This window comes from Vibrio sp. 10N.247.311.47 (assembly GCF_041467535.1).
GTDB classification, from domain to species: Bacteria; Pseudomonadota; Gammaproteobacteria; order Enterobacterales; family Vibrionaceae; genus Vibrio; species Vibrio crassostreae_C.
In genome coordinates, this window is the sequence record NZ_JBFSUR010000003.1 from 57,672 (window position 1) to 173,014 (window position 115,343).

The 115,343-nt window shown below is 44.1% G+C and carries 96 protein-coding genes and 9 pseudogenes (2 of these 105 cut by a window edge); 50 read left to right on the forward strand and 55 right to left on the reverse strand.

The window, feature by feature from the left end:
• A protein-coding gene (locus AB6E51_RS03005; protein ID WP_017059146.1) for an aldo/keto reductase family oxidoreductase crosses the window boundary here: on the reverse strand, positions 1 to 983 show its 5' portion. It extends 28 nt beyond the left edge of the window; only the first 983 of its 1,011 coding nucleotides appear in the window; the start codon lies at positions 981 to 983; the stop codon falls past the left edge of the window.
• Between the two features lie 132 nt (positions 984 to 1,115).
• Here AB6E51_RS03005 and AB6E51_RS03010 point away from each other — a divergent pair, with 132 nt between their 5' ends.
• A complete protein-coding gene (locus AB6E51_RS03010; RefSeq protein ID WP_017066156.1) occupies positions 1,116 to 2,000 on the forward strand; it encodes a LysR family transcriptional regulator in 885 nt (294 codons plus the stop codon).
• Between the two features lie 307 nt (positions 2,001 to 2,307).
• Positions 2,308 to 2,529 (forward strand): hypothetical protein, encoded by a 222-nt coding sequence (locus AB6E51_RS03015; RefSeq protein ID WP_017059142.1) that lies wholly within the window; start codon positions 2,308 to 2,310, stop codon positions 2,527 to 2,529.
• Between the two features lie 128 nt (positions 2,530 to 2,657).
• Here the strand turns inward: AB6E51_RS03015 and AB6E51_RS03020 are convergent, their stop codons facing one another.
• Positions 2,658 to 3,179: a DUF2058 domain-containing protein gene (locus AB6E51_RS03020; protein WP_010441213.1), complete on the reverse strand. Its 522-nt coding sequence runs from the start codon at positions 3,177 to 3,179 to the stop codon at positions 2,658 to 2,660.
• A 415-nt stretch (positions 3,180 to 3,594) separates the two neighbouring features.
• Here AB6E51_RS03020 and AB6E51_RS03025 point away from each other — a divergent pair, with 415 nt between their 5' ends.
• Both AB6E51_RS03025 and AB6E51_RS03030 read left to right on the forward strand, forming a co-directional pair.
• A complete protein-coding gene (locus tag AB6E51_RS03025) occupies positions 3,595 to 4,929 on the forward strand; it encodes a sphingomyelin phosphodiesterase (protein ID WP_372058464.1) in 1,335 nt (444 codons plus the stop codon).
• A 39-nt stretch (positions 4,930 to 4,968) separates the two neighbouring features.
• On the forward strand, positions 4,969 to 5,919 hold the full coding sequence (locus tag AB6E51_RS03030; RefSeq protein WP_372058529.1) for a chromosome partitioning protein ParA: 951 nt from the start codon (positions 4,969 to 4,971) through the stop codon (positions 5,917 to 5,919).
• A 4-nt stretch (positions 5,920 to 5,923) separates the two neighbouring features.
• On the opposite strand, the gene AB6E51_RS03035 is transcribed toward AB6E51_RS03030, so the two are convergent.
• The gene (locus AB6E51_RS03035; protein ID WP_017059139.1) at positions 5,924 to 6,958 is read right to left on the reverse strand and encodes an AraC family transcriptional regulator; all 1,035 of its coding nucleotides are present in this window, start codon (positions 6,956 to 6,958) and stop codon (positions 5,924 to 5,926) included.
• A 170-nt stretch (positions 6,959 to 7,128) separates the two neighbouring features.
• Here AB6E51_RS03035 and AB6E51_RS03040 point away from each other — a divergent pair, with 170 nt between their 5' ends.
• The 7 genes from AB6E51_RS03040 to purT all read left to right on the forward strand — a co-directional run bounded on the left by AB6E51_RS03040 (position 7,129) and on the right by purT (position 14,303).
• Positions 7,129 to 8,142: a DUF2804 domain-containing protein gene (locus AB6E51_RS03040; protein WP_017070924.1), complete on the forward strand. Its 1,014-nt coding sequence runs from the start codon at positions 7,129 to 7,131 to the stop codon at positions 8,140 to 8,142.
• 87 nt (positions 8,143 to 8,229) lie between these two features.
• Positions 8,230 to 9,078 (forward strand): sterol desaturase family protein, encoded by an 849-nt coding sequence (locus AB6E51_RS03045; protein ID WP_372058466.1) that lies wholly within the window; start codon positions 8,230 to 8,232, stop codon positions 9,076 to 9,078.
• 206 nt (positions 9,079 to 9,284) lie between these two features.
• Positions 9,285 to 10,709: an exodeoxyribonuclease I gene (gene sbcB, locus AB6E51_RS03050; RefSeq protein WP_372058467.1), complete on the forward strand. Its 1,425-nt coding sequence runs from the start codon at positions 9,285 to 9,287 to the stop codon at positions 10,707 to 10,709.
• A gap of 25 nt (positions 10,710 to 10,734) precedes the next feature.
• On the forward strand, positions 10,735 to 11,106 hold the full coding sequence (locus AB6E51_RS03055; RefSeq protein ID WP_004734867.1) for a CidA/LrgA family protein: 372 nt from the start codon (positions 10,735 to 10,737) through the stop codon (positions 11,104 to 11,106).
• Between the two features lie 2 nt (positions 11,107 to 11,108).
• Positions 11,109 to 11,786, forward strand: a complete 678-nt coding sequence (locus AB6E51_RS03060; RefSeq protein WP_017059134.1) for an LrgB family protein — start codon at positions 11,109 to 11,111, stop codon at positions 11,784 to 11,786.
• A 286-nt stretch (positions 11,787 to 12,072) separates the two neighbouring features.
• A complete protein-coding gene (cdd, locus tag AB6E51_RS03065) occupies positions 12,073 to 12,960 on the forward strand; it encodes a cytidine deaminase (protein ID WP_372058468.1) in 888 nt (295 codons plus the stop codon).
• A 167-nt stretch (positions 12,961 to 13,127) separates the two neighbouring features.
• Positions 13,128 to 14,303: a formate-dependent phosphoribosylglycinamide formyltransferase gene (gene purT / locus AB6E51_RS03070; protein ID WP_136974855.1), complete on the forward strand. Its 1,176-nt coding sequence runs from the start codon at positions 13,128 to 13,130 to the stop codon at positions 14,301 to 14,303.
• A gap of 113 nt (positions 14,304 to 14,416) precedes the next feature.
• On the opposite strand, the gene AB6E51_RS03075 is transcribed toward purT, so the two are convergent.
• Complete coding sequence (locus AB6E51_RS03075) at positions 14,417 to 15,070, reverse strand: thiopurine S-methyltransferase (protein WP_372058470.1); 654 nt, start codon at positions 15,068 to 15,070, stop codon at positions 14,417 to 14,419.
• A 324-nt stretch (positions 15,071 to 15,394) separates the two neighbouring features.
• Between AB6E51_RS03075 and AB6E51_RS03080 the strand changes: the two genes are divergently transcribed.
• Both AB6E51_RS03080 and AB6E51_RS03085 read left to right on the forward strand, forming a co-directional pair.
• A complete protein-coding gene (locus AB6E51_RS03080) occupies positions 15,395 to 16,171 on the forward strand; it encodes a RelA/SpoT domain-containing protein (RefSeq protein ID WP_017059130.1) in 777 nt (258 codons plus the stop codon).
• A gap of 193 nt (positions 16,172 to 16,364) precedes the next feature.
• A pseudogene (locus AB6E51_RS03085) lies at positions 16,365 to 17,359 on the forward strand (ABC transporter substrate-binding protein).
• Between the two features lie 172 nt (positions 17,360 to 17,531).
• Here AB6E51_RS03085 and ihfA read toward each other — a convergent pair.
• Positions 17,532 to 17,828 (reverse strand): integration host factor subunit alpha, encoded by a 297-nt coding sequence (ihfA, locus tag AB6E51_RS03090; protein ID WP_004734853.1) that lies wholly within the window; start codon positions 17,826 to 17,828, stop codon positions 17,532 to 17,534.
• A gap of 449 nt (positions 17,829 to 18,277) precedes the next feature.
• Here ihfA and AB6E51_RS03095 point away from each other — a divergent pair.
• Positions 18,278 to 18,415, forward strand: a pseudogene (locus tag AB6E51_RS03095) (GTP-binding protein); the annotation flags it as partial.
• A gap of 117 nt (positions 18,416 to 18,532) precedes the next feature.
• On the opposite strand, the pseudogene AB6E51_RS03100 reads toward AB6E51_RS03095, so the two are convergent.
• A pseudogene (locus AB6E51_RS03100) lies at positions 18,533 to 19,255 on the reverse strand (DMT family transporter); the annotation flags it as partial.
• On the opposite strand from AB6E51_RS03100, the pseudogene AB6E51_RS03105 reads away from it, so the two are divergent.
• Positions 19,246 to 20,532: pseudogene (locus tag AB6E51_RS03105) on the forward strand (PLP-dependent aminotransferase family protein); the annotation flags it as partial. The pseudogenes AB6E51_RS03100 and AB6E51_RS03105 sit on opposite strands and share 10 nt — an antisense overlap.
• Positions 20,533 to 20,814: 282 nt before the next feature.
• A complete protein-coding gene (cqsA, locus tag AB6E51_RS03110) occupies positions 20,815 to 21,996 on the forward strand; it encodes an alpha-hydroxyketone-type quorum-sensing autoinducer synthase (protein WP_372058472.1) in 1,182 nt (393 codons plus the stop codon).
• A gap of 150 nt (positions 21,997 to 22,146) precedes the next feature.
• Here cqsA and AB6E51_RS03115 read toward each other — a convergent pair whose 3' ends face one another.
• The 3 genes from AB6E51_RS03115 to AB6E51_RS03125 form a co-directional block, all read right to left on the reverse strand.
• The gene (locus tag AB6E51_RS03115; RefSeq protein WP_372058473.1) at positions 22,147 to 24,195 is read right to left on the reverse strand and encodes a response regulator; all 2,049 of its coding nucleotides are present in this window, start codon (positions 24,193 to 24,195) and stop codon (positions 22,147 to 22,149) included.
• A 256-nt stretch (positions 24,196 to 24,451) separates the two neighbouring features.
• Positions 24,452 to 25,267, reverse strand: coding sequence for a TauD/TfdA family dioxygenase (locus AB6E51_RS03120; protein WP_017059123.1), 816 nt, complete (start codon positions 25,265 to 25,267; stop codon positions 24,452 to 24,454).
• 310 nt (positions 25,268 to 25,577) lie between these two features.
• Positions 25,578 to 26,477, reverse strand: a complete 900-nt coding sequence (locus AB6E51_RS03125) for a Vmh family MBL fold metallo-hydrolase (protein WP_372058475.1) — start codon at positions 26,475 to 26,477, stop codon at positions 25,578 to 25,580.
• 160 nt (positions 26,478 to 26,637) lie between these two features.
• Here AB6E51_RS03125 and AB6E51_RS03130 point away from each other — a divergent pair, with 160 nt between their 5' ends.
• A complete protein-coding gene (locus AB6E51_RS03130; RefSeq protein ID WP_017059121.1) occupies positions 26,638 to 27,531 on the forward strand; it encodes a LysR family transcriptional regulator in 894 nt (297 codons plus the stop codon).
• 145 nt (positions 27,532 to 27,676) lie between these two features.
• Positions 27,677 to 28,078: an ACT domain-containing protein gene (locus tag AB6E51_RS03135; protein WP_017069835.1), complete on the forward strand. Its 402-nt coding sequence runs from the start codon at positions 27,677 to 27,679 to the stop codon at positions 28,076 to 28,078.
• Positions 28,079 to 28,184: 106 nt separating this feature from the next.
• Here the strand turns inward: AB6E51_RS03135 and AB6E51_RS03140 are convergent, their stop codons facing one another.
• Both AB6E51_RS03140 and AB6E51_RS03145 read right to left on the reverse strand, forming a co-directional pair.
• Positions 28,185 to 30,071 carry a methyl-accepting chemotaxis protein gene (locus AB6E51_RS03140; protein ID WP_372058477.1) on the reverse strand — a complete coding sequence of 629 codons (1,887 nt, stop codon included), beginning with the start codon at positions 30,069 to 30,071 and terminating at the stop codon, positions 28,185 to 28,187.
• Between the two features lie 343 nt (positions 30,072 to 30,414).
• The gene (locus AB6E51_RS03145) at positions 30,415 to 31,131 is read right to left on the reverse strand and encodes a DUF1826 domain-containing protein (protein ID WP_372058530.1); all 717 of its coding nucleotides are present in this window, start codon (positions 31,129 to 31,131) and stop codon (positions 30,415 to 30,417) included.
• Positions 31,132 to 31,423: 292 nt separating this feature from the next.
• Between AB6E51_RS03145 and AB6E51_RS03150 the strand changes: the two genes are divergently transcribed.
• From AB6E51_RS03150 to AB6E51_RS03175, 6 genes are all read left to right on the forward strand, one after another.
• Positions 31,424 to 31,996 (forward strand): YceI family protein, encoded by a 573-nt coding sequence (locus AB6E51_RS03150; RefSeq protein ID WP_372058479.1) that lies wholly within the window; start codon positions 31,424 to 31,426, stop codon positions 31,994 to 31,996.
• Positions 31,997 to 32,317: 321 nt separating this feature from the next.
• On the forward strand, positions 32,318 to 33,013 hold the full coding sequence (locus AB6E51_RS03155; RefSeq protein WP_136974849.1) for a VC0807 family protein: 696 nt from the start codon (positions 32,318 to 32,320) through the stop codon (positions 33,011 to 33,013).
• Between the two features lie 356 nt (positions 33,014 to 33,369).
• Entirely contained in the window at positions 33,370 to 33,645 is a 276-nt protein-coding gene (locus tag AB6E51_RS03160) for an HU family DNA-binding protein (protein ID WP_017059113.1), read from the forward strand.
• A 25-nt stretch (positions 33,646 to 33,670) separates the two neighbouring features.
• Entirely contained in the window at positions 33,671 to 33,814 is a 144-nt protein-coding gene (locus AB6E51_RS03165) for a hypothetical protein (RefSeq protein WP_017059112.1), read from the forward strand.
• A gap of 320 nt (positions 33,815 to 34,134) precedes the next feature.
• Positions 34,135 to 35,037: a VirK/YbjX family protein gene (locus AB6E51_RS03170; protein ID WP_229647246.1), complete on the forward strand. Its 903-nt coding sequence runs from the start codon at positions 34,135 to 34,137 to the stop codon at positions 35,035 to 35,037.
• A 268-nt stretch (positions 35,038 to 35,305) separates the two neighbouring features.
• Entirely contained in the window at positions 35,306 to 37,009 is a 1,704-nt protein-coding gene (locus tag AB6E51_RS03175; protein WP_372058480.1) for an FAD-dependent oxidoreductase, read from the forward strand.
• 159 nt (positions 37,010 to 37,168) lie between these two features.
• Here the strand turns inward: AB6E51_RS03175 and AB6E51_RS03180 are convergent, their stop codons facing one another.
• The 4 genes from AB6E51_RS03180 to AB6E51_RS03195 form a co-directional block, all read right to left on the reverse strand.
• The gene (locus tag AB6E51_RS03180; protein ID WP_136978221.1) at positions 37,169 to 37,849 is read right to left on the reverse strand and encodes a Crp/Fnr family transcriptional regulator; all 681 of its coding nucleotides are present in this window, start codon (positions 37,847 to 37,849) and stop codon (positions 37,169 to 37,171) included.
• A 126-nt stretch (positions 37,850 to 37,975) separates the two neighbouring features.
• A complete protein-coding gene (locus tag AB6E51_RS03185; RefSeq protein ID WP_372058483.1) occupies positions 37,976 to 38,704 on the reverse strand; it encodes a nucleoside phosphorylase in 729 nt (242 codons plus the stop codon).
• A gap of 8 nt (positions 38,705 to 38,712) precedes the next feature.
• Positions 38,713 to 39,447 (reverse strand): nicotinamide riboside transporter PnuC, encoded by a 735-nt coding sequence (gene pnuC / locus AB6E51_RS03190; RefSeq protein WP_017069647.1) that lies wholly within the window; start codon positions 39,445 to 39,447, stop codon positions 38,713 to 38,715.
• Between the two features lie 217 nt (positions 39,448 to 39,664).
• Complete coding sequence (locus AB6E51_RS03195; protein ID WP_170963347.1) at positions 39,665 to 39,811, reverse strand: hypothetical protein; 147 nt, start codon at positions 39,809 to 39,811, stop codon at positions 39,665 to 39,667.
• On the opposite strand from AB6E51_RS03195, the gene AB6E51_RS03200 reads away from it, so the two are divergent.
• Entirely contained in the window at positions 39,812 to 40,015 is a 204-nt protein-coding gene (locus AB6E51_RS03200) for a hypothetical protein (RefSeq protein WP_372058485.1), read from the forward strand. It begins immediately after the preceding gene.
• A gap of 42 nt (positions 40,016 to 40,057) precedes the next feature.
• Here the strand turns inward: AB6E51_RS03200 and AB6E51_RS03205 are convergent.
• Both AB6E51_RS03205 and AB6E51_RS03210 read right to left on the reverse strand, forming a co-directional pair.
• Positions 40,058 to 40,186: pseudogene (locus AB6E51_RS03205) on the reverse strand (ABC transporter substrate-binding protein); the annotation flags it as partial.
• A gap of 34 nt (positions 40,187 to 40,220) precedes the next feature.
• Positions 40,221 to 40,670 (reverse strand): PaaI family thioesterase, encoded by a 450-nt coding sequence (locus AB6E51_RS03210; protein WP_372058486.1) that lies wholly within the window; start codon positions 40,668 to 40,670, stop codon positions 40,221 to 40,223.
• 34 nt (positions 40,671 to 40,704) lie between these two features.
• Between AB6E51_RS03210 and AB6E51_RS03215 the strand changes: the two genes are divergently transcribed.
• The gene (locus AB6E51_RS03215) at positions 40,705 to 40,983 is read left to right on the forward strand and encodes a DUF134 domain-containing protein (protein ID WP_029235478.1); all 279 of its coding nucleotides are present in this window, start codon (positions 40,705 to 40,707) and stop codon (positions 40,981 to 40,983) included.
• Positions 40,984 to 41,046: 63 nt separating this feature from the next.
• Here AB6E51_RS03215 and nqrM read toward each other — a convergent pair whose 3' ends face one another.
• Positions 41,047 to 41,244, reverse strand: a complete 198-nt coding sequence (gene nqrM / locus AB6E51_RS03220) for a (Na+)-NQR maturation NqrM (RefSeq protein WP_017059103.1) — start codon at positions 41,242 to 41,244, stop codon at positions 41,047 to 41,049.
• On the reverse strand, positions 41,241 to 41,687 hold the full coding sequence (locus tag AB6E51_RS03225; RefSeq protein ID WP_372058488.1) for a NifB/NifX family molybdenum-iron cluster-binding protein: 447 nt from the start codon (positions 41,685 to 41,687) through the stop codon (positions 41,241 to 41,243). The genes nqrM and AB6E51_RS03225 overlap by 4 nt, the downstream gene beginning before the upstream one ends.
• 475 nt (positions 41,688 to 42,162) lie before the next feature.
• On the opposite strand from AB6E51_RS03225, the gene AB6E51_RS03230 reads away from it, so the two are divergent.
• From AB6E51_RS03230 to AB6E51_RS03260, 7 genes and pseudogenes are all read left to right on the forward strand, one after another.
• A complete protein-coding gene (locus AB6E51_RS03230; RefSeq protein WP_029235926.1) occupies positions 42,163 to 42,885 on the forward strand; it encodes a DUF1007 family protein in 723 nt (240 codons plus the stop codon).
• A gap of 94 nt (positions 42,886 to 42,979) precedes the next feature.
• On the forward strand, positions 42,980 to 44,077 hold the full coding sequence (locus tag AB6E51_RS03235; RefSeq protein WP_372058489.1) for a nickel/cobalt transporter: 1,098 nt from the start codon (positions 42,980 to 42,982) through the stop codon (positions 44,075 to 44,077).
• 488 nt (positions 44,078 to 44,565) lie between these two features.
• On the forward strand, positions 44,566 to 46,083 hold the full coding sequence (locus AB6E51_RS03240; RefSeq protein ID WP_372058490.1) for an esterase/lipase family protein: 1,518 nt from the start codon (positions 44,566 to 44,568) through the stop codon (positions 46,081 to 46,083).
• A 12-nt stretch (positions 46,084 to 46,095) separates the two neighbouring features.
• On the forward strand, positions 46,096 to 48,090 hold the full coding sequence (locus tag AB6E51_RS03245; RefSeq protein ID WP_372058492.1) for a choice-of-anchor X domain-containing protein: 1,995 nt from the start codon (positions 46,096 to 46,098) through the stop codon (positions 48,088 to 48,090).
• Between the two features lie 467 nt (positions 48,091 to 48,557).
• A complete protein-coding gene (locus tag AB6E51_RS03250; RefSeq protein ID WP_017059097.1) occupies positions 48,558 to 49,052 on the forward strand; it encodes a YcxB family protein in 495 nt (164 codons plus the stop codon).
• A gap of 315 nt (positions 49,053 to 49,367) precedes the next feature.
• Positions 49,368 to 50,636, forward strand: a pseudogene (locus tag AB6E51_RS03255) (HD-GYP domain-containing protein); the annotation flags it as partial.
• A 104-nt stretch (positions 50,637 to 50,740) separates the two neighbouring features.
• Complete coding sequence (locus tag AB6E51_RS03260; RefSeq protein ID WP_372058494.1) at positions 50,741 to 51,304, forward strand: LysR substrate-binding domain-containing protein; 564 nt, start codon at positions 50,741 to 50,743, stop codon at positions 51,302 to 51,304.
• Between the two features lie 300 nt (positions 51,305 to 51,604).
• Here the strand turns inward: AB6E51_RS03260 and AB6E51_RS03265 are convergent, their stop codons facing one another.
• Entirely contained in the window at positions 51,605 to 53,416 is a 1,812-nt protein-coding gene (locus tag AB6E51_RS03265) for a PLP-dependent transferase (RefSeq protein ID WP_372058496.1), read from the reverse strand.
• 142 nt (positions 53,417 to 53,558) lie between these two features.
• Between AB6E51_RS03265 and AB6E51_RS03270 the strand changes: the two genes are divergently transcribed.
• Positions 53,559 to 54,014, forward strand: coding sequence for an Lrp/AsnC family transcriptional regulator (locus AB6E51_RS03270; RefSeq protein WP_017059083.1), 456 nt, complete (start codon positions 53,559 to 53,561; stop codon positions 54,012 to 54,014).
• A gap of 169 nt (positions 54,015 to 54,183) precedes the next feature.
• Here the strand turns inward: AB6E51_RS03270 and AB6E51_RS03275 are convergent, their stop codons facing one another.
• From AB6E51_RS03275 to dctP, 5 genes are all read right to left on the reverse strand, one after another.
• Positions 54,184 to 55,437: a D-amino acid dehydrogenase gene (locus tag AB6E51_RS03275; RefSeq protein ID WP_017059082.1), complete on the reverse strand. Its 1,254-nt coding sequence runs from the start codon at positions 55,435 to 55,437 to the stop codon at positions 54,184 to 54,186.
• 42 nt (positions 55,438 to 55,479) lie between these two features.
• On the reverse strand, positions 55,480 to 56,223 hold the full coding sequence (locus AB6E51_RS03280) for a M15 family metallopeptidase (RefSeq protein ID WP_017059081.1): 744 nt from the start codon (positions 56,221 to 56,223) through the stop codon (positions 55,480 to 55,482).
• Positions 56,223 to 57,500 carry a TRAP transporter large permease gene (locus AB6E51_RS03285; RefSeq protein WP_017059080.1) on the reverse strand — a complete coding sequence of 426 codons (1,278 nt, stop codon included), beginning with the start codon at positions 57,498 to 57,500 and terminating at the stop codon, positions 56,223 to 56,225. Before AB6E51_RS03285 ends, AB6E51_RS03280 begins: the two co-directional genes overlap by 1 nt.
• A complete protein-coding gene (locus tag AB6E51_RS03290; RefSeq protein WP_080582201.1) occupies positions 57,497 to 57,964 on the reverse strand; it encodes a TRAP transporter small permease in 468 nt (155 codons plus the stop codon). The genes AB6E51_RS03285 and AB6E51_RS03290 overlap by 4 nt, the downstream gene beginning before the upstream one ends.
• Before the next feature lie 77 nt (positions 57,965 to 58,041).
• Positions 58,042 to 59,058 (reverse strand): TRAP transporter substrate-binding protein DctP, encoded by a 1,017-nt coding sequence (gene dctP / locus AB6E51_RS03295; RefSeq protein ID WP_017059078.1) that lies wholly within the window; start codon positions 59,056 to 59,058, stop codon positions 58,042 to 58,044.
• Between the two features lie 240 nt (positions 59,059 to 59,298).
• On the opposite strand from dctP, the pseudogene AB6E51_RS03300 reads away from it, so the two are divergent.
• Positions 59,299 to 59,391: pseudogene (locus AB6E51_RS03300) on the forward strand (Lrp/AsnC family transcriptional regulator); the annotation flags it as partial.
• Between the two features lie 11 nt (positions 59,392 to 59,402).
• On the opposite strand, the gene AB6E51_RS03305 reads toward AB6E51_RS03300, so the two are convergent.
• Complete coding sequence (locus AB6E51_RS03305; protein ID WP_017065460.1) at positions 59,403 to 60,029, reverse strand: hypothetical protein; 627 nt, start codon at positions 60,027 to 60,029, stop codon at positions 59,403 to 59,405.
• 408 nt (positions 60,030 to 60,437) lie between these two features.
• Between AB6E51_RS03305 and AB6E51_RS03310 the strand changes: the two genes are divergently transcribed.
• From AB6E51_RS03310 to AB6E51_RS03320, 3 genes are all read left to right on the forward strand, one after another.
• A complete protein-coding gene (locus AB6E51_RS03310) occupies positions 60,438 to 61,346 on the forward strand; it encodes a dienelactone hydrolase family protein (protein ID WP_017059076.1) in 909 nt (302 codons plus the stop codon).
• 331 nt (positions 61,347 to 61,677) lie between these two features.
• A complete protein-coding gene (locus AB6E51_RS03315) occupies positions 61,678 to 62,481 on the forward strand; it encodes a MetQ/NlpA family ABC transporter substrate-binding protein (RefSeq protein WP_017059075.1) in 804 nt (267 codons plus the stop codon).
• A gap of 197 nt (positions 62,482 to 62,678) precedes the next feature.
• Complete coding sequence (locus AB6E51_RS03320; RefSeq protein ID WP_017065459.1) at positions 62,679 to 63,359, forward strand: haloacid dehalogenase type II; 681 nt, start codon at positions 62,679 to 62,681, stop codon at positions 63,357 to 63,359.
• Positions 63,360 to 63,560: 201 nt separating this feature from the next.
• On the opposite strand, the gene AB6E51_RS03325 is transcribed toward AB6E51_RS03320, so the two are convergent.
• The 3 genes from AB6E51_RS03325 to AB6E51_RS03335 all read right to left on the reverse strand — a co-directional run bounded on the left by AB6E51_RS03325 (position 63,561) and on the right by AB6E51_RS03335 (position 65,239).
• On the reverse strand, positions 63,561 to 63,929 hold the full coding sequence (locus AB6E51_RS03325; RefSeq protein ID WP_032546992.1) for a hypothetical protein: 369 nt from the start codon (positions 63,927 to 63,929) through the stop codon (positions 63,561 to 63,563).
• A 15-nt stretch (positions 63,930 to 63,944) separates the two neighbouring features.
• Entirely contained in the window at positions 63,945 to 64,817 is an 873-nt protein-coding gene (locus tag AB6E51_RS03330) for a patatin-like phospholipase family protein (RefSeq protein WP_017070388.1), read from the reverse strand.
• An 83-nt stretch (positions 64,818 to 64,900) separates the two neighbouring features.
• Positions 64,901 to 65,239, reverse strand: a complete 339-nt coding sequence (locus tag AB6E51_RS03335) for a hypothetical protein (protein WP_017059071.1) — start codon at positions 65,237 to 65,239, stop codon at positions 64,901 to 64,903.
• 317 nt (positions 65,240 to 65,556) lie between these two features.
• Between AB6E51_RS03335 and AB6E51_RS03340 the strand changes: the two genes are divergently transcribed.
• Positions 65,557 to 67,065 carry a DUF3360 domain-containing protein gene (locus AB6E51_RS03340; protein ID WP_017059070.1) on the forward strand — a complete coding sequence of 503 codons (1,509 nt, stop codon included), beginning with the start codon at positions 65,557 to 65,559 and terminating at the stop codon, positions 67,063 to 67,065.
• A 96-nt stretch (positions 67,066 to 67,161) separates the two neighbouring features.
• On the opposite strand, the gene AB6E51_RS03345 is transcribed toward AB6E51_RS03340, so the two are convergent.
• The 3 genes from AB6E51_RS03345 to AB6E51_RS03355 form a co-directional block, all read right to left on the reverse strand.
• On the reverse strand, positions 67,162 to 68,304 hold the full coding sequence (locus AB6E51_RS03345) for an MFS transporter (protein ID WP_065583540.1): 1,143 nt from the start codon (positions 68,302 to 68,304) through the stop codon (positions 67,162 to 67,164).
• A 45-nt stretch (positions 68,305 to 68,349) separates the two neighbouring features.
• On the reverse strand, positions 68,350 to 69,081 hold the full coding sequence (locus AB6E51_RS03350; protein ID WP_065583531.1) for a GTPase: 732 nt from the start codon (positions 69,079 to 69,081) through the stop codon (positions 68,350 to 68,352).
• Between the two features lie 75 nt (positions 69,082 to 69,156).
• On the reverse strand, positions 69,157 to 69,300 hold the full coding sequence (locus tag AB6E51_RS03355; protein WP_157938615.1) for a hypothetical protein: 144 nt from the start codon (positions 69,298 to 69,300) through the stop codon (positions 69,157 to 69,159).
• 607 nt (positions 69,301 to 69,907) lie between these two features.
• Between AB6E51_RS03355 and AB6E51_RS03360 the strand changes: the two genes are divergently transcribed.
• Entirely contained in the window at positions 69,908 to 70,288 is a 381-nt protein-coding gene (locus AB6E51_RS03360; RefSeq protein WP_065583532.1) for a hypothetical protein, read from the forward strand.
• Between the two features lie 122 nt (positions 70,289 to 70,410).
• On the opposite strand, the gene AB6E51_RS03365 is transcribed toward AB6E51_RS03360, so the two are convergent.
• Together AB6E51_RS03365 and AB6E51_RS03370 are read right to left on the reverse strand one after the other, a co-directional pair.
• A complete protein-coding gene (locus AB6E51_RS03365) occupies positions 70,411 to 71,337 on the reverse strand; it encodes a hypothetical protein (protein WP_102333218.1) in 927 nt (308 codons plus the stop codon).
• 307 nt (positions 71,338 to 71,644) lie between these two features.
• Positions 71,645 to 71,851, reverse strand: a pseudogene (locus AB6E51_RS03370) (alpha/beta fold hydrolase); the annotation flags it as partial.
• Between the two features lie 307 nt (positions 71,852 to 72,158).
• Here AB6E51_RS03370 and AB6E51_RS03375 point away from each other — a divergent pair.
• Entirely contained in the window at positions 72,159 to 73,058 is a 900-nt protein-coding gene (locus tag AB6E51_RS03375) for an HNH endonuclease (RefSeq protein ID WP_017085638.1), read from the forward strand.
• A 449-nt stretch (positions 73,059 to 73,507) separates the two neighbouring features.
• On the opposite strand, the pseudogene AB6E51_RS03380 reads toward AB6E51_RS03375, so the two are convergent.
• A pseudogene (locus tag AB6E51_RS03380) lies at positions 73,508 to 73,723 on the reverse strand (alpha/beta fold hydrolase); the annotation flags it as partial.
• 269 nt (positions 73,724 to 73,992) lie between these two features.
• Here AB6E51_RS03380 and AB6E51_RS03385 point away from each other — a divergent pair.
• A complete protein-coding gene (locus AB6E51_RS03385) occupies positions 73,993 to 76,875 on the forward strand; it encodes a TrlF family AAA-like ATPase (RefSeq protein WP_372058500.1) in 2,883 nt (960 codons plus the stop codon).
• Positions 76,876 to 77,042: 167 nt separating this feature from the next.
• Here AB6E51_RS03385 and pheT read toward each other — a convergent pair whose 3' ends face one another.
• From pheT to AB6E51_RS03420, 7 genes are all read right to left on the reverse strand, one after another.
• Positions 77,043 to 79,430 carry a phenylalanine--tRNA ligase subunit beta gene (pheT, locus tag AB6E51_RS03390; RefSeq protein ID WP_372058502.1) on the reverse strand — a complete coding sequence of 796 codons (2,388 nt, stop codon included), beginning with the start codon at positions 79,428 to 79,430 and terminating at the stop codon, positions 77,043 to 77,045.
• An 18-nt stretch (positions 79,431 to 79,448) separates the two neighbouring features.
• Positions 79,449 to 80,432: a phenylalanine--tRNA ligase subunit alpha gene (gene pheS, locus AB6E51_RS03395; RefSeq protein ID WP_004734764.1), complete on the reverse strand. Its 984-nt coding sequence runs from the start codon at positions 80,430 to 80,432 to the stop codon at positions 79,449 to 79,451.
• A gap of 218 nt (positions 80,433 to 80,650) precedes the next feature.
• Entirely contained in the window at positions 80,651 to 81,760 is a 1,110-nt protein-coding gene (locus AB6E51_RS03400) for a GGDEF domain-containing protein (RefSeq protein ID WP_029235308.1), read from the reverse strand.
• A gap of 202 nt (positions 81,761 to 81,962) precedes the next feature.
• Positions 81,963 to 83,171 (reverse strand): hypothetical protein, encoded by a 1,209-nt coding sequence (locus AB6E51_RS03405; protein ID WP_017060449.1) that lies wholly within the window; start codon positions 83,169 to 83,171, stop codon positions 81,963 to 81,965.
• A gap of 9 nt (positions 83,172 to 83,180) precedes the next feature.
• Positions 83,181 to 83,987 carry an outer membrane lipoprotein-sorting protein gene (locus AB6E51_RS03410; protein ID WP_372058503.1) on the reverse strand — a complete coding sequence of 269 codons (807 nt, stop codon included), beginning with the start codon at positions 83,985 to 83,987 and terminating at the stop codon, positions 83,181 to 83,183.
• 44 nt (positions 83,988 to 84,031) lie between these two features.
• A complete protein-coding gene (locus AB6E51_RS03415; protein ID WP_372058505.1) occupies positions 84,032 to 86,494 on the reverse strand; it encodes an RND family transporter in 2,463 nt (820 codons plus the stop codon).
• A gap of 171 nt (positions 86,495 to 86,665) precedes the next feature.
• Positions 86,666 to 87,451, reverse strand: coding sequence for a TetR/AcrR family transcriptional regulator (locus tag AB6E51_RS03420; protein WP_004741595.1), 786 nt, complete (start codon positions 87,449 to 87,451; stop codon positions 86,666 to 86,668).
• Between the two features lie 545 nt (positions 87,452 to 87,996).
• Here AB6E51_RS03420 and AB6E51_RS03425 point away from each other — a divergent pair.
• Positions 87,997 to 88,788: a hypothetical protein gene (locus AB6E51_RS03425; protein ID WP_372139818.1), complete on the forward strand. Its 792-nt coding sequence runs from the start codon at positions 87,997 to 87,999 to the stop codon at positions 88,786 to 88,788.
• The gene (locus tag AB6E51_RS03430) at positions 88,709 to 89,491 is read left to right on the forward strand and encodes a hypothetical protein (protein ID WP_372058532.1); all 783 of its coding nucleotides are present in this window, start codon (positions 88,709 to 88,711) and stop codon (positions 89,489 to 89,491) included. Before AB6E51_RS03425 ends, AB6E51_RS03430 begins: the two co-directional genes overlap by 80 nt.
• A 155-nt stretch (positions 89,492 to 89,646) precedes the next feature.
• On the opposite strand, the gene AB6E51_RS03435 is transcribed toward AB6E51_RS03430, so the two are convergent.
• The 3 genes from AB6E51_RS03435 to AB6E51_RS03445 form a co-directional block, all read right to left on the reverse strand.
• A complete protein-coding gene (locus AB6E51_RS03435) occupies positions 89,647 to 90,141 on the reverse strand; it encodes an outer membrane beta-barrel protein (protein WP_017065440.1) in 495 nt (164 codons plus the stop codon).
• Between the two features lie 143 nt (positions 90,142 to 90,284).
• A complete protein-coding gene (hrpA, locus tag AB6E51_RS03440) occupies positions 90,285 to 94,328 on the reverse strand; it encodes an ATP-dependent RNA helicase HrpA (RefSeq protein ID WP_065584190.1) in 4,044 nt (1,347 codons plus the stop codon).
• A 198-nt stretch (positions 94,329 to 94,526) separates the two neighbouring features.
• Positions 94,527 to 95,855, reverse strand: a complete 1,329-nt coding sequence (locus AB6E51_RS03445; RefSeq protein ID WP_017060442.1) for a MipA/OmpV family protein — start codon at positions 95,853 to 95,855, stop codon at positions 94,527 to 94,529.
• An 81-nt stretch (positions 95,856 to 95,936) separates the two neighbouring features.
• On the opposite strand from AB6E51_RS03445, the gene AB6E51_RS03450 reads away from it, so the two are divergent.
• The 3 genes from AB6E51_RS03450 (at position 95,937) to AB6E51_RS03460 (ending at position 99,122) form a co-directional block, all read left to right on the forward strand.
• Complete coding sequence (locus AB6E51_RS03450) at positions 95,937 to 96,467, forward strand: hypothetical protein (RefSeq protein WP_029235374.1); 531 nt, start codon at positions 95,937 to 95,939, stop codon at positions 96,465 to 96,467.
• A gap of 24 nt (positions 96,468 to 96,491) precedes the next feature.
• A complete protein-coding gene (locus AB6E51_RS03455) occupies positions 96,492 to 98,519 on the forward strand; it encodes an alkaline phosphatase family protein (protein ID WP_372058509.1) in 2,028 nt (675 codons plus the stop codon).
• Positions 98,520 to 98,672: 153 nt separating this feature from the next.
• A complete protein-coding gene (locus tag AB6E51_RS03460) occupies positions 98,673 to 99,122 on the forward strand; it encodes a TerB family tellurite resistance protein (RefSeq protein WP_017060439.1) in 450 nt (149 codons plus the stop codon).
• A gap of 122 nt (positions 99,123 to 99,244) precedes the next feature.
• On the opposite strand, the gene AB6E51_RS03465 is transcribed toward AB6E51_RS03460, so the two are convergent.
• Positions 99,245 to 99,775 (reverse strand): 3'-5' exonuclease, encoded by a 531-nt coding sequence (locus AB6E51_RS03465; protein WP_017083367.1) that lies wholly within the window; start codon positions 99,773 to 99,775, stop codon positions 99,245 to 99,247.
• Between the two features lie 87 nt (positions 99,776 to 99,862).
• On the reverse strand, positions 99,863 to 101,401 hold the full coding sequence (locus AB6E51_RS03470; RefSeq protein WP_372058510.1) for a diguanylate cyclase domain-containing protein: 1,539 nt from the start codon (positions 101,399 to 101,401) through the stop codon (positions 99,863 to 99,865).
• Positions 101,402 to 101,751: 350 nt separating this feature from the next.
• Here AB6E51_RS03470 and AB6E51_RS03475 point away from each other — a divergent pair, with 350 nt between their 5' ends.
• From AB6E51_RS03475 to AB6E51_RS03485, 3 genes are all read left to right on the forward strand, one after another.
• Entirely contained in the window at positions 101,752 to 102,384 is a 633-nt protein-coding gene (locus AB6E51_RS03475) for a DUF2760 domain-containing protein (RefSeq protein ID WP_017091262.1), read from the forward strand.
• Positions 102,384 to 104,384 (forward strand): Hsp70 family protein, encoded by a 2,001-nt coding sequence (locus AB6E51_RS03480; protein WP_372058512.1) that lies wholly within the window; start codon positions 102,384 to 102,386, stop codon positions 104,382 to 104,384. Before AB6E51_RS03475 ends, AB6E51_RS03480 begins: the two co-directional genes overlap by 1 nt.
• Before the next feature lie 153 nt (positions 104,385 to 104,537).
• Positions 104,538 to 107,378 (forward strand): Hsp70 family protein, encoded by a 2,841-nt coding sequence (locus tag AB6E51_RS03485; protein ID WP_372058513.1) that lies wholly within the window; start codon positions 104,538 to 104,540, stop codon positions 107,376 to 107,378.
• A gap of 171 nt (positions 107,379 to 107,549) precedes the next feature.
• Here the strand turns inward: AB6E51_RS03485 and AB6E51_RS03490 are convergent, their stop codons facing one another.
• From AB6E51_RS03490 to AB6E51_RS03525, 8 genes are all read right to left on the reverse strand, one after another.
• Positions 107,550 to 107,765 (reverse strand): hypothetical protein, encoded by a 216-nt coding sequence (locus AB6E51_RS03490; protein WP_017065431.1) that lies wholly within the window; start codon positions 107,763 to 107,765, stop codon positions 107,550 to 107,552.
• A 268-nt stretch (positions 107,766 to 108,033) separates the two neighbouring features.
• A complete protein-coding gene (locus AB6E51_RS03495; protein ID WP_017060433.1) occupies positions 108,034 to 108,507 on the reverse strand; it encodes a DUF2947 domain-containing protein in 474 nt (157 codons plus the stop codon).
• Positions 108,508 to 108,671: 164 nt separating this feature from the next.
• Positions 108,672 to 109,259, reverse strand: a complete 588-nt coding sequence (rimJ, locus tag AB6E51_RS03500) for a ribosomal protein S5-alanine N-acetyltransferase (RefSeq protein WP_017065430.1) — start codon at positions 109,257 to 109,259, stop codon at positions 108,672 to 108,674.
• Positions 109,260 to 109,277: 18 nt separating this feature from the next.
• Positions 109,278 to 110,822, reverse strand: coding sequence for a transcriptional regulator TyrR (gene tyrR, locus AB6E51_RS03505; protein WP_017060431.1), 1,545 nt, complete (start codon positions 110,820 to 110,822; stop codon positions 109,278 to 109,280).
• Between the two features lie 123 nt (positions 110,823 to 110,945).
• Positions 110,946 to 111,998, reverse strand: a complete 1,053-nt coding sequence (locus tag AB6E51_RS03510) for a YcjF family protein (RefSeq protein ID WP_102333205.1) — start codon at positions 111,996 to 111,998, stop codon at positions 110,946 to 110,948.
• A 14-nt stretch (positions 111,999 to 112,012) separates the two neighbouring features.
• The gene (locus tag AB6E51_RS03515; RefSeq protein ID WP_372058514.1) at positions 112,013 to 113,386 is read right to left on the reverse strand and encodes a YcjX family protein; all 1,374 of its coding nucleotides are present in this window, start codon (positions 113,384 to 113,386) and stop codon (positions 112,013 to 112,015) included.
• Between the two features lie 199 nt (positions 113,387 to 113,585).
• Positions 113,586 to 113,771 (reverse strand): hypothetical protein, encoded by a 186-nt coding sequence (locus AB6E51_RS03520; RefSeq protein ID WP_004734731.1) that lies wholly within the window; start codon positions 113,769 to 113,771, stop codon positions 113,586 to 113,588.
• A 164-nt stretch (positions 113,772 to 113,935) separates the two neighbouring features.
• Positions 113,936 to 115,343, reverse strand: the 3' portion of a protein-coding gene (locus tag AB6E51_RS03525; RefSeq protein ID WP_017068776.1) for a fumarate hydratase. It continues 110 nt past the right edge of the window; only the last 1,408 of its 1,518 coding nucleotides appear in the window; its start codon lies beyond the right edge, outside the window; the stop codon is at positions 113,936 to 113,938.

Sequence of the window (115,343 nt, forward strand, 5' to 3'; positions counted from 1 at the left end):
ACGTATAGGTTGTACCACTCTTCACGAGACAGGTTTATCTGAGTCGCGACTGCCGAAGCTTTGATTCGCTCTAGATTTGTGGTGCCAATTACAGGTTGGATACGAGCAGGGTGACGAAGCAAAAATGCCAACACAATCGCTTCACTTTCTACGCCATATTGGTTCGCTAACTGAGCCACGTAGTGCGCTGTCTTTTTCACGTTTTCATGTTCTGAATACAAACCTTGCTCAGCAAATCGGCCTTGTGCCAAACAGCCCCAAGCTTGCAGTTGGATGTTATTCAATTGGCAATGTTCAAGAGTGCCTGCGGCGAAGTCTGATTGATGGTGCCCTTGCGAGTTAATCATCACCCCATCATTCAACCAATCCAATTTGGCTAAGCTCATCTCAACTTGATTCGCGACGATGGGTTGCCCAAGCGCAGATTGCAGGTACTGAATTTGATGGCTGTTCATGTTCGACACACCAAAATAATCGACCTTACCTTGCGCTTTTAAGTTCTCTAACGTTCTTGCTAGCTCATCGAGTTCCATCAAAGGGTCAGGGCGGTGCAATAACAGCACATCAAGCTTTTCAGTATTCAATCGATTGAGAATACCGTCTACCGATTGGCCTACCCAATCAGCCGAGAAATCATAACGACCAACATTGCCCTCGCCTTCAAAACGAATCCCACACTTAGATTGAATGAACATCTGTTCACGCAGATCAGGCGCTTGTTGTAATGCTTGACCAAAGGCTTGCTCAGCTTTGCTGAAGGTATAGATATCCGCATGGTCGAATAAGTTAATGCCCGATTCTAGTGCGGTGCCGATTACGCTTCGTGTTTGAGCAACATCCGCACTCGTCACTGGATTATCATTCCAGCCACCACCTAACCCCATGCAGCCATAGGCAATTTGCCCAACATTCGGTAGATAATTTGATAATGGGATACGTTTTTTGTCATTCGTTTTGTTTGTAGATTCAGTGCTGTTCGTCATATCGATTCTCGCTTAGAAGATTTGCTGACCAGAAATATGCCTCTATCATATTGTTCTTTTTAAAAAACAGAATATGCTAGTTACGAAATGATTGTTTGATATGACGAACAATAGATTGGTAGGAACGCGCGAATGAACGAACACAAAAGAATAGAACGACTGATCCTGTTTGTAGAACTTGCTCAGCAACTCAACTTTACCAAGGCAGCCGAAAAGCTCGGTATCTCTAAGAGCTACCTTTCTGAACAGATCAAACGTTTAGAGAACGATTTACAGTGCCCGCTTTTGGTCAGAACCACTCGCAGTGTTCGTTTAACCCAAGAAGGCGAACGCGCGTTACAACAAGGCTTAACGATTCGCTCGCAAGTCTTACAGCTTGAACGCAGTGTTTCTGAGCAACACGACATCGTCAAAGGCCTATTACGCCTCACTGCGCCAAAGATGTTTACTGAGGTATATCTATTCGATATCTGCCAACAGTTTAGGCAGCAATACCCTGAGATTCGTTTCGAGATAAACAGTAGCTACACCAACTTTAATCTCAATCAAGATGATATCGATATCGCGTTTCGTGCCACCAATACGCCACCTGACAACATGGTGGCGAAACACTTGATTAGCTATCAACATGATTTAGTCGCGACTCCCGGTTATCTTAACCAATTTGGTCGCCCTACCAATGTGAGTGACTTAAGTGATCATCAATGCTTAGCAACTCTGCACCAAACCGAGTGGCCTTTAAAATCGGTAAATATTGATGTGTCCGGCTGGCTTTCAAGTAATGACAACCACCTGCTTAAGCAACAAGCTATGGCAGGCAGTGGCATCATCCGTATTGCAAGTTACTACGTTGCGAAAGAGGTTGAGCTTGGAGAGTTAGAGCGCGTGCTGCCTAATGAATGTCTGCCACAAGGCAATAGTATTTACCTGTTCTATCCGCAAGTTATTTATCCGGCAAAGAAACACCAAGTGTTCGTTAAATTTGTTCAGAATTACTTTGAAAGCTTAAGTCGATAAAATGATGCACAGCTCACTAGGGCTTGTTGGTTTCATCTGGCCAACATATTCGTCGTAGCGAGCTCTACTTCAACCTCTTCGGCTGAATGTGATACCAGTGAAAGTCGACTATATGGCCGATCTACTTTCAAGCCTACTCGTCCTAGTTCTTTTATTTTTTCTTGCTCTTACATTTACATTAATACCTAAACATTCACTCTACGAATCGTTTTTTATTGACTTAAAAATGAAATCATAACGACACACTAATTTGCGTAACTTAGGGTGCAAATAGGCAATCATATTACAGTGCCTATCAGGAGGATGTATGAAACCAAATCGATCTACGGTACTCACTGGACATGTAAAACACTGCCCATGCTGCTCTACCGAACTGGTCATCAAAGACCACATTCACGTTTGCCCGCGCAATGAAATTGGCGACTGTTACTTCGATGGCTATGACCAACACGAACAGCGCGCTAATACCGATTTTATCGATCATGCAAGTGCCAATGATAGCCTTGTTTACGGCATGTCAGAACACTAAGCTTTATTCAAGATTTGTTGAAGTCATTTCGCGCCAAAAAAAATGCAGCGCCAATCGAGTGATTGTTCGCTGCATTCTTAGATCCTGTAAACTTAGCTAACCATTAAAATGGAGCTAGGTAAAACGGATTACCACATTAGATCATCTGGGATCACGAAGTCTTTGTACGGGTCATCTTCGTCTACTTCGTCTGTGCTACCTGCCTGCGTATCAACGATAGATTCTTCGTCGCGCATAGCAATCTTGTTCGCTACTGCTGTTGGAATAACAACGTAGCTCTCGCCTTGACGAGCAATACTTAGAATGCCTTTACTTAGTTGCTTTTGAGTCAGCTCTTCTACGTAAAGGTATTTAACTAGCGTACCGTCGGTGAAGTTGTATTTGATCTCACCGTTCTTCTGTTCGATCTTGTTCATCTCAATCAGTTGCTTCACTTGAGCTTTAATTTCTTTGCTCAACTGTTGTTCTTTCAACTGTTGGTTTAGCTCTTTGTCTTTCGCTTGCTGCGCCAGTTTAGTTTCTTCAGCTGCCGCTTTTGCTTCACGAGACTGAACGCGAGACTTTTTAGAGCCTTTCTTCGCCTTCTTTAATTTTTTCTCATTTACCAAGCCAGCTTTAAGCATCTGCTCTTGGAGTGTTAACTTTGCCATGACTTTCCCAGTTCAGGATTAAAAACGGCACTATCATACCTGTTTTTGAGGTTTCTGTTTACTGAACAAGAGTAAATTACAGAACAATCGCAAAATTTATGCTGATAGCTCTAAGCTGTGTCCATATTCCCTTCTTGTTGCTCACAACCTCCACTTTACCGCGACACACAGTTTTCACTTAAGCACGCCAATATTGGCTGTTCCACCGACTCGAAAGCATTAACTGACCCTATTATTCGCGCGTGTACCACTTATCATTCCGATAAGACAATATGTTAATTTTCAATGGTTAATCAATTTTATAAAACCTTGGCATATATCTCATATTTGAATAAATGCCATAGAGTTATAACTCCAATGTCATAACTCTTGACTACGTTATTCTAGACATCAATCAATAAGGATAACGTAAACGATGAAAACTCAATGGACTTGGTTAGCTGCACTTGTGGCATCCACATCAATCGCTTCGACCTCTGCGATCGCAGACACCGACGTGTATCTCACCAATAACACCAATCAAGTGATGACCATTCAAGCCAACCACACTGGTACCGACCTGCTTCAACTCGGTGATGAGTGGCAACAGCATGTTGAACAGATTGGTCCTTGGGAGACGAAGAAGCTGATAAGTTTCAACCGCTGGACTGGTTTGAAATCTGGGAAGACCTATGAGTTTGACACTGTGGTATCAAACGCTGTGGGCGAAAGTGTCACGCTCAACCAAACCATGAAGGGACATTGGTATAACTCGACACTGCAACATGGTTTGAGTGCCGCAGACGTCAACCTAACATTGCATGACGATCGTAATATTCATCGCAGCACAACCGATGCGTTCGGGGTCAATGCAGAGCTAGCCCTCAAAGCCGATTCTACAGCGCGCTATGATGATATTTATTACACCATCACCCCACCAAAAGTGGATGAGCAACCAGAGCCGGATGCCAATACACTCAAGGTCATGACTTACAACATCTGGGCGCTGCCTGCCATCGCTTCACATATTGGTGACCGCTATGACCTACTCCCTCAATATGTAAAGGGCTATGACGTGTTGGCGCTTCAAGAGGTGTTTGCTAACGGCAGAGACGAGTTCTTGCGTGAGCTTGCGAAAGAGTATCCTTATCAAACTAAAATGCTCGATAAAGATGGGATTAACATATACGACGGTGGTGTGATCATTGTCAGCCGCTATCCTATCGTTAATGAAGCGCAGTATGTTTTCCCTGATTGCACGGGCACAGATTGCTTTGCTGATAAAGGTGTTAACTACGCGGAAGTTATCAAGAATGGTCAGGCTTACCATGTTTTCGGTACCCACACGGCATCATTCGATACGGACACCGCTCGTGATTACCGACAACGTCAATTCAAGCAGATGCGTGCACTGGCGCAGTCTCTGAATATCCCGGCATCAGAAACTGTGGTTTACAGCGGTGACTTCAACGTGAACAAGCTCAAGTTCCCAAGCGACTATCAACAGATGTTTGCTAACCTGCAGGCTGATGAACCAACATACTCAGGTTACACCGCTTCTACCTTTGACCCACGCATCAACAACTTTGCGGGAGAGCCTATGTCGGGTGGCGAGAACGTTGAGTATCTCGATTATGTGGTAGTGAGCTCAGAGTATGCCGCTAAAGCGCATTACTACAATCGCGTGGATGTCCCAAGATCAACAAGCAGTGAGTTATGGAAGCACTACAACCTTTCAGACCACTTCCCTGTTAGCGCCGTGATCAAGTAACTCGGTGAACCAATAATGCATCGAGTTATATTAATCCTAATGCTCGTCTTAACGGCGAGCATTATTGGCTATTCGTGGTCATCAAAAACGAACGAAACAGCGCTATCTTCTGCTCAACACACAGAACCTAAGCCGCGTGTTTCTACGACAACTAATGACGATTATTCCACGCCTACTGCAACCGCTAGTTCGGAAAACTCCGCATCGCACAGCAATCAAGCCCAAGCCGGAGCACTGGACGGTAAAATTCTTGCTGAAAACTTGAGTGAGCTTGAAGGCAAGGCTTTGTTCGATGAACTCGATGGGTTCTGGAAGCTTTGCCAACAACGCGATGACTGCGCAGAGCAACTCGCACGATTGAAATCAGAATTGCCGGGCATATGGTTTGAGTTACTGAGCGACTATCCGCAGCTATCGGCTGACTGGCAATTAACACAAAGCACTATCCCACTTGAATCCATAGAGACTCTTGAAGATCGTGTAGCCTTATTCAAGCAATCTGCACAACAAGTATGGGGAGAGTTGGCCCACCAGCTATTCGCTGACCAGCTTGCTCATCTGGATTTTACGCTTGACGCTAACACCCTTGAAAAGAACGAAGCGAGCCAGTTTTTGGCCAACTATCAAGATTTGCTTAGTGAATGGCAAAACAATACGGGCACGTTAAACGCCGAAACACAGCTTCAAAAATATGAACTGGCAGTATCTTTGATACCCAGCAGCTATAACCCTGCTGAAGTAGCATCAGTCAAAGCCGACCTTCAAGATGCCTACTTAGATGAAGCGCAGGCCAGCAACATTGCCGCGCGAGAACAACAAGTCGCACAACAGCAACAAACCGTGATGAGTTATCACGAGCAACTGGATCAGCTCAAAGCAACCTTAGACTCTCAGCACTCATCAAGTTATGCCACTTGGACTCAACAAGATTGGGACAGTTATTATCAACAGCAAGTCACCGATTTCAGGGAGCAGTTCTTTAGCAAGTAACGCCTTAACTTAAACCATCACGAAACTGAGCGGGCGTTTTATTGAGCCAACCTTTAAACGCCCTTCTGAAATTTGCAGGGTCGCTATAACCGAGCCTTTCACCGATGTCATCAATGCTCATGGTTGTGCCGAGTAATAGCTCTTTGGCCAGCTCCACTCGAACTTCGGTAAGCAATATTTGGTAACTGGATTCATGGGTCACTAGCTCTCGCCTGAGTGTACGAGAGCTACAACCAAACTCATCCGCGAGTTGTTCAATATTCGGGAAACTGCCTGCGGTTTGATAAAAGATCGTTTTGATCTGGTTAGTCAGCAGATGCTCAGAGTCCAACGTTTCCATTATCGACTGGCAAGACGCAAGATAGCGCTTCAGTGTCGCTGCATCATGAGTCAATAAGGTTTGCGACAAAACCGATACATCAAAACGCAGTTCACAATGGCTCTGCTCAAAAACTACAGGGCACTGGAAACGATCGTCATAGAGCTTGGCGTAATTAGTGCGTGTATAAGGCAAAGCCAAAATATGAATATCCAACTCATGACCAGTCAGCTCTTTGAATAAAGAGACGATTGAACTCAAGAAATATTCACTGCAGAAAGGAAGCAGATCGCCCACTTCCAATGTGTTCTCAATCTGAATCACTGCTTGCTCGGAATCTAGAAACAATTTAACCGAGAAGATAGGACCGTTCAGGCGCAAATACTTGAAGCCCGACTTGATGGCCTCCCCGACATTTTGACTGGTTGATAGCGCATAACCCAACACACCAAAGTGGCTCAAGCTAGCGTGCTCTCCCAACCAAAGCCCCAAACCATCGTGAGGAAAACTCTGATTAGCCGCGCTAAACAACGAAAGCTTGTCAGCGTAAGTCAGTTTTCCATTCGGATCTCGCCAATCCATGTTCGGCAAACCCACATCATTGAGTAGCCTTTCAATATCGATACCTCGTTGCTCTAGCGTATTCAACAGCAGCGCGATATCTAATGTACCCAACTGGTGCCTATGTCCGGTTGGCTTATACTCCGCGATAATCTCCAATCGTCTCTCCTTATATCGAGCCCATTCCCATCAACATGACTACTCAGCCTTAACAACACATGCTGACAAAATCGTGATTGGTAACGCGCTCTTGTCCGAATATGACCTCCCAATTCTACGCTACTCATCGCACAATGGCTTTAGTTGTTAAAATAATGTGAACCATCGCAATGATAAAAACCAACCCAGCCCCACACAGTTTGATTAATTCTAATGGTCAGCCGATCATTGGGCATTTCGATGGCATCCTTAAACACCTAAACATCGAGAACTTTGACTACCGAAACTCGATGGATTCAAAAGCAAACCCTTGGCAGAAGCACTTCCACTATAAGCAATTCCAGTTTGTCAGCATCGTCACCGACACACACATTATCGGCGTCGCTATCGCGGATATTCGCTACTTAGGCTCGGCATTTTGTTATCTGTACGACATAGAAAACAACCATCTGCAAGAGTCATCTTGGTTGAGGCCATTAGGGTTTGATAAGCATGTAACGCCTTCACCATTTGAAGGAAAGACAAGCATTGCAGATCAAAGCATTGCTTTCTATATCGAGGGCGGACAATGGCGAGTTCGCTTGAATACGAAATTCATCAAGGCCGATATTTCTTTAGAGCCTGAAACCGACAGCTTGCCCATGGCGATGTGCAGCCCAACGGGTTATTCAGGTTGGACTTACACCCAAAAGCACAATGCTTTGCGCATCAGCGGTGAAATCCAAATCAAGGGAGAATCACTCGTTCTCGAACAAGCTCGTGCCGGTTATGACTTTTCAGCGGGTTACATGAGACGTGAAACCAGTTGGCGCTGGGCAAGCATCAACACGCAATCCAATGGGACAGATATTGGCTTGAACCTCGCAGCAGGCGTCAATGAAACCGGAGGCTGCGAGAACGTTTTATGGATCAATGGAACTCGGCACTTACTTAACCCGGTACAGTTTGCGTTTAGTCGCCAAGACACCAATTTACCTTGGCAGATAACATCACAAGATGGACGTATAAACCTGACCTTTACGCCCTTAAATAATCGCAGCGAAAAGCTCAATTTATGGCTGTTAAAAAGTAACTTTCGTCAGTTCATTGGTCACTTTTCTGGCTCGATTGAAGACAACAATGGAGTGACACATCAACTCGATGGTGTTCTTGGCCTAACAGAAGATCACTTTGCTCGCTGGTAGCGAAATTTTGCTAACTGAATTTCAGGCGAGCAAGTCTAAGTAAACTTGATACTAAGAACGCGTATGGCGTCTCAACAAGGATAAAACATGAATATCGACGCATTAATCAATTACCCAGAATGGCTACTGCTGGTATTAGCGCCCTTGTTCGTGGTGTGCATGTTGGCTGAGTATTTTATCGGTCAGAAGCAAGGTCGACTGCCTGATAACTCCAGCTATAAGCTTTCAGAAGTGATGTGTAATTTCACGCTGGCGGGAATGCATCAACTCTTCGATTTGCTCACCGGGTTATTGGTCGTGCAGCTGTATCTCTGGATGTTTGGTTGGCGCTTAATGGACATTGAAATGGGCGTGCTGAGTTTTGTTGTATTGATGGTGTTGCAAGACTTTTGCTATTACTGGTTCCACAGAGCAAGCCATCGTGTTCGCTGGATGTGGGCAGCACACGTGGCACACCACAGTTCAGAAAGCATGAACTTCAGTACGGCTTTCCGTCAAAGCTTAATGTATCCACTTGCTGGGATGTGGCTTTTCTGGATACCGTTGGTCATCATAGGTTTTGCCCCTAAGTGGGTCATCTTTGTGGTGCTTCTCAATCTAGGTTTGCAGTTCTTCGTCCATACACAATGGATACGAAGCTTGGGGCCACTTGAATACATCTTTAATACCCCTTCGCATCATCGAGTACATCACGGCAAAAACCCGCAATACATTGATAAGAACTACGCCGGCGTTCTTATTATCTGGGATAAGTTATTTGGTACATTCGAACCTGAAGTTGAAACTGTACGTTATGGCGTCACCAAACCCGTGAACAGTTTTAATCCGATAGTGGTCACCTTTCAAGAATGGAAGGCCATATTCAAAGATTTGAAGAACCGAGAGTTAACCATGAAGCAGAAAGTCCAGTTGATACTCTCGCCTCCATCGGATTAAACGGACGATAGACAGATTGTATTAACTAAGAAACCGCCTCAATTGGTTTCAAAACCTTCCCCACTGACTCGATTGAATAGTAAAGCACCGTTTTCCGGCAATTTATTTGTGATCTGGGTTGCACGCGTACCGCATACTATCAGATACTGAACAAAACTAACCTTCAGCCACAGTAAACGTTCCGCGCTTGCTGTTCAGGAAATTCAATGAGTTCAGATAATCAGCCGACCTACTTCTTTTTCGATTACGAAACGTGGGGCGTTAGCCCAGCAAAAGACCGTCCGAGTCAATTTGCGGGTGTTCGTACCGACCAAGATTTCAATGTTATTGGAGAGCCTCTGGTTATCTATTGCCAACCTCCCGCTGATTACCTCCCTGCGCCTGAAGCTGCACTGATCACCCGTATCACACCACAAAAAGCGGCTTCACATGGTCTTCCTGAACCAGAGTTTATCGCTAAGATCCATGCTGAGTTGGCGAAACCAAACACCACAAGCCTTGGCTACAACAGTATTCGATTCGATGATGAAGTAACGCGTTACACCTGTTACCGAAACTTCATCGACCCATATGCGTGGAGTTGGCAGAACGGCAACTCGCGTTGGGATCTGTTAGATGTAATGCGCGCTGTTCACGCACTGCGCCCTGAAGGCATTGTTTGGCCAGAGAACGAAGAAGGTTATCCAAGCTTCAAACTGGAACACCTATCTGTGGCAAACGGCATTGAACATGAGAACGCGCACGATGCGATGGCCGATGTTATTGCGACCATCGAGTTAGCGAAGAAGCTGAAAGCTGCACAACCTAAGATGTTCGATTACCTCTACAACATGCGTCATAAGCGTAAGCTGAATGATCTGGTTGATATCGTAAACATGACACCATTGATGCACGTTTCGGGCATGTTTGGCCGTGACTGCAACTACACAAGTTGGATTGTGCCTATGGCTTGGCACCCAACCAATCAAAATGCCGTTATCGTGGTTGATTTAGCCAAAGATCCAAGCCCACTGTTAGAACTGGACGCTGATGAACTCAGAGACAGACTCTACACCAAACGCAGTGAACTGGGTGAAGACGAGCTACCCGTACCCATCAAATTGGTTCAACTGAACAAGTGCCCTATTCTTGCTCCAGCCAAAACGCTAACGGCTGAAAATGCTGAAACCATCGGTATCGATCGCCAACAATGCCTGAAAAACTTGGCACTGCTGCACGAACACCCAGAGATCCGCGAAAAACTAATCGGCATGTACTCACAAGAACGCGAGTACGAAAAGAGTGATGATGTTGATACACACCTTTACGAGGGTTTCTTTTCACCTGCTGATAAAACAGCGATGAACATCATTCGTGAAACTGACCCGAACAACTTGGCAGCTTTGGATATCACCTTCAGTGACGAACGAATTAAACCGTTACTGTTCCGTTACCGTGCGCGTAACTTCCCATGGACGCTCGACGAAGCTGAGCAATTGAAATGGGCGAACCATTGTCGTGAGTTTTATGAGTGCCGTTTAGAAGAGTACATGCTCAACCTTGAAAACCTTGCGCACGAACATGAAAGTGACGAGAAGAAAATGGCTATCTTAAAGGCGGTTTATCAATACGTAGAAAAGTTAGCTAGCTAATTCCATTATCAAGAGACGTAACACTTTGAAAGAAAGATTGATCCAACTGGTTTACTGCTTAATCTCCTTCACCTTAATCATAGGTGCACTTACAGCAGGTAACGCGTTACAGCACTTTTTGGATACCTCAATCCCAGGCAGTATTTTTGGCATGTTGATTCTGTTTGCCGCCATGGTGATTGGTATTGTTCCTTCGCACTGGGTACAGCCCGGTGCAAGCTTGATTATCCGCCTAATGATCTTACTGTTTGTTCCGATCAGTGTTGGGTTGATGGATCATTTCGACATGCTCATCGCGAACGCATTGCCAATTATGGCGAGCGCCGTTGGTGGCACATTACTGGTGTTGGTGTCCTTATCATGGTTCTTAGACCGCTTGCTTTCGAGAGGTAACTAATCATGTGGATTCTACTCACCATCGTGGTATTCCTATTTGCTCGCTGGGTAAGTCAAAAAGTAAACTCGCCGCTGTGTAACCCCCTGCTTATCAGCATTGGTATCATCATTCCGATTCTCACGTTCTTTAGAGTACCGTTTGAGACTTACTATGCTGATAACACCTGGATTACCTACATGCTTCAGCCTGCGGTTGTTGCACTTGCCTACCCGCTTTATGAACAGCTACCTCAAATCAGAGCCAACTGGCGCATCATTACCTTTGCTTGCACTCTAGGCAGTGTGATGTCGATGACAACAACGGCAGTGATCGCAGTAGCATTTAAAGCGGACTTAACTTTGATTGCGAGCTTGTTAGGCAAATCAGTCACCACGCCAATTGCAATGGAAGTATCGAGCCATTTAGGTGGTGAAGCAGCGATTGCGGCAATATTGGTATTGATTGTTGGTCTGTTTGGGGCAATTTTTGCTTATCCAATCTACAATCTCATTGGTATTAAGAGCCCGATCGCCCGTGGTTTAACCATGGGGACGGTATCTCACGCATTAGGCACTGCGACATGTGCTGAAAAGAACCAAGAAGATGCGGCATTCAGTTCGTTGGCATTGGTTCTTTGTGGGGTTATCACCTCAATCATCGCACCGAGTATATTTTCGCTCGTGGTTTGGTTCTACTCTTAACCTAAACGATCACTACGCGATTCAGCCCAACCAGAATGCTGTTTATTACAGTGTCTGTTTGGGCTTTTTATTCGCATTTATTTAGCAATAGCAGTCAAGTCACGGTCTTTTACGAGCAATAAGTGCGATATCAGCTGTATAAATGGCTCTTGTAATCGATTTCAAGTGTGACCTCACTCTAATTATGCAAACCAATGTAACAGCAACAATTCAATAGTGATCTTTATCACAGAAAATTCCTGAGCAATGCATAAACTTAAAGCCTAAGGTCAATTAAGGATTCAACATGAACAGTCGTATTACCCTGGCGCTGGAAAGTGCTCCATCATCAATGAAAGCGCTTTTGAGTGACATCGTATTAGCAGACAACTTTGACGCGACATTGTCTCCAGAACAATTTGCTAGCCTACTGCAAGCAAGTGGTCTAGCGGATGACGAGCTACGTATTGCGCTACTTCCTTTTGCCGCAGCGTATTCTTACGCTCCGTTATCTGACTTTTATGTTGGTGCAATCGTGCGTGGTTTGTCTGGTACTCTGTATTTTGGTGCAAACCTTGAAATCGCTGGTGCTCAACTTGGTCAAACCGTTCACGCTGAGCAATCTGCAATCAGCCACGCTTGGATGAAAGGCGAACTAGGTATCTCAGATATCACCATAAACTTCAGTCCTTGTGGTCACTGTCGTCAATTCATGAACGAACTGACAACAGCAAAAGAACTTAAAGTTCAGCTGCCACAACGTGATGAAATGTCTCTGCAAGAGTATCTGCCAGACTCGTTCGGCCCTGCTGATTTAGGTGTAACAACTGGCTTAATGACAAAACTTGATCATAAATACACGACCGAAGAAACAACGCCTATTGTTGTAGAAGCGGTAGCAGCACTAAACCGCAGCCATGCTCCTTACACCAAAAACCTAAGTGGTGTTTCACTGCAATTGACGTCGGGTGAGATTTTCACCGGTGCTTACGCTGAAAACGCAGCGTTCAACCCAAGCTTACCTCCTCTACAAGTGGCGTTGATTCAACTTAAACTGGCTGGCTTCGATTTCGAACAAATTGAAAGTGCTGCTTTGGTTGAAATCGCAGAAGGTAGCATCAGTCACCTAGCGGATACGCAATCTACATTAGAAGCGATTAATCCCGACATTCCAGTGACTTACTTAGCAATCTAAGTACATATAATTAACAAAAATTTAAATAAGCAGCCCTAATTAACAGGGCTGCTTTTTTTATGCCTGTAATTAAAGCAACAACTTGCGCAAACGTTTGCTTTTGTCATTAAAATAAGTATGATCACCCCGTTTTCAATCAATCGTTCAAAAGATCGGAAGGAATTTCTATGTTTGGTACTGCTACTCGTGAAAATGCTACTCGTGTACTTCTATTAGGTTCAGGTGAACTCGGCAAAGAAGTTGCTATCGAGTGCCAACGTTTAGGTTTGGAAGTTATTGCTTGTGACCGTTATGCAGACGCACCAGCGATGCAAGTTGCGCATCGTAGCCATGTATTAGACATGTTAGACGGCGATGCACTTCAAGCGATCATTGAACTAGAAAAGCCAGATTATGTGGTTCCTGAAATTGAAGCTATTGCCACCAGCAAGTTGGTAGAGCTAGAAGCGCAAGGCTTAAATGTCGTTCCAACTGCGAATGCGACCAAGCTAACGATGAACCGCGAAGGTATCCGTCGTCTAGCCGCAGAAGAACTCAAACTGAGCACTTCTCCTTACCGCTTTGCAGACACCTTTGAAGACTTCGCTTCCGCTGTTGAATTCGTGGGCATGCCTTGCGTTGTTAAGCCAGTAATGAGCTCTTCAGGTAAAGGCCAAAGCGTTATCAAAACAGAGGAAGACATTCAGAAGTCTTGGGACTACGCACAAGAAGGCGGTCGTACTGGCGCGGGTCGTGTAATCGTTGAAGGCTTCATCGACTTCGATTACGAAATTACGCTACTTACCGTTCGCGCAGTCGACGGTGTTCACTTCTGTGCGCCTATCGGTCACCGCCAAGAAGACGGTGATTACCGCGAATCATGGCAGCCACAAGTGATGTCAGACAACGCACTTAAAGCCGCGCAATACACGGCTGAACAAGTGGTTAATGCACTAGGTGGCCACGGTATCTTTGGTGTCGAGCTATTTGTTAAAGGCGATCACGTTATCTTCAACGAAGTATCCCCTCGCCCACACGATACAGGCCTAGTAACATTGATGTCTCAAGACTCATCGGAATTCGCACTGCACGTACGCGCCTTTACCGGTATGCCGATCAAATCCATCACGCAATACGGCCCATGTGCATCAGCGGTTATCCTTGGCCAAGGTACTTCAACCAACATTCGTTTTGAAGGTCTTACAGAGGCGCTAGACGCACCACAAACACAAGTTCGCCTGTTTGGTAAGCCTGATATCGATGGTCGCCGTCGTTTAGGTGTGGCGCTTACCCGTCGTAACAGCACAGAAACAGCGATTGAAGATGCCATTGAGAGCGCGTCAAAAGTAAAAGTGATTTACTAACCTGCTATTCAATTCTGAACAATCACGAGTTCAAATCTGAACCATAAAAAGACGGGCTATCGAGCCCGTCTTTTTGTTGGTGTTATCTGTTCGCTTAACTAAGCAGACTGAACTTAAGCGTCTGACTCAATCAAATACACTTCTTCACAGAAGCGAGACAACCCTTTCTTAGCAATCTTCGGATGTTCATCGTTCGCTATATCTTGATTCAACAATGTAATTTTGTATCCTGCAAACAATTGAGCAATCTCTAACTTAGGTACGCTAAACGGAGGCCCCGCCATCTCGCTTTGATCATAATCCAGAGTCACCAGAAGGATCTTACCGCCCGGTTTCAGCAGTTGTTTTAAGCGCTCTACGTACTGCACTCGCATCTCTTCAGGCAATGCGACTAAAGACGCGCGATCATAAATGGTATCGACAGGTTGGATTGGCGCTGAAAAGTAATCGCCCGTGTAGATGTTCAGTTCATCGAATTGGTAGAGCTCGTGCTGACCGCTAATTTGAGTCACAGTCGGGGTATAAAGGTGCTCTGCAAAAAATGCGCGAACCGCAATCTGGCTTAACTCGACACCTTGAACATCTTCATGCTTTGAAGCTAGCCAAATCAGATCTTCACTTTTGCCACAAAGTGGAACAAACACACTCTTCTCGTAGCTAGGCTCAGTATTTTCCCAAAATTTAATCAGAAGTGGGTTTACATCTTCGAGGTGGAAACCAATTTGGTTGGCTGCCCATTTATTGTGCCAAAATTCAGGATTATTCATCTTTCGTTCATGTTAAACAGTCATAATGCAAGGGTACAGTATAGAGAGGTAAGAGCAACCTTAGCTTGGTTTAAAGTACTAAATTGATTTCGATAAAATCAGAAACTGGCTAAGTTCAAAGTTCTGATAATTGCGGAACTAACGGTTGGATTATTTGTCTATATCTTCACATTTTAAAGCAATATTAAACGTTAGAGTTGGTTTCTGTCTTAGCTAGCCCCATTAAATATGTAGTGAGTTTAGTTAAGCTGTTTTTACTCTTGTGCGTTACTGGTTACCCCTTTTGACTACCCGTTTTTTGTAACCTTGTATTTTGGAGTTTGAATGAGTGTATTTCTCCGTACGACGGCCCTAATGCTTTTGGTATTGAGCCGAGCGCCTGCATTCGCAGCAGCACCTGTTTCAACAAGTTCAACAGATCAAACGCGCACTCCTGCGCAAAACCAAGTATCTTCAAACGTATTCCGTCATAGTTTGAGCGGCCTTTACGGCATCAAAGCCTTCGACTCACGCCCGACTCAGCCTTACACCGACTTCGATATTTTGTACAGCAAAGCGCATCAAGGCCAAGCTGAACTAGAAACTATCTGTAAAAGTACTGCCCTACTCACCAATTCTGAAGCGCTATTTGCTGGCGTTAAATCTCAAGCTCGTGCAGAAGAAAAAATCGCCCTTGAGCTTGATGGTGATGTGACAAAAATTACCGACTTAGCCCGTGCAACTATCATCGCGAACGATGTAGAGAGCTTGGTTGAAGTTTACGAAGCGCTAAGCCGTGAAGCAGACGTTGTAAAGCTGAAAAACAAGTTTAAATCACCAGCTGACTCTGGTTACCGTGACCTTAACTTGTTGGTTCGTTTGCCTAAAACCAACATCATTGCAGAGGTTCAACTTCACTTAAAAGCGATTGCTGATGTGAAAAGTGGTCCTGAGCACGAGCTGTACGAAATTATCCAAGGCATTGAGCGTCACGCAATTGCGGAACATCGCCCAATCAACGATATCGAAGCGGCACAAATCAATAGCCTACGACGCCAATCTTTAGAGCTTTACCAACAAGCATGGCAACCGTACATTACAACGCACATTAAAGCGGCTTAACACATAGATAGGCTATTCCAATAAACATCACAAGGGCTGCACTCGCAGCCCTTTTTAGTACTTGTTGAGTAGCCTCTCCACTTCCTATCCCAAATAATCAGATCGTTTAAATTTAGATCTCAGTCTCTTTTCTCCGTCGAACATTTCTGTTTCTATAGCGAATAAGCTTCTGACAAGAAAAGGAATTACGTCAATGCAGAATAACAAATCCATGCTTTCCATCGCGCTACTTGCTGCGTTTTCTGTACACGCTAGTGCTGACGAATGCGGAAAGATCACCATTGCAGACATGAACTGGAACTCGGCGAGCCTATTGCTCATGTCGACCAATTCATTTTGAATAACGGCTACGGCTGTGAAGCGGACTTAATCCCCGGTGATAGCGTCCCTACGGGCACGTCAATGATTGAAAAAGGTCAACCTGATGTTGCGCCAGAGCTTTGGACTAATGGCATCAAAGAAGCGTTGGATAAGGGTGTTGCGGATAAGCGTCTACGTTACGCGGGCAAGTCTTTGGTCAACGGCGGTGAAGAAGGTTTCTGGGTACCAAACTACCTTGTTGAACAGTACCCAGAGCTTACAACCATTGAAGGTGTGATTAAAAACGCAAAGCTGTTTGAACACCCAGAAGATGATGAGAAGTTTGCGTTTTATAGCTGCCCTGCGGGTTGGACTTGTCAGATTACCTCCGGTCACCTGTTCGATGCGCTTAAGTTAGAAGATCACAATTTTGAAATGGTTGATCCCGGCTCAGGCGCCGCTTTAGCAGGTACGATAGCGAAAGCTTACGAACGCAAAAAAGCATGGTTTGGATATTACTGGTCGCCTACGCCTGTGCTAGGTAAGTATGAAATGGTGAAGGTTGATTTCGGAAGTGGTACTGACATTGAGGAATTCCGTAACTGTACGACACAACCTGATTGTGAATCTCCTAAAGTGACCATGTATCCACCAGCACCGGTTCACACAATCACCACAGAAGCCTTTGCTAATAACGAACCTCTTGCCTACCAATACTTTGAAAAGCGTGGTTTTACCAATAAACAAATGAGTGAGTTGCTGGCCTGGATGGAAGACAACCAAGCCGACGCCGAAGAAGCCATGTATTACTTTCTAGAAAGCTCACCACAGGTATGGAAGCCTTGGGTGTCTGAAGACATCGCAAGTAAGGTTCAACAAGCCCTTTAGAGTGAAGATTCAAAGTCAGAGGCCTAGCCTCTGTTTTCGCATCTAAAGCAAGTTCTTACCGGACAGTAAATAGATGGAGTTTGAGAAAGGTTACTAAAAATTAAAGAAATGCGTTTAGCTTAAACTCTATGCAGATACAAAAAGACCACGCTAGGCGTGGTCTATTGCTTGGCTACTTCTCGATTTTAATATTTTCGACACGGGCCTTTAGTTTTTGTCCCGGTCTAAAAGTAACAACACGTCGAGCAGAAATTGGAATGTCTTCACCAGTTTTCGGGTTACGACCAGGTCGCTCGTTTTTCTCGCGAAGATCAAAATTACCAAAACCAGACAGTTTTACCTGTTCGCCATTTTCGAGCGCTTTACGAACTTCTTCGAAAAACACTTCCACCGTTTCCTTGGCATCCCGCTTGCTGTATCCGAGTGTCTCAAACAGGTTCTCAGCCAAATCGGCCTTCGTGAGTGCCATAAAACTTTCCTCAAAGCTATGTTAAACATTGCTACCATCGCCAGTAGCGCCAAAGCATTTACCCTATTCAATCAATGAGATAAGGTCATTTACAAGGAAAGTGTATGCCAAGCTTCTGATTTTCGCCAACTTTTTTATCTTAACTATTTAATTATTCTTTCAAATCAGAAAGATAACTCGCTTCAAATTTCACATATATAGCTAAAAACCATCTACTCAACAGTAACGAAATGGAGTTATATTCCATACAAACAACCATTAATAGAATTTAAAACTTTAGCGAACTAAATAATAATTTTTGAGACTTTTCTCCGATACCCAATAAAATCAGCCACTTGATTTGATATGGGACTCAACAAAGGTTACTAAATAAGCGTTATTAAATATAAGATTTGTATCATTTCAGAATTTAATTCGAATTCACTTATAAAAGCCTATGTTCTTTTGAGGTTTTCGGTTACAACTTAACAGAGGATGGCTTGACGGAATCAGAACTCGATGAGTGTATCGAAATCAGAATAGAAATGATCGGTCTAGAAATAGAATATGATCTTGAGAGCCAGTTACTTGCGTGTATGGTTAGTTGATTGCTTAGTAAGTTGGTTATTTAAATAACTTCACTTCTTCGACATAGAATAAGACCTCACAAGTGCGAGGTCTTATTTGTCATTCAAAGCTGCTCATGCAATATCAGCTTTCTTCAATCATTTTTGTTCAGCAAGTGTTTGTGTCGCTTTGGTATTCGTTACATTCGCAGGTTTCACAATCAAACCAATCCCGACAAGAAACAGTATTGATGCAACAACCTGAGCCACAGACAGCACCTCATCATACATAAAGTAACCACTGATCAATGCGAAGATAGGCACTAACAAGGTTAACGGCGCGGTCGTGCTTAAAGGGTATTGGATTAGCAGCTTATTCCATACCCAATAACCAAATAGCGTGGTTGGGTAAGCTTGAAACAGCACCGCAATCGTCGTGTTCCAATCCCACTGTTCGATGCCCTGCCAGATTATTTGGTCACCGTGTAACATCACGGCAAATGGCACTGGAGCAAACAGCATCCCCCAGACATTGAACGCAAAAGCTTGAGTGGTTTTCGATGCCTTAACAATCACGCCCATCAAGGTCCAACTGCACGCCGCAATCATAATCAAGATCACGCCATTAACGGTGACATTACCCGTAGCTGCAGATACCAATACCGCCAATGCACACATAGCTAGCATCGCACCCAATAATTTACGAATAGAAGCACTCTCCTTGAACAACCACACGCCAACCGCCATGCCGATTAATACGTTGGTTGAAAGCAAGACCGATGAAAGCCCAGACGATAAACCAGCAGTGATCGACCATGAAGCCATACCCCAGATACCCACACCGAACACAAAGCCATAACTGACTAAGTAGCGCCAAGCAACAGGCGATCAGCATGTCGACCGTGGTGAGCTGCTACCAAAAACTGGAATCACAAGGTTGGATTCATTCTCGACCGCAAGCGGGATATTTTGTTTCTCCTCATAAACCTGCTCACTCAACCCCAGAGTGGGCACAGTTTGAGAGTAAGGTGTCCAGCGTTAGGCAAACCTCATCGACTCACAACTCAATCAATGGGCCTTTAGGGGTTTCGAGCACCACTAATGATGAGCAGTCGATCGTTGAACTGGAACGAAGTTTTCGTCGCGCTATTAGGCGTATGAGCAACAGGCTTAACCATTACCCAGATACACAAGGTGAGCCGATTTTACGACAGGCATTATCCACTCATTTTGCCAAGCTCGATGTGCACTTTTCACCTGAAGAGATGGTGATTACGGCTGGCTGTATGTCTGCGATTAAGGCCGCACTTAAATCTTACACTAAAGAAGGCGACACCATCGCTATTAGCTCGCCATGTTTCAACGGTATTCTGGAATTGCTCGGACAAATGTCGCGAAAAATCATCGAGATCCCGTCTCTAGATGATGGTGTCGACTTGCAACAACTGGAAGCGCATTTGAAAAATAAACAAGTCGATGCCGCGATCTTTTGTACCTCTCATATGAACCCTCAAGGGATCAACATGTCAGCCACTCAAAAGCAGAAACTGGCTGAATTAGCGAATCACTATCGAGTGCCGATCATTGAAGATGATGTGTATCTGGAACTGTCCTACTCCTCACACACGCCGCTCCCCGCGAAATACTACGACAAAGGCGGTTTTGTCTTATGGTGTGGATCAGTATCGAAAAATTTGTCACCGAGTTACCGTTTGGGATGCTGCTTGCCGGGCAGGTTTATCAACGAATACAAGGCTCAGTTCTCAGCTGCGAGCTACGGCGTTGCCCTGCCCACTCAGCTTGCGGTTGCTGACTTTATTGGATCTGGCCAATACGCTAAGCACGTGAGGAGAAGATGCACTCAGATCTTGTCTTTGCGCCAACAATACCTAAGTTATTTGGCTCAGCACCTTCCTCAAGATGTGAAGATAAGTAATCCACAAGGTGGCATGGTGCTTTGGCTGCAAATCCCAAGCTTGAACCAGTCAGCCTTTGCTCAGGGCATTACCGACAAGAACATTGATATTAGGCTTGGACACCTGTTCAGCACTCTCGACCTTTACAGCAATTGCTTACGCATCAATATTGGGTATTCGTTAGAGGGTGGAGCCAAGCAGCAATTGGATGCCTTAATCGAGCTTATCCATATTCACAGCTAACAGCACGTAGCACGTAGCACGTAGCCTTTCAAAATCCGCTTTTTAAAATGCCTTCGAATGCCGAATTCTAATAGCCTTTTGTCATAAAAAAGAAGGCTATTATTCCTATCTTAATTCGGGTAAAGCCCCGAACCGTAAGGAAACCCACTCGCCTCAAAACCCTTAAATGCTGAGTTTGCAAGCACCCACAAAATTATGCAACTTGGCTAATGACACATCACTTTTTATCGTCAATATACAGCCGTCAGCGCTGGCGTTTTCCTGTATTTGAAGAGAACTATTATGAGTGATAAAACAAAAAACAAACCACTACCTTCCTTTATCGAAGAACGCTTGAACTTCTATATTCAAGACCTGATTACCCAGAACCAAAGCCAAAAGCATTTGGTATTGGGTAAACGCCCCCAGCGCAGTGCCGTTGTGATGCAGAGCAATGATTACCTAGCGCTGTCACACAACAAACAGATCCAACAAGCCCATCAAGCGGCGATCTGTGAGCACGATGACAACGTGGTGATGTCTGCGATTTTCTTACAAGATGAGCAGTCTAAACCTGCGTTCGAAACTGAGCTTGCGAACTATGTTGGAATGGAGAGCTGTTTGCTTTCTCAATCGGGCTGGGCGGCCAATATTGGGCTATTGCAAACCATCTGTCCACCGGGCACACCTGTGTATATTGATTTCCTTGCACACATGTCGCTATGGGAAGGGATTCGGGCTGCCGGCGCAGTTGCCCATCCGTTTATGCATAACAATATGAATCACCTACGCAAACAGTTAGAGCGCCACGGCTCAGGTGTCATTGTTGTCGACTCGGTTTACAGCACAATAGGCACCATTGCCCCACTGCGCGACATCTACGAAATGGCGCAAGAGTTTGATTGTGCGGTCGTCGTTGATGAATCCCATTCACTGGGTACACATGGAGAGAATGGTGCAGGCTTAGTGCAAGCATTGGGGCTCACCAACCAAGTCGACTTCATCACCGTTAGCTTGGCAAAAACCTTTGCTTATCGCGCTGGGGCAATCCTTGGCCCTAAACAACTGTCTAAAACCTTGCCGTTTGTGGCGTACCCTGCGATTTTTAGCTCAACAGTGTTACCACAAGAAGTGGTTCGTTTAGAGAAAACGTTGGAGGTGATCAAAGGTGCGGAAGACAAACGAGAAGCCTTATTCAATCGGGCTAAGTCGCTGACTACGGGGCTAAAGCGAATTGGCTTTAATATCCGCAGTGAGTCTCAAATTGTAGCGCTAGAGTGCGGCAATGAAAGAAACACGGAGCGTGTGCGAGACTTCTTAGAAGAACGTGATGTGTTCGGTGCGGTATTCTGCCGCCCTGCGACTGGCAAGAACAAAAACATCATCCGTTTTTCAGTGAATGCCGATATGACACCAAGAGACATTGACCATGTGCTCACGGTTTGTCACGAAGCGTACCATCACCCCGAGTTAGAGTTCGTGTAACCTTTTTCGAACCATATTTATAACCAACACCAACGGCAGGACTGAATGGACGCTATCATGTCGCGATACAAAAAGAGCCCAGCAATTCGCTGAGCTCTTTCTTGAATCTATGTCTACCCAATGGCCGTAAACTTCAGACTATTACACCCGCTAAATCCAGTGAGCAATTTTATCAAACAGTCGGTTTTTATCGGCAGGTTTAACAATAAAGTCCGACATGCCTGATGATTCCATCTTTTCCAAGGTAACGGGAGAACTGTCACCCGTGTGAGCAATAATCGGCACCGAAGAGTATTCTTTGTCGGCACTGCGAATTCGGCGAGAAGCTTCAACACCGTCCATGATTGGCATTTCAATATCCATTAGGATCAAGTCGATTTCGTCGGTATCAAGCGCATCTAAGGCTTGTTGTCCGTCTTCTTTTTGCACAACATCAAAGCCCTGTTTTTCCAATAACATTGCCGTAAATCGGCGTAGAGATTCATTGTCATCGACCACCATAATCGTACGTTTAGTGGTGGCCTCTAACGGTTTTACAGAAACTGATGGCATCACATAGTTGGAGTCGAAAAGTAAGCGTTCGATGGTCGCCTTGGTATTCAGTAGCCAAACTTGTGTTTCCACCCAAATAGGTTCAAAAGCAACGTTTCGGACACGTTTAATTGGGTGATGTTCATACAAATAGATGATTCGAGCTTCAGTGAATGAAAGTAAAGATTCAACCCTATCGAGGCAACTTGCTCTTAAATCCAAGCTCTCCATGTCAACGAATATCAAGTCGAATTCGAACTGGTATTCCTTATTTTTAAGCGCTGATGCTACATCCAACACCGTGAGCTCAAACCCCATAATACGGGCTACCTCAGTCATTTTATTGGTGAGAACTTTCTGGTCACTCACCATTAGCACAGTCTTAAGTTTAGTCAGTTCATTCTTGATTTCTTTCACCGAATGGGAAGACAAAGACGGAAAAGTCATCGTGAACTGTGTCCATTGATCCACTTCAGACTGACATTTAATTTCACCACCAAACGAGCGCATTACCTTCTGACAAAATGGCAAACCTAAGCCGTAATTACCCGATTGGCCTGTGGTGTAAAAGTCTTGGAAAATACGACGAATGATATCGCTCGAAATACCAGAGCCGTTATCCGTCACCATTATCTGGTTCGTCACTTCATCACTGAACATGGTGACATGAATATGAAAATCTTCAGGGCTACGATGATGGAACGCATTCTTGAACAGATTATACATGACGTATTTCAACAAGGTGTCGCTACCCAAGAACTCAAAGTTACTCTGCACATCCAAGGAGATTGTTGACTTATCAGCAGAGCGCTTGTAATTGAAACTGTCTATCGCATCCTCAACCACCGCTTGCGCTGAATGCTTCTTAAACGTAGATCGAGAGACTCGGTTTTCATCAATTGAAGTCAGTAACAGATCTATCGTTTCGTTACCGGAATGAATGATCTCCATCGCTTCATCGCCCACTTCACGCAACTGAATCACTTCTTCATTGCTTAACGCATATTGCCCTTTTTGATCGCCACTTTTAGGGTTCGGCAATATGGACTGCATGACATCAATAGAGGTAAGTAATCCGCTTAGAGGGTTTCGCATCTCATGGGCAATACCCGCACCAAAAGACTTCGCCAATGACACCTTGTTTTCATGTTCCACCTGATTGCGGAAGTAGAACAAGTTGCCGAATAAGTAGATAAACAAAAAGATTGGCACATGCGTCCAATCCATTGTGAGTTCGAGGTAGAAGCCTTGTGCAATCCAAGCGCACAAGGTAGCAATCCCAATACCGGCAAAGGTTTGTGCAAACATCACTCTCGTCACGTGCACCAATAAAATATGGAGGAAAATAGCCGACATGAATGACATAACCCAAACGTTGGACCAATTATTCATTAGCAGCATGTAGAAGAAGAAACCTGGCAAACAGATAGTTACGGCAACTTGATAATAAGCCGGAAGGTATTTTCGCCATTCAAATGGGACGCGATTGCGAAATATAATGCCAAAGAACAATACCGAGCAAAACAGGCGAAGCGCTAAGTTTTCGTAGGGTTGCGGGAACAAAAACTCCCACACAATGTAGTAAATTGGGAAGCCGACAAAGCCCATCCAACCCACGAGGGTTAAATTCGGTTCTGCGTACTGGTAAACTTTACGAATCGCGTTCATACGAAATACTTTGCTCTCTAAGCCCTGACGTTTATTAATTCTATGATTTGGTTTTTATACTTATATTTTGGCGCCGATTATATTACACATCACGTCCGAGCAGTGAGGTTTCAATCAAATATGTACCAACGCATTTGTTTTTATTATTAAGCGTAGATGAATGATGCACCCTGCTGACGCTTAAATTTAAGTACGAGTGCTTGGTTCAGGGATGGGCATGCGCGGTGTTCTTTTGATAACTGTGTTCAGCTTACCGCTATGTCACTGTTACTCGATGCATTTTTCTTGGAGTATCCCCGTAATCTATCACTGCGTAATGTTGCGTTACCCTGTTATCCCAGATCGCCATTGAGCCGTTGTCCCATTTGAAACGAACTTGAAACTCAGGGCGTCTCGCAATTTCAAACAGTTGGCTGAGTAAAACATCACTCTCTTTGCGGTCGAGTTCGTTGATATAACGAGTAAACTGTTCATTGATACAGAGCGTTTCTTTATCCGTTTCAGGATGAACTTGAACAACAGAGTGAACCACTGGCGGATTCTCCTGTGCTGTTTTAATCAAGGATTTGTGCCAATCGAGATCAATGTCTTCTGATTCTATACCTTCAAAGGCCACAAGCGAATGAGTCGCCGACAACCCTCTCAACTTAGCTTTCATATCTTCATGTAGAGATTCAAAAACCGCAGTCATAGAACACCAGATAGTGTCACCACCAATGCTTGGAATGTGTTGAGCATGCAACAGGGAAGCTTTCGACGGCAAGCTGCGCCACGTTAAGTCGGTATGCCAATAACTTTCCTTTGGCGCATTGCCACGGGTTGTTTCAATCACACTCACCTGTGGCGCACTTTCCACGCGAGGGAAGAAAGGATGTGCAGGTTCTAACGTTCCAAAGCGCTGTGCAATCATCAAGTGTTGTTCTGGAGACAAAGTCTGCCCGTCGAGAAAGATCACTTGATGGGCAATAAGTGCCTGATACACCTTATCGAGTTCATCAGCACTGCATGTAGAAAGCTCTAGTTCGTGAATACGAGCGCCGATGTGAGGAGTAATGGGTTCTATTTTCAACATACTTTCGCTTATTGGTGATATTGAGTTGCAGGGCGGATCTGGCTACTAGGCTAATCTGACTACTAACTGTAAACCGGGTAAATGCTGATTTTCTTTCTCACTTGAAATAGAAAGTCGTCTCTCCGAAACAAAAAAAGAGCTCCTAAGCTGGAGCTCTTTTCGTTTTTTGATACTTCCTGTATCCATAGACAAGTCCAATCTGTAGTACTTTCACTGAAAGCCAGATCATCGATATCTCCAGTTGTGTATCACCAATAAATCTAGCATACAATCTTCAGACTGTTCTGGGACACAACCGAGATAATCAACTCTAGTGCCAAGCCATTTCGCCGCTTAGCACTTTCGCGCCAAGTTCTAAATCGCCTTCCGTAGCCTCAAATTTCGGGTAGGCTTTCTTCATGTAATCACTGATCTCAACCGATGTTGGATTACTTTTGCTCGCCAACGCTTTTTCAATATCAGCCACATAATCCTTCGTGAAGTGAACTGCATTTATTCCTGTTGGCATTTCACCTAAATAGTGACCCGGAATTACAACCTCTGGCTCTAGTGCTTTCATACGCTCCAACGATTGTGACCACTGGCTACGAATCTCTTTCGATGCAGTATCTGCCATCCATACATGCACACCGCTATACACCGACACGCCACCAAACACCGTTTTTTCAGACGGAACCCATAGGTAAGCTTGGTGTGTATTTATCTCTTTCACTTCGATGGTTTCACCTTCGATGCTTAATGTTGTGTCGTTCATCATCATTGGAACAATCACCTTAGAGGGCGCGTTGCCTTCTAATATAGGCCCCCAGTATTCAAGCTTTGCATCTTTGGTGCGTTTGATATGCGCGACAACGGCTTCACTGGCAACGACTTTAACGTTAGGAAATGCCGAAACTATCGGTTCCAAACCAAAGTAGTAATCTGGGTCGCCGCTGCTGATGTAAACCATCGATAATTTTTTGCCTGTGGCTTTGATTTGCTCCACCAAATTTTGTCCGTCTGCGACACTGAATTGTGCGTCAAATAGAATCACTTCTTTCTCACCCGAAACCAATACCGAGCTTGCAGGGAATATCGCGTTCTCACCGGGGTTATAGTGAGTGATGTTCAGATCCACAGCTAAAGCAACACTTGATGCCAGCACGGTTCCTAGGCTTATGGTTCCTAAAAGCATGCTTTTTAATAACAGGTTTTTCGATAACGTATTCATGGCTTTATTCCGATACTTGGAGTTGAACACCTGCCAACTCGTTGAATGTCCAAATATCTTATTTGATTGTTTTTAGATGAAATAGATATCAAATTGACTTTAACTATTGCAGGTTTCGGACATATACTGAGGTCGGTTTAATTCTCTAGGCAATAAAACAATGGATAAACTCGAGGCAATGAATGTCTTTGTCACCATAGTGGAACGTGGCAGTTTGAGCGCAGCGGCAGAGCACCTTGATCTATCACGAACCAAGGTCACTCGTTATTTGGGTGAGTTAGAAACATGGATGGACACACGCTTGCTTCACAGAACAACACGAAGCTTGAGTTTAACCAGCGCAGGTAAAGAAACACTTGAGGTCGCCAGAGAACTTTTGGCACTGGAAACATCCCTAGCTGGGATCAGAAACCAAAACCGAGAGCATTTAAAAGGTCAGCTGCGTATTACTGCGAGCTACTCGATTGTCGATAGCTTCTTGATGGAATCAATTAGTCGCTTCATCGCCAAATGGCCAGAGGTTTCTATCGACATTATCTCGACTGATCAGACCGTCAACCTGGTTGAGTCACGCATCGATTTGGCCATTCGCATAACCAACGAACTGACGCCCAATATTGTCGCGAAGCAGATCGGTGAATGCCGCTCCGTGATTTGCGCATCGCCTCAATATCTAAAAGAGAAAGGCACACCCACAGAAGCCCAAGATCTAGCGCACCACAACTGTTTATCGTTCAGTTACTTTGGCAAAACCGCTTGGACGTTCAATGGCCCCAATGGGCTCGAATCGGTTCCGATTAAAGGGAATATCAGTGCAAACACCTCAGAGGTTCTGCTTTCTGCCACACTCAAAGGCAACGGTATCTGTTTACTGCCCTTCCCTTCAGTGGAAACCTTGATGCGTGATGGTCTATTAGTGCCACTGCTTTCTGAATGGCAACCTAAAACGCTCGGTGTTCATGCTATTTATGGAACGCGTAAACAAGTCACACCGCTGTTAAGAGCCTTTATCGACCATTTATCTGACGAGATGGAACAATCGACAAGTTGGTAGAAGTACGATGCCATCACTAAGGAGGAAAACTTGCCATTAGTAAAACTGATGCAGAATTAAAATCATTAATTTTACTTAACTGTCAGTTGCTTCTATCGTGACTGCATACATCATCAATTAGCTTATTAACGCAGGGAAACTGACTATGACTGCCATTACCGATTTAGACATTTTGTTAAAGTCCATGTCACCAGAACTCATTGAAGGCAACTATGTTTTCTGTACTGTCGACGGAGCGTTAACAGACTATGTTCAGCTCAATCCAATCTCAACTTTTCGTGAGAAAGAAGGTTTAACGCTGGTTCTGGAAGAAGACGTTGCGACCAAAGCTCAGCTAAACTTCGACGGTGTATTTAGCCTTATCACTTTATCGGTACATTCGAGCCTTGAAGCGGTTGGATTAACGGCGGCGTTTGCGACAAAGCTTGGCTCTTACGGCATTAGCGCTAACGTGGTTGCGGGCTACTATCACGACCACATCTTCGTTCAAAAAGACAAAGCAGAAGCTGCAATGAGTGCGCTGAAAGAGTTTTCAGAAGTAGATTAGTAAAGAATTCGATTACTCACAAATACAAAAAAAGCGACGTAATCTACGTCGCTTTGGCTTATTGCTTAACGTGCACTCACTGATCAGGCATCAGTGAGCGAACCAGTTAAGCAAGCTTAAAAGTCGCCACTTTGTCACTTAAGCCAGCGGCTTGGCTCTTAAGTTCGTTCGACTCAGTTAAGCTGTCCTGTGCGCCCACAACTAGGTGGTCGGTAACATCTTTAATGGTCGTCACGTTCTGGGTAATTTCACCCGTCACATGTGTCTGCTCTTCAGCAGCCGTCGCGATTTGAGTCGCCATATCGCTGATCAAAGCAACCGCCGTGTTGATCTCTTCAAGCGCATGCGAAGCTCTGTCTGCATCTTCTACTGAATGTATCGCCAGTTTAGAACTGCTCTCCATAAGCTCAACCGCTTGCGCCGTTGTGCGCTGCAGGATATCAATTGTTGATTTGATCTCTTCTGTTGAAGAGTGGGTACGCTGTGAAAGCACACGTACTTCATCCGCTACCACAGCAAAGCCACGACCTTGTTCACCAGCACGAGCCGCTTCAATCGCCGCATTCAAAGCAAGCAAGTTGGTTTGCTCAGCAATACCTTGAATCGTGGCGAGTACTGTCGAGATCTCTTGAGCATGCTTGTTTAGCTCGCTGATCACATTACCTGCTTCGTTCACTTCATTGGCTAGGTTATTGATAGAACCTTTAGTGTCGACGACCAGAGCGTGACCACTGTTAGTGCTTGTCGCTGAATCTTGCGCCGCTTTTGCTGTTTGCTCGGCATGCGATGCTATCTCTTGCGTGGCGCTCGCCATTTCAGTTACGGCCGTCGCGACCATGGTGATTTCTTGCTGCTGATGATTAAGCTCATCCACCGAACGGTTCGCACGCTGAGCACTTTGCTCTGACTGGCTGTTTAGCTGCTCTGACTGCCCACGGATATGGCCAATCAACTGCTGTAAACTTCCAACGAAGGTATTGAAGTTATGAGCCAACTCGCCCACTTCATCTTGGTTTTCAACATGAATGCGTTGAGTTAAATCACCACTACCATTCGCGATTTGCGCCAGTGCTTGAGATACGTGGTTCAACGGACGGAATAGAATCGTACACAACAGGTTAAACAGTATGGTACATACGATCACCACAAGTAGCGTCACCAACACTTGACCAATCACTGCATCAAATAGTGGCGCAACCAGAGAGTCATGGTTAACAACGCTCACAGTAATCAGGCTCGTTCCATCAATCGCACGTGCGTACAGAACATAGTCGCTGCCATTCAACTCGATAGAAGTGTCTTTACCGCTAGTCAGCGCCTTTTGTACGTCCGCAAAATCTAACCCAAGTGAGCTGATATTTTTGTTCAGTAACTTGGTGTCAGGGTGCGTATAAACCGTGCCTTTATTGGTCGCGATGAACATGTAACCTTCACCTGGAAGAATCACTTGCTCTAGGCTATTAAGAATGTCGGTAATTTCAACATCCGCGCCTAACACAACCTGTTGACCATGTAATTGCATGGCAGTACCCAGCGACACAACGTTCGCCCCAGTTGCTGCAGCAACCGTTGGGTTATCCATGAACACCTTGCTTGGGTTCGCAACCGCATTGGTATACCAACCCCATAAACGGGGATCATCATTGCCCGGCGGCAGTACTACTCCGTTCGCGTTCTTTTGCGAACCATCAGGAAATGCCAAGAAGACATTATCAAAAGATGCTGAGTCACGAACCTGTTTTAGATGAGTCACCAAGCTTTCTTGTTTGGACTCTTTCGAAAGAGAAGTAAGCGCAAGCTCTTTGGATAAGATCCAATCCGATACATATTGATTGTAAGAAGCCGATGCGCCTTCTAAACGCTGTTCAACTTCTGTATCCAACCTTTGCAGTGAAGCACGAAAAGACAATGCCTCGACCAAAATCCCCCCCAGGATAATGGCCATACTGGCTGAAATCGCCAGCTTATTTTTAAGCGAGAGTTTCTTGAACATAGGAAACCTATAATTTGGAAGTAATAAACCGTGGCGAACAAATTGATTGCCAAAGCGGTTTGCAAGCGGGATATATTTTACGCTTTAAAATAAATTAAGAAACCGATGAGGAACTGAAATATTGATATATGTGAGTAAGTGCACGCATCGTAACCCATTGATTTAGAGAATGGTAAACTCTAAATTTTGAATTAATGTGCTAAACATGGTCAGCTGATGAGTGTCTCTGTTTGAGAATAATAACAGCACAGATCGCGCCATGCCGTTAGCTCATTAGGAAGGTATTTAAATGAGTTGAACGTCTGAATAGAAACAGGTTGCGGACAAAGTAGTCAAAAGTTGATCAACCAAAGTCCAACGTTAACAGCAATCGTGTTTCGTCAGATGAAGTGACTGGTGAACGGTGAACAAGGCCTCTATTCTCATTGCCACTCCAACGCTCCCCTTTTAATAACGCAACATCACCACTGGCCATTTTCTGGATGTCAGATTCGTCGTTGTACAGGCCTGAAACAGAATCAAGCTTTCCGTTAGCCCCTAGCCCTAGCTTAGAACGGTCGACTAAGTCGTTTGGCAACCATTGAGTCGCAACACCATGATAAGTTGTCACCAAGCGGCAAGGCACTTGATCAAAATGGAAACGTGGGCACATCGCTTTATTCAGAACGGCTAAACGCAATCCGACTTCTTCAAGCTCAAACAAACAACAGAACATATCCACCAGCTCTGCCATGTTTTCTAATAGCGCTTTAGAGGCGGTGCCATCGGTAGCAAATTCCAACTTATCGAAAGCATTATCAGGTGACACGCTAACAGACTTACTAAAGTTTGGATTCAAGGCGATAAATTCACTAATTGCCGTCGTTAAGCCTTCATCAAACTGTCGCTGCCATACCGCTATATTAATATCACTTTGGTAGATTTCCGCTAATACCGTTGGCTGCTCAGAAGCACTCAAGCTTGGCTTGTGATTTGCCTTATCCTTGATACTCACAACGGAACTAATGTTAAGTGGCTGAATGCTATTCGTTATCAAAGGCTTGGTTAACACGGCATTCATTACGTCATCTCCTTGATGCATGCTTATCGTTTCTCTTTTAATACTGCAAACGTCGTTCACAGTAATAGTGACTTTTAGTTATGTTATAACATAACTAGATTTGCACAAGTAACTTTGCCGATCATGGTTCCAATAATATGGCGATGCTCTACCTTCGTCAGGTAATTTGATGAATGCTGAACTAAGCTTCTATCTATCTTTTTCTAATTTATCTTTAGTTCAAATAAAGATCTCCAAAAATGCACGACTCGAGAGCGTTAAACTTGTGAATTCATCAATCTGGTGACAACTTATGAAAAAACTAATCTCTACACTCGGCCTCCTATGCACCGTTATCTCCGCTCAATCTTTCGCGGAAACGGGCTACACGTTAGACCCCAATTTATCGAATATCACGTTCGCAACCATCAAGAAGCAGTTTGTTGTTGAGCCCGCATCCATCAAGCCTTTATCTGGTGGTCTTACCGAAGAGGGTCAATTTGCCATATTGTTGGACGTAAAAAGTGTGAGTACTGGCGTGGATATTCGCGATCAGAGGCTCAATGAGCTCTACTTTGAATCGATGACTTTCCCTGAAGTGAAGATCTCTGGGAAGGTTGAACCGTCGATGCTATCTGGTGATCCAAAAAGAACAACAGTAGCAGCGGAAGTTACTTTACACGGCGTAACCAAAACGATCGATTTCCCAGTTGTGGTGGTTCCATCCTCAGGGTTTGTCATGGTTAGCTCAGCTTCAACAATCATCGTCAATGGCGCTGATTTTGGGATATCTACAGAGAATCTAAACAAACTTTCAGCGACCGTGGGTGGATTAGCGATTTCCGACCAAATCCCTTTGAGCTTTAACCTACTTTTCGACGAATAATGGGCTTATAACTCTTCCTTTCTGTTCTGCCTCATTTCACATTCATCAATCGTTTAAGAGCGGTGAATGTGAGTAAGAGTACGCTACAACGCAATAAACTGAATTAGGTTTGAATAAACTAAACCAAAATTTCCACTCGATTTCCCCAAGTCGGCCAGATAAACATCCCTCACAAAGTATTAAATTGAGCGTTATATAGGCTCAGAGATGTCGTTGATGTCACATGTCGTTACACAGCATGACGCCTTAAGGCTTTACATCTTGGGCGAGGTAAACAACAATCCCTGAGAATAAATCCATAACATAATGTATTTAGAAATTATGAGTAACACAGAAAACAAAAAATCGAGTCCTCTTTTCGAAGTCGTGTTTAACGTCTTTCTTCCTTCATTCATTTTAATGAAGTTCAGTGGAGATGAGCTTCTCGGAACAGGCTTAGCATTACTTGTCGCACTAGCCTTCCCTATTGCTTACGGTGGCATGGAGTTGATCCGCAACAAGAAGTTCAACTTCATCGCGGCGCTTGGCTTCGTCAGCGTGCTATTAACGGGCGGTATTGGTTTCTTTGAGCTAGACACTCGTTGGTTAGCACTAAAAGAAGCATTAATCCCTGGTCTAATTGGTTTGGCGGTTCTTGGCTCTACCTTCACCCGCTACCCGTTTATCCAGAAAGTTATCTTCACACCGGCCCTGTTAAATATCTCTCTTATTGAAGAGCGCCTAAAGCAGCTCGGTAACCAAGCAAAGTTTGATCGTTGTCTAATGACATCCAACTACCTATTCGCGAGTACTTTCGCATTTTCTTCAGCTATGAACTACTTCCTAGCGACTTGGATTGTGACTAGCCCTGCTGGCACCGCTGCCTTTAATGAAGAACTTGGCAAGCTGACACTTTACAGCTACCCAGCAATCGCCATCCCAAGCATGCTGATGATGTTAGGTATTTTCTACTACATTTGGCGTCAAGTTCGCACGATGACATCACTAGAAACAGAACAAATTTTTATTACTAAATAGTTCTGAATTAACAAATCGCTCTGACAGCACAACATGAAGCCCAGCAATTAAGCTGGGCTTCTTTGTTTTTACTCTTTCGTTATCAACGTGATAGATGACAGCTTCGATTTGGATTATGAATCGAACGGGCAACCCTAATGCTCTTTTCTCAAGTAAATTTGGGCAACATGTCTATAAACCAATAATAATCAATGAATTGCATTGATTGAACCGACAGATGCTTTTATAGTCAATTCTGTTGGTTACTTTACAAAGCTCTACCCGCTCACTGACATTATTTCAATTGCTGTTGATAAGATCGCATAAGCTAGGTGCTAAAGGTAGACGCCAGCCGTACTCAATAAGGAATATAGATTATGAACAAATCTCAATTAGTTGAACACATCGCGACTTCTGCAGACATCTCAAAAGACCAAGCAGGCACAGCACTAAATGCGCTAGTTGAAGGTATCTCTACTTCGCTTGCGAACGGTGATGACGTATCGATCCTTGGATTTGGTAGCTTTAAAGTTAACTCTCGAGCTGCTCGCACTGGTCGTAACCCGCGAACCGGAGAAGAGATTCAGATTGCCGCATCAAAGACGCCAGCATTTAAAGCGGGCAAGGCACTAAAAGAGACGTGCAACCTGTAACACAAAAAACACAAGGAAGATTACGATGACGACTAAGGAAAAAGCGAAAACGAGCCGAAGCAAAAAAGCAGGCAAGTCGACTAAAGCGCAAGCCGAAACGCCTAAGACTCGTCAACGCATTGAAGAGCTTCTCGAAGAGCGTGAACTGGCTAAACTGTTAGAACTTTAGTTTATATAAGAACTAAAGTTTAGGTTTAAGCAAGGTGATAGTTTGTTATCGTTCTAATGCCACTGCAGATTTGTAGTGGCATTTTTGATTTAGGAGCAAGCGCCTCTAATAAATAACATTGATACCCCTCCCCACTAAAGCGACAAACACATCTGTCCAAAATCTGAACGCTAAGTAACTGATTGAGTTACATAGCTATACATATCCATACTTACCCAAATCACCTTTTTCACTATCATCATTTTCTTGTTATTGGTGAGATTATTGGAAGGGTTCATGACACGACTATGTTCGAGCAATCCTTCTTCTTTGAGGTGATTATGAATGTCGTTCGCATGGGGATTGAAGCAAATACCCATAAAAATAAGGGTAAGTACAAAGCGATAGTTAAGTTTACTATTCGAGCCCTGTTTTATTATTCAGCTACTCGAAAAATGAGTAATAGTTTCAACTCTGAAGAGAGAAAGTTATTATTTATCAAGCAACCCAACTTCCTTTCTAAATTTGTGACTCCCTACTTATGTACTGGCTTTAGCAATAAAGAAAAGATCGATATCTTATCCAAACACTACGACTGGTTTGAAAACACCTTCGCAACAGAAGCTAGACACCAAATCTATAACGAAAGGCTCAATCTTTTAAAACTTGAGATAGATGACAACGTTTATCTGGTTAATCTCAGCTTCGAAAGAAACGCGAGAAAAGAAGGTGAACTGACAATTTCATTGACCAACTCTCAACTCGAAAAAATGTATACCATTTCGTTTACTGTTTTCGACAACAACATCTACATCGGCGGTATACAGGGTGGCGCCAATGACAATGGATTTAGCCGCACATTCACCAAAGCTTTTTACGGTTTAAGACCTAAATCCTTCATGGTAGAAACACTACGACTGCTCGCTATTAACTTGGGTATCGACAATATCTATGCGGTAAAAGAGTCTGGTCATGTCTCGAACTCATTACGCTACGGTAAGAAAAACAAAGACATCAGCCTTAAATACGACAGTCTGTGGGAAGAGCACGATGGACAGGTGCATGATAACTATTTCTATCGTCTCCCGACAAACCCGAACAGGAAAGATCTTGAAGCTCTAAAACGTCAAAAGCGTAAGTTGTATCGCGAGCGTTATGCCTGGCTAGATCTGTATGAACAAGATCTGAAGAACGTAATCAGTCAGCACATCCATGATCCTGTTCATTATGCTCATGACAGTTAATTTGGCTAACCTGTACTCGACTCGCTAACGCGTATTACCTTTACTAGCGTGCTTTAGTCTAATCACAGCCCTTGGACCAAACGCTCAATCCCGAGGTGATAGCTTTAAAATAAATATTAGACAATGCTAATTTACATCTTTATAGTATCTAGGTATTTCGAAAACTACTCAATCGCCGGCGACCAGCCAGTACTGATCATTAAGAAGATACAAGCTCTATGCTCGGCAATTTGTATAGTTAAACTTAGAGACAGTAATAGGTAAACGTATGACTAAAATTGTAATCATCGGTGGCGTAGCTGGAGGTGCTTCAGCTGCTGCACGCGCTCGTCGTCTTAGTGAAGAAGCCGAAATCATAATGTTTGAACGAGGACCATTCGTCTCTTTTGCCAACTGTGGATTGCCATACCACATAGGTGGCGATATCGAGGATAGAAGCAAGCTTCTGTTACAAACACCTGAAAGCTTCTTAGCTCGCTTCAACGTTGACGCACGAGTGATGAACGAAGTTACCTCTATTGATCGCACCAATAAAACCGTTACAGTCAAAAATCTTGTTGATGGTAATCACTACAGCGAGAGTTACGACTTCTTATTACTCAGCCCTGGAGCCGGTGCCGTCGTTCCTCCCATCTCAGGAATCGATAACCCCCTCACCCATTCACTACGCAATATTCCAGATATGGACCGCATCATCGAAACAATCCAAATGAATAAACCTGAGCACGCGACAGTTGTTGGCGGTGGCTTTATCGGCTTGGAAATGATGGAAGCGTTTCATCAGCTTGGGATCAAGACTTCGTTGATTGAGATGGCTGACCAAGTAATGACGCCAGTAGACCGGGAAATGGCCGGCTTTGCCCATGCGGAGATTCGTGACAAAGGCATCGACCTAAAACTCGGCGTCGCGCTTGAGTCTGTGAAATATATACCTAACGAACACATCGCAAGTTTTGATTCAGGCGAGAGCGAGAAGCACCAACACATAGAGGGTGAATTAGAATTAACACTTAATAATGGCGAGTTATTAACTACTGATATCTTAATCATGGCTATCGGTGTGCGTCCTGAGACTAAGTTAGCAAAAGAAGCAGGACTTCAAATTGGCGAACTAGGTGGTATCTACACCAATGAAATGATGCAGACTAGCGATCCTAGCATCTACGCTGTGGGTGATGTGGTCGAAGAAAAAGACTTTGTCACAGGTGCACAAACTCTAGTTCCGCTTGCTGGCCCTGCTAACCGTCAAGGTCGTATGGCTGCCGACAACATGCTCGGACGCAATGAAATCTATCAAGGTACACAGGGCACAGCTATCTGTAAGATTTTTGACCTAGCCGTTGCCTCAACAGGGAAAAACGAAAAACAGTTGAAGCGTGAAGGCGTCAACTATGAAAAAGTCTATGTGCATACCGCAAGCCACGCTAGCTACTATCCTGGCGCTGAGATTGTCTCGTTCAAGATGTTATTCGCCCCTAAGACAGGGAAAATACTAGGTGCGCAAGCCGTCGGTAAAGATGGCGTTGATAAACGCATTGATGTTATGGCAGTAGCTCAACGTGCAGGTATGACCGTTGATCAGCTTCAACACCTTGAATTAACCTATGCACCACCTTACGGGAGTGCCAAAGACGTGATTAACCAAGCCGCATTTGTTGCCAACAATATTATTAAAGGTGACGCGACACCTATTCATTTCGATGAGATTGCAACATTAAGCGACAACCAACTCCTACTCGATGTTCGTAACCCTAGCGAACTAGAAAATGGTGGCTTTATTGAAGGCGCAATCAACATTCCTGTCGACCAACTGCGTCACCGCATGGACGAACTATCAAAAGACAAAGAGATTGTAATCTACTGCCAAGTCGGGTTACGTGGTAACGTGGCTTATCGCCAACTCGTCAACAACGGCTTTAAAGCACGCAACTTAATCGGTGGTTATAGAACACTCATGTATGCAAAAGCTTAAGGATTAATACTTAGTCGCCGGTAATGGTGCGCGGACACTTACGGGCTAGTTGCTAGTTGCTAGTTGCTGAGAGAAAGTCGCTCATAAATAGATGCGAGTAGTTAATAGTAAACATTGAAAAACCGAGCTTGGCATTTAAGTAAGTGCCAAGCTCTTTTATTATTCGTAGGAGTCAATAAAAGCTTGCAGTGCTCGCTGATCGACAATTTCTAACCCTTGCTCTCCTTTTCTGATGAAACCTTTGTCTAATAGGTCTTTAACCGCTCTTCGATACACTCTGCTCGATGTGCCAAAACGTTCCGCTTCTTGATTCACTTTATCGAAACCGCCTAACACAGTATTTGTCTCGCTTTGAACCAATAAGTCGTAGGCAATGTTGTAGGTAATTGAGTGTAAAAGACGGTTAGTGTAAATACCCATAGAGTCTTGATAATCTTCCGCCAATGCAGAGGCAAAGAAGAACATCATCCCCGGATTTTCAAGTAGTGCTTCTGCTAATCTCTGAATGCAAATAACATCAACTTGCATGTGTTCATCAGCCACTACGTTCCACTGACAAGGGGTCTGCGTGAAAAACTCCATCTCACCGAAGATATGGTAATCACAATTCACTTCGCCCAATTGAAAGCGTCGCCCATTAGCCGCGGAAATACTCATAGAGACTCTTCCTGCGGGCACTACATAAAGATACTGAAGCTGCTCACCTTGACGTAGGATTTCATCATTTTGATTGAAGTAACGAGAGTTAACTTGGTGTTGGTAGATGAGATCTCTAAATTCAGAGCTTTTTTGTTCTAAGTAGTTTTTAAAGCGTCCGCTTGAGTATGGTGCAATCTTCATACTTACTCTCTCATTGCATTACTGCTGTTTATATTCAAACGATTGTAACCACTTAAACCACAGGAGAGAACCCAATAAAAAAGAGACGGTCTCCCGTCGCTTTTATTGTTGTTTTTCGCCAGAACCTTATTGTGCAATTAATGCTTCCAGTGCCGCTAAAGATGCTAGCCGCTCTCCTTGCATCATTGCCTCAGCCTCATCGACATATTGCCCAACGCCCTCTTTTACATCTTGTTCATACAAGACAACATTGTTCAAGATAGAAGCTACATTAAGCCCTCTCAAGCGTCCAACGGTAAACAACGCGGATGTTTCCATGTCTGCACCTAAAATGCTTTTGCCATTCCAGTACTGACAAAGCGCCTTCTCGTCATCGGTATAAAAACTGTCGTGTGAGCGCACTGTTCCTAAATAGTAAGGTGTTGACTGCTGCTGCAAGAACCCATCTAGCTCTTTGAGCAGGGAGAAGCTTGCATAAGCGGGATACGACGGTTTAACGTAAGCCGCAGATCCCCCCTCATCACGAACCGCGCCCTCTGCAATAATTAGCTCACCAAGCCCGATATGTGACTGCATTGCGCCTGCAGACCCTACTCGGACAATATGAGTCACACCACAAAACTTAAGCTCTTCTACCGCAATGATCATTGAAGGTGCACCAATGCCCGTGCTGCAAACCGATATCGCTTTACCTTGATATTGACCAGTGAAGATTCGATATTCACGGTTTTCAGAGACCAGTTCAGCATGTTCAAGCAAGTTAGCGATTCGATTCGCTCTATCTGGCTCACCACAAACAATAACTAACGGAGCAATTTGCGTTTCATCAACGCAGATATGAGGTTGCTTTGCCATCTTCACTCCTAAGAAGCCGTTGCTTGAGTTAACGATTTATCACTGTTTCGTTTAGCTGTGCGTGCCCACTCACGAGTACCGTTTGCCGCAATAAACATTAAGATTGCGTATTGAACAGACATTGCGTACACACCCTGCGTCGCATAAATACCAACGCTGATAATGTTAATCACAATCCACAGTATCCAGTTTTCAACATACTTACGTGTCATAAGAACTTGAGCAACAATAGATAGAATGGTCATCGTGGCATCCCAGAATGGGAACGCATCCGGTTCAAGCACTGGCTCCGCTAAATCCGCACCAAATAGATTCAAGCTATCTACCGCGATGTTTGCTAGCGCAAAAAAGAATGGGTCGATGTACATAGTTAACAAAGCAATAGAAATCGCACACGCTACGGCCGTTGCTACTAGTTTATTTTGGCTCAACCAACGAACTTCTAGCGTTTCACCTTGCTCATTAGGACGTGTCCATGCGTACCAACCGTAAATGTTGGCACAGAAGAAGAACAATTGAAGAAGTAGCAGTCCGTATAACTGAATTTGGAAAAAGATAACCGCAAATAAGGTGACATTCAGCAATCCGAACAGGTAGTTAATAGTTTTTTCTTGGCTTGCAAACCAAATACACAACAGACCAAACACGGTGCCGAATGCTTCAATCCAGCTCATTGCGTAGCCATCCCCTATTGGGATATTGACTAAAGTATTGTTGATATCAAGTAGAGCGAATAGGTCCATAGATGTGTCCTTTATTATTTGTTTTAGTGGCACCTATTTTATTGCGCCTCTCCAAATAAAAAGGAGGACATTTGTCCCCCCTAGAATGCATGCGGTCATAAATCAGAATATTAAATCCGGAAAATCAATTTCACGGGAAGATGTCATAGCCCTCCCACAGTCTCGAACTCGAAACTCCAGCACCAGAACAGCCCCCTTCCAAAAACGAAATTTTAGCTTACTGGCTTAACGCCGATATCGCATTGACGGTTACGTTTGAGAAGCGCATGATTTTATCTTGAGCAGAATCGTTGTCTGGCGTGTTAACCGTGTAATCGCCCCAAAACTCGTTCTGTGCAACGTACTCAATTGAATGGCAGGTCACATGAATAAAGTAATTATGTTAATAATGGGGCTGCTTTTTACCAGTCGATTGTTTGCCAGTATTGTTCCTCATGTTGGTCAACTTGAGCATGATGCGCCTATTCTCCTTCGCTCGGCATTGATTGTAGGGGTTGCGGCTTACGCAGTTTGGAGTGCATTTAAATACTTAAAAAAGATCAAGGCCTCAGATTCAGATCAACTGTAACGGCGAAAGTCCAAAAGCTTTTGAATAAGCCTCTAATTTCGATTACTGATCTGCGAAATAATCGACCAAGATTTTACGCCACTTTCGTGACTCACGAATCTTCAACAGGGCGCGGTTAATCTCTTCTTCGTACACGTTATTTTCAGTGATTATGAAACCGTAGTTGGACTTTTATAACTGATAAAACAACACCGCTATACCAAGCTTAAGTTTGATAGCTAGAAACTGACATAAACTGGCTTTGTGCCGACGAACATAACTTTCCGCACTGAGTAATTTGGCTTTCTAGGAAGTAGATATTACGTCTACTTTTGACCCACTGGGCACGAACTTCCAGTTCTTGACCAATCAAAATCGGATGGTGAAAACGAGAGGTTAAACTCACCGTCATCGCCTTGATATCATTCTGAAATAGACAATGTAGCATCGCGCTGTCATGCAGTGTGGTGACAATGCCGCCCTGCATCATGCCATCGTAGCCCTCAGCTTTATCTGTTGGTACAATCTTGGCTCTGGTTTTATATTTAGCTACTGCCTCATGCTTAGTTAAAGTGTCATGCTCGCCAATAGCTTCAAAACAAATGGCGCTGTCGTTGAAAAAACCTTGGCTGCACACTTGGCAACGCCGATGATTGTGTGGAAAGAAAACCTTCATACTTACCTTTACCCATAGATTGCTAGAGATTGATATGGCTCGACCAAAAAAACATCGCCAGTTGTGTACCCGTACGGCTTACTCTTGTTTTAAGCCCAATGGTGTTCCTATGGACGAGCTTCATAAAGAAGAATTGCTATTGGAAGAGCTCGAAGCCTTGCGCTTGGCTGATCAAGAAGGCCTGAGCCAGCTTGAAGCCGCTGAACAAATGCAGGTGTCTCGCCAAACGTTCGGCAACATTATCAAGCGTGCACGAGCTAAAGTCGCCAAGTGCATCGTCAATGGTCACGCGTTGGTGATTCAAAGTAGTTAATTAACGTGTTAGCCAGAAGTTATTTAACTCAGTGAGCGAGAACTCTGATGCTTACTTCGATACTTAGCTTGATGGCTCAGTAATCTGATACAGCTTTTTGCTTTGCCCTTCACACACATCCTTGCAATTGCATTCACGCTCAATATCTAACTGCGCCAATCCTCCACAGCTGCCTTTGATTGGCTTGCGCGAAAAAATCACGCCTATCGCCATCAATGTAACGACTCCGACAAACCCCAATAGCGTCAACAAAAAGGTCATTGTCGGAACCCTCGAATAGCAGCCAGCTGATTAGGCTGTACCATTAGAATCGAAGCTTGTTTTTTGTGCCCGTTTTCGCCGCACGTTTTATTGCCACACCCACTATTTCTCGGCTCGCGACCATAATCGAGATCGGTCACTTCCCGTAGATTGTCGAAATCCAAAGCCCCGATTTCTGCCTTACCTGTCGATGCCAAGACTCGAATATCGTTATTGAACAAGTGCGCCAGCATCTTCTTACCAATATAACGAACCACCACAGATTTCACATCGTAAGAACGGAGAACCGAAATCCATTGCTTCTTTTTATTGCAAGAGGTGTCGGAGTCAATCAAACGAACAATCTGTTTTATCTGTCGTTGTTCATCGACAATCGCGATCTGTGGGGAACGAGCAAAGTGGTTGCCAACATGAAGGTCGCGACAAGGTACTGCGTATAACATAGTAACTTCCTGTTATTGATGATCAGGAGTTCAGCATACGCCCCATTATTGGCATATGCCAATAACTATCATGTGAAAAATAAGATTTACTGGATCGATAACTAAGATCACAAGCACCCAAACTTACCGTCATCTTCAGCCTATCTCAGTTACCTTTCAAATAACCATATATACTAGGGGGTAGTATTTTTACTGGGGGTATTTTTTGCGTTGTTAATGCCTGTTATCAAGAGCCAAGCTCAAACCCATTACAAAAAGGCCTCGCACAACCGAGAGCTTAATCGACTATTCAACGTCACACACTAGTCTGAATAATGTCGAATTAGGGACCAATCAAAGATGTTTATAGGAAAAATAGGTTGGATTGAAAATCAAGAATTGCAGTCGGCTTCAATGTAAACAAGCTTATAATTTGAAGTGAACAACGCATCGAGTTGTTATGATATAACATCACACTAAATTACCATCATTTCTCATGAAACAGCCATTTATTCTAATCGATGTCATCAATCGCCTCTCCACACGCTATGTAAGCCGTTTCTCGACATGCTTTCGCTCTCTCAAGGGCTTGACTGTTGGCCTAGCATTATTGTGTTTTGCGCCAAATCTATATGCCCACCCTCACTCTTGGATAGAGATGAAAACTCATATTGAGGGAGAGAATGGCATGATCACCGGTCTCTCTATGGAGTGGTCTTTTGATGCAATGACCTCGATGTACATGTTGGATGGAGAAGACGTCTCTGCCGATACAGAAACTGAAACATTCAAAAAGCTCGCTGCGTCTGTAATCGAAAACATGATGTACGAGCACTACTTCACGTACTTTTATGATGGTGAAGAGCCCATCAAATATCAGGTGGTTGAGAACGCAAAGTTTGAGCGTGATAAAGCCAAGATGGTTCTAACATTTGACCTACCACTTTCTAAACCTAAGCCTGTGACACGAAACTCGCTTCGCGTATTGATTTTTGACCCTAGTTACTTTGTCGACATGTCGTGGCTATCCAACAGCGACGTGACATTGTCACCTGAACTAGCAAGACAATGCCATTTAGAATTAATCGAGCCTAACCCGACGCCAGAGCAAATGAGTTATGCAATGTCTTTACCTGTCGATGCAGATCCAGATAACACGCTAGGCCAACTGTTTACACAATCGGTTGAGCTTCATTGTGCGGCGGTTCCCGCTTCTTAGTCGCAGTGATTCGTTTCAGCCTTTAAGTCAGCGTCTAGCTGATTAAGCATGGCAACTAATTAACAGAAAGATTTCAGATATAGGTTCTTGTTAAATGAAGAAAAATCAATCCAAAATCAATCACTACCTCATTGGTGCTGGCGCGTTCGTGCTTATTGCTATTGGTGCGTATCAACTGTGGTCCATGTGGCCATCGTTAGTTATCTCTAGCATTCAATGGCAAAGAGAAGTCAATTCAGAACTTGCAGACCTGCTCTATGAAGCTAAATCCAACCCTTGGGGCGCAGGCAGTTACCTTATCGGGTTCAGCTTTATCTATGGCATGCTTCATTCTTTGGGGCCTGGGCACGGCAAAGTTATCGTGTCGACTTACTTAGCGACTCACCCAACCAAAGCCAAGGCGAGTTTAGTGCTTACGGTCGTCTCCGCTTTTTTACAAGCATTGGTCGCAATCTTACTAGTAAGCGTGTTGCTGTGGGGCTTTAGTGCTTCCATGCGAGTAGTGAATGATAAAGCGAATATGTTTGTTTCATTAAGCTTTGCCTTAGTCGCGGTCGTCGGCGCGCTTATATGTTGGAAGGCTTTGAAAAACATCTACACCGCTATGCGTAAGCCTAAGCTGAAAGTGAAAGCCATCACTACACTCGCAACAGACACAGCTGCGACAATTTCAGCGCGTTCGCCAATGGCACTTCGTTCATCAATATCAGCCCCTTCTCCGATAATCGACGCTACTAGCACAATGCAAGCCGCAGCTAACACTCATGCAGATCATTCTCATGCCGACTGTGGGTGCGGCCACCAGCATGTTGCCGATGCAGACGCAATTAACAAAGCCTCAACGCTCCGAGAATATGCGGGAATCATCGTGACGATTGGCGTGAGACCATGTACTGGCGCGATTATGGTTCTGATTTTCGCAAACATGGTTGGCTTATATTGGATGGGGGTTGTCAGTGCCTTTGCAATGGCGATTGGTACTGCTTTCACAACCTCGACGATTGCTATAATGACACTAACAGGCAAGAACTTGGTAAAACGCTATTTGGCTGCAGGTAGCAAGAGTAACAGTGCGACACTGAAAGCCGCAGGTCATTATTTACAGCTATTCGGTGGTGTTTTACTTGTCTTAATTGGCTTGTTGCTAATGAGTGGACAAGACAGCGGTATGTCGCCTGTTTTCACTATGTAGCGAACGATGTAATAACAAACCTCAGTTTATTGCGACCTTTACCATTTTTACTAAAAAACACTAGCCCTTATCTCTCAAATCTGAATTAACAGCCACATAATTTCTACTAACCTAACTTTGCACAGCCAGTTAGGTTAGTAGTCAGCCATTCAGAACAGCGCGCTCTATGTAGTTCTGTAACAAACCTACATCCAACTTTGATTTTCCTATTCTTAGCTACTCTTTCATAAACTAACTTAGATTGTTCTAACAATATTAGAGCACTATCCCCCTCCTTTTGAAAATAAGGACATAACTTCCGCAATCCAGAAACTACGATCGCACTCTTCCTATTTTGAAAAAAATAGAGCAGCAGTTTTATCAATTGAGTAACAAGCCGAAATTATACCCAATAAATTTCACATCAAACTCCAAGCCTTTACCTTACAACTACAGATAGAGCTTTCTTCAACCAAATTCTTGGATAACCTATACTCAAAGGTAAACAAATGAAACTATACATTCCGAGCGCCACGCTCAGTGTTTTGTTACTTTCTCCGAGTTTCGCGAGTGCCGAAGATATACCTGATTCACACGAATTGCGTAATTTCTCGATGCGTTCACAAAGCTCTGGGATAGCCCCACCGCAAGAAGTACTCGGCGTTTATGTTGTCAATTCTGGTCCTGGTCTGGATACCGGTTGTACCTATGCTTCTGGCGGACCTCTACTTATCTCTTTACCTGTTCCTATGGTTGTCAGCCCCAACGTTTTACAAAGTGACGGGAGAATTGCCCCAAGTAAACTGGGCGATATGCAGCAAAAAGGCGTTCTCGGTTCTAACGCAAGGATTAGCATGCCGGTCTTCGACATAGACTCCAATGCCAACGTCAGTAATATTGCTCCAGAAATAGATGTCGTATCTTTTAACGGAAAATCTTTAGGTACGCTGCAAGGCTCTGATAACCGCTGGACGGATACTAACCTTCAAGTCGATATCAGTGATATCAAGTTCGGCCAAAACAATGAGATTCGCGTCGATATTGATACTGGCAATACGGGAGACAACTGGTGTATGTCTGTCGATTGGGTCTCAATCGAGTTTGATGTTGCCATTCCTGTGATTCTTGCTCATGGCATTGCTGCACAATCAGACACTTGGGATGATGATACGGCTCCAGGCGTGCTTTCTACACTTGATGACTATGGCATTCGTTATACTCGTTTCTCTGCTGACAAAAATGGAACCACAGCGACTAACGCTAATATCTTGAACAACAAAATTCAGGGTTTTCTCGATGAGTTGAAATCCGACAAAGTTCACGTCATTGCACACAGTAAAGGCGGGCTAGATACCCAAAACCTCAAAGCACTTAGCCCTTCCTTTGAGATAACCTCCCTTTCTACTTTCTCCACACCTCACCTTGGTAGCGTCGCAGCAGATTTGTCGGTGATAAAAATGGACCACTACGCCGATATCTACAGTAACGTCAGTACCGATCCAAATAATTACGCTGGCAAGTACATGCAACTCCCAAATATTCCGTTTGCGGGTCCTAAAATGCCTGGTATCCGTGATCTAACAACGGATACAGCATCAAACGCGATCCAAATGCGTACTCGCGGCAATATTGCAAATACATTTTCTATTGGGGCAAATGCCGATCTCAACCAAGACGGTGTTATTGAGAAAGATCCTGATATCGTTGGCCTATTCCCATGGGGATCGCGTTGGGCAGGCGTTACCGCTTGGCAGGCGCTAAGAAGCTTTAGTTCTGCGGCCTACCTCGATACTCAAACTCAACCGGTCACAATGCCAAGTGTGCATGGACCACAAGCTCATCCAATCACCATAGTCAGTTACCAAGCCATTCAAACAGTACCGCAAGAAAATGATGTTGTTGTGACCTTGGCAAGCGCTAACCCAAGTTATACCAATGCATTGGGTAACGTATTGGCTAACCACTCAACAATGAAAACGGGACAAAACGTTGAACGTTTTCTACAACAAATTATTTCAATGCGCTAAGGAGTGGCCACAATGAAATTCATCAAGCAATTAGTGATGGTGTTCAGTCTTTTCTGTACCTTCATCACACCGGCTATCGCCAGTAATGCAATACCCGTTGGGATGAGTACAAGCACGACACTATCTCAACCAGTGACTAGTAACGATAACGAAGTCACAATGCTATTTACCATCGACAAAGCGGAAGCCCTAAAAGCAGAAATCATCGTGCCGTTGGATGATGCAACCGTATATTTAGTCAAGCCTAACGGGCAAGTCGCAACATCATCCAATGATGTGCAAGCGAACATACTTTCAGGTGACACACAAAGTCCGCCGCTACCGGGCAGCTATTTATTTTTGCCTGAAGTAACTAACCCTGAACCTGGCGAATGGAAGATCGTCGTTGATTTTCCAAACCCAAGTTACAACACAGTAATTATTGCTCAGGTTGCGATCCAATCCCCTATTGCGTTTGGCATGGCGATAGCTGCAAACCAATTTGTGGTCGGTGAACCAGTTCCCGTTTCTGCATTACTGACAAACAAAGGGAATCCAATCACAGGTGCCCAAACCAGCGCAGTGATCATTGATGAAGCTGGAATAAAAACACGCCTGACGCTTAAAGATGAGGGTGTCAATTTCGATGCTATTGCTAAAGATGGTGTCTACAGCAATATTTTCGTTCCACCCGCTGAAGGGGATTATCTAATTGAAGGCATAACGTCTTTTGAAGAATATGGAACAACTATCACTCGCCAGACAAGTAAAAAAATCCACGTACTACCCTCTGACATTGAATTTGTCAGCCTCTCACTCGCTCCAATGTTTTCCTCTGAAGGCTGTGTTATTGCCTTAGAGCAGCGCTTGGAACTTGATGTTAAATCCGCGGGGGATTTTGCCATTCATGGTTACCTCACCGATGGAATTGACGAGCTCAACACAAGCAAACGTCTGCAACTCAAACCTGCGAAGCAAATCGTCACTCTACAGTACTCAACTGAAGATATTTTTGGCGCGTTTGATTCAGCGTCTACTTTGACCTCCAACCCGACGATCATCTACGCAATCACTCAAGATGACATACGAATTTCAGCCCCTCGAATTCAGTTTGAAGAATTTATTGATTTAGCATCTTTTGAGCGTTGCCGCGAACCGATTGAAGTCACGGGGAGTTTAGTCACCACACCGACTATGTCGCAAGATGGAACCTACATTGATTCGCTGAGTTTTGAGTTTCCTATCCATGTTACGCGCAGTGGAACTTACACAGGTTCGGTAAATATCGTTGGTGCAGCCGGAGAGTATTTAGAGCTAGTGAGTTTCCAAGAACCGCTTGAGGCTGGCGAAAACACCATCAAGTTTACCGTTCCTGGTGACACGTTTAAGCAAGCCGATGGTCCTTATGAACTGAACGCACTGCTAATCTACAGTGGCGTTGACTCCTATCGACAAGGAGTTCTCGGTCAAACTCCACCATACCAAGCCTCTGATTTCAGTCCGCCAGTGAATGTGACCCTCCCCTCTAACCTATTCGGTTTGGAAAGAGAAAACTGGCAAGCAACCCCGGCAACACATGTCACGCAACATCGTGTCGGTGGTTACTTAAGAGCGGGGGCTTCAATCCCATACGACTACGAAACACTAGCGAGTTTTGACTTAAGTGAGGTTCGAGGGAAAATTAAACAGGCAACGCTTATTGTTGATTTCGGAGATTCAACTCTTCAATTTCCATTCAACAATGTAACTGCGCATATCGTTAATCAAACTTGGTCTCCAAACACACTGGATTACGACACGTTCTGTGAGTCTTTTACAATATGTGCAGCATGGAGTAATCCACTCACTACATTCAACAACGTAGAAGCAGGTCAAACGCTTAGGTTTACCAACTCTAAACTATTAGAAGCATTAAATGAGAAGAGAGTGTCTGAGTTGAACAAACTAGATATTGCTCTTACCTCTTCTCCCTATGAAAGAAGTTTCTTCATTAACGTTAAGCAGGTGTCATTATTCATCGAGTACTGATCCTAAAACAGAAATAGAATAAGGCCATGCCCAAGGTATCGCTTTGGGCATGGCCTCTCAGAGTGAACAGTGATGAACTTTGCAAGCTTCATATGTTTATTCTGTTAGAGCAGACTATGCCAGCCCCTCAACAGTAGTGATAAAGCACGCTAATCACTATAGACTCCATCAACCAACAAAATGAGATCGAAGTTTTATCCAAAAAGGCCAGTAGTCCCAACAACCGGGTGACTCCACAGATCTATCCATCCCATCACCAAATTTTTAGGTGACTTTAAAGATGCCCCTACACTAGTCTGATAGCTAAAGTTAGAATAGACCCGTTAAGTATCATCGATTTACAAAACAGAGCCAAAATATCTAAATAAAAACAGTGAGAAGCGATACAATAATCAAGTTGCAAAATTGCAGCGTGGGACACCTGCCCACTGACAGCCCATTCACAGAGAACCATAAAGTAGCCTCACATGTCTAAAGAACCCGGTTTCACTACAGAATACAAACTCGACAAGACGTTTTTCGCGGAGTGTTATGATCAAACTAGCCTTCCGACTCAATTTCCAAAAGCCTACTTAAAAGGAATACTGTTTCTTATTTTTGGTGTGGTTCTACTGGAGTTTGAACTATTACCTAACGGCTATGTTGGCTGGTTCTTTATCGTTTTGAGTGTGATTGAAGCATTCAGTGTGTACTGCAAAAGAACCTGGTGGTTATGGCGACAAAAGATCAGCTCAGGCGCAGGCAGCAAAATTGTCTTTCAAGGTGACGCTAACGGAGTAAGTTACAAAAACCACAAAGCGACCAACACCATCGCGTGGAGTGACATCGACCAACTTGAGCAGACCGATCTTGGTTTTATCCTGCATATCGGTAAACAGCGCCAATATGTGAGTAAATCTTGTTTAAACGATGAAGCTATTGCCTTCATGATTGAACACCACGCCGCATCAAAAGCGAAATAACACCAATAAATGCCTGCTGATTTAGCAGGCATAATCGAGAAAGCTAAATACGGAACATTGTTATATAGCGTATGTGAGCGCTTATTTGCCGATATGCATGCAGGTTACACTTTAACTAGGGGCAATTTCCTTCTCGAAATTGCCCCTTCCATCGATTGCCCCTATTCATGAAAACCCTTGTTCATGTGCATCCCCCCCCCTGTTGCAGGGCGCGAGCACACTTTGTTCAATTTATAACCCAAAGAAGACTCGTGCCCGATAATCATCGTTCCAAGCAGCCTTCTTCAACTTCACTTTTTGGCTTGGTGCACCACATTCGCATTGCTTCAGCATGTGACAACCAGAGTCAAAGAAATTGATGAACTTTCCGAAGCCATGATGGAAATCATGGCTGAGATTCAATTGCACGAAAAACAACAAGAAGAATTCATCGAAGCGTTTATTCGCCTTATTGCTCAAGCGATCGATGATAAGTCACCGTACACAGCAGGACACTGTAATCGCGTTCCAGAAATTGGCATGATGCTGGCAAGTGCAGCTGAGAAATGCCAAAGCGGTAAGTTCAAAGACTTTGCTTTCCAAAATGATGCCGAACGAAGAGAGTTTCGTATTGCTGCCTGGTTGCATGACTGCGGAAAAATTACGACGCCAGAACATATTGTTGATAAGGGCACTAAACTTGAAGCGAACTACAACCGAATCAATGAAATTCGAACTCGGTTTGAAGTCCTACGGAGAGATGCAGAAATCGATTACTTAAACGTGTTATTGCATAGTGAGGTAAGTAAGGATAAAGCAAATGCCGAGTTTAAAGAAAAAGTACGCCAGTTGAACGATGACTTTGAGTTCCTTGCCAAGGCTAACATCGGTGGTGAATTCATGAGTGAAGATAAAGTTGCTCGAATTAAGCAAATTGCTGAGAAAACATGGTTACGTTACTTTGACGATCGCTTGGGTATGTCGCCATTTGAAGAAATGAACAAACCCGAACAGGATTCGTCTCTACCAGTCATGGAAAAACTGCTAGAAGATAAACCTGAGCACATCATTAGACGTGTGCGACCCGTCGAATTCGAACCTGAGCATGGCATCCAAATGCAAGTTCCTGAGCATCAATACAACATGGGTGAGGTATACAATCTAACGATTTCACGTGGGACTTTGACACCTGAGGATCGTTTCAAAATCAATGAGCATATGATTAGTGGGATAAGAATGCTTGAAGCTTTGCCATTTCCACCTGAACTGAGCAATGTACCGCGCTATGCTTCCACGCACCATGAAACACTCAAAGGTAACGGTTATCCACGGAAATTGAATGCCGAGGATTTATCGATACCAGAACGTATATTGGTGATTGCAGACATATTTGAAGCGTTAACCGCAGGAGACCGGCCATACAAGAAAGCGAAGCCTGTGAGTATCGCTATCGATATAATGTATCAAATGGCAGTGGATGAGCATTTGGATATGGACTTATTCTTACTGTTCTTGGAGAGCGGAGTGTACCTCGACTACGCGAAGAAATTTATGCCGGAAGCACATGTTGACGAGGTCGACATTCAAAAATATCGATCTGACTAAACCGAAAAGGTGTCTAGTGGCATAGTAAATTTAGCTACCCAATTCAAAGGTGATGTATAATCAGCGCAATACTTAAAGCAGCGACCTGATCCATAAAAAATGAATTGTTTGTCACTTCAGGAAGAGGCATCGCGCCTACGCCAAAGGCGGGAGAACTTATTGAAAAGGCCAGAGAAATCGTAATAGCGATGCAAGCTTTCGCAAGCTCACAACAATACAACCCACTAATAGATGATAAAGTTTTTTCCATCGCGGCTAACGACTATGAAATAGAAACCGTTATAAAACCTATGTTTCATGATTTCCAAAAAGCAGCGCCGATGAGCTCGTTGCACATAGCTCCAGCCAGAACTCAACTTCAGTGGGCTTCATTACTTAGGTCTGGCGATGTAGATCTTGTTTTGTCACCTGAACTAACGAGTAACGAGTCGGATTTAATTCAAACTAAGTTGTTTTCTGACCAAGAGGTCTGTTTTTACAATCCTCAAAAGCAAACACCGCCAACAACGATAGAGCAATATTGTTCCAAACCTCACGCCATCATGTCTTTTGAGCATTCTCACCAAACTGAGATAGACACAATACTTAAAAAACGAGGAGTGAAGAGAAAAATCGTGGCTAGTGCGCCAAGTTTTGGGGCGATAGCGTCTTTAATTAAAGGACCCTAGCCAACGTTAATTGCAGCTTCATTGAGTGGAAAAAGTGCTCAACATCAGTGTTGTCCAAAAAACTACTTTTTCCACTCATATTTGCCTTATGTTATAAGAAATGAATTACCCATATTCTACGAGTTAAAGGCTATTAGGTGATTCATCGATGCATTTTTCTAAGATTTATTCTAGATTGGTTTATGTTATTACTCGAAAACCAAAAGGCCTCGTACATGCGAGGCCTTACGTTTTTCATTTAACGTTTACAGCTAACCTACTTCGCTGACTTCTCTTGTTAGCTTTCCTTACTGACCTAAGTTACTGACTCAGCTCACTGAACTTCGGCAAGCTTTTCACAAACCTCTGGTGTACATCCATATAAGTTTGCATATAGATTTCATCGATATTGTCACTACCCGGGAAGCTGGATGAGAAATCTACGTGGTTGCGGTCAATCGACAATTTAGCCGCCTCGACAATATGAGCAATGAACATTCGAGGATCTTCCAAGCCGATAGAGATACGCATTGTCGTCGGTTTGATACCGGCTTCATTGAGCGCTTCATCACTGAGTTCTGAGTGCGTAGTCAGTGCTGGACACAGCGCCACTGTATTGGTTTGCCCTAAACTTACTTGCATGCCGATAGCGGGCTCAAGCATGTCGAAGAACTGTTTGAAGCCATCTCGATTGATTGGCGCACGGTCGCCATTGCCTTCCATATCGATAGTGAAAAGCGCCGCTGGTAGCCCCAAGTACATGTTGTTCTGGCAGTGTTCATAGTTATCACTATCTGGCAAAGCAGGACACGATACGTTGATGTCAGGGTGAGCATCAAAGATCTTCGCGAGAGTCAGTGTATTAATCGTTTTTTGCACCACTCGCATCTCATACGTTTTCATACCATTGAGCACTTCAAACGCTTTGTCTGCGTCTAGGAATGCGCCCTTAATGTAGTACACATTCCAAAACAGCGTTTCGTTCCATGGAATGGTGACCTCATCGCCGTTGGACTTGGTGAAAGTGACCTCCTCTCCTTTTGGAATAAACATGGTCTCGTTGCGGCCAATCACAACTCCAGCGGTTGTGGTGCCAGAACCCGCCAGTTCTTTGGTGTAGGAGTGAATCACATAATCGGGTCTTTCAGCCACATCGTCGCGTTTTAGTACTGGATGCAGCAATGGAGTCCCCACTGTCGAGTCAACAATTACGTCCCAACCACGAGAGTGACCAGCTTTACTGATACTAGCAACATCCAACACGTATCCATGCGGGTTACACGGTGACTCTAGGTAGACGTAGATTTTCTTACCCGCAGCGATGCGATCTGCGTATTTATGAGCAACCTCATCAAGGCGCGTCGCAAACTCATCACCGGAGTAACCATCCACCCACTCCACCGCGACATTTAGGTTAGACGGTTTCCCAAACCAATCTTCCAACAACTGGTAAGAACCGCCATAGATATTACGTGAAGCCAAGACTATGTCTTCATGTCCAAGTAAATGGCTCAACAATCCATCAATGGCCGCCATACCCGAATTAAAGTTCCATGCGAGGTATTCGTTGGCTCTAGAGCCTGCCTCGATATCAACCATATGGTTAGCCAGTGAAATCGATGTAGGGTTAAGCAGTCGAGAATATATATCGTGCAACGGCTCTTTACCGTTAAACGCATCTTCAATCCATTCTGTACACGCAAACAAATAGGTCGCGGTACGTGTAATCACAGGGCTTGCAGAAAATATAGCAGCGACATTATCGAAAATTGGATACGCACCTTTAGACGCAAAATTACCATTATTGGTGGCAATAGACTGGTAAGTGGCGCGCATTGGGTTTTGCAGATTATCGAGGATCTTAGCGATCTGGAATGACAAAAAACGTTTGGCGTTAAACCAAGCGATTCGGTCACTTTTATCGAGCTCTGAAAGTCCATCAACCGTCAATGCCCAAAGATCGTGAGTCTTGGTATTGGCTTTGTACAGCGTCGTCGCCAGTTCGATAAGCGTGACGCCGTAATCACTGTTTGGATCGATACCGAAGTGCTTTGCTTGCTCAATGGCAAGGGCTTCTGCTTGTTCGTGTTTGGTGGTTTTACGCAGCGGGCTAAGTTGAGTTGAAGTATTCATAATTCCTAAGTCATTCCATGCTTGTTGTTCCTTCTTTAATTTTAGTTTTGGGCAGATGTTAAAAATTGCTATTTGCGAAGTAAGACATACACTTTGAGCAATAATATTGCCAAACTAAATTCAATATTGATGGATTATGCCAATGGACGAGATCGACAAGAAAATACTGGCTGAACTGCAAAACAACGCTCGGCTGTCTAATCAAGAGTTGGCCGATCGAGTAGCACTGTCGCCCTCTCCTTGCTTACGCCGAGTTCGAGCATTAGAGAAACAAGGGATAATTCGTGGTTACCACGCCAGTGTCGACCAAGAAGCGTGTGGCCTGCCAGTCAATGTGTTTGTGTTGGTGAAGCTTGAAAAGCCAACTGAAGAGAATATGCGAGACTTTGAACAACACATTGAAGTGATTGATGAGGTGTTAGAGTGCTTTCTGATGACAGGCAATCACGACTACCTTTTGCATGTGGTCAGTGAATCGCTCAAAAGCTACGAGCAATTTATCCGCAAGCAACTAACCCGCCTACCCAATATAGCTTCTATCGAATCCAGTTTCGCCTTCGGTCAGGTAAAAACAAAGACTAAGCTGCCAGTAAGGTAAATGCGTGACGCAGCTGTTTGGTTTAAGGAGTTCTTGAGGCTGATATGCACTGACAAAGTTTTGCCCAATTTAGAGTTAAAGCCCTCAAAGAACTAAGGCCTCGTAAACGCGAGGCCTTAGTTTTATCCATTAATTTCGTTTCGCTGCTGAGGTTTCACCTTAGCTTCTCTTAGAGATATCGATATACACTAAGATCATCGGCTTTAATTGTCGTGCTTAATTGGCTAATTATCTCAGAAAGAATTTTTCCTGAACCGCAAGCCATAGTCCAACCTAGAGTACCGTGTCCAGTGTTAGTAAAGAGATTCTCAATCGGCGTCTTACCAATGATTGGAGTACCATCAGGAGTCATGGGTCTTAACCCTGTCCAATAATCCGCCTTCGAAAAATCACCGCCGAACGGAAATAGATCCTTTATCACCATATTTATGGTTGCTTTTCGTTTCTCTGGAATCAGAGTGTTGAATCCAGCCAGTTCTGCCGTGCCTGCTACGCGAATTCGGTCATCAAATCGAGTCATTGCGACTTTATACGTCTCATCCATAACGGTTGAGGTTGGTGCCTTATCTGCGTTAATAATAGGAACTGTAAGTGAGTACCCTTTAACTGGATAAACAGGAAGCGACAGGTCTACTTGTTTTAATAAGTCTCTAGAGTAACTGCCGCATGCAACAACGTAGGCATCGGCTTCAAAGTCACCTTTACTTGTGCTAACACTTGTCAAAACGCCTTTATGTTGATTCAGACGATATACCTCTGTATCAAATACAAACTTCACGCCCAAACGCTGTGCTTTTTCAGTGAGCGCAACGCAGAACTGATAGCAGTCTCCGGTTTCATCACCAGGTAAATATAGCCCGCCTACTAGCTTTTCTTTGACATCTGAAAGCCCAGCTTCCACACCTAAGCATTGCTCTACGTTTAGTAACGTATGCTCGATACCGCTCTCTTTCAAAAGAAACATATCCTTCTGAACAGCATCTAGCTGCTTGTTAGATCTAAAAACCTGTAACGTACCTTTTTGGCGTCCTTCGTAAGAAAGGCTTTCTGTCTCTCTCAAATTAGTCAGGCAGTCTCGACTAAAGTTTGCCACCCTTAACATACGAGACTTGTTCTGAACGTATTTCTCTTCGCTGCAGTTGGCGAGCATTTTTGTCACCCATGAGACCAGTTCTGGCGACAATGATGGCTTCACCTTTAAAGGCGCGTGTTCTTGTGTCAGCCATCTCATCGCTTTAAGAGGGATCCCAGGCGCAGCCCATGGTGAGGAATAGCCATAAGAGATCTGCCCTGCATTAGCAAAACTAGTCTCTTTGCCACTCGAACCTTGGCGCTCTATCACAGTAACCGAGTGCCCCTCTTTTGCTAAATACCAAGCACTGGTCAAGCCAATGACACCACTACCAATTACGATAACATCCACAACATCCTCCTCAACTACCACTTAATCCCGTAAACATGCTTGCTAACCTTCTTGAATGTTCCATAAATGCTCAATGGTTAATGGCCTCGTCGCACCATATATAGCTTCGTTACGTCCGGTATAATTCGCCCACATTTGATTACCATAGTCGTAATGCCACCATTCGCTTGGTAAGTTAGTAAACCCTGCTCCTATCATTGCGTTGTACAATAGACGGCGGTTTTGAGTGAGCTCTGTATCCGGAAAACCCTCTAGAGCACACGACCATGAACGCAGGCTATTCTCATCAAATTGAGTCCCCATATCTAACAGACGTCCATCTCTATCACACAGAGTTACGTCCACTGACCCACCGGTTTGATGAGGGCTCGGACAATTTGCATTGGTGCTCGGCGGAGAAACCAATGTTCTAGCGATTAAGCTGAGTTCGGATAAACCCTTGCCCGCATGAACAGGTGCTCTTTTAAGTTGATTAATCAACGTCTCATACAAATACTCCTGAACGTGTATCGGTCTCCACCCATCTAACACCACCAAGCGAATGTTATCTGGCAAACTGCGAGCCACCGAAAGCAACTTCTCGAAGACGCTTTCTCGAACAAAACACTCTTGTACAGCATATTTAACGCCCATCTTGTAGTAAGCCGGATAACATACAAGTTCATCAGAAAGTGATAACGGAACCAAGCGTTCTCCGCACTCATGAATTACAATTTTTTCTAATTCATCCCAAACAGGAATATCTATTTCAGGAATTTCCAAAGCATCTACTTTTCTATCTAACATTAGTTAAGTGCCCCCGGAATAAAAAGAACAAAATCAGGTACTAATATCACTAGGAACAAAATTAATAATGCGTAGAAAATAAATGGAATTATTTCTCTAAACATCACTGCTAGATCGATTTTACTTACCGCACTCGCCACATATAGACACGCGCCCATTGGTGGTGTAATCAGCGCGATAGTAATATTCATTGTGATGACAATACCTAAGTGAACAGGATCAACTCCCGCGTAAGTAGCAATAGGTATAAATACAGGAGTCAACAGCATTAGCGCAGAAACTTCCTCCATTAGCATGCCTACAAAGAATGTAATACCACTCAATACAAACAAAATAATGATTGGGCTATCGATAAAAGGAGTAAGCAAACTCGCAAACGCTGCCGGTACTTGAGCATACCCCAACAGCCATGTAAGCACAGACGACGACGCAATAATAATAAAAATAGCAGTTGTGAGTTTTGCCGCATCTATAATGGCTTTTAGGATACTCGACCACTTCAGGGTGCGTAGGATCAAGCCCACAATCACAGTATATAGAACGATAAGAGCACCAGATTCTGTCGGTGTTACAAAGCCCAATATAATGCTTGATACGATCAGTATTGGCGCGAACACAGCGGGTAAAGCATGCACGATTGCCCTAAACACATGCTTAAAGGTCGGTTTCGTCTGAGAGGACTGCAAGTCGTGCTTTCTCGCATAACGCCAGTTTACAATAAAGAAGATTGCCCCCAGAGCCAGTCCGGGCATTATGCCAGCTAAGAATAGATCCCCAACTGAAGTATTGGTTAACGAGGCATAAATAATCATAAAAATGCTGGGAGGAATAATAGGCCCAATAAGCGAACTGCCCGCGGTTAGGCTTGCAGCAAACCCTGTCGAATAACCTTCTTTTTTCATCGCGGGAACCAATAGAGTACCCAACGCCGATGTATCTGCTACTGCTGAGCCATTTACACCAGCAAAGAACACGCTCGAGATGACGTTAACATATCCAACTCCACCTTTTAAATGACCGACTAACGCCTTAGACAGGTTCATTAATTTTGGGGTTAAACCACTCTCATTGAGCAGGTTACCCGCGAGAATAAACAAGGGAACCGCCATAAGTGAAAAACTGTCAATGCCGCTAAAGAACTGTTGCGGAATAATTCTGAAGGCCAAATCAATGTCTACAAAAAAGAAACCAGCGATAGATGAAATCAAAAGAGAAATAAAAAGTGGCACACCTAAAAATAAATTAACCAAAAATACAATTAATATTATAGTTATCATCGCAAACCTTCCTTCTCTGTTACTACACTTACGATTTTAATTGTTGAGTACATAGTGATAAAAAAGAAACCGATAGGTAATGCGTACAACGGTATAGATTTACTGATACCCAAACCAATCGTTGTAAAATTAGCAATAGAGATCGCATAATTATAACTTGCATACGTCATGAATCCTGCGATAGCAGTTGTAATTAGATGACGATAGATAACCACAATAAATGACAATTTACCTTTAGGTAATTTATCAACTATACTGAGCCTCATATGCTCATTGGTCGTAATTAGTACTCCTGCCATCAACATCACGGATCCAATTAAAAGATAGCGCGCAGCTTCATCAACCCAAATGGGCGAAGAATTAAATATATATCTAGATGAAACACCACCAAGTAACACAACTACATTTACGAACAAACACAATGTAGATAAAGACAATAATATTTTCTTTATATAGCCAAGCATATTAAACCTACAACTTTGCAAGGTATTATTATTGGCGCCAAGAGACGCCAATACTCAAGGTAATTAGCTGTAACGAATTACTTTATATCTTTCATCGCTAGGTCTACCCAGCTCTTATCGATACCTTGAGTTTCTAGCCAGCTGATATAAGACTCTTTTGAAGCATCTCTAAATTGTGCGATTTCCACTTCAGTTGGTTGATAAACATTCATACCGTTTTTGGATAGATAATCAATTCTGCTTTCAACTTGAGACTGAACCGATTCTCTATTTAGATCGTTAGCCTCTTTGACAGCACTGAGTAAGATCTCGCGTTGCTCATCTGTGAGGTTCTTCATCAAATTGTCATTTGCGACTAAGAACTGGTCTGAATATTGTACATTCGCTAAAGTTAGGTACTTTTGAACTTCATTTAAGCTACCCATCATGATGTACATTGGTGGGTTCATTTGACCATCAGCAACACCCATTTTGAGAGCCATATAGACTTCAGTCCATGGTATAGGTGTACCTGACGCACCAAAAGACTCATATAACGCCACTTGGCTCTTATCCATCGCTCTGAACTTTAGACCTTTGAAATCATCTGGTGTACGAATCTCACGCTTATTGTTAGTAAAAGCGAGAAAGCCTCCCTCTTCCACTACGGCAAGAAGATGAGCGTTATTTCTCTGATAAAACTCAGTTTGTACTCTCTTCCAGTAGTCACCTTCATCGAAGAACTTACGTGCAATCTCGAAATCTGTGAACATAAATGGGATAGAGCTGACGAATATTTCGGGGAAAATAGGTGAAATACCACTAAAAGACGCAATGTTCAGGCTAGGTGAGTTAATAACCTGCTCCATGCGCTCTTGCTCTTCACCCAAAATACTATTTGGATATAACTTTAGTTCTATTTCGCCATTCGAATTATTCTCTACGATAGACTTTAGGTTAGAAGCAAATAAATGTACTGCGTTCTTATCAGCATCAGGGGCTCCGTTATAGCTCAAGTTAATAGATTGAGCTTGTGCTAGGCCAGACAACCCAAAAATGCCGACCAAAGCTAGTGCGGATAGTTTAAAAGCTTTTCCTTTACGAATCATATTCATCAAAACCAACTCCATGTTATTTAACATATTAACAACTCAAAGTTCACATTACGGAGTGTGCGTTGACTTAACAATGCATATAGTGTTGATTTATTATCAATTAAGGTGAGTTAGACATGACAAAAGGTAGAATCGTGATTGCTATCTCAGTATCTAGTAAAATCGTATAACGATAAGTTAAAACTTCAAGCAGGAAGCTATTTGTTCCCCCCTACACGCGAGGCCTTAATTGTATCTACAGAGCAACTAACTCGCCTGCCTAATATTGCTTCTATTGAATCCAGCTTCGCCTTCGGTCAGGTAAAAACTAAGACCAAGTTGCCAGTGAGGTAATTAGAAACGACTTAATTTGTCTGTGCTGAAGGCATTGGATAATCATCTCCAATCATACAGATAAGAGCGCCACCAAAAGCTTTTTCGTAACGTATTTTTCCTGTCGCATCTGAGCTTTCTATACTCGAACTGCCGTCCACAATCTTATTAATTTCTTGTGCGACTTTTGTTGGTACCAACCAGATACAAGCTGCAACAGAGCAAGTGGATGATGACGATTCGCAACCTGTCTCGGAGCTTCCTCTTATCCAAAGACTATCCTTTTCCTTAAGCAGTAATTGCGTTGCTATGTAATCTGGGTGGTCGATGTACTGATCGCCACCTATCCATGTATCTTCATAAGGTAGGTACGGCCCTTTCCATGTGGATAAGCCCGGATTTGCAATTAAGTGATTGATGTTTAAGTAGCCGAAGTTCGTATCGGTATCGGAAGCAATAGGAGGCAGAGAGCCATTATCACGAGAATATTGCTCAGCGGCATCCAAAACAGTATTCAGTTGGCCGATTAGAAATTTTGCCTCGTCGACACGGGACATACGGTTCCCGAACTGGTTGTAGATAAAAAAAGCGGCAATGAGCATCAGTAAGCCAAACGTTACAAGTTTCCATTTTTTTATCTGACGCAGAAGTTTCAACATCTATTTTATCTCTCATCAAGAAGGTTCTGATAACGCTAAGGTCGTCCCTATGAGAAAGATTATACCAGAGTAAAATCAAGCGTTTTGCATTGAAACTTACTTGTCCATGTCTGCGGAAAATAAGCCTAGCTCTAATGTGCCCAACTTCGATTTAGAGCCTCCCTAAAAACAAACAATCATCACACCCGACTTCACTGACTTAACCCTCAAATCAACCTTGTATTGAATTGCTCCGTAAAACAAACCAAAGCGATGGAAATCGATTCGAAGTGATCGTTTTATCGGACTGTCATCTAATTTTTGTACTTTGATATAACAAATAGCTCAAAAGTTATTGAGTGATCGTTCAATTATATCAAATTTTCCACTATAGTTGATTGGTCAAACAACTCACAACAAGGAAAAGTTATGAATCCAAATACCGAATCTCAATCAACGCCGACTCGATCTATCCCTCAAGAAGCATTTGATTGGTACGACGAATATGCACACGGCCTGATTGATCGCAGAGAGTTTATGGCTCGTCTATCTGGGCTAGCTGTACTTGGCTTAACCATGACGACGCTAACTTCTGCACTGATTCCTAATTATGCGCAGGCAGAGCAAGTCTCTTTCAATGACCCTTCCATCAAAGCAACCTACGAGAAGTTTCCTTCACCTAAAGGACACGGCGAAGGCTATGGTTACTTGGTTGTACCCAAAGAGTTAGAGGGCAATGCGCCTGTTGTATTGGTCATTCATGAAAATAGAGGCCTCAATCCATACATAAAGGATGTGGCAAGACGACTCGCAGCGGCGGGGTTTATTGCGTTTGCACCTGATGCACTCTATTCGCTTGGCGGGTATCCAGGTAATGATGATGAAGGTCGAACGATGCAGAAGTCGCTATCAAAAGAGAAAATCGAAGAAGACTTTATCGCAGCGGCAAACTTCTTGAAGTCCCATGAAAAAAGTAACGGTAAGCTAGGCGCAGTCGGTTTCTGCTTCGGTGGCTATATCGTGAATATGTTGGCCGCTGTCATGCCAGAGCAACTCGATGCAGGCGTTCCATTTTATGGTACTCCTGCCGCACCAGATTTAAGAAAAAATGTAAAAGGCCCCTTGCTCATCCAATTTGCGGGAATCGATAAACGCGTGAATGCGACTTGGCCAGATTATGAAGCCGAACTCAAAGAGAACGAAGCAGACTACACAGCTTACATCTATGACGGCGTGAACCATGGCTTCCATAACGATTCAACTGGCCGCTATGCTGAAGAAGAAGCAGAGTTAGCTTGGAAACGTACACTTGAGTTCTTTAACCAAAAGCTTTCTTAATAGTTAGCTTTACTGAACCCGTTTTCTTTAGATTCCGAGTGACTGCCCTATTCCCTACAAAACCCAAAAGGCCTCGCACTCGCGAGGCCTTTGTTGGTCGGTAATCAGTTCCTCCCTTTTCCCATTACCAACAATAGGTTTGAGATGTAAACCAAGGGGGTTAGAAGGGGATTGTCGGTCGAATCTCACGTACAGAAGCCTCGTTGATTCACTGACTTAACCGCTCATCAATGTAACTTCGCTTCAAACAAACCTATTGACCCGATCGCGCAAATAGATAATATAGATAGCTAGACGTCTACATGTCTTTTATTTATTAAATGGAGTTATCATGAACAGCTACAAAAAAATCACAGCATCCCTGTTGGCATTAGCTTTCGTATTCGGTGTAACAGGATGTGGAAAAAAAGACGAGGCTGTCATCAAGATTGGGGCGACAGTTGGCCCACATGCACAAGTTGTACAAGCTGTTGCCAAAGAAGCAGCAAAGCAAGGGATAAACATTGAACTCGTCGAGTTCTCAGACTATATCACCCCTAACGCAGCATTAGATGATGGAAGTATCCAACTGAACAGTTACCAGCATCAGCCATTCCTCGATAACTTTAATGCCAATCACGATAGCCAGTTAGTTTCTATCGGACGTTCAATTTTGATGCGTATGGGCGTTTACTCGAACAAGTACACTTCGCTTGATTCTATTCCCGAAAACGCTCGAATCGCGATTCCAAACGATCCAACGAATGGCGGGCGTGGACTATTACTGCTTGAAGATGCAGGGCTGATCTCATTAAAAGACAACGCTGGTTTCAACGCGTCTTTAAACGATATTGTTAGCAACCCGAAGAACATTCGATTTGTTGAAGTGGATGCCGCGCAGCTACCCCGCTCTCTTGACGATGTAGATGCTGCTGCAATCACCATGAACTATGTAATGTCGGCTGGACTCGACCCTAAGAAACAAGGCATTTACTTAGAGAAAAAAGACGCACCTTTAGCAGTGATGGTTGTTGCGGCGCGAGAAGAAGACAAAAATAATGAAACGTATAAAAAGATTATCTCAATTTACCACTCACAAGAGATCAATGACTTTTTAGACAGCACTTTCAAAGGCACCATCGAAGCCGCAAATTAAGCTAAATCGTTTCAGATTTGGCGTTGCATGATACTCATAAAGCAACGCCAGATTTGAGTTGGCGGGTTGTCGTTGACGCATTCCAGCTTCTTTTCAAATTAGAGAGCAAAGCTTTAGTTACTTGAATGGAGGTTGAAAACCATATCGTCAGAGCAGATTATGTAAGCATAAAATTCAATTAAATCTGGGGGCTTTGCATGAAAAAAGAAGTGATACTTTTTGATATAAACGAAACGGTTTTAAATTTGGAGTCATTACAGCCTAAATTTAAAGCGGTGTTTGGAAAGGAGGATGCATTATCACTTTGGTTTTCAAAGCTTTTACACTCTTCAACGGTTTGCATCGCAACAAACGTAAAATCTACTTTTTCTGAATTAGCGAATGCAGCGCTCAACGCTATTGCACAACGGTACAAGTGTGATTTAACGGCGGAAAGCAAAGGTGCCTTGTTAACTTCTTTTGCCAATCTACCACCGCACACAGATATCAAAGCGTCTTTGCTCAAATTGCGCGAGAACGGGTTTAAAACCGTCGCTTTTTCCAACTCATCCCTCGATCTCATCACTTCTCAAATCAAGAACTCAGGCTTAGAAGATTATTTCGACACCGTCATTTCCGTTGAAGAAACAGGCAGTTTCAAACCCAATTCAGATGTGTATAACTTTGCAGCCGAAACTTTAAAAGAGCCTGTCGAAAACCTTCGTCTTGTCGCTACTCATGATTGGGACACTCATGGTGCGCTATCCGCTGGCTTACAAGCAGCCTATATAGACCGAACAGGAGTTGAGTATCATTCCTTGTATTTGAAACCGGAGATTAGCTCAAGGACGATGAATGGTGTGGTGGAACAAATAATTAAGCACAATTTAGACAAGTAAAATCTCAAGAGACTTTTCTACTCCTGATTCGATACAACCACCCTGTAGTGGTCAACAAATTCCGGACACTGACTTAACCGCTTTGATCAACCTTGTGTTGAACTGCTCTGGTTATAGAGACGCTGTCGGTTACCTAAAAACTGCAGTTACCTAGCAACAAATATAAGCTAGCAACAAATATAAGCTAGCAACAAATATAAGCTAGAAACTACTGTAAGAATGAGGAACGCGTTTGTCTTCATCCCAGCCTGATAGCTCAATATTGATCAATGATTTGCGCTGCTCATTACACAGTGAAGCGATATTGATGATAGGCAGTTGACTACGAAACTGCGCTGTAAGGATGACCTTTTTACTTTCGTTAAGGCTGCTTCTGCATTGCCGCAAAATCGCTTCAGTATCTAGTTGGTGTGCGTTTTCGATAATTTGGATATCAGCATTCTCTTGATAGCAATCTATCAACCAAGATACAGCAGGCTCTTCTATGCTGGTGAGCACGATGACATCTTTTGTTGTGACCAATTCTTTGAGTTCAGATAGTTTGAGTTCAGTTTCCATAGTTACCCTCATTCAGCAGCAAATACATTAAAGTCGATTGCCCAGTTTAGCCTGTGCTAAGTGGTAGCCTCTGTCGATCATCTCTTGTGAGCGATCAAACTCTAGGGTGCCACAAGCATTGCGTGGGATCTCAAGCGTGATATCGGCGGGGTAAGCGGCCAACTTTTGGCGAGCAATGGTCGATTGCATCGCATCAAATGCTTGGTTGGCAATATCGTAAAAAGCAAAGTTGAAGCTCATTTTGCTTTTTACACTGCTACCGAGGTTATCGATAAAATGCACAACCTTCTCATGCAGGTTGCTCTCTTTTGTTGGCAGGGAAACCGGTATCACTTCCTGTTTAACCATTTCAGGTTCACCACCTAAATTCACAGCCAGTGTAAAGTCTGTATTATCACCAAAGGTAGGCGCAATCGGTACGGGATTAAGAACGCCGCCATCAATCAGCACTTCTCCATTGATAACGTGAGGGGTCAAGAACAGTGGCAAAGAGATAGAGGCGCGAATGGCATCAAACAGAGAACCTGATTGCAGCCAAACCTCTTTTTCATCGGCGACGTTAGCGGCAACTGCGGTATAAGGGATGGGCAGATCTTCAATTGAAATCTCGCCGATCAGTCCACGCAGAGTGTCGATGATCTTGTCCCCTTTGAACATACCACTCGACTGCCATGAAAAGTCCAACAACATCGCCATATCACCTTGGTCGATACTGGTGACCCACTCTTCAAATTCATCCAACTTGCCCGCAGCGTAGACACCACCGATAAGTGCGCCAATTGAACAGCCAGAAATGGATTTTATCTGATAGCCATGCTCAATTAACCAGCGGATGACTCCAACGTGAACCAAGCCTCTTGCGCCACCACTGCCAAGTACCAATGAGATCGTTTTTGCCATCATATTAATCCTTTAGTTTTAAATTCTAGGTGGGCTAACTCGCCGATTTACCAATTCGCCGATCTCAACTCACTGAATCACTCTCAGTCCATACGGGTAATGAAGGTTTGCTCGTCATCGACAAAAGCCACGTAGTCGCCGTGATAGATAAAAACCCGACCACGCCCTTCAACGATACACGCAAGCTGTGGGTTCAAATCTTCTTCAATATCTCTACTTTGAAAAGTGCCGGTATCGGTGATCACACCGCGGAGTTTAGGCAAAAATCCATAACTGCGTTTGGCTTGATCAATCAGGCTCAACTCGCTGGCGGTAGAAAAGCAAGCTGGGATTGGGCCTGCATCTTCGATAAACATAGTTTTCAGTTCTTCAAAGGCTGTAATTACCAGCCAGTCGATGCCGTTTACGTGATGGATAAACATTGTTTATAAATACCTAGTTTCTCGATAACTCTAATGCGGAGATTCTATCACTATCAAGTGCAGAACGTGGGAGAAATTAAGGGACTACAAATAACCAGACACATACTATCTACAGGGTCTAATACTAGTCGTCCGACTCTACGACTAATGTCTAACCGACTGAGTCTATTTGTTTTTTTTGGTTTGGTATAAGGTACTAACAACTAAATGTTAATGGGTTTTTAATTATAAGTTGACGCATTGTTTGCACTTCATACCGTGAGTCAACAACGTTTGTTGGAATAACACACCTAAGAGTGTGAACGAAAGGAATCAAAATGAGCACTACTTTAGAGTCCGCACATATACAAACAGAGAAGCCTCAAGCCAATGAGGATGAACTCACCTATGAACAACAACATAAACCAAGCTCAGAGTTTGAATCCCGAGAACAGTATCTAGAACACGAATTGCAAATCATGTCGCCTAAGCGCTGGCGTCCAAATTTGCCGTTTAAAGATTATCGATTTGAGATAGAAGACACCATCCCAGCGATGGCGGCGACCATTGGTAAAGTGGTTATGGTGGGCGCGATTGCAGCCACCTTTGCTGGGGCTCTCGGATTAAATGAAGACTTCATTCTAGAAAACGTTCGTTATGAACTGCTCATCGCCTCTGTTTTCATTATTATTTTCTCTGGCTTTTTATTGCCGACTGCAAACCTCGCAGGGACCCACGGCCCACTTATCCCTTTGATTCCGATTGTGGTTGCAGCAGGTGGACACCCGATGGCGTTTGGCCTGTTGATTGGCGCTTTTGGCCTCATCTTAGCCATCAGTAAAGGTGGCAGCATGTTGGCCAACCTCACCAGTAAAGGCGTGTGTGGCGGCTTATTGCTCTACCTCGGCTTTGTTGGAACCGCCTCTCAAGTGAAAAAGCTTTTCGCTTGGGCTGAAGGAATCGGTATGAGCCACATCGCGTTTGTGGTGATCTTTTGCACCATTATCTTGTACGCGCTACTGGAACACTTCCGCAAACGTTGGTTAGCAGTACCTCTTAGCTGCTTGTTGGGTGGTACGATTGCATTTGCCATGGGCGCCCCATTTGCTTTCCACACTGAGCCAGGCTTGCCCAACATGAACCCTATGTATTGGTGGGGAGAAGATACAGGTTGGATGCTAGGCCTACCGACGATTGAACACTTCATGGTGGTATTGCCGTTTGCGATTCTAGCCGTAGCGATGTGGTCACCGGATTTCTTAGGGCATCAAGTATTCCAAAAGATCAGCTACCCAGAACGTACCGAAAAAGTACACATGAACATCGACGACACCATGACCACGGCATCAATTCGTCAAACGTTCGGTTCTCTGCTTGGCGGTACTAACTTTACATCTTCATGGGGTACTTACATAGTACCAGCGGCGATAGCTAAACGCCCTATTCCTGCTGGCGCGCTGCTCACAGCTCTGTTCTGTATCATCGCCGCAGTTTGGGGTTACCCGATGGATCTAGCTATCTGGCAACCTGTATTGTGTGTAGCACTTATTGTTGGGGTATTTGTGCCATTGCTAGAAGCTGGAATGGAAATGACGCGTGAAGGAAAAACCACACAGTCGGCAGCGATTGTTGTATTTTCTTCAGCGCTCGTTAACCCTGCATTTGGTTGGGCTCTCACCATGCTGTTGGACAACTTAGGCTTAGTCGGTTGTAAAGAACGTAGTAGTGAACTGAGTAAAATGAGCCGTTGGGTGTTGCCTGGAACTATGTTTATTGTGCTTAGTGGTGTAATGGCGTTGGTTGGCCTTCTACCGGGGATTCCAGCGATTATCCCGAGCTTTCGTTAAGCTCGATTAATATTTAGTTTTAGTAAGAACGCAAAAAGGCCTCGCAATCGCGAGGCCTTGTTTTATCTATCAAACCAGTGAGATAAATGAGTGTCGCTATTGTTTCTGTAGCTTATCGAATCCATTAATTCGCTGATGAAGCTGCGTTCCCATAGTCAACGAAACCAACAGACTAATCAAAGCAATCACTGCTCCAGAAACAAACACCCATTGATAACCAGACATCCAGATGATTCCCAACAGAAATGGTAGGAACACCGCTGCAATATGGTTGATGGTGAATGACAAACTCGCCGTTGAAGCCACTTCATCTTCCCGAATTGTCTTTTTAAAGTAGGTGTTCAAAGCGATCGCAAAACTAAAAATGATACTGTCGACAACATACAACCCCGCTGCCGCATAATGATCATCCACAAATGCGTAAGATAGGAACACCAACACTAACGCGGCATACTCAATGATCAAAGCTAGCCTCTCTCCGACTCGGTCGATAAATCTCCCAACATAAGGTAGAGCAAGAGTTGCTGCTAAGCTGGATACCATAAATAAAGCGGCCATCATCGCAATCGTATAGTGGAACTTGGTCACCATCAGTAAGCCAGCAAATGCCACAAAGATCTGTCTTCTTGCTCCACTCAAAAAGGTAAGAATGTAATAGGTCGTGTATTCACGTCGGACAATGAGTTTAGTGTGTTGTTTAACCTCTGTATGAGTATTTTTAAACGTGACCAAGTACACCGCTAGCCAGAAACATATTGCTCCACAAGTAAAGAAAATAGCCTTATCTGAAACGTCAAAAAGATAGCTCGCGACCATAATGCATAGAAAAGTCACCATCGAGAAGAAAGAGGCAGCAGATCGAATTTTCCCCATTGATTCACTGAAGTTCTTAGTCGCTAACAACTGTGTTGAGAGTGATTTGTTCACCGCTTCTAAATAATGGAAACCAATAGACATGATCGTCGTGCTGAAATAGAAGCCATAAATCGAAGGCAAATACCCCGTCACGGCAACGCCTAGCCCTAATATTGCAACCGACAGTACAGCGACTCTTTGTTCTGAAGCGATGAACAACAGAAACAAAACGGTAAATGAGAGCAAGCCTGGGATTTCCCTGACACTCTGCAATACACCCACATCAGCCCCGGTCATACCAACAGTGTCGACAGCGAAGTTATTCATCACGACTCGCCATCCAGTATTCGCTATCACTGACGCGATAGCGATGATAACCAACATCGCGAATGAGCTCCGCGATGTTAAAAGCCTAAGCCAGAGAGTCATTTAAACCGCCGATTCTAAAAGAAAATCATGAATATGATCGCGCATGAATAAAGCCATCGAAGAGAGGTCTTCCCATGTTTCTTTATTCGTGTGGGTAATGCACTCAACAAAAACTTTGCTTAAGTGTGGCTCAGCATGTAACCAACGACTGACATATTTCCCGGTGTAACACACATGCTGCATTTCATCTTCTAAGATTTTTTGAATCGTTGGACGCATTTGTTTCATGTAATCATCGTCAGACTCATCGATGATCGCCAAATGCAGTAACAGTAAACGCCATGAACGTATTTCAATAGAGTGAACCCTAAACAGGAATGTCTTAAGCTCATCGTCAAAGTTCATGACTTTATCTAACTCATATTGAACTTCATGTTCATGCGTTTCTGTCTCGTACCCAGTAAAAGGGATAAGGCTGGCAAACAACGTAGAATGATTCATCTCATCGTTATAATGACGCAACATAAGCGGCCTTAATTCATCATCTGCATACCGCTCTGCGATCATTCGTAACCTTGCCGCACCTTTAGCCTCATCGATTGCATTGTGTAAAAGGTAGTAAGCCATCATCTTTTTATTTTGAAAAATAGTTCGAGCCAAACCATTCATCATCTCAGAAGTGAAAGACAAATCAGATACTAAATATTTCTCAATGCAATCCTTGTATTCTTTTGAAAGACTCACACCTTGGGTGTCAAATAAACTATAGAGACTGTTTTGTATATTATTCATAAACCATTCCTTTCCTCAGCACACATCTTCAATAAGACACTCTCTCGAGTGCCTTATTAAGAGGGAGCAAGCTAATTAGCGAGACTCTTTTTTGTGGTGTTCTGACGGGGCTGGATTCGGTTCAAAAGCAGCATTTGAGCGTACCAGTCTTGGAGGTTGGCTAGAGATATCTTGCTTCTTAAGTTTTAACGATAAAGCCGCTATTAGTTTTCCGTTCATATTCAGATCCTCAAAAATAATGGTATGTTCTGAGCTTGGTAACGATATGCAACTAAGACAAAGAACACAGAGACAATACAACTCGTTAACAAATTGTTACACGATCATTTTTAGAATGTTATTTTTTGGGATTGATAAGTATTCAGGGAGCTTTTACTTCTTTGATAAATTCATTGGAGATTATTATTTGTCGCTGACGATGATGTACAAATCAGGTCTGTGCCAGTTGGATTGAATAATAAGTAAAACAAAGTCACAGACTTGTCGCAGTTAATGAAATTCCGTGGAACGGTTCAATTAAACCCAAACCTCCCCCCTCTAGCTCCCCCTCAAATGGAGTTCACCGATCTCATTAGATATACGTCCGAGGGGGAGAACATTCTTTGGCGCTGCACATGTAGCGATCTGTATTCAGTTCCTCCCCTTTCCCGCTACCAACAAGAAATTGGAGATGTAAACCAAGGGGAGGTTAGGAGGGGATTATAGGTCAAGTCTCATATGCATCTGATTCACAAGCAATAACGCAACTTGTTACAATACCCATAATTAAAAGATGGTCTTATTTCGCTATACTCCGCGCCTAATTCCAGAAACAGACCTAATACCAATGAATATCTTTAAAGCCTTAGCTCTTTCTATAACGCTATTTTTAGTTGGCTGTGCATCTGGTTCAGCAATATTAGTCGGTGAAGCCAGAGACCCAATTACACCTCAAGAGGTTACGCTATATCTTGAAGCGCCTGAGAGCTATGAAAAAATAGCTTTAGTTGACGCATCTAGTGATGCAGGGATGACGAAACAAGGCTCCATCGACTATGCAATCGAAGAGTTAAAAAATCAGGCGGCCAAACTAGGAGCTAATGGGGTCTTACTTCAAGCGACAGGAAGCAACAGCTCTGTAGTATTGGGAGGCGTCGGCACAGACTACCAGTACTTAATCCCTGTTTCAGAACAGACGGTTAATGGAATAGCTATCTACACAGAGTAGTTAATATTGTCCAAGTCAGTTGCCTCGTCAGCACAAACAAAAAGGCCTCGCGCACGCGAGGCTTTGTTTTATCTAAGTTTCAACGAACGATCACCGAAGTAATTGGCGATAGTAAAACCACATCAACTAGAGAGCCATTCATCCAATACTTTGATGAATTTAGGATTAATTAGATAACCGATGGAAGCATGCGGATTGCTTTTTCCGTTTCGAATATTAAGGTTATAGACTGGGTTGATATCTTTCATTCCGCCGGGTATCAGACCAAGTTTGAGCATATCTTTAAAGTCATTTCTAATTTTGCTGTCATGAGAGATAAAATCATCTTCTGCCGATATGTTTATCCATTGCTGAATGTTTAAAGGGTACTTCTTCTCATCTTTCAAGCGGCTCCCTTTTAGCCTATCTTTTACGTTTTCATCGCCTAACGGGGACCCGAGCGTCAGCAATAAGTTGACCTTCTTATCCGCACCATAGTCGTGTCTATACTCTCCGTAATGAGACAACTTCCACAGCACGTCATAACTGATCATCGACCCGAGACTGTGCGATACAATCATCACGTCATCCTGATTATCAAGCGCTTCCTTCAGCTCAACCATTAGCCTATGCCTGACATCGCTGCCAAAATAGGTATCTTCATACCAATAATGCGCCATGTCCGGCGCGACCTTCATTATGAGTGTCTCAGCCACACCCAGTTTTCCAAATAGCGATGAAAAAGTATCTGCTAACGCCTCTTTTAGAAAACCAATTTTAGATACCTTGTTATACGTTGTTTTATTGAACTGGCTTGTCTTGTACTTTTTGAGTTCAGACAACGCTTGCTGCCGACTTGCAGGGTCTTCCGTTAGTTTCTCTAACAATGTGTTTGATAGTTCACCGTAATAAACAAACCGTTTATCGACATCTTTAAAAGCTTGTAATGAACTTGAGTCTCCACAATCTCGCTGCAAGCCATGTTCTATAGCCTCGTACCAGAGTGCTTGAAGGGGAGCTTTATCGGGCTTTTGAGCGCGACCATGAATGAATATTATTTTCTTAGCCATAGCAGAACGTCCTAAACACATAGTTAAAGTGATTATCAATAGAAAGCACCACTAGATTCGGTCAGCCCTTGCTAATAACAGTGGTGCTAAGTACGTATCTAGGGGTGGTTGGTAGACCATTTATATAACTATGAGGCCGTCGTTTAAGGACCATAAACGAGTGAACGATGCGATCATTAGTCGGAAATTGAATTGAATGTATCTAGCAAAGCCTCCAACGAACAAAAAAAGCCTCGCACACGCGAGGCCTTAGTTTTAGCTATACAATGATTACAACTGCCCTACTTCACTGACTTAACCGCTTTCATTGATGTTGTGTTGAACTGCTGTCTAAGCTCCAACCGTGAATGAAGATCAGCGTCGTATCCCCACTCCCACTTTTGCCATACGCAATTTGCTCACCATCGTGAGATATCGCGATACCATACTTAACCGTTGAATCATGAGCCATTGCATTAATGCTGCCAAGCGCCATGAATACCAAGAGTGTGATGTTTACAATTAAACGTTTCATAGTGTCTCTCTACTTACTTTGGAGGGAACACAGAAAGCGCCCCTCTCATTCAATGTAGACACTATAAAGTGTGAAGTTGTAGACTGTAGTGGCAAGGCTTTGTGTCTCAGCTAAATCACTTACGCATTGTTTAATGTAGAGCGCTCGCTCACCAATAGTTTCATAAGCCTTTACCCGATCATTTCTTTATAATGAACGTTGATTAACTACTAGATTGGACGGTCTCCTCCTGATTTGACGGCTATTCACTATGTAAACAACTCCTAGATTAAAATTAAGAAACGCTAACTAAAAAGTAAGGTAGACAATGTCACGCAAAAAATTTATGGAATCCTACGGCGCAACGAATCGAAATGCTCGTTATGGGTGGGCCTTTGTTAATCACGAAAAAAAGGAAGTGTATTTTGGTGCATGGGATGTCAATACAGACCGAGAAAGATCGTTGATTTTTTCTATGGACTGGGAGTTCAATAACGAAGGACGTAGGGTCAATGCATTTGGCGAAGCTCTTGAGTACATCAAGTTGGTGGAAAATGAACGTTATTCATTAAGAACATTTCCAATAATCTGGGATGAAGATAACGACAGTTATGTTGATACAGGCAGCGCCAAAATAAAAGAGTACATAGAAGAAGTGTCTGAGATGTCCCTTGAGGTCATTGGCGATGAGTACTATGCGATCGGTAACCATAAAGCAAAGTACTCAAAAATGCCTTTACCCAACGTAGCGCAAGACGTTAACGGTATATTCGGCAGTACTACCGATAAGACAGAACGTGAAAGCTTAGTTCTCTCTCGTATTGGGCAGGGACAATTTAGACAAAACGTTATCAACTCATGGGGAAATGGTGAGTGCTGTGCATTAACACTTACAAGTGTACGCGAGATTTTGATTGCATCTCACATAGTTCCTTGGTCCAAATGTGACAGTGATGAACAGAGACTTGATGGCGCAAATGGTATCCTACTTTGTGCTCATATTGATAAACTATTTGACGCTCACTTACTAACCTTCATCAAAAAAGGCTCGAAGTACATATCGCGGTTATCACCCAAACTAAATGTTTCTTTACTGAAAGGGTTAGGTATTCAAAGCGGAGAAGAACTTTGCGCTGAAGAACTAAGCGAAGTTCATCGTGATCGATTTGAAAAGTATTTAGAAGCACATAACAACGAGTTCAACTTCAAAATTTCGCAAACAAATTAAACTAACGCGACTCGACTACTTAACGTCTCGATACTCCAAAGGGATTCAACTAAACTTGTCGATGAGAACTTCGTAAAGAACAAAAAGGCCCCGCAATCGCGAGGCCTTAGTTTTTCTCTCGAACAGTTACAACTGCCCTCTTTCACTGACTTCACCGCTTTCATCAACGTTGCATTGATTAGTTCTAGTAGAACAAAGCCTCCCCCTCTAGATCCCCCTCAAATGGAGTAAAACGATCTCTTTAGATTAACGTTCGAGGGGGAGAACATTCTTTTTCGCTGGACATATAGCAGCACATGCAGCGACCGGTATTCAGTTCCTCCCCTTTCCCATAACCAAACAAGAGATTGGAGATGTAAACCAAGGGGAGGCTAGGAGGGGATTATCAGCCTATTCTTACGTGCATCTGCCCTAGTCGTTTCGGGAGCTGTACAGCACGTAAAAAAGCCTTCACTAACTTGATTTTGCCACAGCCTACTGTCTAAGCTCCAACCGTGAATGAAGATCAGCGTCGTATCCCCACTCCCACTTTCGCTATACGCAATTTGCTCACCATCGTGAGATATCGCAATACCGTAATTAACTTTTGAATTATGAGCCATGGCACTCACGCTACTAAGCGTCATGAATATCAAGAGTGTGATGTTTAGTATTAAACGTTTCATAGTGTCTCTCTACTTACTTTGGAGGGAACGCAGAAAGCGCCCCTCTCAATCAATATAGCCACTATAAAGTGTGAAGCTGTAGACGGGTCAAGGATGTTTTAACTAAGGGTTAACAATCTTTTGTTGCTTACTTTTAGTATTGATAACGAATATTGAGTCAATTCAAAATACTCAACCAATTGATATGATAATCTTTGTCTATGTTTGATTCTAGTGATGGAAGAACGATGTAATTTTAACTCCATCACTATTTATAAAAGGTTTTATCAATGCAATCTAGAGGTTCAGAGTGGCATCAGTGGGACTTGCATTTTCATACGCAATCTTCATACGATTATAAAGCTAAAACAGCAACTAACGCCGATATCATCGCCGAAATGAAGAAAAATGGTATATCAGTGTTTGCTATAACCGATCATCATGTGATCGATATAGAGCGTCTAAATGATTTACAATCATTAGGGAAAAGTGAAGGCATTACAGTACTACCAGGTATTGAGTTTTTATCTGATGCTAGGGGTAAGGAACCCATACATTTCATTGGCATATTTCCAGAAAATTGCGATATCAATAATGTATGGGGACAACTGCAATACAAGACTGATTTACATAAAATCAAATCTGAGCAATTAAAACACAATGAAGTATATTGCGACCTAATCGATACTATGAGGCTTGTGAAAAGCTTAGGTGGGATCACAACAATTCATGCTGGGGATAAAAGTGGGTCAGTGGAAAACATAACACATTCCCTACCACATAATAGCGCTCAGAAAACCGACATCGCACAAGAAGTGGATATATACGAACTTGGCAAGGAAAGTGACCAAGATGGTTATCGAAAATTTGTGTTTCCTCATATAAATCGAACAATACCTATGATCATATGTTCTGATAATCATCATATTGGTCACTACAAACGTAAGCAAAAGATGTGGATAAAGGGTACTCCAAATTTTGCTGGGCTAAAATACGCTTTAAACGAGCCAGAAAGTAGATTTTATATCGGTGACGAACCTCCAGTAATAGCCAGGGTTAGAGAAAATAGAACAAAGTATATAAAATCATTGAATATCTCTATGACTGGTAAACATGATGCGAAGAATAAATGGTTTGAGGATATTGATATCCCATTAAATAGTGAGTTGGTCACTATAATTGGACATAAAGGTAACGGTAAGAGTGCAATTTCTGACATCATTGCTATGTGCGCTGACTCAGAACATTCAGATGACTTTTTATTCCTACACAAAAACAAATTTAAAAAAAGAGGTCTCGCAGATAGATTTAGTGCGAAGTTAACCTTCGAGAGCGGTAAAACGTCGAGTGACAGACTTCTCACTCATGAGATAGATACTAATCAACAGCGACTAGTGCGTTACTTGCCTCAAAGTTATTTTGAAAAAGTTTGTAATGAAATAGGGAAAGTTGAAGCTTTTCGGGCTGAAGTAGAAAAAGTGGTTTTTCAATATGTTCCTTACCATAAACGTTTTGGACAACCCACTTTCAGCGAGCTAATCACGTTTAAAAAAGAGGCAGTAAATAAACTTCTTCATCACCTTTTGGAAGAAGTTCGCTCTTTAAATGAAAAAATAATAAATCTTGAAGATTGGAGCAGTCCAAGCAAGGCAGAGAGTTTTATTAGTCAAAAAGCTATTGTTCAAGAGGAATTAAGAGTCCACATTACGACAAAACCTTTAGAAATTGCAGACCCGTCAAAAAAAGAAGAAACCGAAGAAGTAAGAGAAAAGAAAGCAACTTTACAAAAGTTAATCGATAGTAAGGCTCGACTGCAAATACAATTCAATGAGCTAAATGAATCGATTAGCTCCCGTTCTCAACTTACAAGTCGCCTAGTGGGTTTCAACGCTGAATTAATATCAAAATTTGACGATATTAATAAAATATTAGAAAAGGCCGATGATGAACTAAAACCTCTAGGAATAAAAATTTCAGAATTTATAGATTATAAATTTGATAAAGAATCTTTGGATAAAGAAATATCTATTGTAGAGAATCAACTGGAATCTGATCTAAAAGAAATTGTTTTGCACGATGACTATCAGAAAGCGGATATCTCTACATTAAATATACAATCTAAAATAAAGCGCTATGAGCATGATATATCAATACTTGAATCACAGTTTACTGGAGAACAAAAAGTATACCAAGACTACCTACGTAATCTCGCAAATTGGCAAGTCCGCAAAGATGAGATCGAAGGTAGCTCTGATAAAAATGGAACATTAAATTATTACATAGCAGCTTTGAATTTTATTAGCGAAGATTTACCTGAAAAACTAAACGGTTTAAGAGAAGAGCGTTTAAGTAAAACACGGGAAATATTCAAGATTAAATCTGAGATAAAAGAGTTTTATGACGATATTAAATCTGAAATTGACCCAGTATTAAATGGGTCAGATGTTTCTGGATTAAATATTGTTAGCGCTTTTTATCCAGATAGTGACCTTGCAAAGAATATTCTTAGGAATATAAAGCAAAATCGTTCTGGCACTTTTTTTGGAGTTGATGAAGGTTCTAGAATACTAGATGAAGATCTAATTGGAGCTACGGATTGGGATGATGGTGAAAGTATCACATCTTTCCTTTGTAAACTGATCGATTATCTTGAGTGCGATCATCGAGAAAATAAGAAAGAAGCACCAATATTTATAGGAGATGTCACGAACAACCGAAAAGAACTCTACGATCTTATTTTTGGATTAGAGTATTTATCACCGCACTATGATTTAAGACAAAAGGGAAAAAGTTTAGACCAGTTATCCCCGGGAGAAAAAGGGGCTTTACTGCTAGTATTCTACCTGGTCCTAGATAAGGAAGACATTCCATTAATAATTGATCAGCCAGAAGATAACCTAGATAATAATAGCGTAGCTACGGTTTTAGTTCCTTATATCAGAGATGCTAAGTTAAATCGTCAAATTATAATGGTAACCCACAACCCTAATTTAGCTGTTGTTTCGGATTCAGAGCAAGTTATTAAAGTGGAAATAGACAAAGAAGATGGCAACCGTTTTTCATTCATATCAGGTGGTATCGAATCTCAGATTATCAATAATCATATTGTTGAGGTACTAGAAGGAACAATCCCTGCCTTCACATTGAGGCGAGATAAGTATCAAATCAACTAGATTGACAACTACGCCCTTGTTTTTAAAGCATTGATTTTATTGAACTAAATAAAATCACTCGAGAGTCTAATCTTTAGTTCACCTTTCCAGTTACGATTTAGAGCCCTGCTCCACAAAAAAAGGCCTCGCAATGCGAGGCCTTTGGTTTTTCTATCTATCAGAAGAGATTAGTCGCGAAGTGCTGCGCCGAATTTCTCTGAGATTGAAGCTACGATAGCATCTACTGAACCAGCGATGTCTGCATCTTCAAGTGTGCGCTCTACAGACTGTAGGCTAAGTGCGATAGCTAGGCTCTTCTTACCTTCTTCAACGCCTTGGCCAACGTATACGTCGAACAATTTAGCGCCTGTTAGGAATTCGCCACCCGCTGTGATACACGCTTCTACGATGTCGCCAGAAGCTACTGCTTCGTCAACAACTACTGCGATATCACGACGGTTTGCAGGGAACTTAGATACTGCTACTGCTTCTGGAAGCACGCGAGTGTTGATAGCTGCCCATTCGATTTCGAATACGATAGTACGGCCGTTAAGACCAAACTTACGCTCTAGTTCTGGGTGAACAGTACCAATGATACCCACTTCTTTGCCGTCTACTACGATAGCCGCAGTTTGACCTGGGTGAAGTGCTGGGTGCTTAGCTGCTTTGAAGCTGTATGCGATTTCGTTTGCAGAAAGCTCAAGAACGGCTTCTAGGTCACCTTTAAGATCGAAGAAATCTACAGTGTTAGTTGCAATGTCCCAGTGCTCTTCGCCACGAGTACCAGAGATAACGCCCGCAAGCATCATTTCTTGGCGCATGCCGTTTTCAGCCGTTGCTTCAGGGATGAAACGTAGGCCTGATTCGAATAGACGAACGCGAGACTGTTGACGCTTCTGGTTGTGAACAACTGTGTTTAGAAGACCTTGAATTAGGCCAAGACGCATTGCTGACATGTCCGCAGAGATTGGGAATGGCAGAATTAGCGGCTCAACACCAGGTACAACAAGCTTTTGCTGTTCTGGTTCTACGAAGCTGTATGTGATTGCTTCGTGGTAGCCACGGTCTACAAGAAGGTCACGAACGCGCTTAAGCGGTTGGTTAGCTTCTTTGTGGTCATTCATTTTAAGTGCCGCTTTAGGCGCTTGGTTTGGAATGTTATCGTAACCGTAGATACGACCTACTTCTTCAATTAGGTCTTGCTCGATTGCGATATCAAAACGCCAAGATGGAGACGTTGCCGTCCAACCTGCTTCTGTCGTTTCAACGTTACAACCTAGGCGAGTAAGAATTTCCACTACGTCTGTAGATGGGATTTCGTGACCTAGTAGGCTATCTAGCTTAGCGCGACGTAGAGCAACTACGTTTGCTTTAGGAAGATCAGCTTCAGATTCGCTGCCGTTTACTGGCGCAACTTCACCACCACAGATTTCAACTAGAAGCTGTGTTGCACGCTCCATAGCTGCTGCTTGTAGCGTTGAATCAACACCACGTTCGAAACGTAGAGAAGAATCTGTGTGAAGGCCGTAAGCACGTGCGCGACCACGGATATGATCCGGTGCGAAGAATGCTGCTTCAAGAAGTACGTCTGTTGTTTCAGTCGTAACACCTGAATCTTGACCGCCAAAGATACCAGCGATTGCTAGTGCTTTGTTGTGGTCTGCGATAACAAGTGTGTTGCTGTTTAGTTCAGCTTCGTTACCATCTAGAAGTGTTAGTTTCTCGCCCTGCTCTGCTAGACGAACCACGATGCCGCCTTCGATCTTAGCTAGATCAAATGCGTGCATTGGTTGGCCTTGCTCTAGCATCACGTAGTTTGTGATGTCTACAACTGGGTCGATTGAACGGATACCACAACGACGCAGTTTTTCTTGCATCCAGATTGGTGTTTCCGCTTTCACGTTTACGTTCTTAACCACACGGCCAAGGTAACGTGGACAAGCATCAGTTGCTTTAATTTCAACAGATACTGTGTCTTCAATGCTTGTTGCAACAGCTTCAACTGTTGGCTCTGTAACGTCTGCGCGGTTTAGTACGCCAACTTCACGAGCAAGGCCACGGATGCTGAAGCAGTCTGCGCGGTTTGCTGTTAAGTCTACATCGATAGTTACGTCGTTAAGCTCAAGAAGCTCACGTACGTCCATACCTAGCGTTGTGCCTTCTGGCAGCTCAAGGATGCCGTCAGACTCTACGTCGATACCTAGCTCAGAGAAAGAACAAAGCATGCCGTGCGATGGAACGCCACGTAGTTTTGCTTTCTTGATTTTGAAGTCACCAGGAAGTACTGCGCCAACTGTTGCTACTGCTACAGTTAGGCCAAGACGACAGTTAGATGCACCACATACGATGTCTAAAAGCTCTTCTTCGCCGATATCAATTTTTGTAACTTGTAGTTTGTCTGCGTCTGGGTGCTGACCGCACTCAACCACTTTACCTACTTTAACGCCGGTGAATTCACCAGCAACAGGTTCTACATCGTCAACTTCCAAACCAGCCATAGTGATTTGGTGAGCTAGCTCTTCGCTGTTAATTGCAGGTTTAACCCACTCGCGTAGCCAAGATTCACTGAATTTCATAGTTTTGACTGCCCCGGATTACTTGAATTGTTTAAGGAAACGAAGGTCGTTCTCGAAGAACGCACGAAGGTCATTTACGCCGTAACGAAGCATCGTTAGACGCTCTACACCCATACCGAATGCAAAACCAGAGTATTTCTCAGGGTCGATGCCAACAGAGCGAAGTACGTTAGGGTGAACCATGCCACAGCCTAGAACTTCTAGCCATTTGCCATCTTTACGTTTCACGTCAACTTCAGCTGAAGGCTCTGTGAACGGGAAGAATGAAGGACGGAAACGCACTTCAACTTCTTCTTCAAAGAAGTTACAAAGGAAATCGTTAAGAATGCCTTTAAGTTGTGCGAAGTTTACGTTCTCATCAACTAACATACCTTCCACTTGGTGGAACATTGGCGTGTGAGTTTGATCGTAGTCGTTACGGTAAACACGACCCGGAGCAATGAAGCGGAAAGGCGGTTTGCCGTTTTCCATCGTACGGATTTGAACACCAGAAGTGTGCGTACGTAGCATTAGATCAGGGTTGAAGAAGAAAGTATCGTGATCAGTACGAGCTGGGTGATCGTCTGCGATGTTTAGTGCATCAAAGTTGTGGAATGCATCTTCGATCTCAGGGCCAGACTCAGTGCTAAAGCCAAGCTCACCAAAGAACTGTTCGATACGCTCAACAGTGCGAGTAACTGGGTGAAGACCACCGTTCTCAATGCGACGACCTGGTAGGCTCACATCGATAGTTTCTTCAGCTAGTTTCGCTTCAAGCTCTGCACGTTGTAGTGCGTCTTTGCGAGCTGCGATCGCTTGTTGAACAGCACCTTTCGCTTTGTTGATCTCTTGACCAGCAGTGCGACGCTCTTCAGGTGGAAGTTTACCTAGGCTTTGTAGTTGAAGAGTTAATTCACCCTTCTTACCTAAATACTGAACTCGCACTTCATCAAGTGCGACTAACGAATCTGCTGTATCAATAGCAGTCGTTGCATTAGCAATGATCTCTTCTAGATGTTGCATCATTTCCTCATCTACCAGTTGGTAGTGTCCGTATCGGATGATTAGTTTTTTTAGATAGCTACACATAGTAATCAAACACGCAACCAATGCCAAATTGAATCGCTAAAAGAACAAGTTATTGCCTAAAAACACGGCAAATTTAACAGGATATTAATGAGGAGTAGGAAGAAGTGGAACAATTACAGGTTCCACTTCTTAATTTGGAAATGACCTGAAGGCTAGATCTGAATAGAACAAACGCTGTTCTTCCCTGCGTTTTTTGCTAAATAGACGGACTCATCCGCCGCTTTAATCAATTCGTTCATGGTTTCGAATTCTTGGGTCATTTCAGCGACACCGACACTAATACTGCCAATCCAAACTTGATGACTGGTTTCAACCTCTAATTCAGACACTTTCTGTCGAGCGGTTTCCGCGATGTACATCCCACCTTTAAGGTCGGTGTTTGGGCAAATAACCAAGAACTCATCGCCACCTAACCGGCAAACAATATCATCATTACGGAACGTGTTTTTCAGTTCACGCGAGAGGGTTTGTAGCACCAAGTCGCCTGCATCATGGCCGCTGGTGTCATTAATGCGCTTGAAGTGGTCGGCATCAATCATAATACACACTAAAGGCATGCCCAGTTCTTTGGAGTCTTGCCAATGCAGCGCTAACTGTTTAAAAGCACTACGACGGTTATGCAAATTAGTAAGAGAGTCGGTTAATGACAGTTCTTCAAGTCTCTTATTCGCTCGTTTTAATTCTGCCGTACGTTCCTCAACTTTATCTTCGAGTAACTGGTTGAAGCGTAACAACTGTTTGTTTCGTTCAGAGACTTGTTCAAACAGGCCGTTAAGCGCAGCCAACAGCGGGACAGTCGCAGAATCTTGCTGCTTTTCTTCCGCTTCAAAGGCTTGCAGAGGTGTCGCGCCCTCTTCTATCGCGGTCATTTGTCGCGCCATGTTTTGGTCGATGCCGAGGATGTGGTAAGCAAGCCAGTGGATCAATAAATCAAGTAACTGCCGTGCTGACGACTGATCTTCTTCCATGATGAAAGCTTGCATACTGTAGATATCTTGCATAAATACACGATGCACTTTGATATGCTCTTCAATGTGTCGCTCATACACACCGCAATCTCTCATCAAAGATTCTTCTTCTTTAAAGTGAAATTCGGCATAGCATGTGAGATCGAGTAAAGCGACGTTTATGTCGTCGATAGAGATAGTGTTCTCTGACAACAGATTTCCGTAGTGGTTGATAATACCAACAAGATATTGATGCTGTTCATCTACAACACCAATGCCTGTTTCAAAGTTTTTATCCCAATTAAATGAATTCATAAATCCCTTAAGGCCGATACCACCAGCACGATTTACATGCATATTCGGAGGTTATAGATACTGAAAAAATATAACCATTTTACATGTAGGTTTATTCGATTGTTTGATCCACTTTATAAAAAGACGACTTTGAACATTCTAAATATGGCTCATCTTAAATTTGAGACGTCCCCCCCAACAGGAACGCCCCACGAAGCTAACATTAGAAATAATATTCCAACGCCATCTCAACAAAGTCATCCTTGCGTGCGAAGAACAACAAGTCCTCTGGGGTTTCGTTCTCAAACAACCAAGCATTCAGTCGCCACTTGAGATTGTTGTTAATACGGCTCGATGCCTCTAGCTTGGCACTGTAGACATCACTGTTATCTAAGTCTTGAGTGATACCAGTAAGCACTTCGGTGCCGTCTTCATCGTTCAAAGCGAAACGGGCGCCAAGGAACACATCATTTTGGCCGATGGTTTGGGCATTGTTGCCTCGGCTGTCATACAGGTATTCAGCGATGAAGCCGATGTCCCAGTACGATTCAAGCGCCCCTACCCAAGTGTATTCAAAGCCTGTCGCCACGCCGGTATGGTTGTCGTAGCTGTCGCGATAAATGCTTTCCAGCTTCCATAACCAGTCACCGATAATGCCTTGAACATCCAATCCGAAGTGTTGCATTTGGGCGTAGTATGGCTTGAGTTGATTGCCTTCCACACGGTAATAAGGGTCGCGGTTTGTGCCGCCTAAGTAGCTTAAACCGACATCCCAATCACCGTACATTTGGCTGTAACGCAATGCCACATCAACGTGTTTTTCTTCTCGTGAAGATTCGTAAAGCGCATCGTCCGATACTGGCACGGTTGGCCTTAATCGACCGTCTTCGCCTGCGAAGGTACGCTCACGAAAATACGGCAGTAACATGGCGTCTATGGTGCCCCACTCTTTTATCGAGGTGAAGTGCACCATAGGCTGACCTAACTTGGATTCGCCATCGACCGATTCAATGGCATCGGTCTGGTTTACCACATCCACTAAATGCGCCGATTCGGTTACGCCCCAAAATACCTTTCCAACACCCGCTCGCAGTTCGTAATCATCCCAATAGGTTAAATACAAGGCTTCGCGAATATCACCATGAGTTCGTTCATCGTCTTCACTGTCTAGGCGATAAAACGGGGTGAAGGTAATGCTGCCGTTGCCCTCTTGTTGCTCCCAGTAAAACTCTGGCTGCAACACCAGTGAGCTTTGTCCTTTGTCTTGCCCTTGTAAGCCGTCGCTAAAGAACTGCCTATGTTCAAGGTTAACCTGCCCTGCGATATCAGGACTAAAGCCTGCCGCCACACAAGGCAACGACACCTGCATAAGCCCGACGGTCGCCGCCAAGGTTAAGGATAATTGGGTTCCTGTTGCCACAATCCTTTTCATATTCCTGCCTTATTTCGCACGTTTTAGTGTGTTCTTTTGGAAATCCTTGTCTTTAAGACCGGTCTGGAACACTAAATCTGTCGTGGTTAATACGGTGCTTTTGCCTGTTTGATGGTTTTGCATCGCCATGGTGTGTGCGCGCCAGTATTGGTTTAGGTACTGTTTGTAATCTTGGAACGATAGAGTTTTAAGCAGTGCGCCTTTGCGGTCGTAAAACTCGACTTTCATTGGGCGGTAGTGCTGTTGGTCTAGCCATACCTTTTGCATGGTGTAGCCTGAGTTTTTATCGGTCGGTACTTGCTCTAAAACAAAGGTGTCTACGCCTTCCAGTTTCGCGTCTTCAATGTAGTTGAAGGTGTACTTTTCAAGTTCAAACGAGCTTAAGTCCTCATACGCAAATTCACTGCCCATAAACGGGCCAGATTTGTTGCGTGAAGAGATGCGTTTTACACGCTTGAGTGCAGGAAGATACAACCACTGGTCATCGGATTTGGTGATGTGCGAATGGTTTAGGAAAGCCGTGCCTTTTACGTCGCGTGGTTCATCAAAAATGGTTAAGCCTTTGTCGCCATCGTTATCGACTTCTAATGATTTCAATCGCATCAGACGTGTACTGCTTTCGCCCTGTTTGTTGCGAAGTAGCATCTCCATGGTCGCGACAGAATCGCCCCACCCGACATCGACCGCTTTACGTTGCTCGGCAATTTCTAAGCCTTTCGCTGGGTCTGCTAATGCTGGGAAAGCGGCGAATGTGCTCAGTGCCAACGAGCTAACAGTAAGTAATGTAGTAGCGAATGTTTGTTTAACGCTTTTCATAAATATCTCCTTGAGTCAGCCCACCGCAGCAGGCCGACGTTTCCTTATTTGGTCGAAGTAGTCAGTTCGGCTGTCGATCTAGGCTGCGACTTGGTATCTGGCTTTGATTCGTGCTGAGTTTTAGCTGAATAGTGGGTCTGTTTGTCGAAGATCATCAGTAAGCTTGGTAGCAAGATGAAATCGACCACCAGCGCAATGAAAATCACAATCGCGCTGAGTAAGCCCATGTCGGAGTTGAGTCTGAAGCTCGACATCGCCAGTACAGAGAAACCGGCCACTAGCACAACAGTGGTGATCCACAAAGCGCGACCTACGGTGTGGAAAGCGTATCGAACCGCTTCTTCTGCTGATTTCCCTTCGATTCTTGCGCGCTGGTATTTACTCAAGAAGTGCACCGCATCATCAACCACGATACCCAACGTGAGCGTGACCACGACTGACAAACCGAGGTTGATTTCACCTGAGATAAGCGCCCATAAACCAAAGCCAATGATCGCAGGCGCAATGTTGGGCACTAGGCTGATCATGCCTAAGCGAACCGAGCGCAATGCAAAGATCATCAAGCCAGAGATAAGCACTAGGGTGATAGGCAAAGTTGATAGCATGCTCGCCATGTTGGTTTCGCCAATATGAGCAAACATCAGTGACGGGCTCGAAGCCACCACTTCATATTGCGGTGCATTGGCTGCAAACCATGAGTAAATGCGCTCTTCGAGTTCGACTAGCTCAACGCTGCCAAGGTTATCGACGGTGAGTACCATTTTGATCGATGATTTATCGACGTTGATCTGGTTGTTCAAGTCCAAGCCGTACGGCAGAGACATTTCGTAAAGCAGCAGATATTGCGCGGCAAGTTCACGGTTCAGCGGTAGCTTGTAGTAGCTGTCGTCGTCGGCATGCATATTCTTGTTCAAACGCATATAAACATCAGAAAGCGTTGCCACATGGTCAGTTTCTGGTTGAACGCGTAGCCACTTAGTAAAGTCACCAATTGCTTGCAAGAACACAGGATCAGCAATCGCTTGAGACTCGTTAGTTTTCACTGCGATACTGAGGGTTGTCATGCCGCTGACGGTCTCTTCCATGAAGTCAGCCGCTTGTCTGAATTCACTTGAGGTATCGAAATACTTCACCGATTCATCGTTGACTTTGTTGAGCGGAATTAACGCGGCAGCGCCAACAATCACTAGCGTAGAAATCGGCAGCAGTGCTTTACGGTTAGTTACGACAAAATCGCCCAGCTTATCCATGAAGGTGACTTTGTCTGCCGCCTTAGGGTTGGCAGGTAGACGTTTGACTGGCAGCAGTTTTAGCAACGCTGGCAACATAGTCACAGACAAGAAGCACGCAATAAGTACACCCAGTGCCGATAAGTTACCGAAATCACGCAGCACTGGTGAGTCCGACATGTTCATCATCAGGAAACCAATCGCAGTGGTCACCGAGGTGATCAGAATCGGCATCGCATTGAGCTTGATGCTGTATTGAATGGCTTGTGCTTTCTCCATCCCCCGCTGCATCGCTTGTCTCATGGTCACAATCACGTGAACACAATCAGCCACCGCCAAAGTTAAAACCAAGGTTGGCACATTCACGGTTGCGGTACTCAAGAACATCCCTGCCCAACCAGACAATCCCATGGTCGCGACAATCGAAGAGATAATCACAACTAAGGTAGCCACCACACTAAAGAACGAGCGCAGCATAAAGGTCAGGAACACCAGTACCACCAACAGCATTAAGGGAACGAGCGTTGAGCTGTCTTCTTGAGCCGAAGTCATAAATGCGTTGTTCATGGCTATGATGCCCGCTTTATGGAATTCGACATTAGGATACTGAGCTTGGTACTTGCCGATCATGGTATTGATTGCCGCAATCACCTCTTGCACTTCTGCGGTTTTGTCCACTTCTGGCAGTTGCACGGTGACGTTCACAATCGTCACATCGCCAGAGGCCGACACCAAGGCATTCTTAAGCAACGGCTCGTTAAGGGCGATCTGTTTTACTTTGGCGATGCGTTCTGGTGTGTGTTCGTACTCTTCATACAGCAAGTCTTCTACCAAAAGATCATCTTCAATGGCTTCGGTGTGCTGATAATTAGCAAGGGAATCGACACGGCTTGAATACGGGATCTGCCACGCATCAACCGTGAGATTTTGAATCAGGGTGAGAGTTTCAGGGGTGAAGACATTGCCATCTTCAGGTGCGACAACAATCGCAAGGTTGTCGGTTTTTGCAAAGGTGGTTTGGATTTCATCGAACGCCATCAACTGCTTGTTGGTGCCTTCGAAGAAGATGTTGTAGTCCCCTCTAAAGTAGAGGTTCTTAGCCCCTAATGCAGAGAGAATGATGATTGAAAACACCACCAGCAGAACGATAAACGAACGCTTGGTAGGTATTGAGTGCCAACTGTTTAGATCCGTGTTTGCGCTATCGGCATTAGGGTTATCTCGGTTTTGCTGATCGAACGTGGGCTTCTGGCTGTCATGTTTCATCACAGTCTCCATTTGTGACGATTCGTCATATTTGTGTCATAAAAAGCCAGCCGAAGCTGACAAAAGACACAATGCTTAGTCAAACACTCAAGAAAACAGCAACCACAGTCGGTCAGTCTCAAGTTTGTGACGAATCGTCAAAAATGGTTATTAATAAACCCACATGTGTGGGCTTAACGGAAGCTATCGACCTACAGACTCTAAGTAAGCGATCTCTTCACTGAACAGTTCTTGTTCTACACGACGCCAAGTTTTGCGGTAATCCCAGTCACTAGAAAGGGGCTGCCAATTTAGGCCGTCTAGAATCATGTTCGCGTTGTGTAATACTGAATACGGGTCTTGTAACCGCTTAATACAATGACTGTTTGATGCGTTCTGTGACAAGGCATTTGAACCAAATGCGATTGACCAGTTAGCAAAAACGATGGCATCTGAGCCAACGCCAGAAGAGAACTTTAGGTCACCCGCTTCTACCGCTTGGTTAACCATAGAGTCGCATTGTTCAATCACCAACTCTTCCAGTTCATTCATCTCGGCGACGCGTGCACTAGACGCTTTCTCTAGTACCCACGGGCTTTTAGCCATGATCGCACAGGTTGATAGTACCGGTTCCATGCGAGCATAGATTCGGTAAGCAACGTGCAATGCGACGATCTTTTCACGTGTGTTGCCTTCAAACTCTCCAGAGCGAGCAAACATCATTGCTTCTGTCTTGAGAGAGTGAATACATAACGCTAAAACGACGTCTTCTTTGCTGCAAAAGTGATTGTATATCGTACCTTTAGAATAAGAGCTCGCTGCCGTTAGCTTGTCCATCGTGAGGTTTCCGAACCCTTGTTCTCGAACCAGATCTTTTGCTAACAACATCAACTCTACTTCTCGGTCTGCAATAGACTGCTGCTTTTTAGACAACACGCCTTTGCAACCAAAGATACCTTGTTTATCGCCTTTACAACCAAAGCCAAACATAATTTTTTAGTCCGTATATGAGCTTAGCCGTTATCTAAGCTTCGCCAGTATTTAAAACACTCCTATCCAATATATTAACACGAATAGTAAATTCATGTAGTTAACCATTTTGTGACGCTTCGTCATTTCTGACTTATCGTCATAATAGCGCAAGTATTGATCATATCAAGGGGTTTTATAAATTAAATACATTTTGTGAATGGAAAGAGAATAAATGGGATATAGCTAAGAAAATCATCAATAGTTGACCTAAAGAGAAGACTTTAAAAGAAGACCTGTATTGTGACCAACAGAATGTGGACGCGAATTGGGCATTCTTAACCTAACAAAGAATGTCGGCACTTTAAGCTGCTATGCGTATTCATGCCCAATGATTCCTAGCTTAAACCACAAGAATGAATGACTGTAGGCTTACTTTATGGGGCAGACGTCTCCTTATGGTCAATATTTGGCTTACTAATGCCGTTTTCTGTTAAGTTGCTATAAATTCGGTAAGGGGTGACTTACAATAGTGACAACGACTTACCTTTTTTGAGAACACGATATTGAGCGCCAAATATTCTTATTTAGCTTGGCAAGTGAATACTTCTAGCCCTGCAGAAAAGCTGGTTTTATTGATGCTTGCAGACGGTGCTGACGAATTCGGCTACACCAATGTGTGCCTACAAACAGCAGGTCAACTTTGTGCTCTCTCTACGTTTGGTTTAGCCGACTGTCTTAAGTGTTTAGTCGACCAAGGTTTTCTCGATAAGATAAAAGTAGATTATCGGGATAAAAAAGAGATTCACGTTTTCAAAATGCTCATTGAGCAAGAGCAAACTGCGGCGCACGTTGAGGTTCAACCGACCAATAGTATTCCGGTCTACTCTACGGCACCTGCACCTGCACCTGCACCTGCACCTGCACCTGCACCTAAGTTTCAGCCTGCTCCGGCACCAATGCAACACATGCAGCAGGCCCCTCGCCCACAAGGTCGAGGCTCAATGAACAGCAACACCGTCTCTACTCATGATCTCAACGAAGAAGAGATACCATCATGGGCAGAACGTGCGTTTAAATTCTCCGGTTTGACCGGTGACCATAGTTTAGTATGGAAGAAATTTGTCCTCTGGTATAAAGCCAAAGCCAATGAATTAATGCCATTATCTCGGATTGAATCCAAGCTGCAGTACTGGCTAGTTAACGAGAAGCAAAATGAAAGACAACAACAGCAGAAGACCTCTCAATATTCAGGAAATGCAGGACAAGCTCAAGGAAATGGGTATAGACAAAAGCTTAGCCCATCTGAACGCTTCAGGCAGCAGCTCATTCAAAAAGGCAAAAAGCCAACCTTCTGAGCCAGCTCAACCTGTTGTACCTGACGCTACAGGTCCATTAGTACCTGAAGTGATTGAAGCGCAAAGTACCGAAGTGAAAGTAGCGGCTGCACAAGCTGCGGATTCTGGTGCGTCTCAACAAGTACCTGTTGTTGATCAAGATCCTGCAGAGCTGGAACTAACCGATTGGTGTATTCACGTGTTCGGCTCTTTCTTGAGCGTGTACGAAACGCAGTGGGAATATCAGTACGGTAGTGAGCCAAGCGGTAAGTTCATTGAGTTTGCCAACTCTGTTGATTCAGACGGCCTTAACCGCGTTTTAATGCACTGCCACGAACGTATTCAGCTTGGCAACAGCTGGCCGCCGCAAATGGGTGAGCTGTGGATCCTGAAAGATTCTTTAACTGAAGAAGAGTTGCTGGATAGCCGTATCCGTGTGTTGTCTCGCACCGCTGCCAACATAATTGAAAAATGGCTGATTCAGAACAAACTGTATGACTTGAAGCGTACGGCTGAAAACAAGCTGGATGGTCTGTTTAAGAAGTACTACTTGGAAGCAAAACGTTTAGATGAGAAAGGCATGCTTGAAACTGAGTTACCAGAATTCCTTCTTGCCGCTAACTCTGTAAAGAACCTGAACGATTTAAAACGTGAAGAGTACGAAAGTAAACACGGTAAAGCGATTAACCCAAGAATTCAGCGTATTCTGAACAGTAAAAAATAACCATCCGCTTGCTATCTGTTATAAGAAAACAGAGTAGCGATTACACGGTTAACAGATACAAAAATGCCAGCTATCAAGCTGGCATTTTTTACGAATTCTTACGAACTCTACAAATATCCGTGACCAACGGTACGTCTGTCACTGACTGCAAGTAATTACAGTAGGTGGATAGTTGCGTTTAGCGTGAATACGCCAGAGTCGTCATCTTTCATTTTGAAGTTTTGGTAGCTAGCGCCTACAGATAGTGGACCAAAGATGAAGTATTCAGCGCCTACACCGTACATGATATCAACATCGTCTTGCTTGAAGCCATCAGCTTTAAGCTCGTAAGAGTGAAGACCACCCTTCGCGTATACGTGAAGAGGACCAAAATCGATGCTTGGTTTAATCGCTAGGTAAGCAGTGCTTGCGTCTAAATTCTTAAGATCGCGGTTGCCGTAATTAACGCTGCCGAAAGAACCTAGATCCCAGTAACCCGCTTCAACACCGATTAGTGGAAGGATACCTGTACCTACGTGGATGCCCACCGCGTTTTCATCTTCACCAGCGAATGAGTTTTGACCACCCATTACACCGCCGTACAACCAAGAATCAGCCATTGCTGTTGAAGATGCACCTAGTAGTGCTAGTGCCAATAACGTTTTTTTCATATTCGACCTTTTTCGTCCTAGTGGCAGGCCTTGAGTGGTAATAAATTGCCACCAAGTCGCCCTGTATGTAATAACTATTCAATTAGTAATGCAATAAGCAAGATTTATACCCAAACCTTGCCATTGCGTCTAGCTTTATTCCTTTAGCAAGCATCAATCGCGTTTTTAACACGCTTATCTGATACTGGGTAAGGCGTACCGAGCTGCTGTGCGAAGAAGCTTACACGAAGCTCTTCTATCATCCAACGAACCTCTTTTACATTTTCTGGAACCGCGATCCCTTTTGGAATTTTATTCAGCAGTTCTTTGTAATCATTCATTACTGACTCAACTTTGATCATGTGAAGACGATCTTTGTTCGGGTCAATTGGCAGTTTTTCCATGCGGCGTTCAATCGCTCTCATATAGCGTAGAATATCCGGCAAGCGTTTCCACCCACATTCTGTGGCAAAACCCTTAAAAATCAAACCTTCTACTTGAGCTTTTATGTCAGAAAGTGCGAATGCCATAGAAAGATCCACGCGTCCTTTCAGCTTTTTACTGATGCTGAATGCCGTGGTTAGGATGGTTTCAACCTGTTGAGCAATCTCTACTACGGTATCACCCAGCTCTGCACGTACGTGTTCTTTCAGAGCTTCAAACTGCTCTGGTTCCCAAACCAAACCGCCCTTCTCTTCAATCAGCTTATCAATACCACAAGCGATACAGTCATCGATAAGATCGAGTACCTGTCCGTATGGGTTGAAGTACAAGCCAAGTTTCGATTTGTTCGGCAGGTTCGAGTGCAAGTATTTGATCGGTGATGGCACGTTCAACAAGATTAAACGACGCTGACCCGATTTCATTGCCGAGATTTGCTCTTGCTCGGTTTCGAACAGTTTGATCTCTACGCTGTCTTTGGTATCCACCAGCGCAGGGAAGGCTTTAACATCGTAGCCACCACGTTTCTGTTGGTAGACTTTTGGTAATTCACCAAAGCTCCACGTGTGCAGGTTCTGCTGCTCGATATCGTCGTCTGCCACTTTAGAAAGCGTTTCTTGAACCTTGTCTTTCAGGCTCTCTTTCAACTCATGCAGATCTTTCTGTTCTTTCAGCTTACGCTTGCGATGATCTACAGCGCGGAATGTTACCTTTAAGTGCTCTGGAATCTGGTCTAACTTCCAGTCATCACGTACCACTTCCACACCCGTCATGCGGCGTAGCTCTTTCTCAAGAGAATCCAGTAACGGTGCTTCAAGCGGTGTCACACGTGCCAAGAATGCATCTGCGTAGTTTGGCGCAGGTACAAAGTTACGGCGTAGCGTTTTAGGTAGTGACTTAATTAGGCTAATCACCAGTTCCTGACGCAGGCCTGGGATCTGCCAATCAAAACCGTTTTGGTCAATTTGGTTCAAGATAGGCAGCGGAATGTGTACCGTTACACCATCGTTGTCGTCACCTGGTTCAAATTGGTAGCTCAGTTTCAACTTAATACCGTTTTGGTGCCAGAAGTTCGGATAATCCAAATCAGTAACGTGGCTAGCATCGCCTCGGAACAGCATCGACTTTTCAAAGTTAAGCAGCTCAGGAGTTTTCTGACTGGTCTTCTTCCACCACGTATCAAAATGACGGCCTGACACTGCCTCTTCGCCAACACGTTGATCATAGAAGTCGAACAGTTCATCATCATCGATCAAGATGTCGCGACGACGCGATTTATGCTCAAGCTCTTCGACTTCTTGTAGAAGCTTGCGGTTCTGCTTGAAGAAAGCGTGTTTGGTTTCCCACTCACCTTCTACTAATGCACTGCGTACAAACAACTCACGGCTGACGGTTGCATCAATCGCGCCGTAGTTCACAAGGCGCTTAGGTACGATTGGGATTCCGTAAAGCATCACTTTTTCGTGTGCCATTACCGCTGCTTGTTTCTTCGACCAATGTGGTTCGCTGTAACTGCGTTTAATCAGGTGTTTCGCTAGCGGTTCAATCCATTCAGGTTGAATCTTCGCGATAACACGGCCCCAAAGTTTTGAGGTTTCTACCAGCTCCGCAGACATGATCCACTTAGGCTGTTTCTTAAATAGGCCAGACGCAGGGAAGATGTGGAAGCGTGCATTACGTGCACCTTGATACTCATTCTTCTCTTGGTCTTTCATACCAATGTGCGAAAGCAGACCTGATAGCAGTGACATGTGAATGCCATCGTAGCTGCCCGGTTCTGTATTCAACTTAGTATCCAGTTCACGCATTGCTTGGTGAATTTGGAAGTACACATCTTGCCATTCACGGATACGTAAATAGTTGAGGTAATCTTGCTTACACTGTTTGCGGAACTGGTTACTCGACAATGCTTTTTGCTGCTGCTTGATGTAATCCCATAAGTTCACAAACGTGATGAAGTCAGACTCTTTATCGAAGAAACGCTTGTGCTTGTCATCAGACGATTGTTGCTTATCTGATGGACGCTCACGCGGATCTTGAATCGACAACGCAGACGCGATCACCATCACTTCGTGTAGGCATCGGTTACGTGGCGCTTCAATTACCATACGCGCTAAACGTGGATCGATAGGCAGTTTTGCCAGCTTACGACCAATCGCGGTTAGCTTCTTCTTGTCGTCGCCGTGGTTCTTGTTTTTGTTCGCTGACGGTTCAACGGTGGCGATCGCACCAAGCTCTTCAAGCAGCCTTACACCATCTTGAATGTTGCGCTTATCGGGCGCTTCAACAAATGGGAACGCTTGAATGTCGCCTAGACCAAGCGCTGTCATCTGAAGAATTACAGACGCTAGGTTAGTACGAAGAATCTCTGGGTCAGTAAACTCTGGGCGTGACTCGAAATCTTCCTCAGAGTACAAACGAATACAGATACCTTCTGCAACACGACCACAACGACCTTTACGCTGGTTTGCACTCGCTTGAGACACTGGCTCAATCGGTAGACGTTGTACTTTAGTACGATAGCTGTAGCGGCTAATACGCGCCGTACCCGGGTCGATAACATACTTGATGCCCGGAACGGTTAACGAGGTTTCTGCCACGTTGGTTGCCAGAACGATGCGTCGACCAGTATGAGACTGGAAGATACGGTTCTGCTCACCCGCCGATAGACGCGCGTAAAGCGGGACAATTTCGGTATCACGAAGGTTGCGTTTACTTAATGCATCTGCGGTATCACGAATTTCTCGCTCACCGTTCATGAAGATCAAGATATCGCCAAGGCCTTCATCACACAGCTCATCAACGGCTTCAAAGATGCCTTCGATTTGGTCGCGGTCTGAATCACTTTCATCACCACCTAATGGGCGGTAACGCGTATCAACTGGGTAAGTACGACCAGACACTTCAATGATCGGTGCATTGTTAAAGTGCTTAGAGAAACGCTCTGGATCGATGGTTGCCGACGTGATGATCACTTTCAGATCAGGACGCTTTGGCAGTAACTCTTTCAGGTAACCCATGATGAAATCGATGTTCAGGCTACGTTCGTGCGCTTCATCGATAATGATGGTGTCGTACTGATTTAAGAAACGGTCGTGTTGAATCTCCGCCAGTAGAATACCGTCGGTCATCAGTTTGATTTGGGTGTTGTCAGAAATTTGGTCGTTGAATCGAACCTTATAACCAACAAACTCACCCAGCTGCGTTTCCATCTCTTCAGCAATACGGTTCGCAACCGAACGTGCCGCAAGACGACGAGGCTGAGTGTGACCAATTAAGCCAAAGCGGCCGCGGCCAAGCTCAGAACAGATTTTTGGTAGCTGAGTGGTTTTACCCGAACCCGTTTCACCCGCCACGATAACCACTTGGTTTTCAGCGATGGCTTTCGCGATGTCTTCGCGCTTTTGGCTAACCGGTAGAATTTCTGGGTATTCAATCGTTGGTTTCTGTGCCGCGCGCTGAGTTGCCGTCATCATTGACTTAGCAATGTCTAACGCAATCTCATCAAAGACAGCGTGCTTAGCTTGTTCGTTCTTAATTTTACTCGCACCAGCAATTCGCTTACTCAAACGGAAGCGATCGCGCATCATACATTCGTTGAGCGCTTTACGAAGAGAGGCTGGGCTATTCTGAGATGATTTGTTGTTTGTCGCTGATTGTTCAGCAGATTTTTTCGATGCAGCTTGGTTTGGTTTCGCTTTGCTCTGTGAAGAACTTGGCTGTGCTGCATTCTTGTTGTTATCTGCTTTTTCCGGAGACGAAGTCAAAGCGTGTCCTATTCTTGTACTTATTAAACTCGCGCGATTATATCACAAGTCTCAAACAAAAAAGCCTGACAGCAAAGGGAAAACCTTTAGCTATCAGGCTGATTAATCTCGCTAACACTCGCAGGAGCTATGAAAGCGCGGTCAAATGTAATTCGTACTTAGTCAACTCTGGTTTAAAGCTAACGTTAAAAACTGCGCTTAAAACTCGTACTGGAAGTAAACCGTGTTGTAGTTACTACCGCCTTTGATACGACCATACTGAGAGGATTTTTCAAAGATTGCAGAACGGTGATGCAATGAATAACCGAACCATAAGTTGTTCAAGTCATTCTTACCAATCAAGTCGCCAACGTTGACATCGAATGAGAAGTCTAAGTAGTTCAATAGATGGCTTGCGGTGTAACCTTTACGGTCCATCTCAGAGCCTTCGATATAGGTAATCGAATCGATGTAAGACATACCTTCTGCCACACCAACACGCCACTGAGTTGGCCAATCAAAGGTGTAGTACGCCTTGATTGCGATAATGTATTCGGTGCTGCTCGATTGAACGTCTGAACTCCAGTGGTGCGCAATACCTGGGGTTAAATAGATATCCAGTGGCAAACCGAAGATCTCATCGGTTAACGGGTGTCCATAGAAGAACGAGGTCAACTGGTTGTTGTATTCGTCTTTCTCTCGATTGAACTTCATGATGTCGCCAATATTGGATGGCGTTCCCCAGCCGTGTGCGACACGTAAGTACGGCGCATTGCTCAGTTTAGGTTTTGGCGCTTTCTCTTTGTCGTTAAAGAAACCAAAGCCAAGGTACAATTCCCCCTGATAACGGTCTTCAACAATCGAAGAATCGTAAGCGTTATCGTCCAATCGAGTCACACTGGTTGAACCCAATAAGTACAAGTTAGAAACCACATGGTAACGCGTTTCAACACCAACATTTAAGTCAACACCAGCACCAATGGTTTCATTAGATGCGGAGTAATACTCACTGTTGAAATCAGCACTTTTATAACGCAGCGTCGCGCTCGGGTAAAACTCCCAATCTCCAGTTTCATACTTGGCTTTAGCTCGTAAGTTACCGTGGAAGTTGTATTCACTGTCGCTCATTAACTCCGTCTCGACAGACCAAGAATCATCAAGTTGGTAGGTCAGTTGAGCACCAAAGTCCGCCGTATCGCCTTCAATCGCGTTCTGCTCAGATGCAGGAATATCAATAAAGCGCATGCGAGAGATAGCATTGAAAGACCACTTCTCATCGTCAGTTTGATAGAGGTATACCCCCATCTCAGTACCGTCAATAAACACATAATCGTTCTTGAAAAACAGCATCGGTACGAATGAGCTAACCGATTGGTCGCCACCAGACGTGTCATAAGGGATGCTTGCTGTACGGAACATTGCAGCGATGCCCCACTCTTGCTCTTCAGCGGCCCACGCATTAGCACTTACGAAAATGCCACTTAGGAAAGCGCTACCTAGTAAAACCAATCCAGATGAAGGAAGAGTCGGTAAATATTTGAGCTTCATTCTTGTGTAATTACTCTTTGAAAAAAATATTGTTTTACTGATTAGACATTTATTAACCATGACGGCTAACTATTTTTAGGTTTGCTCGGCATTGACCGTTACAATGTAGAATATTCTCGGTTAAATGAAAGTATTGTGAAAGTCTCCGAATTACAAAACATTATAGATCACTTACCCAAAGATTCCGATCCAGATATTGTTATGGGTGAGGCGTGGTTGCCTGAGCGTTTGGTGGATACCAACCTAGACGGTGACATGCTATTTCTTGAATTCGATAATGCCCCTGAAGACAATCAAGGGGATGAAGAAGGCCGTGGCTTTGTTGAGCACGAGATTGCTATGATTCGAGAAAAGCTCGAACTGTTATTAGACGAGCCTTCCGATACCAAGACCAAAGCCGATGCCCTTTTGGCAATATTTCTAATGGGCCATGAACTTTCTAGCTCAGAAGTTATCGAAGTTCTTGAATCAACAGAATCTGAAATGGCAGAGCCTGAGATTGCAGAGTTTAAAACAACAGAATCTGACTCAGTAGAACTTGAAGCATCAACGCTTGAAACCACAAAGCCAGACACAAATAAGATCGAAACAAAAGAACACCACGACGACTAGCCACCAACGATTTTAGGTACCGTATTGAAACCCTCTACGACATCATCTCTTCCCCTGTTACTCGCCGGACCCATTTTAAGAAAAACCACCGCGACTGAAGTGGTACTTTGGTTAGCCACCAGCTCGCCTCTTACAGGCAGAGCCGAGCTTCATACTCAAGAAATAGACGATTCTGAAGCAGCACAAGACCAGCCGTTTTATACCTCATCGCTTGAAGAACATGATTCGATTCAAATCGGTACACATGCGTGGATAACGCTAATTCGCTTACAAGGTGAGTTTCCGACTAATACGCTGCTTGAATATGACATTCACACAGAGTCAGGTTCACTAAAAGAGCTCGCCCCTCACCTTGTTTACAACGGTAAATCTCGCGTTGAGTTTAAGATATCGACCTCAGCTGATTACATTCTTCATGGCTCTTGCCGCAACCCGCATCATCCAAGCAAAGACAGCCTAGTTGCAGCCGATAACAAGATGGCCGATCAAACCGTCGCTGAAAGACCCGACATGCTGATGATGAGCGGCGATCAGATCTACGCCGACCATGTGGCAGGCCCAACACTTGATGCTATTCAACAAGTGATTCACCTGCTTGGCCTTGTAGGCGAAAGCTTACCGACTGACTCGCAAATTAAACAAATCAACAACAGTGACGCTCTGTATAACAGTGAATACCACTTATACCAGCGTCATCACTATTTGCCGCACCACACAGCTTCAGAATCCATGCTCGATAAGTTATTCCCGAACCGTGGCGTGCCGATTTTTAGCTCTACCGATTGTGAAAACCACTTGGTCACGCTGTCTGAGTTTATCGCGATGTACTTATTGGTTTGGTCTCCGACACTGTGGCAATGCGTCAATCGAGAGCGTTTAATTGAGAATAACTTCACTCAAGGTGGACGCCAATTAACACCGACTGAGCAGCAACAATGGCGTGATGAAAGCGTCATCATGGATGATTTCATTGCTGGCTTACCGCAAGTGCAACGTCTGTTCGCGCATATTCCAACGTACATGATCTTCGATGATCACGATGTGACGGATGATTGGAACCTTACCGTGGGTTGGGAGCATGCCGTCGACCAAAACCAGTTCGCGACCCAAGTCATTGGTAACGGCCTTGCGGCTTACTGGATGTGTCAAGGTTGGGGTAACAAACCGGAGAGCTTCGACGAAACGTTCATCGAGCAAGCAAAACAGCTTTTTGTCGCTCAACCGCTCATTACTAAACAACCGCGCATTAGTAAACAAACTCATAATGAAGCCGGCAATGCAGCGACTACTCACTCTATTGGCAACATCGAGCCAGACAAGCATCAAGCCTTTATTGAGATGCTGAGTCGCTTTGAAGAGTGGCATTACACAATAGATACCTCACCCAAAGTCATTGTGTTGGATACTCGTACGCGTCGTTGGCGTTCAGAGTCACGCATGAACAAGCCTTCAGGTTTAATGGACTGGGAAGCCTTGATTGAGTTTCAACATCAGTTAATGAATCAAGATAAAGTGGTGATCGTTTCTGCTGCACCGATGTTTGGCGTGAAGTTTATTGAAACACTGCAAAAGATGGCGACCACAATCGGCAAGCCATTAGTGATTGACGCTGAAAACTGGATGGCACATCCGGGCAGTGCTAATACGCTGATTAGCATCTTTACCCATACCAAAACACCGACCAACTTCGTGGTACTTTCTGGCGATGTTCACTACTCCTTCGCTTATGACATCAAGCTTAGGTATCGTCGCAACAGCCCGAACATCTATCAAATCACCTGCAGTGGTATTAAAAATCAGTTCCCTGCTCCGCTGCTTAAATTCTGCGATGTATGGGACCGCCTGTTATACAGCCCTCGCTCAGTTTTGAACTACTTCACTAAGCGTAAACGCTTGAAGATCGAAAAGCGAAGCCCTGACAATCAGACCTTCTATCGCCTTTCAAACCGTAGTGCGATTGGAGAATTGAGGCTAGACACTGATGGGAAACCGCAATCGATCACGACACTCAGTGGCGACGGTAAAATTACCCGTTTCCCAGAGCCCGATTGATAAAATGCTCCTTATCGCTCGCGTATCCGTAATGTCAGTTTTTAGTAAAGACGCTTGCGATCACACTCTGTAGACCCAATAGTTATGCTTATGGTTATAGTTGATAGCTATCAGCGTTACGGAACTCGATACAAATTTTAACTGGAGCTCGTTATGTTCAATTCTCTCACATCAATGTTTAAACAATTGATTGAAGGCCAGGACCTAAGCAAAAACCAAGGCACATCACCTAATATCGCCATCGCGAGTTTGTTGTGTGAAGTCGCGGGTGCCGACCATCAGATCAATGAATCAGAAAGAGTCGCTAAGCTACAGCTTCTGCAGCGTTTGCTGGATTTAGATGAAGAACAAGCAAAGGTACTGCTCGCGCAAGCAGAGCCGAAAGTAGAGCAATCAGTATCGCTGTATGACTTTACATCGCAACTCAGAGACCTATCTCAGCCAGTGCGAATCGACTTAATCAAAGCGATGTGGGAAGTAGCGCATGCCGACGGGGAAATTGACCCTATCGAAGATTCTGTGATCCGTAAAACAGCAGAACTGCTCTACGTCGACCACTGTGACTTCATCAAGAGTAAGTTAAGTGTTTTAGGCGAAAATTAGTGCCTGAAATAATGAATTGGAAACTGAAATAAATAAAAGCGACGGGTTAAGAAACCGGTCGCTTTTTTGAATCGGTAAACTGAAAACTGACTAAACAGGGCTGAGAGGAGCTAAAAATTTAGCTACAACATAGTTAATGTGAGTTTCGCAAGATTATAAGCATCGACATAACCCGAGTGCTGACGACCTTCCCACTCAATGTTTTTCGCTTCTTGAGCAGCACGGTGACCAATACGTTTCTCTTTCAATCGATTCTGAACTCGATAAAGCGTGGCGATATTCAAGAACTCGCTGAACGGAGGTTCGATGCCTTTCTCAATACACTCCTTGTGTAAGATAAGATCGTCGCGTCCCCACGCTGCATAGATTTTCTTTGGGCCACCGAAGTTCTTAATCATCGACTTGATAACAGACTCTAATGGGCGACCCTGTTTTTCTATTTTACGAGGGGTAATACCCGTTAACTCGGCGCAGAATAGAGAGACTTCGTCTTTTTCGGGCTTAACGTAATATTGTGCGCGCTTCACGATGGTTCCAGATACAAGATCGATCTCAGCAAGACCAATTTCAATGATCTCCCCTGTTGTTCCTACACCGTCTTCGCTCCAACAGCACATTTCCAAATCGAAACACACCACTCGATTGTGATTCATACGTCGCCTAATTCTCTCGTCAAAAATTTCGTGAAATTGTACATGAGCCTAATAAAGAACTCGACCCCAGTTGCATCAAGTGCTCATTTAGCCTGCAATTGTGACTCGATTTCGGCCATTTGACTTACTTAGGTATAACATGCTGTCAGTTTTTTGAAGGAGCGCTTCAATGTCTTCATTAGTGCGGATGGTAGCCCCGATGCTTAGAGTACAACTCAATAGCTGGCCAGAATGCTCGCAATGAGACTCACTCACCGTCTCTAAAATACATTCTAAATAGCGAGACAATGAGTCATGTTCAGTGATGCTCGAAATGATACCGAACTCATCCCCTCCCATCCGGAATAGGTTATCTCCAGACTTCAAGCTCACTGAGATAACCTTAATCACATGGATAAGTAACGCATCACCGGCTGGGTGCCCAAACTTATCATTGATCTCTTTAAACTTATCAACATCAAACACTATTAAGCTAAACGGCTTATCGCTTTGTATCGATTGACCAAGCATCTTATTAAAAGCTCGGCGATTATAAATTTCCGTTAAACTGTCATGATTGGCAAGAAAGCGAAGTTCTTCTGTTCTTTCATCAATCATTCGATACAAGCGCTCTTTCTCTCGAATTTGCAGGTTCACAATATAAGCAAGCAGTAATGAGATAGTGGTACCAACTATGCCGATTCCCGCCAACACTAAGTAACCATTAAATGAAATACATGCATCTATCTTGAAGTCGATGATCCATTCACGGTTAGTTAATGTAATCGTCTTTGTAATGTGCTGCCCAGTTACCGCTTCATAACCATTGGTTTCGAACATTATCGGGGCATCTTCAGCTTCAAAACCGCTATCGGTAACACGCACATAAACGTCCATATCGCCGACAGTAGACGCCAGAAGTTTCTCAAAATAGTATGTGGTACGAACAACACCAATCACAACCCCTAACAAATTGTCCGTTTGACCATCAAACACAGGGTGGTAAACCAACATTCCGCTCTTAGGTGTGTTGCTGTCTAAACCATCTTGCAATAGACGAACTTTGTCTGAAATATTCGCTTCACGTGTTTTTTTAATGTTCTCAATGACCAGATTAAACCGCTCACGAGAAGAGTAAAAACCCAAAACACCGTTGTTCACTGGATCATTCGGATAAATATCTGTCGCGATAAATACGGGCTCGCCATCCAAGACATAACCATAAGTTTTTGGCCCATGTTTAGGGATAGTAAACATTCTATAGGATGGGTATTGAGCTTTCATTTTGGCGGTGTGCTCGGCGATATCTTCTACCGCTACTTTTTGCATCCACTGCAATCCGATCAGGCTTTTCGAGCCGTTAATCGTTTGCTGAGCAAAACGATCAAATCGGTCCCGACTATCGACATCATTAGAATAGAAAAAATTCGCACCGGAACCGATATAAGCGACATCGTTATCAATAAATGCTTTTAAACTGAGCGTTTGATGCTGAGCAAAGCTATCCAGATTCTCATTCAAAGACCTATTTTGATTCGCCGCAACCAAAACAAAACACAACACCGTTATCAAAAATGTGGCAAAAAAGACAACTAACGGCAAAGTTCGTTTCTTCAACCCTGTTATAGGGTCGGTAGTGTGGGGCATACAGCTTCCCATATGATGTTATTTTGAGTCGAAAGTATACACTGCCGGAATGCTAGGCTCTATTTATCTTTGACTCTCACAATGGGATAAAACTAACACTATTTACAACCCATGGACATTTGCGACTAATAAACCAACAAATCTCGATTAACTTTCAAGCTAACTCACCAAAAAGCCAGTTTATTGAAAACATTAAATAAAGCCCTTAAGCCTTGAATATGCTAGTATCCACCCATATTTATAGCTTGAAAGTGACCATTTCGGCCTTATGCCACTGAGTTTCTTTCCAACCTGTATATTCCTTTAAACCGACGAATATACCGTTAAATCAATTTTAAAGAGAAATCACTATGATCGTTGATTTGAACCTAATCCCACAAACGTTTGATATGCTTCACGCAGGCCTGACTGCATCAAGCGTTTTACTACTGCTAATTGCCGTTTCTCGTAAAACCAAAGTGGTTGAGAAAGTCGTAGAAAAACCAGTAGAAAAGATCGTTGAAGTTGAAAAGCCAGTTGAGAAAATTGTCGAAGTAGAGAAAGTTGTTGAAGTTGAACGTGTGATCGAAAAAGTAGTAGAAGTTGAATCTAAGCTGGCAACAGCACCAACAGATTCTGCAATGCAGCTACTGTCTATCATGCAGCAAGAAGCTCGTTTAATTGACTTCCTAAAAGAAGACCTAACATCATTCTCTGATGAAGAAGTTGGCGCGGCAGCTCGTGTTATTCACACTGGCGGTCAAAAAGTATTAGCCGATTACGTAACGCTTTCTCACATCCGCACTGAAGATGAAGAAACACGTATCACTATTGCTGAAGGTTTCAACCCTCAAGAAATTCGCCTAACTGGCAACGTAACGGGTAATGCGCCATTCAACGGCACACTGGTTCACAAAGGTTGGAAAGCAACTGACATGAACCTGCCTAAGCTTGCTGAAAACTACGATGCATCTGTAATTGCACCGGCAGAGGTAGAGCTATAATGGAACACCAAACTCAGCCATCATCGCACGAGTCTTCTTCTCAAGAACATACGCCGCAGATGCATTCACAAGAGCTATCTTCTCAAGAGCAACATCAGGCGCCTAAGTTCAGTGTTGGTATCGATTTAGGTACCACACACTGTGTTTTGTCTTTCATCGACACAACAAATGAAGACGCTCGCGTTGAGGTGATGTCAATCCCTCAACTGACGGCGCCAGGTACAGTAGAAACTCGCAGCCAACTTGGCTCGTTCCTATACCAGCCGCACGAACATGAAATGAATGCGGGCTCTCGCGTTCTTCCTTGGTCTTCTGAGCCTAAAGCACTGGTTGGTGCGATTGCTCGTAACCTAGGTTCTAAAACCCCAATCCGTTTGGTAGCAAGTGCAAAATCTTGGTTATGCCACGGTGGTGTGAACCGTCGTGATGCGTTCCTTCCTGCAGGCAGCCCTGAAGAAGTTGAAAAGGTATCTCCGCTTAAGACAACTGAGTTGTACCTTGAGCACCTTAAAGATGCTTGGAACCACGCTAACCCAGAACACAAACTGGCAGACCAAGATGTAACGATCACGGTTCCTGCTTCGTTTGATCCTGCGGCTCGTGACCTAACAGCAGAAGCTGCACGTAATGTTGGTTTCACTCACCTAACGCTTCTAGAAGAGCCACAAGCGGCTCTTTACAGCTGGATTGATAACAGCAACGACACATGGCGTGATGAAGTGAACGTTGGTGACATCGTTCTTGTTGTTGATATCGGTGGTGGTACGACTGACCTTTCGTTGGTTGAAGTAACACAAGATGAAGGCAACCTAAGCCTGAACCGTATCGCTGTAGGTGAACATATCCTACTGGGCGGCGACAACATGGACTTAGCTCTGGCTTACCGTCTGAAAATGAAACTGGCTCAAGAAGGCAAAGAACTGGCTCCTTGGCAGGTTCAAGCAATGACTCACGCGTGTCGTGATGCGAAAGAAGCACTGCTTAACGATGCTGAGCTTCAATCTGTGCCAATCGTTGTTCCAAGCCGTGGTTCTAAACTACTGGGCGCAACACTGAAAACAGATCTGACTCAGCAAGAAGTTCAACAAACATTGGTTGATGGCTTCTTCCCGAAAGTAGCGGTGACTGAGCACCCAGTACAAAAGACGCGTGGCGCACTGACTCAAATGGGTCTGCCTTACGCTCAAGACGCAGGTATTACTCGTCACATTGCCGCATTCCTTTCTAAGCAAGCGAACGCGCTTTCTGGAAATAGTGAAACCGCTCAGCAAGATTTCAACCCGTTTGCAAACATGCCCGGTACAGAAGCGCAAGGGTCAGAAGCGCCAGTGGCAGACTTCATCAAACCAACAGCGGTACTGTTCAATGGTGGTGTTCTAAAATCGAATCTACTTGCTGATCGTCTTTCAGACACGATCAATGAATGGCTAATTAATGCCGACGCTGAATTTGCTAAACAACTTTCAGGTTTAGACTTAGACCTAGCGGTTGCAAGTGGCGCTTCTTACTACGGCGCAGTTCGTCGTGGCCAAGGCGTTCGTATCCGTGGTGGTATCGCATCTTCTTACTATGTTGGAATTGAAAGCGCGATGCCAGCTATCCCAGGTATGGCTCCTCCAATGGAAGCACTGTGTGTTGCACCATTTGGTATGGAAGAAGGTTCAAGCGTACAAGTACCTAGCCAAGAATTCGGTCTAGTGATTGGTCAGCCAGTACACTTCCAGTTCTTCGGTTCAACCATTCGTCGTGAAGATGAAGCGGGTACGCACCTTGATCACTGGGCGCCTGAAGAGCTTGATGAGCTTCCTGAAATCCAAGTGACATTGCCGGTTTCTGAAGGCCGTCGCGAAGGTGAAGTGGTTCCAGTGACTTTGGCTTCTCGCGTTACTGAGCTAGGCACCTTACACCTAGAAGCGATTGCTACTGACAACGGTCAGAAGTGGCACGTTGAGTTCGATGTTCGTGAAGACTCGAATAACGACTCAAACGAACAAGCATAATGAATCAACGGCACCTTAGCGGGTGCCGTTACTTTATCAATGCATTTCTCAATCTAGTCCTGCCTGTTTCTCAGGAATGACGTTTACGAATAACAACAATAAGACCAAAGCTATCAAAAAACTGGTCATCACTCTGGAAGAATAAGGTTTTGTATGGCAACTCCTCGTTTTTTAGTCGGCATTGACTTAGGTACAACCAATACGGTTGTCGCTTACTGTGAAATCAACGACGACCTACAACATGCTCCCGTTTCTCTTTTCGATATTGACCAACTCATCGGCCCCGGTGAAGTGGTTCGCAAGCCCTTACTCCCATCCTTTCGTTACCACCCAGCACAAGGTCAAATATCCCCTTCTGACCTGACAATGCCGTGGGAACCAAGCCCCGTTGAAGGCGATATTAAGAACGTTATCGTCGGTGAATGGGCACGTGAATTAGGCGCTAAGGTTGAAGGCCGCCAAGTATCGAGTGCTAAGAGTTGGCTGTCACACCAAGCGGTGGATCGTAACTCCGACATTCTGCCTTGGGCAGGCGCAGCAGATGTCGATAAAGTCTCGCCAGTTGTGGCGAGTGCAAGCTACCTCAACCACATTCGCCAAGCATGGAACTACCGTAACCCGAGCAACAAGCTTGAAGACCAAGATGTTGTGGTTACCGTTCCTGCTTCCTTCGATGAGACAGCACGCAAGCTAACACTCGAAGCCGCAGAACTGGCGGGCTTAGGTAAGATTCTATTACTCGAAGAGCCGCAAGCCGTTTGTTATGACTGGTATGCCCGTCACCAACAAACCGCAGCAGATGAACTTCAACAAATCCCACTGATTCTAGTGTGTGATGTTGGAGGTGGTACCACCGATTTAAGCTTAATTGAAGCCAAATTCGATGCGAACAGCGACGGTAATAACGAGCTCGCACTCGACCGTATTGGTGTTGGTGAACACTTGATGCTTGGTGGTGATAACCTCGATTTAGCCCTTGCCCACCTTGCAGAGCAACGCTTCAATCAAAACAAAAAGCTCAATGCCTCTAGCCTAACCAAACTGATTCAACAGACTCGCGCCGCAAAAGAGAGCCTGCTTTCTGCCAATGCGCCCGATGATGTAAAGATCACCATGCTGGGCAGCGGTTCAAAACTGCTTGGCGGTACTAAGAGTATTGGTTTAACTAAACAAGAAGTCCATCAAATCGCATTGGAAGGTTTCTTCCCGCTTTCTGAGTTTACTGAAACACCCGACAAACGCCGCAGTGCTGTGGTTGAGTTTGGTCTGCCTTACGTGGCTGACCCTGCGGTGAGTAAGCACGTTGCAGAATTCCTAGCAACGCACCAACAAGTGTCTAAAGCCGCATTGGAAAACTCAGACTCTATTGAGTTCGATGACACCAAACCTGCAATTCCAGTTGGCGTGCTGCTCAATGGTGGTGTGTTTAACAGTGAACTGGTAACAGAGCGAATTACTCAGCTACTGGGCAACTGGAACGGTTCTCCTATCACAGTGCTTGATAACCCTCATCCAGATTGGTCTGTTGCCCTTGGCGCGGTTGCCTTTGGTAAAGCACGCCGCGGTGCACAGCTGAAAATCGGTGGCGGTGCTGCCCGCTCTTACTTCTTGCATCTGCAAGAGAAAAACAAGATGGGTAAAGCGCTTTGTCTGCTTGCCAAAGGAACCGAAGAAGGCCAAGAGATACGCTTGAACAGCCGTCGTTTCTCGCTGACTTTAGGTGAGCCAGTACGATTTAATCTTCTGACTTCAACACACGATCAAATTGCTCATGACACCGCTATTCAAAATGGTGTGATGGTCAATGTCGACGCTGACTTGTTCTCCCCTCTTCCACCGTATATTTCTACACTGGAAGGTTCAGGTACTGCAGAGCTCCAAGCCAACCAAAAAGAACGCGTCGAAGTATTGCTCGCGTGTCAATTAACGGAAGTCGGCACACTGAAAATGGAATGTGTGAGTACAGAAGATGACTCTAAACGTTGGTTGCTCGAGTTTGAAGTAAGAAACAAGCAAGGTGATGAGTCTGATACCGCTAAACTTCACCCAAGACTGGATGAATGTAAGGAATTGATTTCTCGTCTGTACAGCGGCAACAAGAAGAGTGCTGAATCAAAAGAGATCAAAACACTATCGAAAGATCTTGAGAAGCGACTCGGTAAGCGTGATGAATGGGATTTCACGACCCTTCGCCATCTGTTTGATACCTTTTCATTAGGTCGTAAACGCCGCCGTCGTTCAGAAGCACACGAGAAGAACTGGCTGCGTTTGGCGGGTTACTCGCTACGTCCTGGCTTTGGCGATCCGACTGACTCATGGCGTATCGAACAGATTTGGGGCCTTTACCAACAGAACATTCAGTTCAAGAACCACCAAGGCTGGACAGACTGGTGGGTATTCTGGCGTCGTGTCGCTGGTGGGCTAAACCAAGAGCAGCAAGAGAGTATCTTGGCGGACATCGCTAAATACCTTCACCCAGGTGCAATGAAGAACCCTAAGACAGCCAAAGATGCGCAAGATAATGGTTATGAAGCCATGGTCCGTTTAGCGGCGTCACTTGAGCAACTTGAGGTTGAAGACAAAGTGCTGCTGGCAAGTTGGTTCTTAAGCAAAGCGATCAACCATAACCAATTTGAACAGGCTCACTGGTGGGCGCTAGGACGATTAGCATCAAGAACGCCTTTGTATGGCAGCCAACACAGCGTAATTCCTAGAGAGCAAGCTGAACAGTGGTTACCAAAACTGCTTGAACAGAACTGGCAGAAAGAGCAGATGATCGCCTTCGCAGCGGTGATGATTTGTCGAAAAACCGGTGACCGTCAGTTTGATATCTCTGACGACTATCGCAATCAAGTGATTGAGAAGCTTAAGCAAAGCAAGGTACCTGACTCATGGTTAACACTAGTGAGTGAAGTGACTGAGCTTTCTGAGAGTGAATCTAAGCGTGTGTTTGGTGATGCGTTACCAAGCGGATTAAGCCTAATCAATAACTAGGTTTGAAAACGATTAGCTTTCGTTGCTAATGGTAAAGAAGCTAGCAAGAAAAGAAAAAGCCACTTTCGATTCGTTGAAAGTGGCTTTTTTATTGGTGGCTTAAGGCTGGTATGTGTAATCGACTTATAGCTTTTTGGTTAAGAGCCTTAGCCGTGTTGCAGTTCATCATTGTTAATGTTTGGTTCCAGTTGGGTTGATAGGAAAATCCGTATTTTCATAAATGTCAGATAGTTTTTTCGGTTTATTCTCTTTTGCTCCTTTGTTCGATTGATTATGAGTTTCGCTTAAAAGCCATTCCTCATGCATTTTTGCTGAATCCAAAAACTCTGGATCCTCCATTGCTTCCTTGCGAAGTTTATTTACACGTTCGAGAGTATCCCAAATCATAATACTTCACCTCCACTAAGGCAGTAATATAAAGATAGCTCAACCCCATGAAACTTCAACTAACCCAATGAGATAGCGATCTCAATTTCGTAATTCACTCGCTTTAAATGAGTGGATATGGTCACCTTTAGTTGGGCTCAAATAGTGGGTCTTTCCCCATGATCTTCGAAGATCATTAGGCACAAAAAAAGCGAGCTCGATGCTCGCTTTTTGTTTTTCTATCTGTTGATCGAAACACCAACACTCACTCGATTAAATCACACCGAGGTTAAGCACGGTTACCGATTTTCACCTTGCCATTGGTAGCAAACCAAAGGGCTTCTGAACGACGACGACCGATTAAAATCGGGCCATCATCGTAGAACAAAAAGTTCTTCCAATGCTTCTTGAAAATCGCCCATTTGGTTTCAAGAACATTGTACTTTTCATAACAAAAATAAACAGTTACGTCATCTTGCCAATCAATAAAGTTAAGAATCTCTTCTGGCATTTCAGGCTCATCCGCTTCCCAATGCGCCATCCAACTGATCTCTTCATTCCAGTTCGATGCTTTGCTTGGCCAGTCTTGCGAGCTCAGTCGTTCTGCGTCTGGGCTTTGAGGGCTCACGTTCTCTTTCCAGAACTGAGATGCTCTCGCCTGTGTCATTGGCTTAATCTTTTCCAAGTCCTCTGCCGGAAGCGGCATTGACTGGTGTGTGAAAATCCATTTTCTTTGGTATTCGTCCAAAGTTGTGTATGACATCAAAATTCCTCAAATATCTGCTCAGGCTGATGGATTTACCATGCCTATCTGTTCTTTTTGATGCAGCGGCGATTAGCAAAGCTTGATATACGCTGCGTCTAAATTTTGTTTACGTTTAAAAGCTATTTGCCTTTAACTAGTACTACGTCTTAGCAATATTGCCGCTAAATAACGCGTCTATCTTCCCAATTTGGGTTAACTAATGCTGTCAGTATATGGTCTTCCCATTTACCGTTAATCTGTAGGTAGTCTTTAGCAAAACCTTCTCGGACAAAACCAAGATGTTCTAATACGCCAGCACTGCGTTCGTTGTGAGGCATGTAGCCCGCCATTAAGCGGTGCATGTTCTGCACATCAAACATGTAGTCTTTGGCCATGTTCAAACCTCTGCGCATGTAACCGTGGCCCTGTGCACTTTGCGCCAATGAGTAACCGACATTACAAGCGTAGAACGGGAAACGAGACAAATTACTGAACGATATGGTGCCTAACATTTCATTAGAGTCAGCGTTAATCAGTAAACAGTAATAGCCTAGCCCCATTTTATGAAGCTCGTTTAACTTGATCAGTCGCTGCGCCCAACTCGCTCTATCAAAGAACGCGTCTTCGCGAATCGGTTCCCAAGGTTTCAGATACTCTCTGTTAACCTGAAAGTACTCGCTGATCATGCCAGCATCATCGATTTCAGCCGTGCGTAGAATCAGATTACCATCATGCTTATAAATGCGCTCTGGTGTACTCAAATCTTCCATAATCTTGTTCTTATTCGATCAGTTCTTTCTGATACCGTAATCACGAAGCTTATTCGCAATTGAGGTATGAGATACATTCAAACGTTTTGCTAGCTTACGGCTTGATGGGAAAGACTGATAAAGCTTCTCTAGAATCTGAGATTCATAGTCTTTCATGATTTCATCGAGCGAGCCGTCTAAGCTCAGGTTCGCCATTCCAGCCGTCATTGTTTCAAGCTGTGGCAAATGGAATTGCTCAACCGTTAGTGTGTCTGAATCTAACTCTGTTAGTGCACGTAGAACCATGTTGTCTAACTGGCGAATGTTGCCCGGCCATTGGTAATTACCAAGCTGGTCGATCAGCTCTTGAGTCAGTTTTGGTTTTAACATACCTAACTGCTGCGCGTACTTTGCAACGAACAGTTCCAACAGTGGCGCTACGTCGTTTGAGCGTTCACGCAATGCAGGGATAGACAGAGTCAGTACATTCAAGCGGTAAAACAAATCTTCACGGAACGAACCCGAGTCGGCTAATTCAGAAAGACGGTGGCGCGTTGATGCAATAATACGAACATCCGCGTGCATCTCTTCTTCTTCACCAACACGACGGAATGAACCATCTTGTAGGAAACGCAGCAGCTTGATTTGAAGATGCGGGCTCATCTCGCCAATTTCATCTAAAAATACCGTACCGCCATTCGCTTGCTCGAAAATGCCTTTATGACCTTGCTCATGGTTGAATGAACCCGGCGCATGACCAAACAATTCCGTTTCCGCTACGTCATCAGGCATCGATGCACAGCTTAGAATCAAGAATGGGAAAGACGATCGATTTGAACGGTTATGACACGCTTTCGCCAGCATCTCTTTACCCGTACCTGTATCGCCTTCAATTAATAGAGGCTGATCCAGCATAGCCAATTTCTTAGCTTGGCTGATCAAGGCTTTATGGCGATTAGAGACACCAACAAAGTGTTCAAAACCCAGGTTGTTCTGTTCTGGGATTGAATCTGGCGAGTTCATCTCTTGATTACAAGAACGAATCGTCATTACTGCGCTTGCCAGTACCGCTTCGTTGACATCACCACCAAGGTAAATCGGCAGGATCTCAATAGAGAAATCTAAGCCATCTAACACGACAACTTCACGATGGCGCGTTACATCGCCTTCGATCCAACGAGCAAAGTTAAAACTAGGAACAAACGTCGCGAGCGGTTCACCGATGACTTCATCTTCTTGTTTGTTGAAGAGGCTCAATGCGGCGTGGTTAGCCATATCGACTGAGCCTTTAAGGTCAATCGCAATCACAGGATCAGGTAGGTTTGCCAGCAGAGCAATCAGCTCTGTGTTATGCCTTTCGCTTGGCATAAATTGGATTTTACGTACATCCTTCACACCTGAAATTCGGCGAATTTCAGCCATAAGTTCACTAAAAGCATCAAAATCAATATCAGGGCAGTTTAGATAAATAATACCTTTAACATCAATTTCGATTCCTCTTAAATCAATGCTTTTTGAGGCCAAGATATCGAGCAACTCACGCGTTAAGCCGAGTCTGTCTTCACACAATACTTCAAGACGCACAAATAGTCCTATTATAGGTGTCAGGATAAGTTGACAGTAGTGTGGATTAAGCTCTGAGTTCAGTCAAGAAGAAGAGTAAACATATGTTTACTCTTCTTCTCAAACTATTGAGCTTTAAATGCTTTATTTGAGAGTGATACGCTTTATTTCAGATAGGACGGCTTTGCGGAGGTCTGCCAGTTTTACTTTTCGTTCGTTATGCCAAGGCATAGGACGCAGCAATGTCATGGCTTTTAAGCCCAGTCTTGCAGTAAGGATACCGACACCTAGCCCCTGCCCTGCTCGAGCTGAGACTTTGCCTGCAAGATCCATCGAGACGAGATCCATACTTGCATCAATCGCGAGCTCACTTGCTCCTGCAGCGGCCATGTTGATTAACACCAGTTTAAATAGCTTAATGCGAGACCAGTAGCCAAGCTCAATGCCATACACATCAGCAAGCTTGTCGATCATGGTGAAATTTCGCCAAGCCACCAGCAACATATCAGCCGCCGCCAATGGACTCACTGCAACCAAAGCCGCCGATTCGGTCGAAAACTTAGTGACGATTTGAGTCGCTACTTTGTCTTGTTGACTCACGACTAACGCATCGTACATATCCAACACTTCTGCATCACTGTGTGCTGGGTTAATGCTGTTTCGCCACTTATCGTACGAAGGAGACTCAGCGATAATGCCACCTTGCTTGGCGATGTTTTCACAGAACGCTTTGCCCTTGCCGACACTTTGACTTTGGAGTAGCTCTTCACTCTGCTCTTGCACACTAAAGTGATCTTTAAGTGAACGCAGTTTCCACAGCTCTTTGCCTATTGCGCCTAAACCCAATGAAGCAATGGCAGCAATGAAGCCTGCCCAACCTAACGCCAGCCAGTCAGCCGATTGAATCGCGGTAATGACCGAATCAATTGCCTGCCATCCAACTAGGCCAGAGAAAGCGACCAATAAACCCGTTCCAAACCACTTCTTCTTTTTGCTCGGTCGAATCACTTGTTCCAATTGCTGCTCAGCTTCACCATCAAGATCAGCTTTCACTTGCGGTGCGACAGGGACAAATTTCTCTTGCTCTGTGAACAGTTGTTGAGCGCCTAAATCCGGGCCAACGTCACTCTTGTCTTGCTCATCAAAAGAGGTCTTCAACGGTTCATTAAAGACCTGCTTTGTTTTTAATTCACTCATTTTGATTGCCTCAATTACTTCAACTTGTCGCCAATGAGATACTCTAAAACCTTGTCGACTCTTAGATGTTGGCAAGGCTCATCGGAATGTTGCTCCATCGGTCTAAAGCTCGTGAAATCAAACTGGTTGGTTTCCCAATACTGTTTGTTGGGCAACTTACGCGGCACCTCTCCCGGATACATGGTTTGAGGGACATTATCCAAAGTCACACCTTGCAACGCCGGAACATTGTCTGAGCCAGACGAGATATAACCCGCGCTGGTCGCTTGAATAGACGCGATACTCATACAACTCATGTCGATGTGTTCAAACGCCGCCTGCTGCCAAGCCGGATGTACCATCTGTTGTAACAGTGACACCAAGTTCGGATGTTGATCCGGTGTCACGTGGTCAGCCTTGGTGGCTGCAAACAAGATCTTGTCGATCTTCGGCGCGAATAAACGTCTTAAGATATTGCTTCGACCGTACTTAAAGCTCTTAAGTAACTGTTCTAACGCGCCACGCATGTCCATGAAAGAGTCATAGCCCGCATTAAGTGGCTGTAAGCAATCCACTAGCACGATTTGTCTGTCGAACGTCGCGAAGTGATTCTTGTAGAACGCTTTGACGACCTTCTGTTGATACTCTTCATAACGCGCTTTCAGTACCGCATAGTTACTTGTTTTTGAGAACTTACCCTCAGGTGCGATGCACGGGAAGAATTGCAACACAGGCGCGCCTTCAAGCTCACCGGGTAATACGAATCGACCCGGTTGTACCCAATGCAGCCCGTTACTTTTACAAGTATGAAGGTACTGAGTGTAGCTATCGGCAATCGCGACCAGTTTCTTTTCGTCCGCTTCTGCTAGCAAATCGATATCACCACGCATGGCGTTCCACTGTTGCGAGTAAGTTTCTCTGTCGCCTTTCAATGCGGCAAACTGAGATTGGCTCCAGGTATCGAAGTCCATATCCAGTAACGGCAAATCAAGCAGCCATTCACCTGGATAATCGACAATATCGAGATAAAGGGTGCTGTTTTTACTCAGTAGCTTCTTTGCGCCCTTCGCAGGCTTATATTTGATTACTAGACGAATCTCACTGACATCACGCGTTGGCACTGGCCATTCTGGTGGCTGTGCATTCAACGACTCCATCGCTTCATCATAAGAGAAGCGTGGAATCATCATGTTGTGTTGCGGGATACGCTTTGCGCCAATAATTCTTCCATCTCTCGCCGATGCAAGCAGTGGCAAGTTTTTATGGGTAGACGTATGAAGAAGCTGATTAACCAGCGAAGTAATGAATGCTGTCTTACCCGCACAAGAGAGCCCCGTGACCGCTACTCGAATATGAGAATCCGTTCCTCTGCTTATAAAGTCACTCATTTCTTGAGTTAGGTGTTTCATTAGAACGACTCCGTGATAGTTAGGCTAGCTGGTTATGATAATAGAAAGGCAAGCCTATGTTCTTTCCCCGTTGGGATAGTTTGTATGCTTTTGCTTATGTTGATGAGTATGCAATACACATTCTTAATGCTAGATGAATAAAAGCCCCTGACTACATTCATAATCAGGGGCTTTAGAATTTTTGCACGATATCCGACGTCTAATCGTCTTCAATCAACTTGTAGATAACAAACAGTGCAATCTCTGCAATTAGCCAAAGCGCACATGTAATCGTCACGTATTTATTATCAAAGATACTGATCCCTTTCAAGATCAGGTCGTAGCCAACAAAAGCACCAATCACCACTGCCAAGATAATCTGTAGGATCTGAATAAAACGAGGCATTCCTCTCTCCTATGTTCTTATATCAAACTATGTGTTTATCACTATATCATTGATAATAAGACAAAAGTGCAGATAATGCTGCACTTTTGTCTTTAACTTTCTGTCAAAAATTGCAATTCAAACGCTGAAGTTAGCGACAATTACGATTTTTTGGCGTCGATTAATTACGCTTTCTCAGCTTCAGCAATCTTCACTTTCCACGTGTCAGGGCCGATCTGGTGTGCGTTCACGCCGTTAGAGTCAACCGCTACCGTTACAGGCATATCTTCAACTTCAAACTCGTAAATCGCTTCCATACCGAGATCTTCAAACGCAACAACGCGTGCTTTTTTAATTGCTTTTGCGACTAAATAAGCTGCACCACCAACCGCCATTAGGTAAACCGCTTTGTGCTCTTTGATTGATTCAACCGTTGCAGGGCCACGTTCCGCTTTACCGATCATGCCCATAATGCCAGTTTCGTTCAGCATCATGTCAGTGAACTTATCCATACGTGTTGAAGTTGTTGGGCCCGCAGGACCTACCGCTTCATCACCTACAGCATCAACAGGACCCACGTAGTAAATGAACTTACCTTTGAAATCAACGCCAGCTGGTAAGCCTTCGCCGCTTTCTAGCATGCCTTGAATACGTTTATGAGCAGCATCACGACCGGTTAAGATCTTACCTGACAGAAGAACCGTTTCGCCGGTCTTCCACTCTTGTACGTCTTCTTTAGTCACTTCATCAAGGTTAACACGACGTGTATTTGCGCCCGCTTCCCAAGTGATGTCTGGCCACTCTTCTAACTTAGGTGGCGTTAGCTCTGCTGGGCCGCTGCCATCTAGTGTGAAGTGAACGTGACGCGTTGCTGCACAGTTCGGGATCAAACATACAGGCTTAGAAGCAGCATGAGTTGGTGCTGTTTTGATTTTTACATCAACCACAGTAGTGAGACCTCCAAGACCTTGTGCACCAATGCCAAGCTTGTTTACACGGTTGAAGATGTCTAAACGAAGCTCTTCTTCTGCGTTCTCAGGACCTTTCTCGATAAGCTCTTGGATATCGATGTGTTCCATCAAAGATTCTTTCGCTAGCACAGCTGCTTTCTCAGCCGTACCGCCGATGCCTATACCTAGCATACCCGGTGGACACCAGCCTGCACCCATTGTTGGCAGCGTCTTCTCTACCCATTCTGCAATATCATCAGAAGGGTTCAGCATAACCATCTTGGTTTTGTTCTCAGAACCGCCGCCCTTAGCCGCGATTTGAATTTCAACTTTGTTGCCTGGAACCATATTAATGTGGACAACCGCTGGTGTGTTGTCTTTGGTATTAATACGCTTACCTGCAGGGTCCATTAGGACAGATGCACGCAATGGGTTATCTGGGTTGTTGTAAGCTTGACGAACGCCTTCATCAACCATCTGTTGTACTGTTTGATCCGTTTCCCACCTAACATCCATACCGATGTTCACGAAACAAGTAACAATACCCGTATCCTGACAAATTGGACGATGGCCTTCCGCAGACATGCGCGAGTTGATAAGAATCTGAGCGATCGCATCTTTAGCTGCTTGGCTCTCTTCTTTC

Coding starts and splice junctions, on each gene's coding strand:
- AB6E51_RS03010 (WP_017066156.1), top strand. CDS start 1,116: ATGAACGAACACAAAAGAATAGAACGACTGATCCTGTTTGTAGAACTT.
- AB6E51_RS03015 (WP_017059142.1), top strand. CDS start 2,308: ATGAAACCAAATCGATCTACGGTACTCACTGGACATGTAAAACACTGC.
- AB6E51_RS03020 (WP_010441213.1), bottom strand. CDS start 3,179: ATGGCAAAGTTAACACTCCAAGAGCAGATGCTTAAAGCTGGCTTGGTA.
- AB6E51_RS03025 (WP_372058464.1), top strand. CDS start 3,595: ATGAAAACTCAATGGACTTGGTTAGCTGCACTTGTGGCATCCACATCA.
- AB6E51_RS03030 (WP_372058529.1), top strand. CDS start 4,969: ATGCTCGTCTTAACGGCGAGCATTATTGGCTATTCGTGGTCATCAAAA.
- AB6E51_RS03040 (WP_017070924.1), top strand. CDS start 7,129: ATGATAAAAACCAACCCAGCCCCACACAGTTTGATTAATTCTAATGGT.
- AB6E51_RS03045 (WP_372058466.1), top strand. CDS start 8,230: ATGAATATCGACGCATTAATCAATTACCCAGAATGGCTACTGCTGGTA.
- sbcB (WP_372058467.1), top strand. CDS start 9,285: ATGAGTTCAGATAATCAGCCGACCTACTTCTTTTTCGATTACGAAACG.
- AB6E51_RS03060 (WP_017059134.1), top strand. CDS start 11,109: ATGTGGATTCTACTCACCATCGTGGTATTCCTATTTGCTCGCTGGGTA.
- cdd (WP_372058468.1), top strand. CDS start 12,073: ATGAACAGTCGTATTACCCTGGCGCTGGAAAGTGCTCCATCATCAATG.
- purT (WP_136974855.1), top strand. CDS start 13,128: ATGTTTGGTACTGCTACTCGTGAAAATGCTACTCGTGTACTTCTATTA.
- AB6E51_RS03075 (WP_372058470.1), bottom strand. CDS start 15,070: ATGAATAATCCTGAATTTTGGCACAATAAATGGGCAGCCAACCAAATT.
- AB6E51_RS03080 (WP_017059130.1), top strand. CDS start 15,395: ATGAGTGTATTTCTCCGTACGACGGCCCTAATGCTTTTGGTATTGAGC.
- ihfA (WP_004734853.1), bottom strand. CDS start 17,828: ATGGCACTCACGAAGGCCGATTTGGCTGAGAACCTGTTTGAGACACTC.
- cqsA (WP_372058472.1), top strand. CDS start 20,815: ATGAGTGATAAAACAAAAAACAAACCACTACCTTCCTTTATCGAAGAA.
- AB6E51_RS03115 (WP_372058473.1), bottom strand. CDS start 24,195: ATGAACGCGATTCGTAAAGTTTACCAGTACGCAGAACCGAATTTAACC.
- AB6E51_RS03120 (WP_017059123.1), bottom strand. CDS start 25,267: ATGTTGAAAATAGAACCCATTACTCCTCACATCGGCGCTCGTATTCAC.
- AB6E51_RS03125 (WP_372058475.1), bottom strand. CDS start 26,477: ATGAATACGTTATCGAAAAACCTGTTATTAAAAAGCATGCTTTTAGGA.
- AB6E51_RS03130 (WP_017059121.1), top strand. CDS start 26,638: ATGGATAAACTCGAGGCAATGAATGTCTTTGTCACCATAGTGGAACGT.
- AB6E51_RS03135 (WP_017069835.1), top strand. CDS start 27,677: ATGACTGCCATTACCGATTTAGACATTTTGTTAAAGTCCATGTCACCA.
- AB6E51_RS03140 (WP_372058477.1), bottom strand. CDS start 30,071: ATGTTCAAGAAACTCTCGCTTAAAAATAAGCTGGCGATTTCAGCCAGT.
- AB6E51_RS03145 (WP_372058530.1), bottom strand. CDS start 31,131: ATGAATGCCGTGTTAACCAAGCCTTTGATAACGAATAGCATTCAGCCA.
- AB6E51_RS03150 (WP_372058479.1), top strand. CDS start 31,424: ATGAAAAAACTAATCTCTACACTCGGCCTCCTATGCACCGTTATCTCC.
- AB6E51_RS03155 (WP_136974849.1), top strand. CDS start 32,318: ATGAGTAACACAGAAAACAAAAAATCGAGTCCTCTTTTCGAAGTCGTG.
- AB6E51_RS03160 (WP_017059113.1), top strand. CDS start 33,370: ATGAACAAATCTCAATTAGTTGAACACATCGCGACTTCTGCAGACATC.
- AB6E51_RS03165 (WP_017059112.1), top strand. CDS start 33,671: ATGACGACTAAGGAAAAAGCGAAAACGAGCCGAAGCAAAAAAGCAGGC.
- AB6E51_RS03170 (WP_229647246.1), top strand. CDS start 34,135: ATGAATGTCGTTCGCATGGGGATTGAAGCAAATACCCATAAAAATAAG.
- AB6E51_RS03175 (WP_372058480.1), top strand. CDS start 35,306: ATGACTAAAATTGTAATCATCGGTGGCGTAGCTGGAGGTGCTTCAGCT.
- AB6E51_RS03180 (WP_136978221.1), bottom strand. CDS start 37,849: ATGAAGATTGCACCATACTCAAGCGGACGCTTTAAAAACTACTTAGAA.
- AB6E51_RS03185 (WP_372058483.1), bottom strand. CDS start 38,704: ATGGCAAAGCAACCTCATATCTGCGTTGATGAAACGCAAATTGCTCCG.
- pnuC (WP_017069647.1), bottom strand. CDS start 39,447: ATGGACCTATTCGCTCTACTTGATATCAACAATACTTTAGTCAATATC.
- AB6E51_RS03200 (WP_372058485.1), top strand. CDS start 39,812: ATGAATAAAGTAATTATGTTAATAATGGGGCTGCTTTTTACCAGTCGA.
- AB6E51_RS03210 (WP_372058486.1), bottom strand. CDS start 40,670: ATGAAGGTTTTCTTTCCACACAATCATCGGCGTTGCCAAGTGTGCAGC.
- AB6E51_RS03215 (WP_029235478.1), top strand. CDS start 40,705: ATGGCTCGACCAAAAAAACATCGCCAGTTGTGTACCCGTACGGCTTAC.
- nqrM (WP_017059103.1), bottom strand. CDS start 41,244: ATGACCTTTTTGTTGACGCTATTGGGGTTTGTCGGAGTCGTTACATTG.
- AB6E51_RS03225 (WP_372058488.1), bottom strand. CDS start 41,687: ATGTTATACGCAGTACCTTGTCGCGACCTTCATGTTGGCAACCACTTT.
- AB6E51_RS03230 (WP_029235926.1), top strand. CDS start 42,163: ATGAAACAGCCATTTATTCTAATCGATGTCATCAATCGCCTCTCCACA.
- AB6E51_RS03235 (WP_372058489.1), top strand. CDS start 42,980: ATGAAGAAAAATCAATCCAAAATCAATCACTACCTCATTGGTGCTGGC.
- AB6E51_RS03240 (WP_372058490.1), top strand. CDS start 44,566: ATGAAACTATACATTCCGAGCGCCACGCTCAGTGTTTTGTTACTTTCT.
- AB6E51_RS03245 (WP_372058492.1), top strand. CDS start 46,096: ATGAAATTCATCAAGCAATTAGTGATGGTGTTCAGTCTTTTCTGTACC.
- AB6E51_RS03250 (WP_017059097.1), top strand. CDS start 48,558: ATGTCTAAAGAACCCGGTTTCACTACAGAATACAAACTCGACAAGACG.
- AB6E51_RS03265 (WP_372058496.1), bottom strand. CDS start 53,416: ATGAATACTTCAACTCAACTTAGCCCGCTGCGTAAAACCACCAAACAC.
- AB6E51_RS03270 (WP_017059083.1), top strand. CDS start 53,559: ATGGACGAGATCGACAAGAAAATACTGGCTGAACTGCAAAACAACGCT.
- AB6E51_RS03280 (WP_017059081.1), bottom strand. CDS start 56,223: ATGTTAGATAGAAAAGTAGATGCTTTGGAAATTCCTGAAATAGATATT.
- AB6E51_RS03285 (WP_017059080.1), bottom strand. CDS start 57,500: ATGATAACTATAATATTAATTGTATTTTTGGTTAATTTATTTTTAGGT.
- AB6E51_RS03290 (WP_080582201.1), bottom strand. CDS start 57,964: ATGCTTGGCTATATAAAGAAAATATTATTGTCTTTATCTACATTGTGT.
- dctP (WP_017059078.1), bottom strand. CDS start 59,058: ATGAATATGATTCGTAAAGGAAAAGCTTTTAAACTATCCGCACTAGCT.
- AB6E51_RS03305 (WP_017065460.1), bottom strand. CDS start 60,029: ATGTTGAAACTTCTGCGTCAGATAAAAAAATGGAAACTTGTAACGTTT.
- AB6E51_RS03310 (WP_017059076.1), top strand. CDS start 60,438: ATGAATCCAAATACCGAATCTCAATCAACGCCGACTCGATCTATCCCT.
- AB6E51_RS03315 (WP_017059075.1), top strand. CDS start 61,678: ATGAACAGCTACAAAAAAATCACAGCATCCCTGTTGGCATTAGCTTTC.
- AB6E51_RS03320 (WP_017065459.1), top strand. CDS start 62,679: ATGAAAAAAGAAGTGATACTTTTTGATATAAACGAAACGGTTTTAAAT.
- AB6E51_RS03325 (WP_032546992.1), bottom strand. CDS start 63,929: ATGAGGGTAACTATGGAAACTGAACTCAAACTATCTGAACTCAAAGAA.
- AB6E51_RS03330 (WP_017070388.1), bottom strand. CDS start 64,817: ATGGCAAAAACGATCTCATTGGTACTTGGCAGTGGTGGCGCAAGAGGC.
- AB6E51_RS03335 (WP_017059071.1), bottom strand. CDS start 65,239: ATGTTTATCCATCACGTAAACGGCATCGACTGGCTGGTAATTACAGCC.
- AB6E51_RS03340 (WP_017059070.1), top strand. CDS start 65,557: ATGAGCACTACTTTAGAGTCCGCACATATACAAACAGAGAAGCCTCAA.
- AB6E51_RS03345 (WP_065583540.1), bottom strand. CDS start 68,304: ATGTTGGTTATCATCGCTATCGCGTCAGTGATAGCGAATACTGGATGG.
- AB6E51_RS03350 (WP_065583531.1), bottom strand. CDS start 69,081: ATGAATAATATACAAAACAGTCTCTATAGTTTATTTGACACCCAAGGT.
- AB6E51_RS03355 (WP_157938615.1), bottom strand. CDS start 69,300: ATGAACGGAAAACTAATAGCGGCTTTATCGTTAAAACTTAAGAAGCAA.
- AB6E51_RS03360 (WP_065583532.1), top strand. CDS start 69,908: ATGAATATCTTTAAAGCCTTAGCTCTTTCTATAACGCTATTTTTAGTT.
- AB6E51_RS03365 (WP_102333218.1), bottom strand. CDS start 71,337: ATGGCTAAGAAAATAATATTCATTCATGGTCGCGCTCAAAAGCCCGAT.
- AB6E51_RS03375 (WP_017085638.1), top strand. CDS start 72,159: ATGTCACGCAAAAAATTTATGGAATCCTACGGCGCAACGAATCGAAAT.
- AB6E51_RS03385 (WP_372058500.1), top strand. CDS start 73,993: ATGCAATCTAGAGGTTCAGAGTGGCATCAGTGGGACTTGCATTTTCAT.
- pheT (WP_372058502.1), bottom strand. CDS start 79,430: ATGAAATTCAGTGAATCTTGGCTACGCGAGTGGGTTAAACCTGCAATT.
- pheS (WP_004734764.1), bottom strand. CDS start 80,432: ATGCAACATCTAGAAGAGATCATTGCTAATGCAACGACTGCTATTGAT.
- AB6E51_RS03400 (WP_029235308.1), bottom strand. CDS start 81,760: ATGAATTCATTTAATTGGGATAAAAACTTTGAAACAGGCATTGGTGTT.
- AB6E51_RS03405 (WP_017060449.1), bottom strand. CDS start 83,171: ATGAAAAGGATTGTGGCAACAGGAACCCAATTATCCTTAACCTTGGCG.
- AB6E51_RS03410 (WP_372058503.1), bottom strand. CDS start 83,987: ATGAAAAGCGTTAAACAAACATTCGCTACTACATTACTTACTGTTAGC.
- AB6E51_RS03415 (WP_372058505.1), bottom strand. CDS start 86,494: ATGGAGACTGTGATGAAACATGACAGCCAGAAGCCCACGTTCGATCAG.
- AB6E51_RS03420 (WP_004741595.1), bottom strand. CDS start 87,451: ATGTTTGGCTTTGGTTGTAAAGGCGATAAACAAGGTATCTTTGGTTGC.
- AB6E51_RS03430 (WP_372058532.1), top strand. CDS start 88,709: ATGGGTATAGACAAAAGCTTAGCCCATCTGAACGCTTCAGGCAGCAGC.
- AB6E51_RS03435 (WP_017065440.1), bottom strand. CDS start 90,141: ATGAAAAAAACGTTATTGGCACTAGCACTACTAGGTGCATCTTCAACA.
- AB6E51_RS03445 (WP_017060442.1), bottom strand. CDS start 95,855: ATGAAGCTCAAATATTTACCGACTCTTCCTTCATCTGGATTGGTTTTA.
- AB6E51_RS03460 (WP_017060439.1), top strand. CDS start 98,673: ATGTTCAATTCTCTCACATCAATGTTTAAACAATTGATTGAAGGCCAG.
- AB6E51_RS03465 (WP_017083367.1), bottom strand. CDS start 99,775: ATGAATCACAATCGAGTGGTGTGTTTCGATTTGGAAATGTGCTGTTGG.
- AB6E51_RS03470 (WP_372058510.1), bottom strand. CDS start 101,401: ATGCCCCACACTACCGACCCTATAACAGGGTTGAAGAAACGAACTTTG.
- AB6E51_RS03475 (WP_017091262.1), top strand. CDS start 101,752: ATGATCGTTGATTTGAACCTAATCCCACAAACGTTTGATATGCTTCAC.
- AB6E51_RS03480 (WP_372058512.1), top strand. CDS start 102,384: ATGGAACACCAAACTCAGCCATCATCGCACGAGTCTTCTTCTCAAGAA.
- AB6E51_RS03485 (WP_372058513.1), top strand. CDS start 104,538: ATGGCAACTCCTCGTTTTTTAGTCGGCATTGACTTAGGTACAACCAAT.
- AB6E51_RS03490 (WP_017065431.1), bottom strand. CDS start 107,765: ATGATTTGGGATACTCTCGAACGTGTAAATAAACTTCGCAAGGAAGCA.
- AB6E51_RS03495 (WP_017060433.1), bottom strand. CDS start 108,507: ATGTCATACACAACTTTGGACGAATACCAAAGAAAATGGATTTTCACA.
- rimJ (WP_017065430.1), bottom strand. CDS start 109,259: ATGGAAGATTTGAGTACACCAGAGCGCATTTATAAGCATGATGGTAAT.
- AB6E51_RS03510 (WP_102333205.1), bottom strand. CDS start 111,998: ATGAGTGAATTAAAAACAAAGCAGGTCTTTAATGAACCGTTGAAGACC.
- AB6E51_RS03515 (WP_372058514.1), bottom strand. CDS start 113,386: ATGAAACACCTAACTCAAGAAATGAGTGACTTTATAAGCAGAGGAACG.
- AB6E51_RS03520 (WP_004734731.1), bottom strand. CDS start 113,771: ATGCCTCGTTTTATTCAGATCCTACAGATTATCTTGGCAGTGGTGATT.